This window comes from Ekhidna sp. (assembly GCF_965221965.1).
Lineage (GTDB): Bacteria > Bacteroidota > Bacteroidia > Cytophagales > Cyclobacteriaceae > Ekhidna.
Genome location: NZ_OZ244926.1, coordinates 288202 through 403544, shown reverse-complemented (window position 1 = coordinate 403544; position 115343 = coordinate 288202). Strand labels below are relative to the sequence as shown.

At 41.9% G+C, this 115343-nt stretch carries 119 protein-coding genes and 3 tRNA genes (2 of these 122 only partly in view); 67 read left to right on the top strand and 55 right to left on the bottom strand.

Features of this window, described 5'->3' with window-relative positions; genetic code table 11:
- The 3 genes from ACOQON_RS01985 to ACOQON_RS01975 form a co-directional block, all read left to right on the top strand.
- A protein-coding gene (locus tag ACOQON_RS01985) for a Crp/Fnr family transcriptional regulator (protein WP_420577254.1) crosses the window boundary here: on the top strand, positions 1 to 356 show its 3' portion. The gene continues 229 nt to the left of window position 1, outside the view; 356 of the gene's 585 nt are visible here — the last part of the coding sequence; the start codon falls outside the window, past its left edge; the stop codon is at positions 354 to 356.
- Positions 357 to 442: 86 nt separating this feature from the next.
- Entirely contained in the window at positions 443 to 823 is a 381-nt protein-coding gene (locus ACOQON_RS01980; RefSeq protein WP_420577253.1) for a DoxX family membrane protein, read from the top strand.
- Positions 820 to 1674: an NAD(P)-dependent oxidoreductase gene (locus ACOQON_RS01975; protein WP_420577252.1), complete on the top strand. Its 855-nt coding sequence runs from the start codon at positions 820 to 822 to the stop codon at positions 1672 to 1674. The genes ACOQON_RS01980 and ACOQON_RS01975 overlap by 4 nt, the downstream gene beginning before the upstream one ends.
- 29 nt (positions 1675 to 1703) lie before the next feature.
- Here the strand turns inward: ACOQON_RS01975 and ACOQON_RS01970 are convergent, their stop codons facing one another.
- Genes ACOQON_RS01970 through ACOQON_RS01950 form a run of 5 tightly spaced genes read right to left on the bottom strand, consistent with a single transcriptional unit; the run spans position 1704 to position 6266 of the window.
- Positions 1704 to 2528 (bottom strand): SDR family NAD(P)-dependent oxidoreductase, encoded by an 825-nt coding sequence (locus ACOQON_RS01970; protein WP_420577251.1) that lies wholly within the window; start codon positions 2526 to 2528, stop codon positions 1704 to 1706.
- Positions 2525 to 3208, bottom strand: coding sequence for a histidine phosphatase family protein (locus tag ACOQON_RS01965; RefSeq protein ID WP_420577250.1), 684 nt, complete (start codon positions 3206 to 3208; stop codon positions 2525 to 2527). Before ACOQON_RS01965 ends, ACOQON_RS01970 begins: the two co-directional genes overlap by 4 nt.
- A gap of 2 nt (positions 3209 to 3210) precedes the next feature.
- Positions 3211 to 4275 carry a phosphotransferase family protein gene (locus ACOQON_RS01960; RefSeq protein ID WP_420577249.1) on the bottom strand — a complete coding sequence of 355 codons (1065 nt, stop codon included), beginning with the start codon at positions 4273 to 4275 and terminating at the stop codon, positions 3211 to 3213.
- Positions 4272 to 5498 (bottom strand): acyl-CoA dehydrogenase family protein, encoded by a 1227-nt coding sequence (locus tag ACOQON_RS01955; RefSeq protein ID WP_420577248.1) that lies wholly within the window; start codon positions 5496 to 5498, stop codon positions 4272 to 4274. The genes ACOQON_RS01960 and ACOQON_RS01955 overlap by 4 nt, the downstream gene beginning before the upstream one ends.
- A 6-nt stretch (positions 5499 to 5504) precedes the next feature.
- Positions 5505 to 6266 (bottom strand): SDR family oxidoreductase, encoded by a 762-nt coding sequence (locus ACOQON_RS01950; RefSeq protein WP_420577247.1) that lies wholly within the window; start codon positions 6264 to 6266, stop codon positions 5505 to 5507.
- A 90-nt stretch (positions 6267 to 6356) separates the two neighbouring features.
- On the opposite strand from ACOQON_RS01950, the gene ACOQON_RS01945 reads away from it, so the two are divergent.
- On the top strand, positions 6357 to 7112 hold the full coding sequence (locus ACOQON_RS01945; RefSeq protein ID WP_420577246.1) for a sulfite exporter TauE/SafE family protein: 756 nt from the start codon (positions 6357 to 6359) through the stop codon (positions 7110 to 7112).
- 182 nt (positions 7113 to 7294) lie between these two features.
- Here ACOQON_RS01945 and ACOQON_RS01940 read toward each other — a convergent pair whose 3' ends face one another.
- Positions 7295 to 7591 carry a hypothetical protein gene (locus ACOQON_RS01940; protein WP_420577245.1) on the bottom strand — a complete coding sequence of 99 codons (297 nt, stop codon included), beginning with the start codon at positions 7589 to 7591 and terminating at the stop codon, positions 7295 to 7297.
- Between the two features lie 229 nt (positions 7592 to 7820).
- Between ACOQON_RS01940 and ACOQON_RS01935 the strand changes: the two genes are divergently transcribed.
- Positions 7821 to 8198, top strand: coding sequence for a hypothetical protein (locus tag ACOQON_RS01935; RefSeq protein WP_420577244.1), 378 nt, complete (start codon positions 7821 to 7823; stop codon positions 8196 to 8198).
- Here the strand turns inward: ACOQON_RS01935 and glp are convergent.
- From glp to ACOQON_RS01890, 9 genes are all read right to left on the bottom strand, one after another.
- Entirely contained in the window at positions 8179 to 9342 is a 1164-nt protein-coding gene (glp, locus tag ACOQON_RS01930) for a gephyrin-like molybdotransferase Glp (RefSeq protein WP_420577243.1), read from the bottom strand. The two genes, ACOQON_RS01935 and glp, sit on opposite strands and share 20 nt — an antisense overlap.
- Positions 9343 to 9461: 119 nt before the next feature.
- Positions 9462 to 10445: a GTP 3',8-cyclase MoaA gene (gene moaA, locus ACOQON_RS01925; protein ID WP_420577242.1), complete on the bottom strand. Its 984-nt coding sequence runs from the start codon at positions 10443 to 10445 to the stop codon at positions 9462 to 9464.
- Positions 10442 to 11338: a bifunctional molybdenum cofactor biosynthesis protein MoaC/MoaB gene (gene moaCB, locus ACOQON_RS01920; RefSeq protein WP_420577241.1), complete on the bottom strand. Its 897-nt coding sequence runs from the start codon at positions 11336 to 11338 to the stop codon at positions 10442 to 10444. The genes moaA and moaCB overlap by 4 nt, the downstream gene beginning before the upstream one ends.
- Before the next feature lie 140 nt (positions 11339 to 11478).
- On the bottom strand, positions 11479 to 11922 hold the full coding sequence (locus tag ACOQON_RS01915) for a molybdenum cofactor biosynthesis protein MoaE (RefSeq protein WP_420577240.1): 444 nt from the start codon (positions 11920 to 11922) through the stop codon (positions 11479 to 11481).
- Complete coding sequence (locus ACOQON_RS01910; RefSeq protein ID WP_420577239.1) at positions 11919 to 12941, bottom strand: ThiF family adenylyltransferase; 1023 nt, start codon at positions 12939 to 12941, stop codon at positions 11919 to 11921. Before ACOQON_RS01910 ends, ACOQON_RS01915 begins: the two co-directional genes overlap by 4 nt.
- On the bottom strand, positions 12938 to 13174 hold the full coding sequence (locus ACOQON_RS01905; protein ID WP_420577238.1) for a MoaD/ThiS family protein: 237 nt from the start codon (positions 13172 to 13174) through the stop codon (positions 12938 to 12940). The genes ACOQON_RS01910 and ACOQON_RS01905 overlap by 4 nt, the downstream gene beginning before the upstream one ends.
- 9 nt (positions 13175 to 13183) lie before the next feature.
- Positions 13184 to 13771, bottom strand: a complete 588-nt coding sequence (locus tag ACOQON_RS01900; RefSeq protein ID WP_420577237.1) for a nucleotidyltransferase family protein — start codon at positions 13769 to 13771, stop codon at positions 13184 to 13186.
- Positions 13761 to 14921: an XdhC family protein gene (locus ACOQON_RS01895; RefSeq protein WP_420577236.1), complete on the bottom strand. Its 1161-nt coding sequence runs from the start codon at positions 14919 to 14921 to the stop codon at positions 13761 to 13763. Before ACOQON_RS01895 ends, ACOQON_RS01900 begins: the two co-directional genes overlap by 11 nt.
- Positions 14918 to 16075: a cysteine desulfurase family protein gene (locus ACOQON_RS01890; RefSeq protein ID WP_420577235.1), complete on the bottom strand. Its 1158-nt coding sequence runs from the start codon at positions 16073 to 16075 to the stop codon at positions 14918 to 14920. Before ACOQON_RS01890 ends, ACOQON_RS01895 begins: the two co-directional genes overlap by 4 nt.
- Positions 16076 to 16218: 143 nt before the next feature.
- Between ACOQON_RS01890 and ACOQON_RS01885 the strand changes: the two genes are divergently transcribed.
- The 3 genes from ACOQON_RS01885 (at position 16219) to ACOQON_RS01875 (ending at position 19385) form a co-directional block, all read left to right on the top strand.
- Positions 16219 to 16677: a (2Fe-2S)-binding protein gene (locus tag ACOQON_RS01885; protein ID WP_420577234.1), complete on the top strand. Its 459-nt coding sequence runs from the start codon at positions 16219 to 16221 to the stop codon at positions 16675 to 16677.
- 11 nt (positions 16678 to 16688) lie between these two features.
- Positions 16689 to 18896 carry a molybdopterin cofactor-binding domain-containing protein gene (locus tag ACOQON_RS01880; protein ID WP_420577233.1) on the top strand — a complete coding sequence of 736 codons (2208 nt, stop codon included), beginning with the start codon at positions 16689 to 16691 and terminating at the stop codon, positions 18894 to 18896.
- Positions 18897 to 18986: 90 nt separating this feature from the next.
- Positions 18987 to 19385 carry a hypothetical protein gene (locus ACOQON_RS01875; RefSeq protein ID WP_420577232.1) on the top strand — a complete coding sequence of 133 codons (399 nt, stop codon included), beginning with the start codon at positions 18987 to 18989 and terminating at the stop codon, positions 19383 to 19385.
- 2 nt (positions 19386 to 19387) lie between these two features.
- Here the strand turns inward: ACOQON_RS01875 and ACOQON_RS01870 are convergent, their stop codons facing one another.
- The 4 genes from ACOQON_RS01870 to panB all read right to left on the bottom strand — a co-directional run bounded on the left by ACOQON_RS01870 (position 19388) and on the right by panB (position 24292).
- On the bottom strand, positions 19388 to 20245 hold the full coding sequence (locus tag ACOQON_RS01870; protein WP_420577231.1) for a hypothetical protein: 858 nt from the start codon (positions 20243 to 20245) through the stop codon (positions 19388 to 19390).
- Positions 20235 to 21116 carry a hypothetical protein gene (locus ACOQON_RS01865; RefSeq protein WP_420577230.1) on the bottom strand — a complete coding sequence of 294 codons (882 nt, stop codon included), beginning with the start codon at positions 21114 to 21116 and terminating at the stop codon, positions 20235 to 20237. Before ACOQON_RS01865 ends, ACOQON_RS01870 begins: the two co-directional genes overlap by 11 nt.
- A gap of 121 nt (positions 21117 to 21237) precedes the next feature.
- Complete coding sequence (locus ACOQON_RS01860; protein WP_420577229.1) at positions 21238 to 23454, bottom strand: NADP-dependent isocitrate dehydrogenase; 2217 nt, start codon at positions 23452 to 23454, stop codon at positions 21238 to 21240.
- Positions 23455 to 23476: 22 nt separating this feature from the next.
- Positions 23477 to 24292, bottom strand: coding sequence for a 3-methyl-2-oxobutanoate hydroxymethyltransferase (panB, locus tag ACOQON_RS01855; RefSeq protein WP_420577228.1), 816 nt, complete (start codon positions 24290 to 24292; stop codon positions 23477 to 23479).
- 114 nt (positions 24293 to 24406) lie between these two features.
- Here panB and ACOQON_RS01850 point away from each other — a divergent pair, with 114 nt between their 5' ends.
- Positions 24407 to 24859 carry a hypothetical protein gene (locus ACOQON_RS01850; protein WP_420577227.1) on the top strand — a complete coding sequence of 151 codons (453 nt, stop codon included), beginning with the start codon at positions 24407 to 24409 and terminating at the stop codon, positions 24857 to 24859.
- 6 nt (positions 24860 to 24865) lie between these two features.
- Here ACOQON_RS01850 and ACOQON_RS01845 read toward each other — a convergent pair whose 3' ends face one another.
- Positions 24866 to 25420 carry a thioredoxin family protein gene (locus tag ACOQON_RS01845; RefSeq protein ID WP_420577226.1) on the bottom strand — a complete coding sequence of 185 codons (555 nt, stop codon included), beginning with the start codon at positions 25418 to 25420 and terminating at the stop codon, positions 24866 to 24868.
- Positions 25421 to 25475: 55 nt separating this feature from the next.
- Here ACOQON_RS01845 and ACOQON_RS01840 point away from each other — a divergent pair, with 55 nt between their 5' ends.
- Both ACOQON_RS01840 and ACOQON_RS01835 read left to right on the top strand, forming a co-directional pair.
- Positions 25476 to 27122, top strand: a complete 1647-nt coding sequence (locus ACOQON_RS01840; RefSeq protein WP_420577225.1) for an amidohydrolase family protein — start codon at positions 25476 to 25478, stop codon at positions 27120 to 27122.
- Between the two features lie 4 nt (positions 27123 to 27126).
- The gene (locus tag ACOQON_RS01835; RefSeq protein WP_420577224.1) at positions 27127 to 28104 is read left to right on the top strand and encodes a tetratricopeptide repeat protein; all 978 of its coding nucleotides are present in this window, start codon (positions 27127 to 27129) and stop codon (positions 28102 to 28104) included.
- Here the strand turns inward: ACOQON_RS01835 and ACOQON_RS01830 are convergent.
- Both ACOQON_RS01830 and aspS read right to left on the bottom strand, forming a co-directional pair.
- Positions 28076 to 29008, bottom strand: coding sequence for a glycerophosphodiester phosphodiesterase (locus ACOQON_RS01830; protein WP_420577223.1), 933 nt, complete (start codon positions 29006 to 29008; stop codon positions 28076 to 28078). The genes ACOQON_RS01835 and ACOQON_RS01830 overlap by 29 nt on opposite strands.
- Positions 29009 to 29055: 47 nt before the next feature.
- Positions 29056 to 30816 carry an aspartate--tRNA ligase gene (aspS, locus tag ACOQON_RS01825; RefSeq protein WP_420577222.1) on the bottom strand — a complete coding sequence of 587 codons (1761 nt, stop codon included), beginning with the start codon at positions 30814 to 30816 and terminating at the stop codon, positions 29056 to 29058.
- 100 nt (positions 30817 to 30916) lie between these two features.
- Between aspS and ACOQON_RS01820 the strand changes: the two genes are divergently transcribed.
- The 14 genes from ACOQON_RS01820 to ACOQON_RS01755 all read left to right on the top strand — a co-directional run bounded on the left by ACOQON_RS01820 (position 30917) and on the right by ACOQON_RS01755 (position 41937).
- Positions 30917 to 31306: a GxxExxY protein gene (locus ACOQON_RS01820; RefSeq protein WP_420577221.1), complete on the top strand. Its 390-nt coding sequence runs from the start codon at positions 30917 to 30919 to the stop codon at positions 31304 to 31306.
- A gap of 41 nt (positions 31307 to 31347) precedes the next feature.
- Complete coding sequence (locus ACOQON_RS01815; protein WP_420577220.1) at positions 31348 to 31899, top strand: hypothetical protein; 552 nt, start codon at positions 31348 to 31350, stop codon at positions 31897 to 31899.
- Positions 31899 to 32351 carry a nucleoside deaminase gene (locus ACOQON_RS01810; RefSeq protein ID WP_420577219.1) on the top strand — a complete coding sequence of 151 codons (453 nt, stop codon included), beginning with the start codon at positions 31899 to 31901 and terminating at the stop codon, positions 32349 to 32351. The genes ACOQON_RS01815 and ACOQON_RS01810 overlap by 1 nt, the downstream gene beginning before the upstream one ends.
- 63 nt (positions 32352 to 32414) lie before the next feature.
- Positions 32415 to 33014 carry a superoxide dismutase gene (locus ACOQON_RS01805; protein WP_420577218.1) on the top strand — a complete coding sequence of 200 codons (600 nt, stop codon included), beginning with the start codon at positions 32415 to 32417 and terminating at the stop codon, positions 33012 to 33014.
- 207 nt (positions 33015 to 33221) lie between these two features.
- A complete protein-coding gene (hisG, locus tag ACOQON_RS01800) occupies positions 33222 to 34079 on the top strand; it encodes an ATP phosphoribosyltransferase (protein ID WP_420577217.1) in 858 nt (285 codons plus the stop codon).
- Between the two features lie 40 nt (positions 34080 to 34119).
- Positions 34120 to 35400, top strand: a complete 1281-nt coding sequence (gene hisD / locus ACOQON_RS01795; RefSeq protein WP_420577216.1) for a histidinol dehydrogenase — start codon at positions 34120 to 34122, stop codon at positions 35398 to 35400.
- A 64-nt stretch (positions 35401 to 35464) separates the two neighbouring features.
- Positions 35465 to 37072 (top strand): histidinol-phosphate transaminase, encoded by a 1608-nt coding sequence (hisC, locus tag ACOQON_RS01790; RefSeq protein ID WP_420577215.1) that lies wholly within the window; start codon positions 35465 to 35467, stop codon positions 37070 to 37072.
- 53 nt (positions 37073 to 37125) lie between these two features.
- Entirely contained in the window at positions 37126 to 37704 is a 579-nt protein-coding gene (gene hisH, locus ACOQON_RS01785; protein WP_420577214.1) for an imidazole glycerol phosphate synthase subunit HisH, read from the top strand.
- 33 nt (positions 37705 to 37737) lie between these two features.
- Positions 37738 to 38103 (top strand): four helix bundle protein, encoded by a 366-nt coding sequence (locus tag ACOQON_RS01780; protein ID WP_420577213.1) that lies wholly within the window; start codon positions 37738 to 37740, stop codon positions 38101 to 38103.
- A gap of 18 nt (positions 38104 to 38121) precedes the next feature.
- Complete coding sequence (gene hisA, locus ACOQON_RS01775; RefSeq protein WP_420577212.1) at positions 38122 to 38844, top strand: 1-(5-phosphoribosyl)-5-[(5-phosphoribosylamino)methylideneamino]imidazole-4-carboxamide isomerase; 723 nt, start codon at positions 38122 to 38124, stop codon at positions 38842 to 38844.
- Positions 38845 to 38926: 82 nt separating this feature from the next.
- A complete protein-coding gene (hisF, locus tag ACOQON_RS01770; RefSeq protein WP_420577211.1) occupies positions 38927 to 39682 on the top strand; it encodes an imidazole glycerol phosphate synthase subunit HisF in 756 nt (251 codons plus the stop codon).
- A 1-nt stretch (position 39683) separates the two neighbouring features.
- Positions 39684 to 40202, top strand: a complete 519-nt coding sequence (locus ACOQON_RS01765) for a GrpB family protein (RefSeq protein WP_420577210.1) — start codon at positions 39684 to 39686, stop codon at positions 40200 to 40202.
- A 4-nt stretch (positions 40203 to 40206) separates the two neighbouring features.
- Positions 40207 to 40800, top strand: a complete 594-nt coding sequence (gene hisIE, locus ACOQON_RS01760) for a bifunctional phosphoribosyl-AMP cyclohydrolase/phosphoribosyl-ATP diphosphatase HisIE (protein ID WP_420577209.1) — start codon at positions 40207 to 40209, stop codon at positions 40798 to 40800.
- Between the two features lie 336 nt (positions 40801 to 41136).
- A complete protein-coding gene (locus tag ACOQON_RS01755) occupies positions 41137 to 41937 on the top strand; it encodes a DUF4382 domain-containing protein (RefSeq protein WP_420577208.1) in 801 nt (266 codons plus the stop codon).
- A gap of 45 nt (positions 41938 to 41982) precedes the next feature.
- Here ACOQON_RS01755 and ACOQON_RS01750 read toward each other — a convergent pair whose 3' ends face one another.
- From ACOQON_RS01750 to ACOQON_RS01735, 4 genes are all read right to left on the bottom strand, one after another.
- Positions 41983 to 42396, bottom strand: coding sequence for a hypothetical protein (locus tag ACOQON_RS01750; RefSeq protein WP_420577207.1), 414 nt, complete (start codon positions 42394 to 42396; stop codon positions 41983 to 41985).
- A 22-nt stretch (positions 42397 to 42418) separates the two neighbouring features.
- On the bottom strand, positions 42419 to 42781 hold the full coding sequence (locus ACOQON_RS01745) for a hypothetical protein (RefSeq protein ID WP_420577206.1): 363 nt from the start codon (positions 42779 to 42781) through the stop codon (positions 42419 to 42421).
- Positions 42782 to 42866: 85 nt separating this feature from the next.
- A complete protein-coding gene (rlmD, locus tag ACOQON_RS01740) occupies positions 42867 to 44264 on the bottom strand; it encodes a 23S rRNA (uracil(1939)-C(5))-methyltransferase RlmD (RefSeq protein ID WP_420577205.1) in 1398 nt (465 codons plus the stop codon).
- A gap of 85 nt (positions 44265 to 44349) precedes the next feature.
- Positions 44350 to 46842 (bottom strand): DUF5686 and carboxypeptidase regulatory-like domain-containing protein, encoded by a 2493-nt coding sequence (locus ACOQON_RS01735; RefSeq protein WP_420577204.1) that lies wholly within the window; start codon positions 46840 to 46842, stop codon positions 44350 to 44352.
- A 129-nt stretch (positions 46843 to 46971) separates the two neighbouring features.
- Here ACOQON_RS01735 and ACOQON_RS01730 point away from each other — a divergent pair, with 129 nt between their 5' ends.
- Positions 46972 to 47769: an SDR family oxidoreductase gene (locus ACOQON_RS01730; protein ID WP_420577203.1), complete on the top strand. Its 798-nt coding sequence runs from the start codon at positions 46972 to 46974 to the stop codon at positions 47767 to 47769.
- On the opposite strand, the gene ACOQON_RS01725 is transcribed toward ACOQON_RS01730, so the two are convergent.
- On the bottom strand, positions 47762 to 48478 hold the full coding sequence (locus tag ACOQON_RS01725; protein ID WP_420577202.1) for an SH3 domain-containing protein: 717 nt from the start codon (positions 48476 to 48478) through the stop codon (positions 47762 to 47764). The genes ACOQON_RS01730 and ACOQON_RS01725 overlap by 8 nt on opposite strands.
- A gap of 95 nt (positions 48479 to 48573) precedes the next feature.
- Here ACOQON_RS01725 and ACOQON_RS01720 point away from each other — a divergent pair.
- Positions 48574 to 48646: transfer RNA gene (locus ACOQON_RS01720), tRNA-Lys, on the top strand.
- 226 nt (positions 48647 to 48872) lie between these two features.
- Here ACOQON_RS01720 and ACOQON_RS01715 read toward each other — a convergent pair.
- From ACOQON_RS01715 to ACOQON_RS01705, 3 genes are all read right to left on the bottom strand, one after another.
- Complete coding sequence (locus ACOQON_RS01715; RefSeq protein ID WP_420577201.1) at positions 48873 to 50519, bottom strand: PAS domain-containing sensor histidine kinase; 1647 nt, start codon at positions 50517 to 50519, stop codon at positions 48873 to 48875.
- A 147-nt stretch (positions 50520 to 50666) separates the two neighbouring features.
- Entirely contained in the window at positions 50667 to 52304 is a 1638-nt protein-coding gene (locus ACOQON_RS01710) for a PAS domain S-box protein (protein WP_420577200.1), read from the bottom strand.
- Between the two features lie 24 nt (positions 52305 to 52328).
- The gene (locus ACOQON_RS01705; RefSeq protein ID WP_420577199.1) at positions 52329 to 52703 is read right to left on the bottom strand and encodes a response regulator; all 375 of its coding nucleotides are present in this window, start codon (positions 52701 to 52703) and stop codon (positions 52329 to 52331) included.
- A gap of 125 nt (positions 52704 to 52828) precedes the next feature.
- Here ACOQON_RS01705 and ACOQON_RS01700 point away from each other — a divergent pair, with 125 nt between their 5' ends.
- A complete protein-coding gene (locus ACOQON_RS01700) occupies positions 52829 to 53296 on the top strand; it encodes a hypothetical protein (RefSeq protein WP_420577198.1) in 468 nt (155 codons plus the stop codon).
- Here the strand turns inward: ACOQON_RS01700 and ACOQON_RS01695 are convergent, their stop codons facing one another.
- The 6 genes from ACOQON_RS01695 to ACOQON_RS01670 form a co-directional block, all read right to left on the bottom strand.
- Positions 53297 to 54400: an AI-2E family transporter gene (locus ACOQON_RS01695; RefSeq protein WP_420577197.1), complete on the bottom strand. Its 1104-nt coding sequence runs from the start codon at positions 54398 to 54400 to the stop codon at positions 53297 to 53299.
- A gap of 289 nt (positions 54401 to 54689) precedes the next feature.
- Positions 54690 to 54771, bottom strand: a tRNA-Leu gene (locus tag ACOQON_RS01690).
- Positions 54772 to 54854: 83 nt separating this feature from the next.
- Positions 54855 to 58313: a CHAT domain-containing protein gene (locus ACOQON_RS01685; protein ID WP_420577196.1), complete on the bottom strand. Its 3459-nt coding sequence runs from the start codon at positions 58311 to 58313 to the stop codon at positions 54855 to 54857.
- A complete protein-coding gene (locus tag ACOQON_RS01680) occupies positions 58297 to 60360 on the bottom strand; it encodes a hypothetical protein (protein ID WP_420577195.1) in 2064 nt (687 codons plus the stop codon). The genes ACOQON_RS01685 and ACOQON_RS01680 overlap by 17 nt, the downstream gene beginning before the upstream one ends.
- 1 nt (position 60361) lies before the next feature.
- Complete coding sequence (locus ACOQON_RS01675) at positions 60362 to 62377, bottom strand: OmpA family protein (RefSeq protein ID WP_420577194.1); 2016 nt, start codon at positions 62375 to 62377, stop codon at positions 60362 to 60364.
- A 153-nt stretch (positions 62378 to 62530) separates the two neighbouring features.
- Positions 62531 to 63538 (bottom strand): SRPBCC family protein, encoded by a 1008-nt coding sequence (locus ACOQON_RS01670; RefSeq protein WP_420577193.1) that lies wholly within the window; start codon positions 63536 to 63538, stop codon positions 62531 to 62533.
- Positions 63539 to 63580: 42 nt separating this feature from the next.
- Between ACOQON_RS01670 and ACOQON_RS01665 the strand changes: the two genes are divergently transcribed.
- The 4 genes from ACOQON_RS01665 (at position 63581) to ACOQON_RS01650 (ending at position 65151) form a co-directional block, all read left to right on the top strand.
- Complete coding sequence (locus ACOQON_RS01665) at positions 63581 to 63976, top strand: RDD family protein (protein WP_420577192.1); 396 nt, start codon at positions 63581 to 63583, stop codon at positions 63974 to 63976.
- A 78-nt stretch (positions 63977 to 64054) separates the two neighbouring features.
- Positions 64055 to 64642 (top strand): TIGR00645 family protein, encoded by a 588-nt coding sequence (locus ACOQON_RS01660; protein ID WP_420577191.1) that lies wholly within the window; start codon positions 64055 to 64057, stop codon positions 64640 to 64642.
- A 183-nt stretch (positions 64643 to 64825) separates the two neighbouring features.
- Positions 64826 to 64909 (top strand) — tRNA-Leu (locus ACOQON_RS01655).
- Positions 64867 to 65151, top strand: coding sequence for a GIY-YIG nuclease family protein (locus tag ACOQON_RS01650; RefSeq protein ID WP_420578672.1), 285 nt, complete (start codon positions 64867 to 64869; stop codon positions 65149 to 65151). Before ACOQON_RS01655 ends, ACOQON_RS01650 begins: the two co-directional genes overlap by 43 nt.
- A 60-nt stretch (positions 65152 to 65211) precedes the next feature.
- Here the strand turns inward: ACOQON_RS01650 and ACOQON_RS01645 are convergent, their stop codons facing one another.
- The 5 genes from ACOQON_RS01645 to egtB all read right to left on the bottom strand — a co-directional run bounded on the left by ACOQON_RS01645 (position 65212) and on the right by egtB (position 69627).
- Positions 65212 to 65856, bottom strand: a complete 645-nt coding sequence (locus ACOQON_RS01645) for an SCO family protein (protein ID WP_420577190.1) — start codon at positions 65854 to 65856, stop codon at positions 65212 to 65214.
- Positions 65853 to 66491: a toxin-antitoxin system YwqK family antitoxin gene (locus ACOQON_RS01640; protein ID WP_420577189.1), complete on the bottom strand. Its 639-nt coding sequence runs from the start codon at positions 66489 to 66491 to the stop codon at positions 65853 to 65855. Before ACOQON_RS01640 ends, ACOQON_RS01645 begins: the two co-directional genes overlap by 4 nt.
- Before the next feature lie 49 nt (positions 66492 to 66540).
- Complete coding sequence (locus tag ACOQON_RS01635; protein WP_420577188.1) at positions 66541 to 67326, bottom strand: YHYH protein; 786 nt, start codon at positions 67324 to 67326, stop codon at positions 66541 to 66543.
- Positions 67327 to 67402: 76 nt separating this feature from the next.
- Positions 67403 to 68359, bottom strand: a complete 957-nt coding sequence (gene egtD, locus ACOQON_RS01630) for an L-histidine N(alpha)-methyltransferase (RefSeq protein ID WP_420577187.1) — start codon at positions 68357 to 68359, stop codon at positions 67403 to 67405.
- Between the two features lie 8 nt (positions 68360 to 68367).
- Entirely contained in the window at positions 68368 to 69627 is a 1260-nt protein-coding gene (gene egtB, locus ACOQON_RS01625; protein ID WP_420577186.1) for an ergothioneine biosynthesis protein EgtB, read from the bottom strand.
- A 227-nt stretch (positions 69628 to 69854) separates the two neighbouring features.
- Between egtB and ACOQON_RS01620 the strand changes: the two genes are divergently transcribed.
- Genes ACOQON_RS01620 through ACOQON_RS01610 form a run of 3 tightly spaced genes read left to right on the top strand, consistent with a single transcriptional unit; the run spans position 69855 to position 71763 of the window.
- The gene (locus tag ACOQON_RS01620; RefSeq protein WP_420577185.1) at positions 69855 to 70532 is read left to right on the top strand and encodes a hypothetical protein; all 678 of its coding nucleotides are present in this window, start codon (positions 69855 to 69857) and stop codon (positions 70530 to 70532) included.
- Positions 70529 to 71026 carry a CAP domain-containing protein gene (locus tag ACOQON_RS01615; RefSeq protein WP_420577184.1) on the top strand — a complete coding sequence of 166 codons (498 nt, stop codon included), beginning with the start codon at positions 70529 to 70531 and terminating at the stop codon, positions 71024 to 71026. Before ACOQON_RS01620 ends, ACOQON_RS01615 begins: the two co-directional genes overlap by 4 nt.
- Positions 71027 to 71073: 47 nt before the next feature.
- Positions 71074 to 71763 (top strand): head GIN domain-containing protein, encoded by a 690-nt coding sequence (locus tag ACOQON_RS01610; protein ID WP_420577183.1) that lies wholly within the window; start codon positions 71074 to 71076, stop codon positions 71761 to 71763.
- A 58-nt stretch (positions 71764 to 71821) separates the two neighbouring features.
- Here the strand turns inward: ACOQON_RS01610 and ACOQON_RS01605 are convergent, their stop codons facing one another.
- From ACOQON_RS01605 to ettA, 3 genes are read right to left on the bottom strand one after another with little or no spacing between them, the layout of a single operon-like run.
- Positions 71822 to 72214 carry a hypothetical protein gene (locus ACOQON_RS01605; RefSeq protein ID WP_420577182.1) on the bottom strand — a complete coding sequence of 131 codons (393 nt, stop codon included), beginning with the start codon at positions 72212 to 72214 and terminating at the stop codon, positions 71822 to 71824.
- 51 nt (positions 72215 to 72265) lie between these two features.
- The gene (locus tag ACOQON_RS01600; protein ID WP_420577181.1) at positions 72266 to 73543 is read right to left on the bottom strand and encodes an amidohydrolase family protein; all 1278 of its coding nucleotides are present in this window, start codon (positions 73541 to 73543) and stop codon (positions 72266 to 72268) included.
- A gap of 5 nt (positions 73544 to 73548) precedes the next feature.
- A complete protein-coding gene (ettA, locus tag ACOQON_RS01595; protein WP_420577180.1) occupies positions 73549 to 75231 on the bottom strand; it encodes an energy-dependent translational throttle protein EttA in 1683 nt (560 codons plus the stop codon).
- A 56-nt stretch (positions 75232 to 75287) separates the two neighbouring features.
- Between ettA and ACOQON_RS01590 the strand changes: the two genes are divergently transcribed.
- Together ACOQON_RS01590 and ACOQON_RS01585 are read left to right on the top strand one after the other, a co-directional pair.
- Entirely contained in the window at positions 75288 to 76487 is a 1200-nt protein-coding gene (locus ACOQON_RS01590) for a DUF349 domain-containing protein (RefSeq protein ID WP_420577179.1), read from the top strand.
- Between the two features lie 143 nt (positions 76488 to 76630).
- Positions 76631 to 76852 carry a DUF2795 domain-containing protein gene (locus ACOQON_RS01585; protein ID WP_089356648.1) on the top strand — a complete coding sequence of 74 codons (222 nt, stop codon included), beginning with the start codon at positions 76631 to 76633 and terminating at the stop codon, positions 76850 to 76852.
- A 49-nt stretch (positions 76853 to 76901) separates the two neighbouring features.
- Here the strand turns inward: ACOQON_RS01585 and ACOQON_RS01580 are convergent, their stop codons facing one another.
- Positions 76902 to 77678 (bottom strand): response regulator transcription factor, encoded by a 777-nt coding sequence (locus tag ACOQON_RS01580; protein WP_420577178.1) that lies wholly within the window; start codon positions 77676 to 77678, stop codon positions 76902 to 76904.
- Between the two features lie 122 nt (positions 77679 to 77800).
- On the opposite strand from ACOQON_RS01580, the gene ACOQON_RS01575 reads away from it, so the two are divergent.
- Positions 77801 to 79285, top strand: a complete 1485-nt coding sequence (locus ACOQON_RS01575) for a tail fiber domain-containing protein (RefSeq protein ID WP_420577177.1) — start codon at positions 77801 to 77803, stop codon at positions 79283 to 79285.
- The gene (locus ACOQON_RS01570; protein WP_420577176.1) at positions 79282 to 80457 is read left to right on the top strand and encodes a T9SS type A sorting domain-containing protein; all 1176 of its coding nucleotides are present in this window, start codon (positions 79282 to 79284) and stop codon (positions 80455 to 80457) included. The genes ACOQON_RS01575 and ACOQON_RS01570 overlap by 4 nt, the downstream gene beginning before the upstream one ends.
- A gap of 52 nt (positions 80458 to 80509) precedes the next feature.
- On the opposite strand, the gene ACOQON_RS01565 is transcribed toward ACOQON_RS01570, so the two are convergent.
- Complete coding sequence (locus ACOQON_RS01565) at positions 80510 to 81151, bottom strand: 2-C-methyl-D-erythritol 4-phosphate cytidylyltransferase (RefSeq protein WP_420577175.1); 642 nt, start codon at positions 81149 to 81151, stop codon at positions 80510 to 80512.
- A 5-nt stretch (positions 81152 to 81156) separates the two neighbouring features.
- Positions 81157 to 82203 carry a tRNA preQ1(34) S-adenosylmethionine ribosyltransferase-isomerase QueA gene (gene queA, locus ACOQON_RS01560; RefSeq protein WP_420578671.1) on the bottom strand — a complete coding sequence of 349 codons (1047 nt, stop codon included), beginning with the start codon at positions 82201 to 82203 and terminating at the stop codon, positions 81157 to 81159.
- A 194-nt stretch (positions 82204 to 82397) separates the two neighbouring features.
- Between queA and ACOQON_RS01555 the strand changes: the two genes are divergently transcribed.
- The 3 genes from ACOQON_RS01555 to ACOQON_RS01545 all read left to right on the top strand — a co-directional run bounded on the left by ACOQON_RS01555 (position 82398) and on the right by ACOQON_RS01545 (position 85566).
- Positions 82398 to 83651 (top strand): ABC transporter permease, encoded by a 1254-nt coding sequence (locus ACOQON_RS01555; RefSeq protein WP_420577174.1) that lies wholly within the window; start codon positions 82398 to 82400, stop codon positions 83649 to 83651.
- 10 nt (positions 83652 to 83661) lie between these two features.
- On the top strand, positions 83662 to 84921 hold the full coding sequence (locus tag ACOQON_RS01550; protein ID WP_420577173.1) for an ABC transporter permease: 1260 nt from the start codon (positions 83662 to 83664) through the stop codon (positions 84919 to 84921).
- Between the two features lie 162 nt (positions 84922 to 85083).
- A complete protein-coding gene (locus ACOQON_RS01545) occupies positions 85084 to 85566 on the top strand; it encodes a hypothetical protein (protein ID WP_420577172.1) in 483 nt (160 codons plus the stop codon).
- 92 nt (positions 85567 to 85658) lie between these two features.
- Here the strand turns inward: ACOQON_RS01545 and ACOQON_RS01540 are convergent, their stop codons facing one another.
- On the bottom strand, positions 85659 to 85841 hold the full coding sequence (locus tag ACOQON_RS01540) for a hypothetical protein (protein ID WP_420577171.1): 183 nt from the start codon (positions 85839 to 85841) through the stop codon (positions 85659 to 85661).
- 158 nt (positions 85842 to 85999) lie between these two features.
- Here ACOQON_RS01540 and ACOQON_RS01535 point away from each other — a divergent pair, with 158 nt between their 5' ends.
- The 9 genes from ACOQON_RS01535 (at position 86000) to ACOQON_RS01495 (ending at position 93694) form a co-directional block, all read left to right on the top strand.
- Positions 86000 to 87148, top strand: coding sequence for an HlyD family secretion protein (locus ACOQON_RS01535; RefSeq protein WP_420577170.1), 1149 nt, complete (start codon positions 86000 to 86002; stop codon positions 87146 to 87148).
- Positions 87145 to 89307, top strand: coding sequence for a peptidase domain-containing ABC transporter (locus ACOQON_RS01530; protein ID WP_420577169.1), 2163 nt, complete (start codon positions 87145 to 87147; stop codon positions 89305 to 89307). Before ACOQON_RS01535 ends, ACOQON_RS01530 begins: the two co-directional genes overlap by 4 nt.
- 44 nt (positions 89308 to 89351) lie before the next feature.
- A complete protein-coding gene (locus ACOQON_RS01525; RefSeq protein WP_420577168.1) occupies positions 89352 to 89687 on the top strand; it encodes a DNA-binding protein in 336 nt (111 codons plus the stop codon).
- A gap of 42 nt (positions 89688 to 89729) precedes the next feature.
- Positions 89730 to 89891: a hypothetical protein gene (locus tag ACOQON_RS01520; RefSeq protein WP_420577167.1), complete on the top strand. Its 162-nt coding sequence runs from the start codon at positions 89730 to 89732 to the stop codon at positions 89889 to 89891.
- A 66-nt stretch (positions 89892 to 89957) separates the two neighbouring features.
- Positions 89958 to 90524, top strand: coding sequence for a hypothetical protein (locus ACOQON_RS01515; RefSeq protein WP_420577166.1), 567 nt, complete (start codon positions 89958 to 89960; stop codon positions 90522 to 90524).
- 51 nt (positions 90525 to 90575) lie between these two features.
- Positions 90576 to 91037, top strand: coding sequence for a type II CAAX prenyl endopeptidase Rce1 family protein (locus ACOQON_RS01510; RefSeq protein WP_420577165.1), 462 nt, complete (start codon positions 90576 to 90578; stop codon positions 91035 to 91037).
- A gap of 41 nt (positions 91038 to 91078) precedes the next feature.
- Positions 91079 to 91771 carry a type II CAAX prenyl endopeptidase Rce1 family protein gene (locus ACOQON_RS01505; protein WP_420577164.1) on the top strand — a complete coding sequence of 231 codons (693 nt, stop codon included), beginning with the start codon at positions 91079 to 91081 and terminating at the stop codon, positions 91769 to 91771.
- Between the two features lie 38 nt (positions 91772 to 91809).
- Positions 91810 to 91941 carry a hypothetical protein gene (locus tag ACOQON_RS01500; protein ID WP_420577163.1) on the top strand — a complete coding sequence of 44 codons (132 nt, stop codon included), beginning with the start codon at positions 91810 to 91812 and terminating at the stop codon, positions 91939 to 91941.
- 496 nt (positions 91942 to 92437) lie between these two features.
- Positions 92438 to 93694, top strand: a complete 1257-nt coding sequence (locus ACOQON_RS01495; RefSeq protein ID WP_420577162.1) for an amidohydrolase family protein — start codon at positions 92438 to 92440, stop codon at positions 93692 to 93694.
- Positions 93695 to 93757: 63 nt separating this feature from the next.
- On the opposite strand, the gene recA is transcribed toward ACOQON_RS01495, so the two are convergent.
- On the bottom strand, positions 93758 to 94753 hold the full coding sequence (recA, locus tag ACOQON_RS01490) for a recombinase RecA (protein WP_420578670.1): 996 nt from the start codon (positions 94751 to 94753) through the stop codon (positions 93758 to 93760).
- Between the two features lie 251 nt (positions 94754 to 95004).
- On the opposite strand from recA, the gene ACOQON_RS01485 reads away from it, so the two are divergent.
- Both ACOQON_RS01485 and ACOQON_RS01480 read left to right on the top strand, forming a co-directional pair.
- Positions 95005 to 95229 (top strand): hypothetical protein, encoded by a 225-nt coding sequence (locus tag ACOQON_RS01485; RefSeq protein ID WP_420577161.1) that lies wholly within the window; start codon positions 95005 to 95007, stop codon positions 95227 to 95229.
- 71 nt (positions 95230 to 95300) lie between these two features.
- Positions 95301 to 95915 (top strand): SiaB family protein kinase, encoded by a 615-nt coding sequence (locus ACOQON_RS01480; protein ID WP_420577160.1) that lies wholly within the window; start codon positions 95301 to 95303, stop codon positions 95913 to 95915.
- 181 nt (positions 95916 to 96096) lie between these two features.
- Here the strand turns inward: ACOQON_RS01480 and ACOQON_RS01475 are convergent, their stop codons facing one another.
- Positions 96097 to 96423, bottom strand: coding sequence for a GIY-YIG nuclease family protein (locus ACOQON_RS01475; protein WP_420577159.1), 327 nt, complete (start codon positions 96421 to 96423; stop codon positions 96097 to 96099).
- Between the two features lie 183 nt (positions 96424 to 96606).
- Positions 96607 to 97020 (bottom strand): hypothetical protein, encoded by a 414-nt coding sequence (locus ACOQON_RS01470; RefSeq protein WP_420577158.1) that lies wholly within the window; start codon positions 97018 to 97020, stop codon positions 96607 to 96609.
- A 72-nt stretch (positions 97021 to 97092) separates the two neighbouring features.
- Here ACOQON_RS01470 and ACOQON_RS01465 point away from each other — a divergent pair, with 72 nt between their 5' ends.
- Entirely contained in the window at positions 97093 to 98112 is a 1020-nt protein-coding gene (locus ACOQON_RS01465; RefSeq protein ID WP_420577157.1) for an aminopeptidase, read from the top strand.
- A gap of 58 nt (positions 98113 to 98170) precedes the next feature.
- Here the strand turns inward: ACOQON_RS01465 and ACOQON_RS01460 are convergent, their stop codons facing one another.
- On the bottom strand, positions 98171 to 99694 hold the full coding sequence (locus ACOQON_RS01460) for a S8 family peptidase (protein WP_420577156.1): 1524 nt from the start codon (positions 99692 to 99694) through the stop codon (positions 98171 to 98173).
- Between the two features lie 323 nt (positions 99695 to 100017).
- Here ACOQON_RS01460 and ACOQON_RS01455 point away from each other — a divergent pair, with 323 nt between their 5' ends.
- The 7 genes from ACOQON_RS01455 to tsf all read left to right on the top strand — a co-directional run bounded on the left by ACOQON_RS01455 (position 100018) and on the right by tsf (position 105143).
- On the top strand, positions 100018 to 100704 hold the full coding sequence (locus ACOQON_RS01455; protein WP_420578669.1) for a response regulator transcription factor: 687 nt from the start codon (positions 100018 to 100020) through the stop codon (positions 100702 to 100704).
- Positions 100705 to 100720: 16 nt separating this feature from the next.
- Positions 100721 to 101800, top strand: a complete 1080-nt coding sequence (locus tag ACOQON_RS01450; protein ID WP_420577155.1) for a sensor histidine kinase — start codon at positions 100721 to 100723, stop codon at positions 101798 to 101800.
- Complete coding sequence (locus ACOQON_RS01445; RefSeq protein WP_420577154.1) at positions 101793 to 102515, top strand: RluA family pseudouridine synthase; 723 nt, start codon at positions 101793 to 101795, stop codon at positions 102513 to 102515. The genes ACOQON_RS01450 and ACOQON_RS01445 overlap by 8 nt, the downstream gene beginning before the upstream one ends.
- Before the next feature lie 90 nt (positions 102516 to 102605).
- On the top strand, positions 102606 to 103049 hold the full coding sequence (gene rplM / locus ACOQON_RS01440) for a 50S ribosomal protein L13 (protein WP_420577153.1): 444 nt from the start codon (positions 102606 to 102608) through the stop codon (positions 103047 to 103049).
- Positions 103050 to 103055: 6 nt separating this feature from the next.
- Positions 103056 to 103442 (top strand): 30S ribosomal protein S9, encoded by a 387-nt coding sequence (rpsI, locus tag ACOQON_RS01435; protein ID WP_420577152.1) that lies wholly within the window; start codon positions 103056 to 103058, stop codon positions 103440 to 103442.
- 6 nt (positions 103443 to 103448) lie between these two features.
- A complete protein-coding gene (gene rpsB / locus ACOQON_RS01430; RefSeq protein WP_420577151.1) occupies positions 103449 to 104216 on the top strand; it encodes a 30S ribosomal protein S2 in 768 nt (255 codons plus the stop codon).
- Between the two features lie 96 nt (positions 104217 to 104312).
- Complete coding sequence (gene tsf, locus ACOQON_RS01425) at positions 104313 to 105143, top strand: translation elongation factor Ts (RefSeq protein ID WP_420577150.1); 831 nt, start codon at positions 104313 to 104315, stop codon at positions 105141 to 105143.
- 510 nt (positions 105144 to 105653) lie between these two features.
- Here the strand turns inward: tsf and ACOQON_RS01420 are convergent.
- From ACOQON_RS01420 to ACOQON_RS01410, 3 genes are read right to left on the bottom strand one after another with little or no spacing between them, the layout of a single operon-like run.
- On the bottom strand, positions 105654 to 106607 hold the full coding sequence (locus ACOQON_RS01420; protein ID WP_420577149.1) for a zinc dependent phospholipase C family protein: 954 nt from the start codon (positions 106605 to 106607) through the stop codon (positions 105654 to 105656).
- Positions 106608 to 106657: 50 nt separating this feature from the next.
- Complete coding sequence (locus ACOQON_RS01415) at positions 106658 to 107368, bottom strand: zinc permease (RefSeq protein WP_420577148.1); 711 nt, start codon at positions 107366 to 107368, stop codon at positions 106658 to 106660.
- A 48-nt stretch (positions 107369 to 107416) separates the two neighbouring features.
- Complete coding sequence (locus tag ACOQON_RS01410; protein WP_420577147.1) at positions 107417 to 108445, bottom strand: FAD:protein FMN transferase; 1029 nt, start codon at positions 108443 to 108445, stop codon at positions 107417 to 107419.
- A 69-nt stretch (positions 108446 to 108514) separates the two neighbouring features.
- Here ACOQON_RS01410 and ruvB point away from each other — a divergent pair, with 69 nt between their 5' ends.
- The 6 genes from ruvB to ACOQON_RS01380 all read left to right on the top strand — a co-directional run.
- Positions 108515 to 109540 (top strand): Holliday junction branch migration DNA helicase RuvB, encoded by a 1026-nt coding sequence (gene ruvB / locus ACOQON_RS01405; RefSeq protein ID WP_420577146.1) that lies wholly within the window; start codon positions 108515 to 108517, stop codon positions 109538 to 109540.
- Positions 109541 to 109577: 37 nt separating this feature from the next.
- A complete protein-coding gene (locus ACOQON_RS01400; RefSeq protein ID WP_420577145.1) occupies positions 109578 to 110165 on the top strand; it encodes a superoxide dismutase family protein in 588 nt (195 codons plus the stop codon).
- A gap of 27 nt (positions 110166 to 110192) precedes the next feature.
- Positions 110193 to 111125 (top strand): tRNA epoxyqueuosine(34) reductase QueG, encoded by a 933-nt coding sequence (queG, locus tag ACOQON_RS01395; RefSeq protein ID WP_420577144.1) that lies wholly within the window; start codon positions 110193 to 110195, stop codon positions 111123 to 111125.
- Between the two features lie 15 nt (positions 111126 to 111140).
- Positions 111141 to 111743 carry a trimeric intracellular cation channel family protein gene (locus tag ACOQON_RS01390; RefSeq protein ID WP_420577143.1) on the top strand — a complete coding sequence of 201 codons (603 nt, stop codon included), beginning with the start codon at positions 111141 to 111143 and terminating at the stop codon, positions 111741 to 111743.
- 44 nt (positions 111744 to 111787) lie between these two features.
- The gene (locus tag ACOQON_RS01385) at positions 111788 to 113911 is read left to right on the top strand and encodes a M3 family metallopeptidase (protein ID WP_420577142.1); all 2124 of its coding nucleotides are present in this window, start codon (positions 111788 to 111790) and stop codon (positions 113909 to 113911) included.
- A 137-nt stretch (positions 113912 to 114048) separates the two neighbouring features.
- Positions 114049 to 115343 carry the 5' portion of a zinc-dependent metalloprotease gene (locus ACOQON_RS01380; protein ID WP_420577141.1) on the top strand. Its footprint extends 1141 nt past the window's final position, so the window shows 1295 of its 2436 coding nt (coding positions 1–1295); it begins with the start codon at positions 114049 to 114051; the stop codon falls past the right edge of the window.

Here is a 115343-nt window from a genome sequence, read left to right as displayed (position 1 = left end):
ACTGGTGGATAAGTGATTTTTACAGCTATACCAGTCAGACGCCCGCATCTCTGTATGTAGAAGCACTGGAGGATAGTGTTGTCCAGCAAATCAGCTATGACAATGTCGAGCGCATATGTAATGATCACCCTCGCTTTGAGCGGTTTTTTCGGCTGGTTGCGCAAAAGGCATTTGCCTACTCACAACGACGCGCCCTTTCTAATATCGGCAAGACCGCTGAGGAACGATACCTGGAATATGCTGAGATGTACCCGCAAATCATTCAGCGAATACCTCAATATATCATTGCCTCATACCTAGGCATGTCTCCGGAATTTTTAAGCAAGATTCGCAAAAAATTAGCTTCTTCATCTTGAACTAGTTCAAGAGACTTTCCTGTTTTAGTTCATTTTTTACCGGTAGCCTCAGATCCAATTTTGCTCTCAACAAAATCAAAAAATCTATGGATACACGTAAAATTTTGTTTCTGGGATCCAAGGTGCTCTTAGGAACGCTCATGATTATTTTTGGACTGAATAAGTTTTTTGGATTCATTCCTGTAGAACCGCCAGCAGACCCAACAGCTCAGACTTTTCTTGGGACCATGTTCTCAAGCTACCTGTACCAGGTTGTGGCGCTGGCTGAAATCATCGGGGGAATTCTTCTTTTCATTCCTCGCACTTCCTTTATTGGGGCGCTGATATTGCTTCCGGTGATTTTCAACATTGTAGCTTTTCATTTCGCACATGATTTACCGGGTAATGGCATCTGGCTGGCACCAACATTTTTGTTTGTGCTCGTGTTAATCTCTTTCAAAGAACGATTCAAATCCTTTGCAATATGAAAATCGCATTTATTGGATTAGGAATAATGGGTAGCAGAATGGCTGCCCATCTATTAAAATCAGGCAATGAACTGACGGTTTATAACCGATCCGAAGCGCCACGAAAAAAGTTGGCAAAACAAGGAGCCATTGAAGCTCATTCACTTGAAGAGGCATTAACCGATGTTGATGTCGTTTTCAGCATGCTTTCCAAACCGGAGGTGGTTGAGGAAGTAATACTAAATAAAGGCTTGCATGCAATGAAAAAAAATGCGCTGTGGGTTGACTGCTCCACTGTAAATCCCTCATTCACAAGAAAAGCAGCTCAGGTAGCAGAGAATGAGGGCATTCACTATCTGGAGGCCCCTGTTGCAGGTACCAAACCACAAGCCGAAAGCGGTGAGTTAGTCTTTTTTGTTGGTGGGGAGCAAAGCATCAAAGAAAAAGTGGATCCGCTCTTCAACCTAATGGGGAGTAAGGTGCTTCATCTCGGAAAGGTAGGTAAAGGTGCTTCTTTCAAAATGGTAGTAAATATGATGCTGGGAACGAGTATGGTCGCGTTTGCCGAATCTTTGAAATTCGGGGAGTCTATGGGAATCGACCGTGATTTTTTATTAGATACGATTCCCAACCTTCCAGTTTCAGCCCCATTTACCAAGATGAAAGCCTCACTAATAAAAGAAGGGGACTATGAGGCACAATTTCCACTAGAGCTGCTTTACAAGGACCTTCATCTGGCAGCACAATCTGCATATGAAAATGAACAGCCCATCCCCTATTCAAATACAGCCAAGGAGTTATATGCACTTGCAATGAAAGAAGGAATGGGAAGGGAAGACATGGCAGCCATTTATAAACTCTTTGGAAAGTGATTTAAACTCTAGGATGGGTCATTATTGACTCATCTTAGAAACTTTTCCATCATTTTATCAAATTGCTTATTGATCAGTTTTGGAAACCACTTTTTGAAAAAATAAGCACGTCTTGCTTCCTTCGGATGCACAATATGAAATTTCCCCTTGATCGATTGCATCAACACCACATTTGCCATCTCCTCTGCATTGGTGGTTGAATACTTCATCTGCTTTTCAGCAAAATTCATGAACTGTTGAGACCCGCTAGCCTGGCTCATGATGTTGGTTTTGAAAAAGGTGGGCGTCACCACACTCACATGAATGCCTTTCGGCTTTAGTTCATGGTAAAGGGTTTCCGAAAGGGAATACACAGCGGCTTTCGATGCGTTATAGGCCGACATCCCCGGTGCGTTCATAAATCCCGCAGCACTTCCAATGTTGATAATCAGTCCGCTGGATTGCTCGATCATTTTCGACACGAAATGATGACACCCATAATACACCCCCATCAGGTTGATACGTATCATCCGCTCCCATTGATCCAATTTATAATGCTGAAAAAATTCTCCGTCCCCGATTCCGGCATTATTAATCACCACATCCATATGGTTGGTATCCTTTTTCAGCTGATCCATCACCTGCTCGTAGTTGAGGGCATTACTCACATCCAGTTCATAGGTATAAATCGCTTTGGCTCCATCAAGCGAGTTTTTTATCTCCTCCAAAGATGCCATTTGAATATCTGATAAATAAAGCGTCCACCCATTGGATGCAAGCAGTCGGGCGAAGGCGGCTCCAAGGCCCGAGCCTGCTCCTGTTATGAAAGCATTCTTATTTGGGTATTTGATATTTAATTTTTCCAGTAACATCATCGGTAGGTTATTAATTCAGCGTTATGCTCAAGGTGGCTATAATCATTGTATGTGCTCAGGGAGAGTTTATTTCTCCCCACCAAAATTTTAGTCACGCTGCTATTCACCAGTCTACCCTGCAACTCAATAAACTGTTTTTCTTCCAGGTTAAGCATCTTGATCATGACCATCGCGATAGGACCTCCGGAAGTAAAAATGAAGGCTCTTCCACCTTTTTCGAGCTGCTCTGCCACTTGTGTCAATCCTTCCCAAACCCGTGCTTTAAACTGCTTCCAGGTAACAGCATACGAATACTTTTCTTCCATCCAGTCCAAAATTGAATCATTGAGAATCTGCTGCAATGCCGCCATGGGGTTCTCTTGCGCTCTTAAGTGATTTCCAATCGCTTCATAATCCGTAAAGGCCGGATGATGCCTGGTCAGCAGCTCCATATGATCGTATTCATTCCAATGACCCATCTCTTCATATTTCATTGAGTTACCCAGCGCGTTTAAGCAGTGGGTAGCCGTCTCATGATGACGAACCAGGGAACCTCCTGTCGTAAAATCTGGCTCAATCTTTCGGTTTTTCAGGGATTCACCCAAAATACCTGATTGTGCAACCCCCAACTCCGAAAGTTTATCATAATCCTCTTTGAGGAAGCTGGCTTGTCCATGCCGTATCAAATAAATCATCGCCATGGCTATCGTTTTTGTTTCATCACGTTTTCACAAGTTTTGATCAGGTAGATGGAGATCATCCAGAAATTTTTGAACACCTTGTTCTTTGTAAATCCTTTGGAGTATCGGAAGTAAATCTGCTGTGCGATTCCTGCCAACCGAAATAAACCATATACGCGGTAAAATCGAAAATCCTCCACTTGTCTGCCGGTCTTCTTACCATAATAGTGAATGATCTCTTTCCTGGTCAGCATGCCCGGTACATTACTCGGCTGTCTACGCATGGACTTGATAAAAAAGTTATCAGATTCCTCTACCCAGTATGCCAGACTATTTCCTAAATCCATCAGGGGATCCCCGATGGCTGCCAGCTCCCAATCCAGTACACCGATAATGTTTGCAGGATCTTCCGGATCTAAGACCACATTATCCAATCGAAAATCATTGTGGATTACGCACAGTTGCTCTTCCTTCGGCATATGCTGTTCCAGCCATTTCATCACCTTCTTCCCTGCCGGGACATTCCAGGTTTTTGCATCTGCATAGCGCTTATTCCAACCGATAATCTGACGTTCAATATAGCCCTCACCTTTCCCCAAATCACCCAATCCTTCTTTTTGATAATCTACCTGATGGAGCTCAATTAATTTGTCCCAAAAGGAATAGCATAAGGCTTTTACTTTTTCGGGCCCCAGCTCCAACTCCCTTGGAAAATTCTTCCGTGGAATAATGCCTTCAAGCCGCTCCATCAAATAAAAAGTAGAACCCAGCACCTCTTCATCCTCACAGACGGCAATCATCTCGGGCACATAGGGAAAATGAGGTTTTAAAGCTTTCTGAAGGTGGTACTCCCGTGGCATGTTGTGTGCACCAGCGGCTTTCTTTCCCAATGGTGCCCTCCGCAAGATCAAATCGTGATTTTCAAACTGGAGACGATAGGTCCAGTTCGATGCGCCACCGGAAAATTGGGTGATCTCCGGAATGCCGGATAGATCGGAAATATGATTTTCCAGCCATGGCATAAGTTTTTCCATGTCCAGCTCCTCTCCCGAACGTTGCTGGCGTTCCAAATCCTTAATTTTCGTCATCCGCCCAGGTATTTTTTGAATTCCAGACGAGAGATCATGCGCTGGTGCACTTCATCCGGACCATCAGCCAATCGTAATGCACGTGCCTGAATGAAAAAGCTAGTGAGTGGAAAATCATCCGACAGCCCACCTCCACCATGAATCTGCATCGCCATGTCGGTCACTTCCTGCAAAACATTTGGTGCGACCACTTTGATGGCGGAAATCTCCGTCATGCTATCTCTTACACCCACTTCATCAATTTTCCAGGCAGCATAATGCGTGAGCAATCGAGCCTGATCAATGTCAATTCGTGCTTTCGCAAAACGCTCGGAATTTCCTCCCAGCTGGGCAAGCAGCTTTCCAAATGCTTCTCTTGTTCCACTTCTGATGATGGCCAGTTGCAAAGCTCTTTCTGCTGCGCCAATACATCGCATACAGTGATGAATACGACCAGGACCTAACCGACCTTGTGCGATGGCGAAACCCTCTCCAAAATCCTGAATCAGATTTACCTTAGGCACTCGAACATTATTAAAATGAACTTCCCCATGACCAGCGGGCGGATCGTATGCGCCAAAGGTGGTAAGCATGCGTTTGATTTCGACACCAGGTGTGTCCAACGGAACCAACACCATGGTGTGCTGTCGATGCTTGGCTGCCGACTCATCCGTTTTGCCCATAACGATGGCAATCTTTGCATCCGGATGCCCCAGCCCTGTTGACCACCATTTTTTCCCGTTGATGACAATCTCATCCCCATCCGGTTGGATCGACGTTTGAATGTTGGTTGCATCGGAGGAAGCCACATCTGGCTCGGTCATGCAAAAGACAGATTTAATCTCCCCCTCCAGTAATGGTTTCAGCCACTGCTCTTTTTGCTCATCATTGCCAAAATGATAGAGCACCTCCATGTTTCCGGTATCCGGTGCGTTGCAATTGAAAATCTCTGCTGAGTTGTAAACACGTCCCATCTCCTCGGCCAGCGGTGCGTAATCCAGCACGCTCAATCCTTGTCCCATTTCTTCATCCGGGAGGAACAAATTCCAAAGCCCTTCAGCTTTAGCTTTTAACTGCAAGTCCTTCAGCTTTGGATTTTCCGTCCACCTTTTCCAGTCACCACCCGGATTGTGTTTTTTATGATATTCAACATAATCTCGCTCAAATGGATAAACATGCGCATCCATGAACGCTTTCAGCCTGTCGAGGTATTCCTGTGATTTAGGGGAAGGTTTGAAATCCATGATTAATTAAAATTTTCGGAGTGACTTCAATGACATAAAACGCATATAATGCCTAAAGAAATACCAGGGCCAGAATGGGACGTATGCATTCCTTTTTTCTTTGTTGATTGCTTTGACGAGCAGCTTTGATCCCTTATCCAGACTGATCATAAACGGAGGTCTTTTTTCAACTTTATCGGTCATTTCAGATTCAATGTAGCCCGGAAATACGGAAGAAATCTTAATCGGTTTTTTCAACACATCCACTCTCGCTCCCTCAGCCAAGCTTCTCAACCCAGCTTTGGTCGCAGCATACACATTCATGGCAAAAGGAAAACCGCGAAATGCAGATATGGAAGAAATAGCCACCAGGTGACCATGATTCTGAGCACGGAATATTTCCAGGGCTGCTTCGAACTGACTCAACGCACCACAGAAATTAATGATCGCCGTTTGCATATTCTGTTCTGCATAGCCTTTGCCTAAAGAGGCTCCTTTACCTATGCCCGCATTCACAATCACCCGATCCAACTGTTCGCCTACATCCTGAAAATCCTGATTAAATCCCCTGAATACATCAAATACCTGTTGGGCCTGGGCCACATCCAATGGGCGGATAAACACCTTGACTTTAGGGTTGATGGCATGAATTTCTTTTTTTAGTGCTTCCAGATTTTCCACCCGCCGTGCACATAAGGCCAGGTTGCATCCTTGTTTGGCAAATTCCATGGCCATGCCTTTCCCAAGACCGGAGCTAGCACCTGTAATTAGTATGTTTTTTCTCTTCAAATCTTCGATTGGTTTATCAGCTGAACAAGATAATGAATGAAATGATAATGAAACAGTCTATGATATTCGGTCTTCATGTAGTTTTACTGCATGAGTGAATTTCTGCTCCCACTGATATTTTTCTTCATTGCTTTTTTCTATTCATCCGTTGGATTTGGTGGTGGTTCCAGTTACTTAGCGATACTCAGCCTGGTGATTGGAGAATTTTATGAGATACGGACAACCGCACTGATTTTCAATCTGGCGGTAGTCACCATTGGAACGGCTGTATATGTCCGACACAAAGTATTCGACTTCAAGCAATTTTGGCCATTCATTGTGTTCAGCATTCCCATGGCATTTCTAGGTGCACAACTAAAACTCTCCGAAAAGACTTTTTTTCTCATTCTTGGAAGCGCTCTGCTACTCTCTGCTTTTTTCATGGGGCTGCGGGTCCTTAAAAGAAAAAATGAAAATCGTTCTTTCTCCTGGATAAAACGGAGTGGTCTGGGGGGATCGGTTGGCTTTCTTTCAGGAGTAGCCGGCATTGGGGGTGGAATCTTTCTCTCACCCATTCTGAACCTCAGCGGATGGGCAAACCCGCGCACCGTCGCATCGCTGGCTTCCACTTTTATCCTATTCAACTCTGCCTCAGGACTGGCAGGCCTCATTGTGGCCGATTCATTTCATTTCGATGCTGATTTTGCTATTCCTTTATTGATTTCTGTGATTGCAGGTGGGAGCGTAGGATCCTATCTATCTAACAGCAGGTTGAATATCCATGTCATTCGTGGGCTAACCGCTATTTTAGTCGCCTATGTGGGTCTGAGATTGATTTTATTGCATGGATTTGGGATGGAGATTTGAGTTAAAACATACCCTAACTGCTAATCATAATCAGGATATAACTCTGGACAAAGCTCCTTGATCACATCAGTAGTTTTACTATTATTTGGCAACCGTTTAAGGGAGAACTCTCCATAAAATTCAACTGGATTCTCACCTAATCTTTTACCTTAAAAGCTACCAGAAATTCTTCCCCTTACATCTCAGTACTCTTCTATTGTAATTTCTAATTCATGCTTATCCAGCTTTTTTTCATCAACCTCGAGGGAGAAGTCTTGAAACTGCATCCAAAATGAAATCCCATCTTCTAATGAAAAACTACCTACTCCACTTTTAGATATTCTTACATCAATGAATGCTTCATTTCCATCAGAACAATCTCCTATATTACCCCCGAAATAGGTTGTGTTATAAATCGTATCCTTAACAAACCATTCTACTGGCTCATAGATGCTTGCTCCAATAAATGTATGGCTGGAGCCATCAATTGTGATTTCCAAAAAACTGGAAGTTTGTGGTTCATTCTTACTGCAAGAAGTTATTAGGACTAAGAGTGCAAGAATGATATTAATATTTGTTGACTTCATAATTCCTCTCTAAAGGTATATTGCTCAAAGTTCTAATCAAGCTTACGTCCGAATTTCTGAATTCTAAAAACTTGTGATTAGGCTAAGAGCCTACAAAAGAAAGTCAGGAATTATCTTTGAAAGAGATCCTGAATATGTATAAATGATTCAAACCAAAAAGATCTTTCTGGTAGATGCCATTGGTGCCATGATTTCCGCTCTTTTGATCGGTTTGGTAATCGCACCATATGAGGATTTTTTTGGTGTCCCTACTCCTATTGCTTATCTACTTTGCTTGATCGCCATACTCCTTTCCGCTTTTTCTTTACTATCCTACCTATTCGCTCAGAATAGTTGGAAAAAGAATTTGCGAATCATTGCCATCCTGAACCTGGGGTATTGTGCATTTACGGCTAGTGTCTTAACACTTAACTCCGAAGGAATTACGTTTTGGGGATGGAGCTACTTTATACTGGAAATGCTCATCATTTTTGCTTTATCGAGGGTGGAAATGGGAATAGCTAAATCAGCAGACAACTAACCGCTTCTCCTTTCTTCACCAACCTCTCTCCGTCCAAAAAGACCAGTGCATTGCCCTGAGCCATTGAATGAATCATAGAAGAGCCCTGGCCATCCAGAATAGTCACCCCTCCATTTTCAATGTGCGCTTTCAAGAAGGTGGGGCGGTTGGATTTAAATTCGTAATCTTCTTTGAGCGGGATATTCAATCGCTGCAATCCTTCTCCCTTACCTCCCGAAAGGCGCTGCAGTAATGGCAAAACATAGACATAAAAGCACGTCAAAGAGGAAGCCGGATTTCCGGGTAATGCAAAGACAAACTGGTCATCCCTGCGTCCGAAATAGAGTGGTTTGCCGGGTTTTTGCATGACTTTATAAAAGACTTCTTCCACCCCGTTTTCTTCGAGAGCCTGCTTGACATAATCGTAATCACCAACAGAGATGCCACCGGTGATTAGGAGCACATCGCATTTATCAAGGTCCTCTTCAATGCCATCTGTGATGGCCTCAAGACTGTCTTCAATAGTCTTTGTTCCGCTGCAATAAAATCCCTGATCTTGCAAAGCTGCCGCCAGTGTCTGGCTGTTGGATTCATAGATCTGGCCGATTTCCTTCTCTTTCCCGGGCTCTACCAGCTCATTTCCGGTAGCGATGACATGAATGGCCGGTTGCTGGTACACCGAAACGCTTCCGAACCCGAGTGAGCTCAGCACACCAATCGTTGCTGGAGTAATACGATGACCCAACTCAAACACGACCTGATCTTGTGCGATTTCTGTTCCTTTTCTTCGAATGTGTTTCCCCGGCACCACCTCCTCTTCCAGTTTCAGTGTGGTTCCTTCAACAGCAGTTTTTTCCTGCATCACCACCGCTGCGGTATTTTCAGGTACCCGGCCTCCTGTGAAAATGCGCATGGCCTGACCCACTTCTAGTCGATTATCAACCGTGCTTCCGGCTGCTACTTCACCTACGATTTCGAAAGTTTGCTGCTCGCCACAGACGGCATAGCCATCCATCGCGGAATTATCAAAAGAAGGAAGATCGAAAGGAGAAGTGATTGGATTTGAAAGGTAGCTTCCAAGCGATTGTACTAAAGGCAACTCATCCGGAATGGGGTCTACCTCTTGTTCTGCTATTCGTTTTAATGCTTCTTCAATGGTTATCATGAATACTTTATCAATAGACCCTGAAACTAGTTCAGGGTGATGTTCTAACTAAAACACTTATTTAATTTGATGTCATGCTGAACTTGTTTCAGCATCTCATCTCACATTAAACTATAACATCAACCACCAATTGAGATCATGGAACGATTCTTTTCATACTGTTCAGCATCCATTTTTACATCCATTCCATCGCGTGAAAATTTCTTTTGTTTAATTGTATTAAGAATGATCGGCTTGATGGATTGTCCCTCCCGATGAGGTTTCAATAAATCAGTCTCACTATTCGCAAAGAGGCAGTTTTTCATCTTTCCATCTGCGGTCAACCGGATGCGGTTACATTCCGAACAAAAAGGATTCGTAATGGTGCTGATGATGCCGAACGTACCTTGATATCCGTTTATCCGAAAGTTGTTTGATGTGCTGTGCTTGGGGTTTTCCAATACCTCTACATCACCAAACTGTTCTTTTGCCTTATTCAGAATTTCCTCCTCACTCACTCCTTTACTCCAGTCCCACTTGTTTCCGGCAAAAGGCATGAACTCTATGAATTTGACAGTCACATGTTGATCTTTCGTCAGTGCGATAAAATCGCCGATCTCTTTCTCATTCACCCCTTTGATCAAGACTACATTGAGTTTGATCTCAAATCCCCGATCAATGCCATCCTGAATGTTTTTCATGATGCGATCGTAATAGTCCCGCTTGGTGATAAATGCATTCTTAGCTTTGTCCAGGCTATCCAAACTGACATTGATTTTTTTCAATCCTGCTTCCTCAAACAAGTCATAGTACTTATCGAGAAGAATGCCATTGGTCGTCAGTTTCAGTGTCACCCCAAGTTTCGTTAGCTCGCGAACCAAATACTCAAAATTCTTTCGAACCAAAGGTTCGCCACCTGTGAGTCGAATGGTGTCTACTCCCAGCTCAACAAAGGTTTTCGAAATCTCAAGGATTTCCTCGAGTGTCATGATGTGCTCCTTCTCCGTCAGCTCAATACCCTCCTCCGGCATGCAATAAAAGCAGCGCAAGTTGCACCGGTCCGTCAGCGAGATGCGCAGGTAGGTATGAGGCCTTCCGAAAGTATCTATAATCTGAGGTTTCATCCGTGACCTCCTCCTTTGACTACATGAAATACGTGGAATAGGTGCGGGAAGATGGCATGCATGCAATCAGACACGCCTCCACTAGACCCGGGAAAAGCCAGAATGAGTTTGCTGTTTTTGATTCCGGCCACCGAACGGGATAGCATGGCGAAAGGCATGCGTTCCTGACCATATCTCCTCATTTCTTCCTCCACGCCGTGTAAGGTTGTATCCAGCAGTGGTCGAATGGTATCAGGCGTGTTATCTCGTGGGCCAGCCCCCGTTCCCCCGGTGAAAATGAGCATGTCCACTGTTTGATCATTTACCTGACGCTCGATCAGGCTAGGTTCATCAGCCATCACCTCATAGCTTGTTTCCAAGCCATACTCCTCCATTTTAGCCAAAATAAGCTTACCTCCCCGATCTTCCTTTTCTCCACTCGATACGGAATCAGAGCAAACCACCACTTTACATGAAAGCCCTTTCGGAGCTTTTTTGAATGACGATTTTCCACCCGTTTTTTTCAGGAGTTTGATCGTGCTGATCTCCACGTTTTTATCGACCGGCTTGAGCATGTCATACATGTTCAGCGCCACGATGCTGGCCCCATGCATGGCTTCCACTTCCACACCGGTTTTGTAAATCGTTTTGACGGTCATCAGAATCGTGATTTCCAATCCGTCGATGTGATATTCCACTCCCGTATATTCAATCGGTAACGGATGACAATCGGGAAGTAAGTCTGGTGTTTTCTTCACACCCAGCAACCCTGCAGCTCGTGACATTTCAAACACATCTCCTTTTGGAACTTGACCAGCATTGATCAGCTCAATAGTTTTTTGATCACCTACTTTCACAATGGCTTGTGCGGTGGCCTCTCGGAGTGTGTTCGATTTGTGAGTTATGTCTACCATTATTCAGTAATCGACCTTCGTGTAAAGTTGAAAAATAATATCTTGAAACACCCTCCTAACCTCCCTCAAGGGAGGAATACCTAACAAAATAGCTTCAGCAATATCCCCTTGAAGGGACAACAGGGGTGTCATTACTAATTTCATTGATTCACTTTCCATTTGTGACTATCATCTTCAAACACTTCCTTGCCGAAAATGGGCACGTTAGCCTTGATCTCTTCAACAAGGTATTCGCATGCTTCGATCGCTACTTTTCTGTGCGCGGAAGAAGTAAACACAAACAAGCAAAGCTCACCGGTTTTCACCATGCCCAGACTGTGATAGATGTGGCAACAAGTCATGTCGTACTTTTCAAAAGCAGACTCCCGAATTTCATGAAAGGCTTTCTCTGCCATGTCTTCATACGCTGAGTAATCAATGCCTTTCACCACTTTGCCTTCGATCTCATCGGCACGTACTTGCCCGAGGAAAATACTGTGCGCACCAATGTTTGTCTTAGACTGATGGTTGGCAATCGACTTAGCAATCTTCTCCGGAGGGATCGGGCCCTCCATAAATACTTTCTTTGGTTTCTTTTCGCTCATTTGATGATTGATTCTATTCCACCCTCCACATCAACCAAGTTAGTAAAACCGAATTCCTTCTCCAGCAGGTTGATGGCTTTTTTGCTTCGAATGCCTGACTGACAGAAGACATACACTTCCTGATCAGTAGGTATTTCTTCGCTCCGGTCCTTCAGCTGGTTCAACGGGATCTGTAAAACACCCTTTTGGTGAGCTTGTGGCTCCTCATAAAGCTCACGTACATCCAGATACATTTTATTTGAATCAATCAGCTCACAAGTGATCTGCTCCAACTGCAAAGGCCGGTTTTTCACCATTCCCACTTGCGATTCATTCCTTTTAAACCGGATAAGTTGATCGGATGAGGATAGTGTATCCACCAATTTTAAGGTTCCTGAAAGCACATTTCCTATACCTAGAACCATTTTCAATGCTTCGGTAGCCTGCATCACTCCCATTACCCCGGGCAAGACACCCAGCACCCCGGTATCTTCACAATTATTGTTGTCCTTGAAATTATGCTTCGGGTACAAACAGCGATAGGTGGGCCCGTTTTGATAATTAAAAACAGCTAGCTGCCCCTGGTATTTATAAATCGAAGCGCCAACAAACGGCTTATCCAACAGAACACACGCATCGTTGATCAGGTATTTGGTCTGGAAATTATCCGTTCCATCCAAAATGATGTCATAATCCTTAAGGAGATCCATCGCATTAGTTTCATCCAATCGTTTTACATGGACATCAAAGGAAACATCGGAATTGCGTTTGGACAGCACTGCTTTTGCTACTTCTGCTTTGGGTTGACCTACATTTTTTTCTGAAAATAGCACTTGTCGATGCAGATTGGTGATATCTACTTGATCATGATCCAGTAGACCGATACGTCCAACCCCTGCTGCAGTCAGGTATTGTGCAGCCGGACAACCCAGGCCACCAACACCAACAATCAAGATGCTTGCCTTTTGCAGCTTTTCCTGCCCGGCAACACCTATCTCCGGCAACTTCATTTGTCGATCATATCGGTTTTGTCTGCTCATCCTCCTGCAAATGGGGGTAAAACGGCTACCTCATCTCCATCCTTCAACGTTGTGGATTCTGTCAATGTCTGATTAACTGCCAGTTGAAAGGAAAGCTCATTCATTCCTGCATACTTTGAAAGCAACTGCTGCTTGATGTCTTCCAGCGATTGGCTTTCATCTATTGCAAGGGATTCTTCAACAATTCCTGTCACCTCTTCAACAGCTCCAAAATATTTAATCGTGACTGTCATAAATCTCTTTTAATTCAGTTGGTTCAAATCCTTTGGTGTATCGATATCAATCAGACCATCTTCGAATCTCACACCTTTCACTTTAGTTCGATAGGTGTTGATCAATTTTCTTGCTCCCGCATCTCCTTCCAGCTCACTAAGTTCTCTAAAATAGTATTTATCAAAAAGTGCCGGAACACCTAAAACATCTCCGTAGCTGCTCGCTACAATCATTTCTTCATCGGGAACAAATCCTTCAATCAACTGATTCAACAGCTCCCTATTTACAAACGGCTGATCTGATAATAAAATAAGTAAGGCATCCAACTTTTCATCGATGGCTGATTCAACAGCCATTCGAAGGCTACCAGCCATACCCTTCTCCCATTGCTCATTCAAAATCACCTGCGTTGACTTAAAATCTATTTGTTCCCGAATATCTTTTTCATTCGCTCCCAGTAATACCATTCGATCAGATAAGTCAACAGATTCCACCACATCAATCATGTGTTGCAATAGCGACTTCCCTTTGAAGGAAACCAATTGCTTGGGTACTCCGAGCCTGCTGGAGGATCCGGCAGCCAGGATCGCAGCTCCTATTTTCACATCACGACTCAATGGTCACCTGTTTAAATTCAATGTTCTTCTTCCTGTGGATGGGGCCATCTTTATCTTTCAGAGGAGTGCCCCTGGTCCCTGTCAAAACAGCCTGAATCTCTGAAAGGATAGAGAGTCCAATTTCTGCAGGTGTTTCTGCTCCAATTTCTAGCCCTACAGGTGCGTAAATTTTATCCAATTGATCAGTAGACAACTCCACTCCGTCCTCCTTTAACTCATCCAGCATCCGCTGATACTTTTTCTTCGGACCCAATATCCCGATGTAAGAAACATCCTTCTGCTCTAACAGAATCTTAAAAACCGCCAGGTCATATTGATAATTATGTGTCATCAATACAAATGCTGTACGTTCAGTAATTTTCACCTTTTCCAACGTATCCTCTGGTCTGGACACCACCACCTGACAAGAACCCACAAAACGTTCAGTACTAGCATGTGTCGGACGCCCATCGGTCACGATGATTTCCCAACCAAGCACATCAGCCATCTGTGCCAGCACTTGCGCATCATTTCCTGCACCTACTAATACCAATGTCAGTGGTGGGCTAAATGCCTCTAAAAAAACATATTGCTTCTCATCCTCTATTGCATATTCGCGAAACAAAGAGGTTTTTGATTCAAATGCCTGTTTACAATCTTCCAGCAGCTGTTTCTCTATCCTTTGATTCCCCAGCCTGCCTTTCATGACCAATTGTTGATCGATCAATAGTTCAGTACCGATCTGCTTTTCATTTCGATCCAAATGAAAGAAAGTAGCTATGATAGATAAATCCTGTTTTTCATTTGCTTCCATTAACAGCTCCACAGGATTCCTTTCTTTTAAAAAGTCAATGGGTTCGAAAAGCACCTGAATAACTCCATTACATCCCAGCTGAGCGCCAATTACCGCATCTACTTCATCGCTGGTATCATAGGTAACCAGCTTATTTTGATTTTGATGCAAGGCATGAAGCGCCTTTCGCAGGGCATCTCCTTCGAGGCAGCCACCACTTATGGCTCCTGTCATCACTCCGTTTTCATCCACCAGCATTCGGGCACCAGCACGCCGATAAGAAGAACCTTCGACATGAACAACAGTTGCCAGAACACAAGGCAGCTTATTTCCCCTCGCTTCCTTATATGCTGATACGATCGCTTCAATCTCTCTCACAACAATTGCATTCTTAGTTGTTCCACACTTCCTCTTATAATCTGGATCGCCTTTTTGATTTCCTCTTCAGTCGTCATTCGTCCGAGTGAAAGACGTAACGAAGCATAAGCCAATGCATCCGAAAGCCCCATCGTCTTGAGTACATGAGAAGGTTCAATTACGGAAGAATTACAAGCTGACCCTTGAGAAACTGCCAAGCCTTTCAAGGATCGAATCAATTTGCTTCCATCTACATCCTTGAAAGAAACATTCACCACATTTGGTAGACGTTCAACCTCCTGACCATTAATCTTAACGTTCCCCATTCGCGTCAACTCATTTTCCAGATACTCCCTTAACACTTGTATCCTCTCATTATCCTCAAGCATTTGTTTTTGAGTAATCTCACATGCCTTTCCAAGTCCTACAATACCCGGTACATTCAACGTACCAGAACGCAAGCCTTTTTCATGCCCACCTCCAACAATCTGAGGCGATATGTTCAATTTAGCATCCTGACTTTTGTACAAACCACCCACACCTTTGGGTCCGTACATTTTGTGAGCCGAAAAGGCAGCCAAATCCATATCCAGCTCTTTTACATTTACCGGAATCTTTCCGACCGACTGGGTCATATCTGAAAAGACCGGAACGTCATTCACATGAGCAATTTTGGTTATCTCTTGAAGGGGCTGAAGGACACCTGTCTCATTATTAGCATGCATAATGGCACACAGCATCGCTTGATCGGACTTGCATGCATCTTCCAATGCATTTAGGTCAATGAGTCCCTGATGATCAACATCCAGATAGGTAATTCTCACACCCTCCTGCTCCAGCTGAGCACAGCAATCCAATACAGCCTTATGTTCCGTTTTGCAGGTGATGATATGATTGTCTTTCGATTTATTGGCCTGCACATATCCACGGATTGCAAGGTTAATCGCTTCCGTCGCACCGGAGGTAAATGTTATTTCTGAAGGTTTAGCTCCAATAAGTGAACCTACCTGAGTTCGTGCTGAATCCACGGCTTCTTCTGCATCCCACCCATAGGCATGTTGCGAGCTGGACGCATTACCGAATTTCTCAGAGAAATAAGGCATCATAGTATCCAGGACACGTGAATCCACCGGCGTGGTGGCATTATAATCCAGATATATTAATTGTCTGTCCATTGTAGTTTGAACCATGAATTTATGAATAATACAGGGTTAGTTTCACTACCGCTGATATAAAATCCAGTTGATTTGATCAGATAAACTCAACTTTTGTCTGCTGTTTTTAGTAATTTGAAAGAAACTAACTCAATCAAAATCTCATGGCAGCATTTACAATCAAGGTGAACGGAAAGTCACATCAACTGGATGTCGATTCCGACACCCCCATTCTCTGGGTCCTTCGTGACCACCTAAAACTTGTTGGAACAAAATATGGATGTGGCATTGCCCAGTGCGGCGCATGCACAATTCATTTGGATGGTAACTCCATTCGATCGTGCTCATTACCTATATCAGCAGTTGGTGATAAAGCAGTCACTACCATCGAAGGGTTGTCTGAAAAAGGTGATCATCCGGTACAACAGGCTTGGCTAGAACATGACGTTCCCCAGTGCGGATATTGCCAGGCTGGGCAGATCATGAATGCAGCTGCATTCCTTAAGAATAACCCGAACCCTACGGAAGATGAAATCGCATCTGCCATGAATGGAAACATCTGTCGATGTGGAACCTACACACGAATAAATAAAGCCATCCAAACGGCTGCCAAAAACGCTTAACCCCAATAGTTATGACACTCATCAAAACACAATACAATCGAAGATCTTTTTTGAAAGTCTCTGCTGCCGCAGGGGGTGGAATGCTCATTGGGTTTAACTGGCTTACCGGATGTACGCCAGCATCCTCTCCTGAAGCTGCTGTCCAGATTCCGAATGAATGGTTCAATGTAAATGCTTTTATCAAAATCGGTGATACCGGGTTAGTGACCATTTACTCACCAAATCCGGAGATCGGACAGAATGTAAAAACTTCCATGCCTGCCATTGTCGCGGAAGAACTGGATGTGGACTGGGATATGGTAGTCGTAGAGCAAGCCGGACTGGATACAGAAAAATATACTCGCCAGCTGGCGGGGGGTAGTCAATCGATTCGCCATGGATGGCAAAGCTTACGAATGGCGGGAGCTGCTGCCCGAAGGTTACTTCTGGAAGCTGCTGCCAAAAAGTGGCAGGTTTCGTTGGATGATCTTTCCGTTGAAAAAGGAGTGATCACCAATAAAAAAACTGGAGACACCATTGGCTATGGGGAAATTGCTCAGGAAGCGGTATCGATACCAATACCTGAAAACATTGAACTGAAAGACCCAAAAGACTTTAAGCTCATTGGAAGCAACATCAAAAATGTGGATGCCTCCAAAATCGTAAAAGGTGAGCCTCTCTTTGGGTTGGATTACGACCGTGAAGGCACCCTGATTGCCATGATCGTACATCCACCTGCATTTGGCATGAAATTGAAGTCAGTAGATGGGAGTAGCGTCGAGTCAATGCCTGGTATTCGAAAGGTTTTGACCATTAATACCACACCTGAAGAAGCGCAATGGTCAGACGTAAACGCGTACCCTGAGTTAGTTGCCGTGGTGGGTGAAACCACCTGGCAGGTGATGAAAGCCAAAAAAGCATTAAAAGTGGAATGGGAAACCATTTCAAAACCAGAGAACTCAAAGGATCATGACGAGCGAATGACCGCCAGCCTAATGAAAGAAGGTGTTGAGCCAGAACGAAAAGATGGCGATCCTGAAAAGGCGATCGCATCGGCTAAAACTGTACTTGACCGGACATTCAGTGCACCTATCATGTCTCACAACACGATGGAGCCCATGAATTTCTTTGCGCATGTGACTGCTGACAAAGCAGAGCTTGTAGGGCCGATTCAAACGCCCGAATACCTTCAACTAAGCGCGGCAAGCCTTTTGGGTCTGCCAAAGGAAAAAATATCCATCGAGATGACCCGAATGGGTGGTGGATTTGGAAGAAGGCTTTATGGACATTTCGGTCTGGAAGCTGCAGCCATCTCCAAGCAGATGAATGCACCCATTAAGCTCGTATATTCACGTGAAGATGACATGACACAAGGTACGTATCGACCTGGTTATAAGGTGCGCTATCTTGCTGCTGTAAATGATAAAAACGAAGTGACTGCCATCCATGTGCGTGGAACAGGAACGGATTCAGCTCCTGTTTTCGCTAACCGTTTTCCTGCAGGAGCTATCGATAATTATCGTGCAGAGAATGTTTCAAGTGATACCAATATTTCCTTTGGTGCATGGAGGGCTCCACGGTCTCACTTCATGGCTGTGGCTGAGCAATCTTTTATGGATGAACTGGCCGAACTTGTGGGGAAAGATCCCATTGATTTTCGATTAGAGTTATTTGATCGTGCTATTAATAATCCAGTAGGGGAAAATAATGATTACGATCCGGAACGATATGCTGGCGTGCTAAAATTAGTGCGAGAAAAATCAGGATGGGACAATAATCAGGATGGTGTATACAGAGGAGTTTCCGCTTACTACTGTCACAATTCTTATGTCGCTCAGGTAGTTGACGTTGTAAAACAAGATGGCAAACCTAAGATCAAGAAGATTTGGTGTGCGGTTGATTGTGGAATTGTAGTGAACAAGGAAGGCGCCATCAACCAAATTGAAGGTGGAATGATCGATGGAATCGGACATGCCATGTATAGTCAGATGACATTTAAAGATGGAAAGCCTCAGCAGGAGAATTTTGATAAGTATCGACTCATCCGTCATGCTGATGCATTGCCTGAAATCGAAGTATCCTTTGTAGAGAACGGAATCGATCCAACCGGATTGGGAGAACCTTCCTTGCCGCCCATTGCAGCAGCAGTAGCTAATGCGATGTACAAGGCAACCGGCCAAAGGTGGTACCATCAGCCGTATACGATAGCTGAGCAGGAACAGCAAATAGAGATGGGATAGTATAAATCATTAGCCGGCTTACGGGTCGGCTTTTTTTACCTAGAACAAGAACAGTCTCCGTTTCGTTAATATTGAAAAAATTGCCTGATCATGAAAAATACACTTGCAATTATTCTGATTTCAACATTCAGTGTTTTGAATGCTCAGGAGAGTAACTCCTTCCTAAGTAAGTATTCCATTGATGCTGAACCAATAGGATTCACATCATTAAGTGAATATTCGGTTTTCAACTCAAAAACCACATTCGATCTCATTCCAGAGAGTGCCACATTAAAAGCGATAACATTAAATGAGCAAGCATTCGCACCGATTAATCAAGCCTTTATAATGGGAAATGATGGTGTAAATGGGCTAAATCCGTATCTCGGATCTGCAACAACTCGGAATTTTCAATTACTGAACAAAGAGGTTAGAAGTACCTACATTTTTGATGCAAACGGCAATCTTCGCAGCTCTCAAATGAGTATTTCTCTGGGAAAGAAAAATTGAAACTATTGCTTCAGTACCCCTCCGATTTTATGAAGAACGTCATCAAGGAGATTTGCTTGTTTTTTCAAGCGAAAGAATAGATCAGGCCTCTCATGCCGATCCACAATTAAATCAATCAACCCCATGATGTTAGCCAGTGGTGCGCGCACTAGGTGAGCATTAATAAAAGCGAAATCTATCATTCTAGCATTTTCTTCCTCAAGTGCCTTCGTACGTTCTTGTACTATTCCTCTTAAATCATCATGCGCCTTTTGGATTCGCTTGTTGTTATTCTCAAGCTCTTCAGTCCTCTCCAGCAGCGTTTTATTTAAATAAACAAGTTCTTCATTTCGTATCTCTATTTGATTTCTCTCCCGATCCAAAGCTGTTTTGAATAGAATCAACAAAATGGAGAGCATGAAAAGGTTTAAGACATAATCAAATAGAAGTCCATCATAACTTATTTCACCAGCAGCTGGTACCATATCAAGGCCTAGAAGGATGGTTAAGGTGGCCAAAATGACACTGAAAATTATCCTGAAAATCCCTCGGGTAATCAGAATAACCAATACTGAAATCACGGGAAAAACATAAGCCCCTCCTCCATTGACTCCCCCGGAAGATGTCCAGTAAAAAAACAGTCCCGTGATAGCAAGTACACAAAAGAAATTTATCAGTACCGCTTTGAGTTTTCGGACTTTTCGTAGCAAAAGCATAGCAAAACAGACAACAAAAAAAGTCACATCAATGATTAGCAACATTGGGTTATCCAGTGAAATAAGATCAAAAAATATGCTTATCCCCAAATAAGGTAATGCGATAAGAAGCGCAATCAGGAACAATTGGCCCTCCAGACTTTTTTCCTTTAAATCAAATCTCATAACCTGCCTCCTTTATTTTATTTTTCAAATGCATCATCTCCTTTCTTAAGTTATCAGCAGACTGAAATAATAGAAGAACCAAATCATCAGGTCCGGATGTAGTGCGTATAGATGCTATCTCATCTTGCGTTCTTTGAAAAGATTCTTCTAACTCAGAAAGCGTGATCGTCAGATACTGCTCCATTTTATCTTGCTGTCTTTTCAATTTCTCCGTCCGACTAGCTACCTTATCGTCTAATAGTTTATTCAGCTGCTCTAGCTGGATTTTTTGATCCGTTAATTCCTCATTTTTACTTTTCAATTTATCTCCCTGACTCATTAGTTCGTCAGACAGCATGGCCAATCTCCTCTTTTTCCTGTCAAAAATTATTTTAGCATATAGTGTAAATCCAATGGTTCCAAGAGTGGAAAAAATGAAATTATATGGACTATCATTCAGAATGATGAATGACTTGATGAATGAGTAATGATACTCAACTATCGTAAGGCCAATAATTGATGCAAAAATCAATCCCGAGACAAAATAGATGAGTCCCCTTCCTCTAAGGGTAAATGCAATAATGATAACACCTCCGTAAACATTATTCTCTATGGACCTTGCCAACCCCTCTGCCTCTACCAGCATGATAGCTAACAATGCAATAAATGGCACATAAAAAAGTAAGTAGATTTTGTAAAGCGATAGTTTCAGGTAAACTCCGACCAAAGTAAATCCAAAAACCAAGACGAATGCCAGGTCGAGATAAAAGTCTACTTCAATTGACTCATTGGTCAAATCTCCAACAACCTCAAATAAGGATCGGACTAGACCAATGCTACAAGCCAATATCAGCACATTGGTTTCAAATTGGTGGTGGCTTTGTTTTTCCACTCGCGAGAATTAGGGTGACTAACTCCCGTCAAGGTAGTTAATTACATGGATTTTTGTAATTCAATTTCACAGAAACAAAAACCCCGGCCTATGACCGGGGTTAATTTTTGGGACTTTCTTTCTAAATCGAATCAATTATTTGGTTCAGGCTCATACTTGGCCGCATCGCTGCTGAAGCCATTTGCACATCTGGCTGATAGTATCCCCCAATATCTACCGGCGATCCCTGAGCAGCAATCAGCTCCTCATTTATTTTATCCTCATTGGCAGCCAGTTGCCTGTATACCCCCTCAAATGCCTCCTTCAATTCAGCATCATCGTCCTGATTAGCAAGCATTTCTGCCCAATACATGGCCAGGTAAAAATGACTTCCTCTATTATCAATCTCGTTTACTTTCCTTGATGGGGATTTGTTCTCCTCCAACAATTTGGAAGTTGCATTATCAAGCGCTTCTCCTAATACCCGAGCTCGCTTGTTGTCATATTTCTCACCCAGGTGATCCAATGAAACAGCAAGGGCTAAAAACTCACCAAGGGAATCCCATCTCAGGTGACCCTCTTCAACAAACTGCTGAACGTGCTTTGGAGCTGAACCTCCTGCACCTGTTTCGAATAGGCCTCCACCATTCATTAATGGCACGATAGAGAGCATCTTTGCACTCGTACCTACTTCAAGTATTGGGAATAGGTCTGTCAGATAATCCCTTAAAACATTACCTGTCACAGAAATCGTATCCTGTCCTTTTCTGATTCTATCAACAGAGTATTGAGTTGCCTCGACAGGTGACATGATATGGATTTCTGCACCAGACGTATCATAATCTTTCAGATACTTCTCTACTTTTTTGATTAATTGAGCATCATGAGCCCTGTTTTTATCCAACCAGAAAACTGCAGGAGAACCAGTTGCTTTAGCGCGGTTGACGGCCAATTTCACCCAATCCTGAATTGGAGCATCCTTTACCTGACACATTCTAAAAATGTCTCCTGTGTGTACTTCCTGCTCCAGCAATACATTCCCATCAGCATCCACCACGTTTACTTTACCTGGCTTGTCAAACTGGAAGGTTTTGTCATGCGATCCGTATTCCTCTGCTTTCTGAGCCATAAGACCCACATTAGGGACACTCCCCATAGTGGTGGGATCGTATGCCCCATTTTTCTTGCAATCTTCAATTACCGCTTGATAAACGCCGGAATATGACCTATCCGGAATAACTGCTTTCGTATCTTGTGTTTTATTGTCTTTATTCCACATCTGTCCGGATGTGCGAATCATTGCAGGCATAGATGCGTCAATAATAATATCACTTGGTACATGCAGATTGGTAATTCCTTTGTCAGAATTCACCATGGCTAATGCTGGCCTGGTTTCGTAAACCTTTTCAATGTCCCCTTCTATCTCTTTTCGCTTTGCCTCATCCAATGATTGAATCTTGTTGTAAACATCACCAATTCCACTTGTTGGGTCCACCCCTAATTCCTTGAAGAGATCCGCATGCTTCTCAAAAACATCCTTGTAAAAAACTTCAACAGCTGCCCCAAAAATGATCGGATCAGACACCTTCATCATGGTCGCTTTCATGTGAAGAGAAAAAAGAACATTTTTCTCTTTGGCATCCTCAATTTCCTTCTCAATGAAGGATTTCAGTTTGAACATATTCATTACCGAAGCATCAATCACTTCTCCAGCCTGTATCGGAAAGCTTTGTTTCAAATCAACCGTTTCGCCATCCTGACCATGGAATTTGATTTTTACATGTGTTTCATAAGCAACCGTGGTTGACTTTTCACTTCCATAAAAATCACCATCACTCATACTAGACACATGTGATTTAGAATCAGCGCTCCACTTACCCATTGAATGAGGAAATTTTCGAGCAAAATTTTTCACCGCCTTTGGCGCTCTTCGATCAGAGTTCCCTTCCCTTAATACCGGGTTTACGGCACTACCTTTCACCTTATCATATCTGGATTTAATGTCTTTTTCTTTATCGTTCTTTGGCTCTACCGGATAGTCTGGTAGTGCATACCCCTGAGACTGTAACTCCTTAATAGCAGCTAAAAGCTGTGGAATCGAAGCACTGATATTTGGCAGCTTGATAATGTTAGCTTCAGGTGTCTTAGCTATTGCCCCAAGCTCAGCCAGTGCATCACCGATTCGTTGGTCTTCTGACAAGTACTCCGGAAAAACAGCAATAATTCTCCCAGCCAGTGAAATATCCCGTGTCTCAATTTCCACACCGGCTTTTCCAGCATAAGCCTGCACAATAGGCAATAGAGACTTAGTAGCTAAAGCAGGTGCTTCGTCGGTGTGTGTGTAAATGATTTTAGACATTGACTTAAATTTTCTTTAATGGTTAGTAACTCTCTTTTTCGTTGGGGAATTTTTGGGATTTAATGTCGGAAACATAGTTTTCAAACGCCTCACTCATGATCTTATTCAGATCTGCATATTGACGAAGAAAACGTGGTTTAAAATCTTGTGTGATGCCGAGCATGTCATGTACTACCAATACCTGACCGTCCGTGTCCGGTCCTGCTCCTATTCCAATGGTTGGGATAGAAATGGATTCCGAAACTTTTTTAGCCAGCTTTGATGGAATTTTCTCCAGCACAATTGCAAAACAGCCCAGTTGCTCCAGAACCTTTGCGTCTTCAATGAGCTTTGCGGCTTCTGCATCTTCTTTTGCCCGAACTGTATAAGTTCCGAATTTGTATATGGACTGAGGGGTCAATCCAAGATGTCCCATTACCGGGATACCTGCAGAAAGAACACGTGAAATACTTTCTTTGATTTCAACTCCACCTTCCATCTTTACTGCATGTCCCCCTGACTCTTTCATAATACGCACACATGATCGTAAAGCTTCTGATGAACTGCCCTGGTAGCTACCAAAGGGCACGTCCACAACGACCAGTGCTCGGTTAACTGCTTTTACAACAGATGTTGCATGCCAGATCATATGATCAAGTGTGATGGGTAAGGTGGTTTCGTTTCCAGCCATCACATTGGAGGCGCTATCACCAACCAAAATCACATCTACTCCTGATTGATCAATAATTTTTGCCATGGAGTAGTCATAGGCTGTCAACATGGATATTTTCTCACCCTTGGCCTTCATTTCCTGAAGTTGATGGGTGGTTACGATCTTAATTTTTCCTTGTATGCTCATGGCGTGAAATGGATGCGCAATTTACTAAATCAAGCATGGACTATAAAATGCATTCTCTATCTGTATAGTGGCATTTAATTTGATGTAAATTGTAAATCACTAATTTGATTTTATATGAAACTGATTTCTACCCTTTTTGTGTTATTTGCGGCGCTTTTAACTAACTGTCAGGACCAAGTACAAAGTTCAGAAATCATAAAAATAGAATTCGGAACCAGTTTTGGAATGTGTGCCGGCTACTGCACACAAATATTAACTATTTCCGATGGTGAAGTATCCAAGATAGTTACTCCGCGATCAGACAAGAATCTTAAAGAGCGAGTATGTAGTGATTCGTTCAGTGATTTTGGCGCATTAACATCCAAAGTGGATATTTCCAAATTTCTGGCTTTGGATGAAACTATTGGTTGCCCGGACTGTGCAGATGGTGGTGCCGAGTGGATCGAAATAACTACTCCTGAAGGGTCAAAGAAAGTAACCTACGAATTTCAAAAAGAACCAGAAGCAGTGAGATCATTTATTGACGATCTGAGGGAGCTCTATGATCATCTAGCCGAGTGCGAGTAACACCCGTTACTTCCATTTGATGCTGCAACCAATACTTGGTTTCTGATCTTCAAAAACAGGTTCATCCTCCAAATGGGCCTCCAATGCATTGACCAAATCATCCCCTGTTACCGGCTCAGGATTTCCAGGTGTACTCGCATCAAATCTGCCGCGATAAATGCATTTTAAATCTTCATCAAATAAAAAGAAATCTGGTGTACAGGCCGCCTGGTAAGCTTTGGCAACCTCCTGTGTTTCATCTACCAGGTATGGGAAACCAAACTCAAACTCCTCTGCTTGCGCTTTCAATCCTTCAGGTGCGTCTTCAGGATAGTCTGTTGGGTCATTCGAACAAATAGCAACGAACCCAACTTTCAAATCCATATATTGACGTGCAATCACGGCTATTTCCTCTTCGATGTTCTTCACATAAGGACAATGCGCGCAAATAAACATCACTACTACACCATATTCCTTTCGCACATCTTCGAGAGTGAAGTTCTTTCCCGATACCACATCAGTTAAATTAAAATCGGGCGCTACGGTACCAAGTGGCATCATATTCGATTCTACTGCTGCCATACTAGTTTATTGATTATTTTTAAATCTAAGCACATAATTTAATACATCACGATATATGAAAAAATTCCTTTCCTTACTTATCACTTTCATTGCGATCCAGGTGACCATAGCCCAAATCACCTCTGCTCCATCGCGAACAAGCGGTGATGGCCCATATGATATGACTATTATCCGCGGCGCTACTATCATCAATGGAAATGGTGCCCCACCTATCGGTCCCGTAGATATCGTGATTGAAAAAAATAAGATTACGAAAGTACAGGTCGTAGGTTACCCCGGAGTGGAAATAAATCCGGACCGCCGACCTAAGCTGGAAGGAAATGGTATGGAAATAGATGCAGAAGGCATGTATGTGCTTCCCGGATTTGTGGATATGCATGGACATATTGGAGGCACCAGCCAGGGAACTCCGGCTGAATATGTGTTTAAGCTCTGGTTGGCGCATGGTATCACCACTATTCGCGATCCTTCCGCTGGAAACGGTCTGGATTGGGTGCTCAGTCATAAAAATCGTAGTGATAGAAATGAAATCGTTGCTCCTCGCATTCTGGCCTATACTTCATTCGGTCAGAACCTGGAGGATATTGAGATTGTAAGAAACCTTCCCGGCGAAAGATCAGCCGGCGATGAAGTGTTGAAAGGACCTATCACCAATGCGGAAGAAGCCATTTCATGGGTAAGAGCCAATTACAGAAGAGGAGCTGATGGCATCAAGTTTTTTGGGGCATCCCCGGAAGTAATGGCTGCTGCTTTGAAAGAAAATAAGCGATTGGGATTACGCTCTGCGTGTCACCACGCCCAACTAAATGTGGGATGGTGGAATGTATTGAACTCGGCAGAGGCCGGGCTCACTACCATGGAGCATTGGTATGGACTGCCTGAGGCTTTGTTTGATGACCGTATTGTGCAGGACTATCCTGTTGATTACAACTATCAAAACGAACAACACCGATTTGGAGAAGCAGGAAAACTGTGGAAGCAAGCTGCAGAGCCCTATTCAGAAAAATGGAACGCCGTAATGAACCGATTGCTTGAATTGGACTTTACACTTGATCCAACTTTTAACATTTATGAAGCCAGCCGTGACCTGATGCGATCCAGAAATGCGGACTGGCACAAAGACTACACCCTTCCATCACTTTGGCAGTTTTACCAACCAAGCAAAGTGTCTCATGGGTCTTATTGGCACTTCTGGGGTACAGAAGAAGAAGTAGCCTGGAAAGAAAATTATAAGCTGTGGATGACTTTTGTGAATGAATACAAAAACCGGGGCGGACGAGTGACTACCGGGTCTGATTCAGGTTTTATCTTCCAGCTATATGGTTTTGCGTACATCCGTGAATTAGAGTTACTAAGGGAGGCTGGTTTTCATCCCTTAGAGGTTATCCGCTCTGCCACTTTAATGGGGGCGCAGGCTTTGGGGATGGAAAACGAAATCGGCACAATAGAAAAAGGAAAGATGGCTGACCTGGTGATTGTTGAACAAAATCCATTGGCGAATCTGAAAGTACTTTATGGAACAGGTGCCATAAAACTTACAAAAGACAATGAAGTCACTCGTGTTGGGGGCGTGAAGTACACCATTAAAGACGGGGTGGTTTATGATGCAAAAGAGTTACTCAAAGATGTGCGGGAAATGGTAAAAGAAGCCAAGAATGGTGAAGAATTGAAACAGCCTGGATATCCAAATTGGAAGGAATAATCTTATGAACTACAAACAACTTACCATATTGTCTCTTATTCTTATTGCCTGCCAACCAGGGAATCGATCAGATACTACTCAATCTGAGGGTTCGGTTTCGGAAGTCAAGGATCCTACAAAGATTTACAATTTGATGGGAGAAGAATTGCCTAAAAAACAATTCACCGTCAAGACCAGAGCTAAATACGAGAAAAATCTGCTTGTAGCCCGAGAAAATTATGAGGCCAACCCAGACAGTCTTGAGCTAATTATTTGGTATGGAAGAAGGCTTGCCTATTTAGGTAGATATTTGGAGGCTATCGAGGTGTATACCACGGGGCTTGAAAAATTTCCCACATCACATAAATTACGCCGACATAGAGGTCACCGTTACATCACCACACGTCAATTTGAAAAAGCCATCAACGATTTTGAGATGGCAGCTTTTTATAGTGTAAATACTGAAAACACCATTGAGCCGGATGGTTTACCTAACAAGCTGAACAAACCACTCAGCAATGATAAATTTAATATATGGTATCACTACGGACTTGCTCACTATTTAAATGGCAGATATGATAAGGCCATCTCCGCTTATAAGAGATGCATGGAGTTTAGCACTAATGATGATTTGCTCACAGCAACCTCCTATTGGCTGTATATGACTTACAAAAAAATTGGAAATAAAGAGCTGGCGGACCAGTTGCTGACTCCCATCCATACAAATATGCAGATCATTGAGAATGACGCTTACCTTGATCTGTTGCTACTGTTTAAAGGCGAAAACAAAGCGGAAAGCTTGCTTAAGAAGACTTTTCCAGAAGATGGTGACATAAATCCAACTTTAGGATACGGTATTGGAAACTGGTACCAACAACTCGGAAACACGGAGAAAGCCAATGAGGTTTTTCTAAAAATCCTGGATAGCCCGAGCTGGGATGCCTTTGGATACATTGCCGCAGAAGCCGAGTTGACTACTGCTTTTCCTGTCCCAGTCTCCTGATCTCGTTTCTCAACTGAATCGCTACGTTTGGATAATCTGTAATGATACCGTCCACACCGGCATTCAGCATTTTGACCATGTCATCTCTGGTATTTACCGGATACGCATGTACCTCATAGCCCTTGGCATGCATCTGAAAAACCCGTCTGGGTGAAAGGGTTTCCCATTGCGGATTGATTGCTTTCATCCGGTTGCTTTCCTTTGCACGTCCCATATGTATCCTTGTTTCAAGATAGAAAGCAATCAACGGTGCAGAATCTTCTCCAACAATCAGTGCTTTTGTTTGAATATATGGATCCAGTTCATGAACCTCATCCAGATATTTAGGTTCATATGACTGAAGGATGATCCAATCTTCACCATTTTCCTCACTCATCACAACCTCCACCAACTTTTCTGCAAAATCGTGATAGTGTGGGTGATCCATATGTTTTATCTCTATCAAAACCGTCACCTGACCATCAATAAAATCAAGCACCTCTTTTAAGGTTGGAATACGCTCATCAGCATAGTGAGAATCATACCAGGACCCCACATCAAATTGCTTGATCTCCTCGAGTGTGTAATCATGCACATCACCGGTTATAGGATTTCCCAATGTATCCCTCGCAATACGATCAAGTCTTTGATCATGAAATACAATGATTTCTTCATCCTTTGTATGTCTTACGTCAAGCTCAATTTGATCCACACCAAGGTCCAATGCTTTTTTAAAAGCCGCCATTGTGTTTTCAGGAGCAAGACCTGAAGCTCCTTTGTGAGCGATGATCTGAAACTCCTTACCTTCCAACCGATCGATGGATGTACTGGCAAACAGGTTTCGATAAAACCAAGGTTCAAACAGGGAAAATGCTCCAAACAAAATAAAGAAAGGCGCGGAGTAAAGAAGAAATTTCTTAGTCATCAGGTGTGATTATTTAACCGCAAAAGTTAGTAAAAAAGTACCAAATACTATTGTTTTTTAGGCTCTACCAATTTCAAACCCAACTCATCCAACTGTTCCCTGGAGATCTTACTTGGCGAATCGATCATCACATCTCTCCCAGCATTGTTTTTTGGAAAAGCAATAAAATCACGAATGCTTTGCTCCCCTGCCATGATGGCGCACATCCGATCAAGACCATAGGCGATCCCACCATGAGGTGGCGCTCCGTATTCAAAAGCACTCATAAGAAATCCAAACTGCTCTTCAGCCTCTTTCTGGCTGAAACCAAGAATGTCAAACATTTTAGCCTGCATTTCTCTATCATGAATACGAATAGAGCCTCCTCCGGCCTCAACTCCATTGATGACCATATCATATGCATTGGCTCTGACAGCTCCTGGATCAGAGGAAAGCATTTCTACGTCTTCCGGTTTCGGCGCTGTAAACGGGTGATGCATGGCATAAAAACGTTTAGTCTCCTCATCCCATTCTAGCAAAGGAAAATCCAGCACCCAGGCTGCCGCCACCTTATTTTTATCTCTTAATCCAAGTCGCTCACCCATTTCAAGTCTAAGCTCGTTGAGTGCGTTTCTTGTTTGATTTTTTTCACCGGCAAGAATCAAAAGTAAGTCTCCCTCTTTTGCCCCAAACTTCTCTGCCCATCCTTTTAGGGCTTCCTGATCGAAAAATTTATCAACGGAAGATTTGAAAGAGCCATCTTCATTGTATTTCACATAAACAAGTCCCTTCGCACCTATTTGTGGCTTTTTTACAAATTCAGTGAGCGCGTCTAATTCCTTCCTTGAGTATCCTGCACATCCTTCAGCATTGATACCTACAACCAACTCCGCACTATCAAAAACAACAAATCCCTTTCCTTGTGTAAGGTCATTCAGCTCACGAAATTCCATTCCAAAACGAAGATCTGGCTTATCCGATCCATATTTTGTCATGGCCTCATCATAGCTAATACGCTGAAATTCATCAAGATCAATACCCTTTATCTCTTTGTAGAGAAATTTCGTCATTCCTTCGAATGTCTGCAGGACATCTTCCTGTTCCACAAATGCCATCTCACAGTCTATCTGTGTAAACTCCGGCTGACGATCTGCTCTTAAGTCTTCATCTCGAAAGCACTTTACAATTTGGAAATAGCGATCCATTCCAGCCACCATTAAAAGTTGCTTAAACGTTTGTGGTGATTGAGGAAGCGCATAAAATTCATTTTCATTCATTCGCGAAGGCACCACAAAATCACGTGCACCTTCAGGAGTGGATTTTATCAGGTAAGGGGTTTCTACTTCAACAAATCCTTCCTTATTCAAATATTTACGAACCTTTTGCATCATCGTGTGTCGAAGTTGCAGTTTCTGTCTCACTGGATTCCTCCGAATATCCAGATAACGATATTTCATTCGTAGGTCTTCACCTCCATCCGTTTCATCCTCGATGGTAAATGGTGGGACCTTAGACTTATTCAAAATTGCTATTTCGCTAACCCTAATTTCGATATCACCAGTAGGCATTTTATCATTCTTGGCATATCGCTCTACGACCTCACCAGTAGCTTTTATCACAAATTCCCTACCCACCTTCTTAGCCTGATCAATGATGGTCTGCTCTGTTACACCTTCTTCAAAAATGAGCTGGGTGATGCCGTACCGATCTCTAAGATCAATCCATACTACGCCTCCTTTGTCTCGTTGTTTTTGAACCCATCCAGTCAGGGTCACCGTATTGCCGACATGTTCTGACCTCAATTCTCCACAAGTGTGTGTGCGTAGCATAAATATTCTTTTGAATGAATTTGAAAAAGAGGTGCAAAAGTAAACCTTGATTAATAGGATTTATAAGATTCATTAGATTGAAGGTTGTAATTTTTTTTAGATGAGTACATACAAGCATTCTGATATCACAGAAAAGATCATAGGATGTGCCATGAAGGTGCATCGTACACTTGGAAATGGATTTCAAGAGGTCATCTATCAACGAGCCTTGGCAATAGAGTTTGAAGAGAGCAGTTTAGGTTTTGTGCGAGAGCAAGAACAATCAATTTTCTACAATAACGTACAAATTGGTACAAGAAGAGTTGACTTTTTTGTTGAAAACAAAATTCTAGTTGAACTCAAAGCTGTGAAAGAATTAGAAAATGTACACTTAGCACAAGCTATCAACTACCTGGAAGCATTTAACATGGAAATAGGGCTACTACTGAATTTTGGATCACTCAGCCTACAATTCAAAAGATTGCAAAGAAAACCACGATCAAAATCATGAAATCATTTAATCAAATCAATCAAAGTTCTGACCTTCGCCATATGAAAAAATTCATTTGTCTTGCTATCCTTTTAAATACGACCTGCCTTTTTGCTCAGGAAAAAATGGTCACTCACAAAATCAATGATGAAATTTCCTATGTGGTACCCGAATCTTTCAACCTGATGAGCAAAGGAGATCGTATAGAAAAATATGTCTCCTCAAGAGAACCTCTTGCAATGCATTCATCAGTAGATGGAGAGATCAACTATGGAGTAAACTGGAACCCCATGCAATGGATGGATGGCGATGAGCAAATGATACATGACTTTTATAAAGCCAGTATCCTTAGCATGTTTGATCAGGTAGAATTTATTCAAAACGAAATCAAAGAGATCAACGGAAAAAAATTTGTTGTCTTTGAATTCATATCGATGCTTCGAACAGAGAACGCCTTTTCAAATAAGTCTTCCAGAAACTACACATACATTCAATACACTTCCTATAATGAGCAGGTCTTACTCTTCAACTTTGCCTGTAAAGCACGGCTCATGAATCAATGGCAACCTGTAGCCAACGACATTATGAATAGTGTGAAAGTGAAAGAGAAATAATGGAATTAAGTATATATAGCGATGAACATTTCATGAAGCAGGCTCTAAAAGAAGCCCAAAATGCTTCTGAAGAAGGAGAAATTCCGATTGGAGCAGTGGTGGTTTGTGAGAATAAAATCATTGCTAAAGACCACAACCGGGTAGAACGACTAAATGATGCGACCGCTCATGCTGAAATGCTGGCCATTACAGCAGCACAAAATCATCTCGGATCAAAGTATTTAAATGAATGCACACTTTTTGTCACACTTGAACCCTGCAGTATGTGTGCCGGGGGACTTTTCTGGACACAAATCGGAAGGGTAGTCATTGGCGCCCTGGACAAAGAACGAGGCTTCTCTCAATTCAACAAAAACATCATCCATCCGAAGACGGATCTGAAACTAGGTGTCATGGCAAATGAATGTGAAATTTTGATTAAAGAATTTTTTAAAAAGCTACGAGGCAACTAAACAAGTCTTAGTCTTGTTATCTTCACAAATCATTTTTTTAGAACCTTAAAAAATCACATAATTATGGCTTTTGAATTACCAAACCTACCTTATGCTCACGATGCATTAGAACCACATATAGATGCCAAAACCATGGAAATTCACCATGGCAAGCATCATGCAGGATACGTATCAAAACTGAATGCTGCCATCGAAGGCACTGATATGGAAGGTAAATCATTGGATGATTTAGTGAAAAATCATTCAGACAATGGTGCGGTACGAAATAATGGCGGAGGACACTGGAATCATTCACTTTTTTGGGAAGTGATGTCACCAAATGGTGGTGGTGAACCTTCAGGTGCACTTGCAGATGCAATCAATTCTGCTTTTGGATCATTTGATAAATTCAAAGAGGCGTTCAGTAATGCAGCAGCGACCCGATTCGGTAGTGGATGGGCATGGCTTTGCAAAAAAAGTGACGGGTCTGTTGAGGTTTGCTCCACAGCCAATCAGGATAACCCGCTGATGCCAGATGCCGGATGCTCTGGAACACCTATTCTTGGCCTTGATGTTTGGGAGCATGCGTATTACCTAAACTATCAGAACAGAAGACCCGATTACATTAACGCATTTTTCAATGTGATCAACTGGGATGCAGTGAGCAAAAAATTTGAAGGATAATTGACAATTCAAAAATCGCTATATATTTGCGACTAGAAATGAGAACACAACAACTACATCATCATGTACATCATATGCTCCACTCGGAAGAGACGGTGTAGTAGGTGTATTGTAGTTAATTAAAATAAACACAAAGCCCTGACGAACCGTCAGGGCTTTTTTTATGCCCAAAACTTAACAGAAATACAAAATATCAGTTTCAACGACATGCAAAACGTACTAAAAATAGCCATTCAAAAAAGCGGGAGACTCAACGAGAAAAGCATGGGCCTGCTAAAAGAATGCGGCATCAAAATCAACAATGGAGGGAAATTGATGTCAACAGCATCAAATTTTCCTTTAGAAATTTTCTATCTGAGAGATGACGATATTCCTCAATACGTCGCAGAGGGAGTAGCTGATATCGGGATCGTGGGTGAGAATGAATATCTGGAAAAACAACAACCGGTTGAAGTGATCAACCGGACAGGCTTTTCCAAATGCCGACTTTCATTGGCAATCAAACGAGAAGCAGAATATACCGATCTAAATTGGTTTTCAGGAAAGCGTATAGCCACCAGCTATCCCGTAATCCTCAGAAAATTTCTTGAGAAGAATAAGATTGAAGCCACCATTGAGGTCATCAGTGGAAGTGTGGAAATCGCTCCCGGAATTGGTCTCGCTGATGCAGTATTTGATATTGTGAGTACTGGAAGCACGCTACTAGCTAATGGCCTAAAAGAAGTGGAAGTTGTATTAAAAAGCGAGGCACTTCTCGTCGCTAACACAATGCTCGATGTTGACAAAAAGAAAATTCTGGAAAGACTCCTTTTCAGAATGGAAGCTGCAAAATCTGCTAAACAGAACAAATACATCTTGTTGAATGCTCCAAACAATAAGCTTGATGATATCATAAAGCTACTACCAGGAATGAGAAGCCCTACCGTACTTCCTCTTGCTGATGAAGGCTGGAGTAGTGTTCACAGTGTGATACAGGAAGATGATTTCTGGGAAGTGATTGATCAGCTAAAAGAAAAAGGTGCGGAAGGCATTTTGGTTTGTCCGATAGAAAAAATGATACTTTAAAATTTTTCTCCCTTTGGAGGGGGATTAAGGGGGAGGAAAAATGAAAAAAATAAAATATCCAGATAAAACAAGTTGGGCTGAATTGTGCAAACGCCCCACTTTCGACTTTGCTGAACTGGAAACAAAGGTCCGGTCGATCATGATGGAAGTCAAAGAAAGAGGTGATGACGCTCTCCTTGAGATGGCTAAAAAGTTTGATGGCGTTGAGCTAGATGCACTTGTCGTCGACCTACATGAGCAATCATTTGAAATAGATAGTGAATTGGCAGAAGCAATCAAGATTGCAAAGCAGAATATTGAATCGTTCCACCTTTCTCAAAAGGAAGAAGTGCAGAAAATTGAAACAATGGAGGGTGTTACTTGCTGGCGAAAAAGTGTAGCTATTCAAAATGTGGGGCTTTACATCCCCGGGGGTTCTGCACCTCTTTTCTCCACTTTACTCATGCTAGCCATTCCGGCAAAAATCGCTGGCTGTAAAAACATTACCGTTTGCACCCCACCGACTAAGGATGGAAAGTTGAATGCAGTCATTGGCTGGACCTGTCAATTACTCGGTATTGAAAAAATCTTCTTAACTGGTGGTGCGCAAGCAATCGCGGCTATGACATTCGGAACGGAATCCATACCGAAGGCCGATAAGATTTTTGGCCCTGGTAATCAATATGTGACTGCAGCTAAACGACTCGCTCAGAATTATGGAGTTGCAATCGACATGCCTGCCGGACCAAGTGAAGTGTTGGTGATAGCTGACGGCACAGCCTATCCCGAATTTGTAGCAGCTGACTTGCTTTCTCAAGCAGAGCACGGACCCGACAGTCAAGTGGTTTTGGTCAGCAATTCAGAAAATCTCATTTCAGAAGTAAATAGTGAAATAACAAAACAGGTCAAGGACCTTCCCAGAGAGGAAATAGCTTTGAAGGCACTTGAAAGCAGTCAATCCATTCTTGTGAAATACTTGAATGAGGCAGTGGCCTTTAGTAATGAATATGCACCTGAGCATTTGATTATTGCCACCGATAATGCGGAAGAACTATCCGAACAGGTTACCATTGCCGGAAGCGTATTTCTTGGCAATTGGAGCTGTGAAAGTGCAGGGGACTATGCGAGCGGAACCAATCACACCCTACCCACGAATGGATATGCACGCAATTACAGTGGCGTATCGCTTGATAGCTTTTTAAAAAAGATAACTTTCCAAAAATTGTCCGCAAAAGGGATACAAAACTTAGGTCCGGCCATTGAAAAAATGGCTGAAGCTGAGCAATTGCAGGCTCATAAGAATGCTGTGAGTTTGAGATTAAAGAAATTAAAAAGACCCTGAAACAAGTTCAGGGTGACATGTAAAATTTAAAGTCATGCTGAACTCGTTTCAGCATCTAGCAATAATGTTCGACATAAATAAAATAACACGAGATAACGTAAAGAAACTAAAGCCCTACTCCAGTGCTCGTGATGAATTTGATGGAGTGGCTGAGGTATCTCTCGATGCTAATGAAAATCCCTTTGGCTTTGGTCTGAATCGCTATCCGGATGGATCCTTAAGTGATTTAAAAACTGCTATGGCCAAATACAGAGGTGTGGAAATTCCTCGATTGATTTTTGGCAATGGAAGCGATGAATTGATTGATTTATTGATTCGGGCCTTCTGTGAGCCCGGACAAGATAAAGTGATGATCTTCCCACCTACTTTTGGCATGTATAAGGTTGCAGCTGATGTAAACGATATCGAGGTTGTAGCAGAACCCCTGACGGATGATTTTCAAATTGACTTTGATCGCCTGTTGCCCAAGCTTACGGATGACAACCTAAAGATCATTTTTATCTGTTCACCAAACAACCCAACGGGGAATTGCATCAATAAAGAAACCATCTTATCCATTACAGCAGCATTTCCAGGGCTAGTGGTTGTAGATGAGGCGTACATCGATTTTGGCGGAGAAAGTCTGGTTCAGCATGACATCTCTAACCTGTTCATTCTACAGACTTTTTCAAAAGCCATGGGTCTTGCAGGAGCAAGGCTTGGTGTGGGCTTTGGCTCAACAGATGTAATCGGAGTACTGAATAAAATCAAGCCACCATATAATGTCAACACTTTAACCCAGGAGAAAGCAATTAACACACTCGAAAGGCCGGAACTTATCAGCAAACAGGTTGCTACATTGATTGAAGAGCGTGTAAAAATGCAACAAGCGCTGAAGGGCATTCCTTCGATGAAAAAAGTTTATCCATCAGATGCCAACTTCTTACTGGTTGAGTTTGAGGATGCTCAAAAAACTTATACCGACCTTATGACCAAAGGGATCATTGTCAGAGATCGTTCGAGTCAGGTCCCTGATACTTTGCGAATCACCATTGGTACTCCATCCGAAAATCAACGGTTGATTGCCGCTCTCAAAGAAGAGGAATACGAAGAAAAAGGTAGAATTGGGAGGTGTATACGTACAACATCGGAAACGAAAATCAAGGTTGAAGTCAACCTGGACGACCCGACCAATACCTCGATATCTACCGGTGTTGCATTTTTTGATCATATGCTAGATCAGATAGCCAGACATGGAGCAATTGGACTTTATGTAGAAGTGGAAGGAGACATTCAAATTGATACGCACCACACGATCGAGGACACTGCATTAGCGTTGGGTACTGCATTTAATGACGCACTCAAAGAGCGAAAAGGGATCGAACGATATGGGTTCCTGCTGCCGATGGATGATTGCCTTGCACAGGTAGCGATAGATTTCGGTGGCCGTCCATGGCTTGAGTGGGATGCTTCATTTGATGCAACGCATGTGGGAGAAATGCCAACAGAGATGGCTTCTCACTTCTTCAAATCATTCTCAGATACAGCTCGCTGTAATCTGAATGTAAAAGCAGAAGGAGAAAACGATCACCACAAGATTGAGTCCATCTTCAAGGCTTTTGCAAGAGCAATAAAGATGGCAGTTAGGAAAGATGATAGTGGGGTGATGCCGAGTACAAAAGGAGTGTTGTGAAAGCTTCCTCCCCCTTTAATCCCCCTGCAAAGAGGGAAAATAAAATTTGAAAGATGATAGCAATCGTAAAATACAATGCAGGTAATATCCGATCAGTGAAGAATGCACTTGACCGAATTGGTGTAGAGTCTCTGATTACAGATGATGCAGAAAAGCTGAGAGCGGCTGAAAAAGTCATTTTTCCCGGAGTAGGTGAAGCAGGTACGGCGATGGAGTATTTGAGAGATCGAGGTTTAGATGAAGTTATCAAAAACTTGAAACAGCCATTTTTGGGGATTTGCCTGGGGATGCAACTCATGTGCTCACATTCCGAAGAAAAAGATACCGAATGCCTGGGAATTTTTAAAGAAAAGGTAAAGAGGTTCCCTCCTAAAGGCATTGTCCCACACATGGGGTGGAATGACTTTACCAAAGCAAAGGGTCCTTTATTTGAAGGAATCGCAGAATCTGACAACATGTATTTTGTTCACAGTTATTATGCGGAGCTTGGTGAAGACACTATCGGTGAGACGGAGTATCTGATCCCATTTACTTCTGCCTTACAAAAGGATAACTTTTACGGCGTGCAGTTTCACCCTGAGAAGTCCGCGGATGTGGGGAGGAAGTTGATTGAAAATTTTTTGAGACTTTAAGAAGGCAGAAAACAGAATTGAGAATATAGAATTATGGAAAAAAGTAAATCATTCACAGAACTTATTGTCTGGCAAAAAGCTCATGCGCTGACACTTGAGGTTTACAAGATCACTCAAGATTTTCCCAAAGAAGAAGTTTTTGGTATCACTTCACAAATAAGAAGAGCATCAGTTTCTGTTGCAGCGAACATAGCAGAAGGATATAAGAGGAGATCGGCAAATGATAAAGCGAGATTCTTCAATATTTCGGAAGGTTCATTAGATGAGACTAAGTACTTCCTTATTCTAGGACAAGACCTAGGGTTCATTGAAAACAATATTGATCTTCTGGAAAAAACAGATGAAGTAGCTAAACTTCTGTATTCCTATAAGAAGGCTATTCTAAATGCTAACTCCTAAATCCTCTATTCTGACAAAATGCGAATAATACCAGCCATAGATATCATAGAAGGAAAGTGTGTACGTCTCTCGAAAGGAGATTACGACACAAAAAAGATATACAATGAAGATCCGCTTGAGGTAGCTCAGCAGTTTGAAGATGCAGGACTGCAGTACCTTCATTTAGTTGATCTGGATGGAGCTAAAGCCAAGCACATTGTAAATTGGAAAGTGCTGGAAAAACTGGCTTCTAAAACCAGTTTGAGAATTGATTTTGGTGGAGGTATAAAATCAGATGAGGATTTGCGTATTGCATTTGAAAGTGGAGCACGGCAAATCACCGGCGGTAGCATTGCGGTTAAAGAACCGGTAAAGTTTACCTCATGGATCACAGCTTACGGTGCGGAAAAAATCATTTTGGGTGCTGATGCCCTGGATGGAAAGATCGCAGTATCTGGCTGGCAAGAAGAATCGGACATGGAAATTGAAAGCTTCATCCAGGATTATGTTGAAAAGGGAATTAAATATGTGATTTCCACGGACATTTCAAAGGATGGAATGTTGGAAGGACCTTCTTTTAATCTGTACCAATCCATTCAGAAAAAAATGCCAGACATCAAGTTGATTGCAAGTGGAGGAGTTAGTTCGATGGATGATTTGGTGAAGTTGAAAGAAAATGGGTTGGAAGGAGCCATTGTAGGAAAAGCGATATATGAGAATAGAGTTAGTTTGAAGGAACTGGGTGAGTTAACATCCCCCTAACCCCTTCAAAGGAGGATTTACATCTGATTTAGTTCAGAAATATCCCCTTGAGGGGATTATAGGGGTGTTTTATTAGAAAGAAATGTTGAAAAAAAGAATCATACCGTGCCTGGACATCAAAGACGGGCAAACCGTGAAAGGTGTCAATTTCGTCGATATCCGAAATGCAGGAGACCCTATTGAGTTAGCCAAACGTTATGTCAAAGAAGGTGCTGACGAGCTGGTGTTTTTGGATATCACCGCGACTGTGGATGGGCGGAAAACCTTTGCAAAACTGGTGGAGGAAATCGCCCATGAGATCAATATTCCATTTACCGTAGGTGGTGGCATATCCTCCGTTGAAGATGCCGCAGTATTGGTAAAGGCAGGTGCTGATAAAGTAAGTATAAACTCTGCAGCGGTTAAACGGCCTGAACTGGTCTATGAAATCGCTCATGAGTTTGGAAGTCAGTTTGTAGTGGTGGCCGTAGATGCCGATCTGGTGAATGGAGAGTGGAAAGTGTTTGTCAAAGGAGGCAGAGAGGCTACAGATATCGATGTATTTGAATGGGCCAAAAAAGTTGAAGAATTGGGTGCAGGTGAAATTTTACTCACTTCGATGCAAAACGATGGGACCAAAGCAGGTTTCGCCATTGAATTGACAGAGAAGTTGGCGGCCAACCTCAATATTCCGGTGATTGCTTCTGGCGGTGCAGGAAGCATTGAACATTTTGCTGAAGTATTTGAAAAGACAAAAGCAACAGGCGCATTAGCAGCAAGTGTTTTTCACTTTGGAGAGATTCCGATTCCGCAACTCAAGGAGTTTCTAAGACACAAGACTATTGATATAAGAATTTAGAATGATGCTTTTAATTAACTATCAAGAAAAGTGGGCCGAAGATTTTGAACAAATAAAGCAGGTGCTGCTCGGACAACTGAGTTCGAATGTAAGGATTCAAATAGAGCATATTGGAAGTACGGCCATTCCTGGATTGATGGCAAAACCCATTATCGACATAGATCTGATTTACTTCTCAGCAGATGAGTTCACAGTAACCCTGGAAGAACTGAGAGGAATCGGCTATTATCACAACGGTGATCAGGGAATCAAGGGGCGTGAAGTCTTCAAGCGAACTAAAAATCAAAATCATCCAGTCCTTGATTCGATCAAGCATCATCTTTATGTCTGCCACAAGGACAGTGATGAATTAAAAAAACATTTGCTTTTCAGAGATAAACTGCGAAATGATCGTGAAGTTCTAGAGAATTATGCTGCACTTAAACTCCATTTGGCAACCAAAGCAAATCAAGATCGAAAATTATATGCGCAACTAAAGGAATCAGAGGCGAAGGCCTTTTTCGAAAAAATATTGAAATAAGAAAATGACAAACTCAAAGCTCGCAACTCAAAACTCACAACTTATTCCAGCCATCATCCAACACGCACAAACCAACCAGGTGCTCATGCTCGGATACATGAATGAAGAATCATTGGCCAAAACCAAAAAGGAAGGCAAGGTCACTTTTTTCAGCCGATCCAAGCAACGACTCTGGACCAAGGGAGAGAGCTCAGGGAATTTCTTAAACGTGATAAGTATTCAGGAAGATTGTGATAACGATACCTACCTCATAAAAGTGATACCCAAGGGAGATACATGTCACAAAGGCACCTACACCTGTTTTGGTGAGAAAGAGCCTGCTGGCTTTTTACATGAGTTACAAGGTGTGATTCAATCCAGAAAAGCCAACCCATCTGAAAAGTCTTACACTACTGAACTTTTCAAAAAAGGAACAAAGAAGATCGCTCAAAAAGTAGGAGAAGAAGCAACAGAGGTGATTTTAGAGGCCATGGATAACCAAAAGGATTTGTTGATAGAAGAATCCTCAGACCTTATGTACCACTTTTTGGTTTTGCTTGCTGACCAGGGATTAAGGCTCGAGGATATAGAGGCAAAATTGATGGAGCGACATAAATAAATTTAATTATTTTAATATTTAATTGTAATTAAAAGGAAACTAATTGCTGAACACAATTAAATATTAACGTTAAATAATTTCTGTAAATAAAAGAACATTATTCAATATTTGCCGCTAGAAAATCTCCCCCAAACACATCTCTTACCGCAAAGAACTCTCTTGATGATTTTATTAATTATTCATTTAAGTAATTGATTACCATTATATTATAACTTTTATTTTAAATAAATAACCAAATATCATCAAAACGGCTAACCTATTAAGAAACAAAGTTGTCTATGCGATTTTCGATTTAATATTTTTAATATTAAATTGAATTTTATTGGAAACTATCAAATGAATAGAACCAGCAAACTATTTCATTTTTCCTTCACTATTGGTGTTTTTTTTATTCTCTGTGCTTGCAGTACGGAGAGTGACGAGGAAGCTATTGATAAATTTCCACGGTTGAAGTTCAGTCTGATTGACGCACCAGCTGTATTTGACGAGGTGAATATTGATATACGTCAACTACAAGTGAACTTCGTAGAAACTGATGATGAAAAAGCCAAAGAGTGGTTAGACATCAGTGATTTTAATCCTGTAATTGTAGATATCCTATCTCTGACAAATGGCAAAGAGCTAACGCTCGTCGACCGACCTATGGCTTTTGATTACGTTGATGAGATCAGACTGATTCTTGGAAACATGAATTATCTATTAGTGAATGGAGACTCATCCGAACTCAAAATCCCTTCTGGCGAACAAACCGGAATAAAAATAAAATTAAGTCAACCAATCGAAGCTGATAATGACTATGATTTCTTACTGGATTTTGATGCCTCTCAATCCATCAAAGCTGCAGGAAATAGTGGGAAGTATATATTGAAGCCAGTAATTAGAGCGAAACTAAAATCCAAAACCGGCTCCATATCAGGAAAAGTATTACCAGCAATTCGAGGGGTTACCGCTTATGCCATAACTGGAAGCGATAGTGTTTCAACAGTCACTGGCGATGATGGTTTTTTTCTAATAAGAGGGCTGGACGAAGGTGTCTACAGAGTCTCAGTTGCCTATAAGGAACGCACTTTACAAAAACCAAGCATTCAACTATATCCAGGGATGATTTTCAATTCCGGGACATTCGATTTTCAATGATTTCTCATCCCTTTCTATATTTGCCTTACAATCAATAGGAGTAGGCTATTTCTCAGGAATCCTTTTCAAGAATCGACCTAGAGACTCTTTCAGTCTTTCCTTTTCTTTAAACAGATCACTCGGTATTTTAACATTAGAGCCATTCTTGAGGTGCAATTTCCATACAATGGATTCTATGCCTTTAGCATTGGAGATGTCTTTACTTTGCTTAGCGATCTCGTTCAAATGAATGGACTGACTCTTTTTCAGATTCTTAATACTGATCTGCTCATCTGTTATAATCAGTGTGGTGAAACTTGACACAACCGCAATAGTTGTTATCAATCCAATAGCTAGCAAAACCCACATCAGTACGTACAGGCTCTCCTGATTTCTAAGAATCAAAGCTGCACCAAAAAAGATACCCGGAATCACTATCATCAGCGTATTTGATCGGAAAACTTCACCCTGATCCTTCATCCTGAAACCGCGTTATTCAGTTCTAATCAATTGGATATGGTACAAACACAAAGTTGGTGAACTGTTCATCAATCACAAATAGACAACAGTATTCATCTGGATCTTTGTAGTTTGACTTAAAGACCTTTTCGTCATCAATTAAGCCTCGTTGAACAAACTCCTCCATGAATGAGGCAAAGTATTTCCAGTTGTTTTCAGCCTGCCCTGCGTCTACTAGCAGTTGCCCAATCGGCTGATTGATTTTACACATCGCAAATACAGGGTATTCAGAAAATTCCTGTCTGCGAATGGCATAAGAAGCTTCTTTGAGAGGTTCTGATATCTTCACAAAATCAGAGGATATCTGACCTAGGTATTTTGGATCTAATTCTGGATCGTTATGCATATTTCTGATTCAATTTTTTGTGTCCCCTTGAGGGGATAGTAGGGGTGACTTTTCCTCCCCCTACCCCCTCCAGAGGGGGATAACTTTATTTCTTCAATTTCAATAAAACCACATTCTCCACATGAGCTGTCTGTGGAAACATATCCACCGGCTGTATTTTAACCACGTTGTATGACTGTCCCAATATCTCCAAGTCTCTTGCCTGAGTCGCAGGGTTACAACTTACATACACGATGCGATCTGCCTTCAGGTCAGCAAGTAGCTGCGTCACCCGCGGATGCATCCCTGCCCTTGGCGGATCTGTGATGATCACGTCCGGCTTTCCATGTGTATTTATAAACTCATTGCTCAGCAAATCCTTCATATCCCCGGCATAGAAATCTGTATTAGTGATCCCATTGATCTCACTATTGATTTTTGCATCCTCAATAGCCTCCTCAACATATTCAATGCCCACCACTTTCTTTGCCGAACGAGCAACAAAGTTGGCAATGGTTCCGGTTCCGGTGTAGAGGTCATACACCAACTCATCTCCCTTTAAGTCAGCAAAGTCAGCAGCTATTTTATACAGCTCATGTGCCTGGGCAGAATTGGTCTGATAAAAAGACTTGGGTCCAATTTTGAACTTCAGGTCTCCCATTTGCTCCAAAATATGATCTTTGCCTGAAAATAGCTCTACTTCAAGATCAGAATAGGAATCATTCCCCTTTTCATTTACCACATACATGAGTGAGGCAATTTGTGGAAACTCATTTTTGATAAAGTCCATCATCAATTGAATCAGCTCTTCATCTCTGTAATGCACCTGAAGAATTACCATGGTTTCTCCCGTAGATGCCGTGCGGATCACCAGGTTTCTAAGGAAGCCTTCCTGTTTTTTCACGTTGTAAAAAGGAACAGAATGCCGATCAGCAAATGCCTTTACTTTCAATCGAATCTCATTGGAAGGGCCTGGCTGCAGGTGACATTTATTGATGTCCACGATTTTGTTGAATTGCTTTGGAATATGAAACCCAAGCCCGGTTCTTACTTGCTCTTCGCCACTTTCAATCTCCTCTTTTGTCAACCATCTAAAGTCCGAAAAAGTAAACTCTAGCTTATTTCTATAAAACGATGTTTCTTTCGATCCTAAGATTGGCATAATCTCAGGCAGTTCTAATCCACTAAGTTTCCGAAGGTTTTCCTCCACATGACCCTGCTTATATTTCAGCTGTGCATCATACGTCATGTGCTGCCATTTGCATCCCCCACATAATCCGAAATGCTCACAAAATGGCTCTACACGTTCACTTGATTGCTCTACTAATTCCTCGGCATATGCTTCCAGGAATTTTTTCTTTTTCCCTACTACCTTGGCTTTCACAACATCACCGGGTACTGTCTCCTTTACAAAGACCACCTGACCATTGACACGCCCTACTCCTTTTCCTTCTGAGGAAATACCAGTTATTTCCAGTGAATCTATTACTGCTCCTTTCTTCATCCGCGCAAAGATACTACGAGAGCTGGCTGGATATCAACCGTGATTTCCTCTGGATTAACAAAGGGTTTTACATTTGATGCTTTAATTAAAACCCAACTCCGATTCTCAAGCCACTTCCAAAAAAATCACTGTTTCTAAATGCCCAGTAATAATCTACGCGCATAAATTTGAAGATATGCTCAATCCCAGCACCTACTTCAACGTAATTTCCAATGGTCTCATTTGTGAGATAGTTAGCAGAAGCAACAGCTTGAAAATTCAGCTTTTTAACCAATGGGATTTTATTAAAAATAAATTCATTGAAGTGATGTTCATAGTGTGCTTCGAAGAATGGTTTCGTGGTACTGAACTGGTAAAACGGGAGTAACTCAAATTTCATCGTTTTGCCTACCTGGCTCAAAGAGGTCTGGTTACCGGCAAAATGTTTGAAGTCAACAAAGGTCAGCGCATCGTCATTGAGAAAAGCACCTCCTGCTACTGCATAATTACTTTTCCCCACCAGTCCAAAGCTCATTTCATCTTCCACCCTCACCTGAACAAAATCAAAATTCACATCGCTACCCAGCGTTTTGATTCCTTTCTTATATGTAAGAAATATCTCGGGGTATTTGGAAGAATAAGTAAATTTCCTGTCGGGTCTGGTTGCATATGTTTGTTTGATCCTAAAACGGAAAGTCGCCTCAAAGATCAATGCCTGATGCCTCGGAAATCCTGTCTCATCCAACTCCATATTTACCGGTTGGTTGCTTGTGAAATTCGTTTTATTCTCAGATGCCCAGGTAAAGTCTGATGTATTAGTGAGCGTATCCCGTTGGGCATACTCAAGACTGGTGTTCAGTAAAATTCCATTTTTTAACTCCTGCTGAAATCGAATGTACCCAAAGGATTTTTCAAAAATCTTCATGAAGTTGTCTCCTTCCACCAACGTCACATAGCTGTTGATAAACGGAGTGATCGATTCGGATTCATCAAACTGGGAAATATATCGGCCTCCCCCCACATAAAATCTAGTGAACTTATTGTCCAGCTTACGATAACTCGCATCGATCTTGGCGTTAAATTTTTCATTGGAAAATCCATATCGAACTGCCGGACGGATCCAATACTTTGTTTGACCATCAACCTGCTTCCAGATGGTAGGCTGTATTTCAGGCACAAAACCTTCCACCGTATTATACTGAAATATGCTGATGACTGCAGGAAGTGACCAGTACTTTTCTTCGATGCTGTTCGAATGAGTGTAGCCGCTAAGAAATATATTTCCCAGGGTCAACTTGTTTGTTTCATTGTCTACAGAATCTTTATATGCCGGGCTTTCTTTAACCAACCGAATGCTATCTTTTACCTGATAATCCTTTACTTCGATCTCAGTAAGCGGTATAGGCCTGATGTCTTTCCAATAAGTGGAATCCCGTTCATTCGACCCCTCCTCCACGACTAAAACTTCCGCTGTAAAATCGGCTTGCTGAAACAGGTCAGCTTCTTTTTTCTCACCAAATTTCTGCTCATATAGTCCCTCATCTTTATATGCCTGATAGTTTGGTTCAACTTCGTAATTGGAGTACACACCGATGTAATAGCCGCTTCCTTTGAAGCCAAAAGCACCAAACTTGAACGAAAATTTCTGTGATAATGGCATCCAAATATCATATTCAGCCGGAGCAAATACCTGGTTGATTGTGAGTGAATCAATAAATTCCAATCCCCTGGCTTTTGTGACAAACAGGTCTATTGTGTGAAACCGCCACTCATCCTCAACGATATACACCACACCCTCAAAAACCGGATCGGTAGCTCGCTTAGGAATCACTTTGATTTTATTAATCAATTTTCCATTTTCTTCAAAAAGTCCCAACCATTCATAATCATAAAAAAGAAATGCATTTGGTGCGATCGGAGAAACATATTCCCGCTCCATATCCAGATCTATGAATTTTTCGTACGCATTGATATTGAAATCAGAAGCACGATTGAAGCTAAAACCCTGCTCATTCCCACTTACTTTAGAGCTGATCATCCGCTCAGAAACTTTATCAGGTAACTCAAAAGAAAATTGGGAAACAGATTCGGAGAGATATAATATACCAGTATCAATGGTGATTTTCTGACCTAGAATTTTGTCTGGTTTTTTATCCAAGCGAAATAAGCCTTTGAGATAAGCATCTGTTTTGAAAGCCCTGACTTCCTCTTGATAAAACTTTCTTTTTTTCATGGCCTCCCGAATCACACGATCCGCAGGATCTTCATCCCCTGCTGTCACCACCACTTCTCTCAGTTGTAAAGCCTGCTCTTTCATTTCAAATTCAACATAAATCGTTTGGCCGGGATTGATCGTGATCAGCTGTTCCACTACTTTGTACCCAACATACTGCGCAACAATGGTATGTGATCCTGATGGAGTTTTTAGAAAAAATTCCCCTTCACTATTCGATGTGGTTCCAATAGTTGTGCCCTTGATGTAAACAGTGGAAAAAGGGAGTATCTCTCCGGTTTGACTCACTGTCAAACCTTTAATCCCTGTTTGAGCAATACTGGCTAATGAGAACAAAAGAATAGATAGGTAGGTGATTAATTTCATAGAGGTTGGCAAAACAAATTTTAGTGATAATGCACGAAGCGCTGCATTGGTTGCATACTTCTTATTTTTCTTTAAAGTTTTTCAATGTGTTTATCTTGGCAAAAGTTATACCACAGGTAAAATTCACACATGCAAAAAGTAGCAATAATAACAGGTGGCTCTTCGGGAATTGGTAAATCATTAGTGCTAAAATACGCGAATGAGGGGTATGCAGTCGTATTTACCGGAAGGAATGGAGAACGCATGAAGCAAGTGGCATCTGAGTTGGGTGAGCGGCCTCACCTGGCGCTGGAATTAGATGCAGCCGGAAAAGAAGACAACAAGAAAATGGTGGACGAAACCATCAAGCAATTTGGACGCATCGATGTACTTGTATGCAATGCCGGCATTTCCATGCGCGCACTTTTTGAAGAAGTAGATCTGGAGGTTTTTGAGAAACTGATGGACATCAATTTTTACGGTGCTATTTATGCGACAAAATTTGCATTGCCTCACTTGCTAAAAAGTAAAGGGACCATTATAGCCATCTCCTCCATTAATGGATGGCGTTCAACCCCCGCACGTACCGCTTACTCATCTTCCAAATTTGCTATGCAAGGATTTTTTGAAGCATTGAGAACGGAAGTGATGACAAGGGGTGTGCATGTACTGGTGGTATGCCCCGGCTTCACCAGTTCCAATATTCGAAATGCTGCACTCACAGCAGATGGAAAAGCTCAGGGTGAATCTCCCCGCGACGAGAAAAAAATGATGACATCAGAAGAAGTAGCTAAACGTACTTACAAAGCAGCGATGAAGGGAAAGCGTGATTTGATCCTGACCTTTGAAGGAAAGATGGCAGTGTTACTTAACAAAATCATTCCATCCCGTTTGGATCGTATGATCTACAACATGATGAAGAAGGAACCAGATAATCCGCTTAAATAACCCTCAATCTCCCCTTTCTTAGATAAACCTCCTGACCATCCCACAAAACCTTTATCCAAACCTCGTCCTGTTCCAGGACTTTCACTTTATGCCCCCTGGACAAAAGTTCAACTGGTTCGGCTCCTGCAGATGGCCCGGATCTTAACAAGGTGTTATTGGAAATGATGATTCCTCTAGGTGCTGTATCGAAATTATTGACAGCAAAAATGATTGCGATGATCATTACCTGAATGATGCCAGCAGCTAATGGCTTCTCCCCCTGCTTGGCCTTTGATATGATGTACGCCAAAAGCAAAGTAGAAATAGCTATCAAAAGCAATGAAAATTGAGATCGGTATTTATTCAGAAGTGCCAGAAAATAATAAGTATCGTCATAGCTATACCCTCTTAGCTCGTTCGCATTTGCCAGCTCCTCTATCTTTCCCACCACATTTCTGTCTGCAGATTGTTGATAATATTTGTCCAGATAAAAAAGTGCATCCGCGTAATTATCAAGTCCATCCTGAATAAAAGCCATTTTTAACAACATAGCAGAAGATGCCTGCCCAGAAGAGTAGATTTCCTCATAAAGATTTAATGCTTCGGTATATTTCTGCTGAGCGAAGAGTGAGTCAGCCTTGTTTAAAAGTGGATTTTGAGCATTTAAATTCAAAATTGCACACCAGAATAAAATTCCTAGAAATAATCTCACCTTTATTCGGTTAATCATGTGGTATTATTAATTAAGATTTCTATTTTTGCATCCGCAATTTAAGGCAAGGGTCTTGAATTGCACTTCTTTTTATACGAAAGGAGAATTAAAATGACTGGCTAGCTCAGCTGGTAGAGCAACGCCCTTTTAAGGCGTGGGTCCTGGGTTCGAGCCCCAGGCCAGTCACATTACGAAAACCCCAATCATTTATGGTTGGGGTTTTTTGTTTTAATCCATAAAATCCTGTTGGCAAAGAAGCCTGTCCCGAACTTGTTTCGGGAAGCCCCAAGCCAGTCACTTACTAAAGCTTCAACGTTCGTTGGGGCTTTTTAGTTAAAAAAAAAGAGTCAGTACGTTTGTCAAGGGGATACTTGACCAAATCAAGCCTGGAATTAAATACTAAGAGTATTTTTCATTCCGTGGCTGACTTAGGAATTTTGATTTCCACTTTGGTGCCTTTATTCGGTTCGCTTGTTAATGACACATTGCAGTTATTTTTTTCCAGTAATCCAAGACTCAGACTCAAACCTAACCCAGCTCCCAGCTCCTGATCTGTTCCTGCTTTTGATTTCTGAATTTCTTTATTGATGATTGATTGAATCCGTTCAGAAGACATTCCTACACCTGAATCAACAATACTTACCGTGGTTTCAGACTCATTCTGATCGCTGATCACCTGCACACTGCCTCCTCCATTCGTGTATTTGATCGCATTGTGAATTAAATTTCTCAAAGCCACTTTGAAGTGATTTTCATCAATCCAGGCTTCCATGTCTTTGGGTGTATCAATTTTAAAGTCGATGTTTTTTCGCTTTATGAGCGTATGAAAAAGATCTGCGTTTTCATGCACCACCTCACTGATGTTAACCTTTGCCGGGTAGGCATTGATGCCTCCAAGCTGCATACGTGCCCACTCGAGTAGTTCATCCACAGTACTTGTCAAACTTCCTAAACGTTGTTTTAGACTGTTTTGATATTCAATGAACTGCTCCTTAGAAATCACATCATCATGGTTCAGATTGAGGATACTATGAAAAAGATTAAGCGGGCTTTTGATATCGTGGGCAATAATCGAGAACAATTTGTCCTTTGTTTCATTCGCTACTTTCAGTGCCTTGTGTGCCCGTACAAGTTCTGAAACATCGTCCACACAAATAGCCACAGATTCAATTTCTCCGTCAACATTCAGAATTGGCTCATATTTTCCATTGGCTGATATCACAGACCCATCCGGAAGGTTGGTTTCTTCTAAAAATGAAACCTGCTTTTTTGTTTTCAGTACATCCTGAAACATCGGTTCATGTTTCTCAAAAATGTGTGATGATAAAACTTCTTTTCTATTTCGACCGATTATATCCCTTCTGGTATAACCAAACCGACTGGCGTAGTTGTTATTCGCAAGAATGAAATTCCCTTCTTTATCAACCAATGCCATCAGCAGAGGTGCATTGTCAAGAAGTGATCTCAGTGTTTGTTCCTGCTGATCAGAGCGATCAAATGCTTTGATCAAAATAGATCGGAAAACATAAAGGAATAAGTATAGAATGGACGCTACTACCAGATTATTTACGATAATTAATCCATACGTATTTCCAAATTCAAGCCCCTGGCTGTTTAGTATAATTACTTTCAGCGTTAAGAAGCAAGCAAAAATAAACCAGTAGGCAAAGTGCTTTTTAACCCCATCTACCATGAACATAGAGATGGCCATGGCTGCATAGAGCATATTTTCAGTATCTACATATGTCCCTTCCTCTACATAAACAAGAACCGCACCTACAATCATCGCCACACCTATAAAAATGAAATATCCCTTGGAGAAAGAGATTTTACCCTGACTATTAAATAAGAGGGAGAGTGACAATAACAGACAAGCGATCAGGCATAAAACAGGCTGTACAATTAAACCAAATGACAATGTAATGAGGCCCAGAATGAAGCTTGTGCAAACACAGAAAACAATAAGGTAATTGAATAGCGCAACCCTCCGCTTATCCAGCGGGCTTTGGGCATAGCTCATGCCAGTCCTCAAAATTTTCTTAAACGAAAAGGGTTCCATAGTGACTCAACCGGTTGAAAGCTTCAGCTTTCAGTTTTAGTAAATAGTAAAAACGCCCAAAAGGTAACCATCCATGGACATTTAATTCAAAGCAATCGATGAGTAGCTGATTTTTCTAGTTTAACCACCTAAGAAGTAAGTGTGAATTTAATTTTTTGAGGCCTCCATTTTAATTGTGATTTCAGTTCCGATATTGACTTCACTTTGAATATCCACTTCACAATTATTTTTTCCCAGTAATTCAAGGCTCAAGCTTAAACCCAGTCCTGTGCCCATTTCACCAGCAGTGCCACTACTAGACGGCTGGAGCTCTTTATCCAAAATGGATTTCACCTTATTTTCATCCATTCCAACTCCTGTATCTTTTATTTTCAATATGATCAAATCATCTTGTCTGCTACCGGCTAAATGTACTTCCCCACCTCTCTCGGTAAACTTCAATGCATTATGTAAAATGTTTCGAATTGCTATTTTCAGGTGATTTCCATCAATCCAGCCTTTGATATTCGAATCAATATCTGTGTATATAGTAATGCTTTTATGATCAATTAACTCCTTATACAAATCCAAATTTGACTGAACCATATCATATATACCCGTTGAGGCTGGCACAGAATTAACCCCATCAAGTTGGGACCGGGCCCACTCCAAAAGATTACTAACCGTTTCTTTGAGTTCACCTAACTTCCCTTTAATTCTCGACTGATGTTTTTGAAAATCCTCAGGAGACATTTCCACCTCACTGGACACGTCCAGCAAACCATCAAATAGATCAAGTGGCCCTCTGATATCATGAGCCACGATTGAGAACAATTTATCCTTTGTAGAGTTGGCAGCCTGTAGTTTATTTTTTGCCACCTCTAGCTTGGTTACGTCATTAACGAAAACCGATACACCTATAATTTCACCTTTATCGGAGCGAACAGGCATATACTTTCCTCCCGCATAAAATGTGCTCCCATCCGGCATCTCTGTATGCTCCAAAAACTCCGGACTTTTTCCTTGCAATGCCTCCTCAACCATCGGCATGTGAATTTTTAGAATATTGGGCGGGAGAACCTCACTAATATGCGAGCCGATAATCTCCTCTCTTTTTTTTCCAAATGATTTTTCGTAGTTAATGTTTACCATTCGATATCTTAACTCCCTATCGACTAAACCAATGAAAAGTGGCACGGTATCGATCATGGAATACAGCAGTTCATCCTTCTCTTTTAATCGAACAAATGATTTAAGTAGCGACTTTCGAAAGGCATCTGCAAAAAGGTATACCAGAAGACACAGGATCGTTACATTTTGAAGGTTGATAAAAAAGTTAAAATCATAAGGATTTCCCTGGTACTCTTGTCTTACAAACTTGAGCCAGATCAGCACAACAAACATGACCATAAAACCGACATACCTGAATTTACCATCGTAAAGTAGATAGCTAACCGCCATAAACCCGATAAGAATATTTTCTGTCTCATTAAACCTTTCCTGCTCAAAAGCAACGAAGGATGCGACTATTAAAATGGCTACAGTAAAAGAAAGGAAATAGGTTCTTGCAAACGCATACTTTTTCAAACTATTGAAGTAAATCACTAGAATAAAAAAAGTACCTGATACAGCGGTGACAACAAACTGGGGAAATAAGCCCTCAAAAATTAACAGAATTGTGATCGTATAGGAGACGAGACTACTTACAATAGAAAGGTTGTTGATAAACAATACCCTTCTGAAATCAAGCGGATCAGATAATCCTTCCAGCCCGGCGCGGCTAATCTTTCTAAAAATGCTCTTCATCTGCAGGTCTAAACCTGCCGGATCTTAATGATCCATCAATTTAATGCATTTATGAATAGCATTTACCAGTTGATCTGAGTTTTTAAGTGGCTTTTGAATGAAAGAAACATACTCCACCTCATAGTTTTCCATCACCTCTTCCGGATGGCTTGAGATCACAATGGTTTTTGGTTTATGATCACTCAACTCTAACACCTCAGGTCCTTCCAAGCCTGAAATATTGATATCCAGTAATAATAAGTCCGGCTTGTCCAGGTCTATTCGCTTGGCCGCCTCGAGCGTATTATCGCAGTTTCCCAGCAATTCTACTTCCTGAACCTTTTTAACTACCACTTTTAATATCTCCACAAATGCGGGATCGTCTTCAATGATAAGGCACGTATACTTCGAGTTGCTCAAGGTTAGTTTATTGATTTATTAAGGGCAATAAAAATAGGGCTTTTTCATGGACGAAAAAACTGATTATGGGAGTGGATCAAGAGATAAATACAAATCTTTTTATCTTATAAGTCTAAATAAATCTCATGGAACAGCCCCTCGCATTGCGTTTTGATAGAATTGTGAATGAAAACCTTCCGAAAAGGAAGGAAATGATTAGCGTCTTAAAGGAAAGTGCTATGCCGGCTGATGTCTTTTACAAAAAAGGAAACGGCGTTAAATCAATCCTTAAAAAAACTGGAAGGCTATCGGATTTTAAAGGCATATATGGTTTTATAGATGACGGTAAACTTATCTACATCGATGAGTCCTCTTATGTGATCAGAAGACTTGTTAGACACTTTAAGGGAAATAGTAAATACCAGCAAAAACTTGCTTACGTAATGGCAGGCATACATAAAGAGGCTAATCCTTTTTACACGATAACTGATGCATTAGAGGCTATGAAAAAAATGAAGATCATTTTCATAGATGTACCTGATGATCTCGAAAGGCAATTAACTACCTTGTACCTTCAGTGCCAGTATGAGTGCAGGTACAATAGGTTTGACTAGCTATTGCTTTAGTTTGTCTATCACCTTCTCCAATACATTTTTTTCCTCCACGCGTTGCACCTCGGTTATCCTTTCCCCAATCAGTGAGGCCACCGGCTCCAACTCTTCATAGTGACTGCAAATTACTTTTAGCATGGCGACCAAAGGAAGAAACAGGATCATTCCAGAAATGCCCCACAGTACGCCTCCTGCTATCAGGGAGAAAATAGAAAAGAGTGCGTTGATCTGCATATGGCCACCTACAATTTTAGGGTTTAAAAAATTACCTTCCAGAAACTGGATAAACCAAAAAATGAGGATCACACCTATCGGATACCAATAGCTATCGAATGCGATAAATGCATAAATGGTAGGAATAAGTCCTCCAAGAGTGGTGCCCACATAAGGAATAATGGCCAATAGTGCTGCAAGGAATCCAAAGAAAAATGCATAGTCCATGCCCAAAATTAACAAACCCACGGTATTTAACACCCCGAGCACTAATATCAACAACAGCATTCCGGTAAAATATTGCTGACCTACCTGCTGCACCTCTCGCAGCATATTGATAAATGACTTTCGTTTGCTTTTATGTGCAAAGCGAGTGAGTGCCTCTGTAAGGTGTTCACTGTAAAAAAGGATGAGGAAGGTATAAATACTTGCAAGCACAACGAATGAAAGAAATGATCCGGTCACGCTTACGGTATCGGAAATGATCAGGAAGCTACTATCGGAAAACAGGTTAGAGAGTTTATCCAATATGGTTTGAGATTCTATATCCGGGATGAGTTGAACCTGGTCATTTAGAAATTTAACTGATGTTTCAAGTGTATCTCTCAGTTTCTCCAGAAAGTTAGAGTATTGACTGGCCATGTTGATGATCTGAGCAGAAAAGAGCACCAAAACACCGGAAAAAAGAATGAATACACCTCCCATAGTCAGGATAATCCCCAGTACTTTTTTTACTCCCTTTTTGCTCATCCATTTTACTATGGGGTATAGAATGAAGGCGAAGAGCATAGCAAAGCAAATAGGCACCAGGATGATCTTGGCAAAGTGCATGATTGCCACTATCCCGACAATAGATGCGATTGCGTAAAAGAATTTGCTAAATGAAATATTCATAACCGTGATTTGAGAAGCTAAAGTTAAGATCGGAAGAAGGAAACACCCAATGAGTATGAACTTAGGAAAAAAACCCTCCTTTCAGAGAAGTGCACCAGTACCTGAGGCCGAACGGTCCGTCGATACGGTCGAACCGACACTCCTTGAGGAACATAAAAAATCCTTCTCAAAAAAATGAGAAAGATTCGTACCTGAGGGTGGACGGTCCGACGATTCGGTCGAACCAAACTCCTTTCGAGAACTTACCTCCCAAATAAAAAGCCCTCCTCTTTTCAGGGAAGGGCTTAAGTACCTGAGGCCGGAATCGAACCGGCACTCCTTGCGGAACACGAGTTTGAGTCGTGCGCGTCTACCAGTTCCGCCACTCAGGCATCAAAATCTTTCGGGTTTGGTAAACGGTGGGCAAAAGTATTTAAACAATGATAAGATTGCAATAAGAGCCGACTCTTTAATATCAGCCCCCCAACATAACAAAGGCACCCCAGTAGATCGGATCCTTGTACTTCTTTTTGATTTTTCTTTGGGCCTCCAGAAAGGCTTCTCTTTTATTACCGTTCTTCAGGTAATCTTTATAAAATGTGGTCATCAAATCCTTGGTAGCTTCATCATCCACCTTCCAAAGCGACATGACGACTGCATTCGCTCCCCCTACAAAAAAAGCTCGTTGCAATCCATAAATCCCCTCCCCGGATGCTATCTCACCCAAGCCTGTCTCACAGGCAGAAAGTACCACCATTTCCAGATTATTCAATCCCAGGTTCATGATTTCATAGGCTGTTAAGATGCCATCTTCTTTATCAGCACCTTGCGTATTACTTACTCCGGCCAGAAGCAAACCTGAACTTAACATAGGATCTTCACTTGGTGCATTCTCATCTTCCATGAAAAATCCGTGAGTAGCGATATGGACTAGTCCCCTGTTCAGCCTCGCCTTAACTGCTTCTTCATTCGCATCATCCTTGAGAAGCACGTCACATTGCGCTACTGATTTCTCCATCAACTTATTGATCTCATTGATTTCTTCTTCTGTGCCGGGTAAATCTGACACATCGCTGATCATCGCAAAACTCCTGGTGGTTCCTGCGACTGCATCAGAGCCCCCAATCTTATAAGAAGGACGTCCCACCAACAAAACATTGCTTATTTGATCTGCCTGATCGACATTAAAGTCAAGTGCTAAAAAATCTTTGGTTGAACTCAGTTGGACAACTTCCAGCTCATCAATCAGGTAATTCTTTGCGATAGGATCATAGAGGGTGTTTATACTGATCTTATGGTATATCCCATCCGGGGAATAGAATATTTTATTCACTCCTTTTGATAGAAGGTGTTTATGAATTTTCCTCCAGTAGGTATCAAATGATTTTGGATCATCCACCTTGAATTTGATGGCGTTTTTATAGACCGTAAAGGCCTTATTTTCAAATTCACTGCCCTTGCCAAGCACGACCAAATCAGGATATTCTGAGTCAGAAGTGCCTATCAAAGCGGTATAAATACCCTCTCCATTTAGCTCTGTCCGAATGATTTCCACGGTGGCCGCTGCTGGTTGGAGCTTTTGTCTAATTTGATCAAACGTAGGCGCTGACCCACCAAAAGACCCGTCAAATTCGGCTGACCTCCTCGAGAGCTCCTTCTCCAAATCGTTGGTTTTCTGAAGCAGACTATCTAGCCTGGATGAACTTCTTTGTTTTAACTCACTTTTCAGTGATTGCAAATCAGCGATTTGCTTCCTGGCTACTGTCCATTCTGAAAATAAGTCAATTAGCTCCTGGTCGCCACTGTTGAATATCTGTTCACGTACCATTTTGGTGGAATTCAAAAGCATACCTTTTGTACTCAACTCCAGGTTGTACCACTCTTCCACCACCTCAGGCTTGATGCTTCCTTCCTCGTTGGTAGACCGTGCCACCACATATCCTTTGAAGTTGTTCAGAAGCTTTTGCTTTTCCTCGACAAAAATCTTTTTCTCAGATTCTGACAAATAGGTAAAGGACTCGTTGATTTCCCTGACCTGGGCTTCTGCCAGTGAGAGTAATAGTGGCTCAGCCAGCTCATACTGTCCTGTTTTGGTGTAAAGATTAGCAAGGTTATTTACCGTTCGGATATAGCCCGGATGCGTCTGTGAATAGTATTTAGCATAAAGACTCTTTGCTTCTATCATTGTCTGCAGAGCCTCTTCCTTTCGATCCATAAGGTCATACAAAAGACCCAAATTTGAGAGTGCAGATAAAAACTGCGGATGATCCTCCGGAACAGTATATTTAAAAATCTTGATGGCCTCCTCATAGTCCTTCAATCCCAGATCGAAGATTTCATTCTTTTGATAATACACACCCCGGTTACTGAGCAAATTGGCGTAGGCAGGATGATCCTTTCCTGATGAGTTGCTTTGCCAGTTTATCGCCTGGTTGAGTAAAACCAATATCGAGTCGTTTTCAGCATCTGTTCGGGTAAGAATATTAGCCAGATTGGTCGCAAGGGCAATCCTTAAACCCGATTCCTCTTCAAAAGAAACGCTTAGCGCATTTCTGTAGTTAGCCTCTGCTTTTTTGTAATTAGCTAGCGCCTCATACAAAGCACCCTGACTATTCAAAACTGAGGCGTACTCAGTAGTATTATCAAGATCATTGTCAGCTAATATTTTTTTGGCCTTGGTCAAATACTTATCCGCATCTTTAAAATTTTGAAGAAGGTATCGCTGATTGCCCAGCGACTGATATGCTACCGCCAGCTTGTTGGGCTCAGTATTTTCATTTGACTCCAAATCAGAAATGTAGTCGCTAAACACTTCGTCCGCTCGCTCGAACCGACCCATTTCAGTATGTAGTTTACCCAGCTCAAGTACCGTCTTAGTATAGCTTGCACTATCGGTGAGGTTTCTGGATCGATGAGTAATCAATGATTTGCTTAAAACATTTAGCTGCTTGTACTTCTCACCCGTAGAATTGTATAATGCTGATTGCTCCAACAAAATAGAAACATACTTTGGCGATTCCTTATAAGCTTCTTCAACCCTAGTGTAATATTTTTCAGCTTCCTTATATCGGAAAAGCAGAACGGCCAACCTAGCGCTATTAAGTGCGAACTCTGACATATCTATTCCTGTTTGCTCACACTGAGAGGCATCCTGATCACACCATGATAGCAAGTCACTGGCAGTCTCTAATGCTTTTACATAGTCTTTTTGATGAACAAAAACATTATAGAAGTCTTTAAGAAAAAAAGGATACTCGGCTTTTTGAACCATGAACGGTTTCAAATCACCATAAAACACAGCTGCTTTTTCGTATTTCTCGGAAGACATTAAAAGCGCACTGTAATTTTCTATCACATGCAGATAAAAAGAAGTCTTATTCTCTCCCAATAACCCTATGAGTTCATCATAGCTTTTCTCTGCACTTTCTACATCACCTAACTTTCCTTGTACATATGCCAAATCATCGAGAGAGCGAGCATAAAGTTCATCCGGCTTGCCTATTTCCGACCGATGAGTATTTATAGTCTGTTGCAGCACTTCCTGTGCTCGTTCAGTCGAGTCGCAATTGAGATAGTAGATACCCAGGTTTCTGTTAGATGAAAGGGTGATTGGATCTCCTGCGCCGTAAACCTCTTCCCTGAGATTCACATCTTCCTTGCTTCGCTGAATCGTGTTTTCACAATCGCCTAATTGATAAGCAACGAATGCGAGCTTAGAAGAAAAATACAACTGAACCGTGTCCTGTTCGATCAATGAAGTATTCGCCAGTGATTCTTTGAGTTCAATGAGAGAGGTATTTGCTGATTCGAATTCTCCACCGGCAATCAAGGCTTCAATCCGATCAACTTCTGCATCGAAATCCACCTGTTGCTGGGCGAAGGTGGCTAAGACACTTACCCATCCAATTAAGATCCAACTAAAAAACTTTTTCATATTCAATTCCCCCTTCATAATTGATTAATGCGTACACAATTTCATCATCGGCAAACGCACTCCCGGATAGCACAGTGATGTATTCATTGTCGTTTTTAATGATAGCCGGATCTTTCAAAGCTGTGTTAAAGCTATAAGCAATTTCCTTTGTAATCGTACCTTGAGATTCATTGTAAACACTAGCTAATACCTCTGATCCTTCACTGGTTTTCTTTAGTGTAAAAAACCATAGCTCTTGTTCTTGCTGAAACATCCCGACATATTCACCTTCCAGATTCAGGGTCTTTGAAGATTCCAGTCTTCCATTGAAATTCAATGTTGATAGGGTGTAATTTGAGCTCCCTTGCTGAAGAACAGTGGCTACTCCCTGAAGTTGATTCACTATCACATTCTTTACCGGATCAGAAGACCGGAGGTTTGAAGTGAAATATTCATTCCCATTACGCGAAATCTGTGAAAGCCATCCCTTACCTGCTGTTCCCCCAATCATATAAGTGCTATCTCCAACCACTTTGAAATAAGAAATTTCAGAATTTCCGGTTGGCTCAAACTCCCATATTTTTTGATACTTCTCTTCATCTGATTTGGCGCCAATCAATGCATTCTTGTCATCCGTTTTGCCCAAAAACAATTGAAGATTATCGTTGAGTTTTAGGCCCCTATCAGCACAAAAGTTTCCTTCAGGCAAAGCTCCTGGAATTAAGAAAATACTATCCATTTCAAAGCATTCGGAAAGTGAGTCTGTTTTAAAGCGCTGTTGTTTCATGCTTGCCATCAAGCCAGATAATTCAGCTTTGAAAGATTGATTGTTCTCCGCACGCTGGTCTTCAGCAAAGGTTTGACTACCATTTTCTCCCGGCATCATTTCATCAAAAAACCACTGAAAGGTGGCTTGTCCGTGTCCGGAAGTAGTGATGGCTTCATTTAAACTATCCGCTTGCTCAAATGAAGTGTAGATGTTTTGATAAATACGAGCCTTTCGCGAAAGAAAATCATCTGTGGGTGGCTCATCCAGTGCATTGCATACCCGCTCATAAACCAGCTTATTGCCGTATTCCAGCTTGGCAATCAGGTACTGAAATATGTCAATCAACACAGACTCATTGTCATATTTTGTAATCAGATTAATGATTCGCTGAAATTTCAAATCGTCAAGTTCAGCCTGAATGCAGTCGTCTCCACTGATCATCTTCTCATTGGTGGCGATGAAAAATTTATAGGCCGTTTTTATTTCTTTCTGAAGTCCATCCACCTCTACTTTCAAAAGTTCAAGAAATCGATCTGACCATTTTTTGTAATCCCAAACGTCTATCTCATCAGCAAGGAAGTTAGCGGGAGTAATTCCATTCATTCGGAAGTGATCAATCTTTTTCTTATTGACGTTTACTTTTCTCTTTTTCTTATGAGGTAATTGTTGATAAATGTCTCGGTAAATATCCATATGATACATGGATGAGTCGAAACTGGCTCCCACGGCTTTTACTGCAATTTTTAAGGAATCATCTGCTTTTAAGAAAAGCTGACGAAGATTATCAGCACTGGTGTTGATGTCTATGAACCCTTCTCTGGCTTTGAGATAGTGATAAACTGCTCGATCATAATTTTCAATTAGTTCTTCGTAGAACTGGGCATAATCAATTGAATTTTCATAACTCTTCTCGATCCTTTTTAGGCCCATCGCAGTGACTGAGTCTTTATCCGCTAAATCCGGCACATCATACCAATCCGGAAAACGAGATATCTCTTTTTCATCCAGGTAATTGGTGGCTAATCCAAAATTTGTCTTTGCATTGTATACTCTTTGTCGGGATGCAACCCGATCCACAATAGGATCAAGCGAGGAAAATATCTCCATCTCTACTTTGCCCAACTGATAATAAACATTGCTGAATTCAACATTTTCCTGCTGAAACTGGATCAGCTGATCATAAAACGTTTCTCGATCTACGGTAGATTTTTCCTTTATGATTTTCCTGAAAGCACCCGATTGAGCAAAGGCCGAAGCAAACGAAACAAGAAGAAATAATGATGTTAAAGTCCTTTTCATATTAGTTCGTTGCTAAAATTTTAAATTCCACACGTCGATTTTTGGCCATGTTCTCCTCCGTATCATTAGGAAATCGTGGCTGTGACTCTCCGTAACCTACTGCCACCAACCGGGTCTTATTAATGGCATTATCCTGCAAATACTGAAGAACTGAATTTGCCCTTAGATTCGATAGTTGCAGGTTGTACTTATCTGCACCCGCATTATCGGTATGTGCAGAAATCTCCACTTTGTATTGATCATTCTCCTTCAGGTAATCAACCAGCTTATCCAACTCTTCGTAGGAGTTTGCATTGAGCTCATAGGAGTTGTAAGCGAAGGTGATATTATCCAGAACGAGTGAGATATTTTCCACAGATTGCAGTGTAGCGGTCATCTCTTTTGGCTGCTCCTCTTTCGAGAGGTCCAACTCTGCAGAATAGTAGCTATAACCTTCTGCGGAAGTACTTATCTCATAAACCTCCCCATCCCGCAGTTGCAATGTAACCTTCCCATCCTTTACCTGCCGCTTGGTTTTTTCATTACGCGTGACATTGTAAACGGTAATCTCAAGTCCCAGATTATTACCAGACTCATCAGAGAAAGAGAGAGAGACATCTTTCAGTTTCCTGGTCAGCTCTATATCGAAATCAAAAAAATCAAAAATCACCTCTTCATCGAAAGGAAGGTTCAGGGTATCTGAAAAGTAATTCTCAGAATTGAAAATAATGTTGAGTTCCTTCCCCAGAGAGAGAATGGTTTCCTCTCCCCTTGTTATTTCAATGGTTTCAATAAAGTTAAAATCAGAGTCGTACAGGGAAAGATTTGCTTCGATCGGAAAATAAAACTCTTCATCAAACACGTTGAAGGTGACATCCACACTTGGAAATAATTCAAAATTACTTTCGAGGGATCCATCCTCAGTTTCGATCAATTTGGATTGAGCCGAATATTGATCTTTGTACGCCAGCAAGGAATATTGCTCATCTGTTGGGACAAATACCTGATAATATCCCTGTTCATCACTTCTCGTTTCCTGATAAATTTTGGTTGTGTAAGGATTAATTACCTCAATGACGGCATCAAGTGGCTTGCCATCCACATCAGAAACAATCCCTGAAACCAATGTCATGGACGAAGGCTGGAATATGCTCCCCAGATTTCTGGTCATCACACGTGATTCAATCTTATCCTGCCCTTTTGAATAAACACCGGAGTTGTAGTAAAGTGTGCTGTCTCTGTCTATAGATGGCGAAACAAGATCATTATCACCAATAATTGAAGTGATTGCCTTAGGGTTGTATCGAAAGAGTCCATCGATACGTGCCCAGAAAACGGAGAACTGCTTCCTGGCTATCCGCTTACCTTCTGCGTCCACCACATCTTCAAAAGTGGAGTAAAAAAACGTTTTATTATCTCTGGAATAATAGGGTGAACTAATACACCCTGTATTATACGCAGGCGGCAAAAGCTCCGGCTCTGACCATGATCCCGCTTCGGTAAGCTCTGCATAGTAGAGCTGACCACAATACTCATCCGCCTTTTCCTCAGGTGGAAATGGCCGGGTGAACAGAATTCTTTTTTCATCCGCTGAGAATGCCGGTCCCAATTCATCCACATCTGAGTTTATCCCAATTTCAACCAGCTGAGGAGCCGACCACACACCACCCTTTAATTCGGAGAAATAAATATCAAAATCGGGTTTGGCTGATGACTTAGCAGAAAAAAACAACTTCCTGTTATCAAAGCTCAGCTGAGGGTATTGGATGTCTAAATCGCCAATAGCCGCATTATCAAATATTTGAGTGGGGGTTCCCCATGCAGATGAATCTGAATTGAATTTAGAGATGTAGGGCTTAAAACTTCCATAGTAATTGGCTATGAATACCATTTTAGTGCCATCGTAGCTCACTTTGGAATGTTTTACTACAGCACCGGTATTGACATTTATAAGTTCTTGACCATACCCATGAAAAATACACACGGATAACATCAAGCCAATCGAACACAATCTCCAAAGAGAATTTTTTGATGGCATGGGTTAGTATTAGGTTTTCGACCGAAAGGTAAAAAATCAGGGAGCATTTTGTACTACCTACTTTGGGGTATTTCGACCAAACCCATCCATCTACTTTCAAGGCACAAAAAAGCCTCCCTTACAAGGAGGCTTATAACACTAAGTCTTTTGGGCTTACTTCACAGGAAAGTAGATTTCCGTGATCCATTCTGCCGTATCAGTGACGATTGAAGGATCAGTTACATAAACCTCCCATGGACTTCCATTTTCGTCATAACCATAGTAGCTCATATAATCCATCAGATCATTATACGCACTTTCCATTAGTGCATAATCACCCTTATGAATTGCTTTTACTGCAATCCCCTCATAGGTGTAGTCACTCATGATATTTGCATCATCAACCTCTACTAGCTCTGCTGTAGGAATCCCGCAGATCATCTCCGTGGATGTCTCATTGTAGCTAAGCACAATGCTAATTGGTGCTCCCGCCATTTCAATGTCATTGGAAGACATGTAAGTCATCACCTGACCAAATCCACCTTCCATAGCACTTCCAATCTCAACTGGATCGATTGAAGAAGAAGCTTTAACACCGATGTATGGCTGTGCATCCGTTTCCACCTGCTCAATATCGTAGGTAAAATCCGGGCGCGTCTCAATTCGCGTTTTCAGCTTGGTAAGTGTTCGCTCGTACATAGGGCCCAGCATGTTTTCCGTCCCCAAAGCAAAAAACTTCCATAGACCACTGATATCAACCCAATCATAGGTATAAACCACACTGGTAGTGCCATCTTCTTCATTCAGTATCCACGAAACAGTCGGCTCCCCTTCAAAACCTTCAAAATTCATCTTTGAAGTCACCATCATGTTCTCATCTGATTCAATGATTTCAATACTACCTTTTCCTAAGTCGGAATTTTCACTGTCCCACCTATATCTGGCACCTACTCCTGAGGCAGGACCTTCGATGATTACAGTGGCAGTAGTGTCTATCTCAGACCAGGCTGAATATTGATCAAATGTCCTAAAGCCATTGACTTCTCTGAAAACAGCTTCCACAGGGGCATCAATGGATATCTCACGCTCCAAATGAACCTCACTTGATCCAAAAACAATGATTCCAAGTCCAATAACCAGAACCACCAAAATGATAATCCCAATAATTTTTAAAATTTTCATAGTTAGATTGTTGAAGTTTGTGATTTATTAAAGATAAATCATTTGGAAGGGATAATTAAATATGCAGGCTTCTGGCCCAGGCTTTTAGCTCACAATATTGATTTACTTCCTATCCTTGTTCTTTTCTATGGTGTTTCATTCATTGTTCCCCGTTCTGACTATGATTATCTCATAATAGGTGCAATTTATTTTGGCTATCACATCTTGTTTGAGGCGAGTAGCATGCAGGCAACTCCGGGCAAGAAATGGGCTAAGATCCATGTAGGCAATGCCAAAAACGGATCATCGAACATCATTCAGTCACTCATTCGAAATCTCTCCAAGATTCTTTCATTGCTTCTGTTTTTCGGAGGCTTCATCATGATCTTCTTTAACACCGAAAGACGTGCTTTACATGACTATATCGGTGGTACAGTGGTATTATTTGACGAAGATTGACTTAATTTCGCCTAGTGAAAGGTCTACCTTCCAATTATCATTTATATTTCAGGTTAAATTATAATCGGTCAAAGCACTATGAGTAACGAAAATTCCCCAATAAAGCGATTTGAAAGCTTTTTCGAAGGATTTATCTTCTGGAGTAGATGGGTGCAGGCACCCTTATATACAGGGCTAATCATTGCTTCCTTCTTTTACCTATATAAGTTTTTCGAAGAACTTCTTTACATGGTGAAATACACCACTATGTGGAATGAAACGAAAATGATGTTAAGTGTGCTTGGTCTGGTGGATATTTCAATGGTAATGAACCTGGTTGTAATGGTAACAATTGGGGGTTACTCCATATTTACAAGTCGAATAGACGTGGATATGCACGATGATAAGCCGCTATGGCTGGAGGGACTGGATGCTGGTCAGTTGAAGATTAAACTGGCTACATCACTAGCGTCCATTTCCGGGGTTTACCTTTTGAAAACATTCATTGACTATAGAAACGAGGTACAAAAAACGTCACCAGAAGGAATTGTGATTGAGATTGTGATTCATATGGTATTTATTGTTTCTGCCTTGTTGCTCTCACAAACTGAGAAAATTACGCATAGTTATCATGCTTCTCACGCACCAAATGCCAAGGATGATGATCATGATGATCACGGCCACTAGGTTGTAATTAAAAAAACATTGAAGCCGGAGGTAGTTTACTTCCGGCTTTTTTATTTGCGATCGATTGGATTTACAATCAAAAAGTTATTTTTGCGATCCCTTGCGCATGTGGTGCCCGCCCGGAAGAACTTCCGTTCGGACGGGGAATTGGGAAACACCAGCCACGTTGAAAATAGAGAATTTGCCCAGGTGCTGAAACTGGTAGACAGGCATGGTTGAGGGCCATGTGTTCATTAGGACGTGCGGGTTCGACTCCCGCCCTGGGCACTATGTTTTATGCCTATATTCTTGAAAGCATAAAGACCAAATCTTTATACAAAGGACACACTAAGGACCTTGATAAGAGAATCGAGCAGCACAATGCTGGCCGGACCTTGAGCACTAAACATGGAATCCCATGGAAACTTGTCTACTTTGAATCTTTTCAAACAAAAAAAGAAGCCATTTTAAGAGAAAAGTATTTTAAAACTGCGGCTGGAAGAAGGTTTATAAAAACATTAAACCTTTAAAAATCATAGAAAGGTTCGAATCTTCTCGTGCCTGCCCGTCCGGTCAGGCGGGCTCACTTCTCACTCCCCCAACAAATACCTGATGTCTTCCATCATTCGTTGCATTTCCAGCTTCAATGTGCCATTGTAGATGCCCCTGATCCTTCTTTTCTGATCCACTAAAACGATATTCTCAGTGTGAAGGAAATCATCCAGCTCAGTAACTCCCTTGCCGAATCCCTCATCGGCGAAATAGGCCAAACGACCCATTTTATACAGCTCCTCCTGCTCCCCGGTGACCAGATGCCATTGATCCGAATTGATTTCATTTTGAATTGCATACTCTTTCAGTCGGTCCACACTGTCTGCCCACGGCATCACAGTGTGAGACAAGATTTTCACCTGATCATTCCCCTTAAATTCCTCCTGAACCAGGGATAAATTAGCCTCCATTTTAGGACAAACAGTGGGACAAAGCGTAAAGAAAAAATTAGCCACATAAACTTTCCCATCGAAAGTCTCATTGGTAACCTTCTCTCCTTCCTGATTTACAAACTCAAAATCAGAAATCGTATGAATGTTGGCGTAGCGTGGATCACCTTCATCTATCCATTCAGCACTGAAAGTCTCCTCACTGTAGAATGGGAGCTCAATCGGCTCACTTCCTTTTTTCGGCGTGCATCCGAACCAGAGTGCCACCCACAATATGTATAATAGTTTCTTCATTGTTCTGTTCCTTTATAGGGGTCCACTGTCTGAGTAACACCATCCAGTTTCGTACATCTTTTAATCCCCATCAGCCCGTACCTTCTCCCGTTCTCTCGAACGATATAGTTTGATCTTACTTTACCATCCGCCCTCCACGCCTGCTGCTTGCCAAACTCCTTTCCATTTACATAATTCATATTGGTAGCTAGTTGTCCACTTGCAAACCATTCTTTATGGTTCCCTTCACTAAACCCATTAACAAAATGATATTCAAAAGCTTTTACCCCATTTCGGTGAAACCCGACATGGGTTCCGTGCTTTTCCCCATTCCGGTAAGGTCTTATGTACCGTGTGTTCCCATTCTCATAAAAGGCCATCATGATGCCATTTTGCTTCCCCTCGAAATACCCTTTCTTTAATGCGATGGTGTCATTGGGATACTTTTCAATGAGATAGCCTGAAAAGGGCTGCCCTTTGAATAAAATATCACCGTTTTGTTTTTTCGTGATGCCGGAATCTGATGATAAGACGAGTAATTCAGGAATTACCATATCATTCCCATCCTCCTCAATAGTTTGCTTGATTTCCTTTATTGGTTCATCACAACCAACCATAATCAAAATCAAAAATCCTATAACACTAATTTGTTTCATGATGATAATAAGGCCAACCCTTAATTGTTGGCCTTATTCAATTTTAATCCTATTGTGTAATCGTGCCCGCCTCACCATAAAATCCATCTCCATTGATCCATGGAAGATCTTCCGTGATGTGATAATGATAGATACCATCAGGGAAATCTGCAGTTGCAGAAGTGTGCCCATGGTAATCATCCAGATCATCATTGGTGATTGTCTTACCATTCTCCATAGGCCCATACACCGGAAATCCATCCAAAAGAAATCCCAGAAAAGCATCAGATCCTTTGTTTTCGGTTAGCCAGATAGGCTCTATATGATAATGGTATGCATCACCTGCCGGGTGTCCCTCGTATTGATCAAAGGTATTTAGCTCCTCCAGGATATCATCCCCGGGAGCTGCCTCCTGATTGAAGAATACAATGCTATTGATAGACACGCCCATCGGTCCCATTGGGGTTGATTCTTTAACAGCAGCTTCCGTAGGGTATCTTGGAATCTTAAACACATAATTCTGAGAGGCAATCTCTCCCGGATTTTTCTTAAAGTCAGGGTTGTCTGGCTCATTGTACGGCTCATACAATGGATCATCCATTGGATAGTACATGCTTTTATGATCCGGAAGGTTTGAGGAAGTGATGGTTACCCAGGTGTCGTCAAAAGTGACACTCACAGCATCTGTATTGTAAAATTTGGAGGCTAATGTGCTGATATCGATCAGGTCTGGTTCAGTTTCGTCATCCTCTATCTCATCCTCTATCTCATCTTCCATTTCTTCGGTAGCATCATCGCTACCGCAGGCTAGCAACATAAATGTGCTGAAAGCAATGACAGCAATTTTAAAATTCATTCTTTTCATTATTCGTCAATCTTTGGTTTCTTAATTGACGGCAAAGAATGAAAAAACCCTCCCCTGTAAATAAAAGTTATTTTTCTTTCTTCCAGATCAAATCAGCAAACCAGCTATCAGAATCCAGAAAGACCTCCTGAGGCGTGAACCCTGAAGCATCCGCCAATTTTTGGAGTTGCCTCCGATCGTATTTTTTAGATATCTCCATGAAAATGGCCTCCCAAGCATTGAAGTGAATCTCTTCCTCCATGATTGTCACCGTCTGCTCGATTTTACTAATCAGGTAGCTCCTGCATTCCCCCGTATGTGGATTGTAATAAGGATAGTGCAAGAACTGATTTCGGTCAAAATTTCCACCCAGCTCCACATTGATTCGATCCAGGAGGTTCAAATTAAATTCCCGGGTAATCCCTTGCTTGTCGTTGTACGCATTGAGAATGATAGCAGGATCTTTTTTTAGATCTACTCCCATAAAGAGCAGATCACCTTTTTTCAGAAACTGTTGAAGTTTCGTAAGGAAGCCAACAGCCTCCTCCTTATCGAAGTTGCCCACATTGGATCCCAGGAAAAAGACGATATCCTTTTCGGGACTTTCTGCTATTTCAGCCAGCGCATCAAAATAGTCGCCTTCGTACGTTTCAATTTTCAGACCGGGTATCTCCGCTTTCAGATTTCCTTCCAGTATCTCCAGCACATTTCCGGAGATGTCTACCGGGGTATAAGTGAAGTCTACTCCTGCTTCCATAAAATGCTTTAAAAGCACCTTGGTTTTCAATCCATCACCCGCACCTAATTCAATGATTCTGAAAGGCTCAGACCCATTAATGGCCTCCAAAATGGCCTGTTTGTGTGTTTGGAATATCTCAAGCTCTTTCCTGGTGAGATAGTATTCATCCAGATGCATGATTTGCTGGAAAAGCTCATCGCCTTTGCTGTCATAAAAATATTTGGATGGTAAATGCTTGCCTTTAGCCTTTAGTCCTTCGAATACATCCTCTGCGAGAGGACTAAGAGTAGTGAGTTCTTTGGTCATGTTCTTTTTTAAATGTGCTTTGCTAAACGAATGCCCGAAAACATCCATCGCAGATGTGGATGAAAAAAATTACGATAAGTTGATCTGATATGGTTTTTTGATGTTCCAAAAGAACCACCTCGAAGGACCATTTGGTTCACCATAAATTTTCCATTGTATTCCCCAAGTGCTCCCTCAGGTGGATTGTAGTATGGGTATGCAACGTAAGGACTGGAAGTCCATTCCCACACATTCCCGAAAAAATCGAAACCAGAAGTTCTAATAGCTCTGAAATGATCCGACTCCACAAAATTGGCATCCTGCAAAATATTTGGAGAATAAATATTGCAGGCCGTTTCCCATTCTTGCTCAGTAGGCAGTCTGCACCCTTTCCATCGGGCAAACGCATCTGCCTCGTAATAGGAAATATGACAAAGTGGATCGTCATCATCTATCTCCTCGTAACCATTAAGAGTGTAGTTCCACCATTCTCCTCCATCTTCCTGATGCCAATAGCGGGGAGCGTTAATTTGATTTTCATTCACCCAGTCCCAGGCTTCAGACAGCCACAACATATGATCCCGATATCCACCATCCTGGATAAATTTCTTATACTCTCCATTTGTCACCAGTCCGGAAGCAATCTGATATTCATGAAGAAACACCTTATGTCGTCCTTCTTCATTGTCAAAATGGAAACCTTCACCCTGAAAACCAACTTCATAAACCCCCTCTTCCACATTGAGCCACTCCGTCTTTGACTCCACTTTTTTGATGTTCTTTTTTTCTTCACGATAGGGAGGGTAAAGTGGATTGTCGCCTAAAATTCTTTTGATGTCATACAAGAACAATTCCTGATGCTGCTGCTCATGATTGCAGCCGAGAATAACCACATTCTTCAGCTCCTTTGACACTTCATTTTTGCTGAGAAATTGATGCATGGCCCCATCTACGTACTCCCGATATGCAAACACTTCTTTGACAGTCGGTCGTGTAAGCTGTCCGCGATTTGCCCGTGTCCACCTTTCGCCGGCAGAGATATAGTAGCTATTAAATAACAACGGATACTTGGGGTGAAACTCTTTGTAGTCAATCACATTGGGTTTTAAAACAAAGGTTTCAAAGAACCAGGTAGTATGGCCAAGATGCCATTTCAAAGGACTCACATCCATGACCGGCTGAACCACAAAATCTTCTATTTCCAATGGTTCACACAAATGTTGCGTATGAGCTCTAACGTCTTTATAAATCTCTAAGAGATCAATTTTGGTTGATACGTTCGCTTGCAAAATAATTTCGGGATTTTCTTCAATTTAAATATCTCTACAACAGAATCCACGAAAAATTGTCTTTTCTTAAAAAAAGAAACCCCATCCTGCATCCGCAGGACAGGGCCCTCAACTAACCAAAAAAGACTAGAACATTCTGTTCTAATTGCTATGGTAATAAGGGAATCAAAATCCCTGCCAGTTAGTTATCCGTATAGTGTTAAAGAATCTTAAAAAAGGAAAAACTTATGCAAACCATGCTACCAACAGATGGTGGCCCCATTTACGCCGAAACAGATCTTACCGCTTTTATTTCCGAACCATGGAATGCCATCTCCTCACTGGCCATTGTGTTGCCGGCTATCTATTGGGCATTTAAATTAAAATGGAACGTCAAACAATTTCCATTTCTCTATTATTTGATGCCGCTGCTTTTCCTTGGAGGAACAGGAAGCCTTTTGTTTCATGCATTTCGATCATCACCTTTTTTGTTGTGGATGGATGTCTTGCCAACGGCCATTGTCACGCTTTCTGTCAGCGTGTACTTCTGGGATAAAATTTTAGCCAGAAAATGGCAGGTTGCTTCGGTAGTCATCCCTTTCACATTTATTCGATTTGCTGTGTTTGACTTCTATAGTGGCCAGTTTGCTTTGAATCTGAATTATTTCATCACCGGATTTCTTATCTTCTTTCCGATTATCTTTCACCTGTCTAAACATCAGTACAAGCATTTTTCATCCATTCTGATTTCAGTCATTTTCTTATCCCTAAGCCTAATTTTTCGTCGGGTTGATTACTCATTTGCCGAATGGATTCCTATGGGCTCCCATTTCCTGTGGCACATCTTTAGTGGCATAGGTGCGTTCTATATGGCAATGTATCTTTATTTGATCCGTAAGGATGAACTTGAACTGAAAGCATCATGAAGACCCTACTTTTAATTCTCAGTCTTTTATGGATTGTCCCAAATCCTGTTGAAGAACAAACGGCACTCACCGGAGAAGAAATCCAAATGATCCTGGAAAGGCATAATTACTGGCGAGCGGAAGTGGGTGTGATGCAAAAGCTCGAGTGGTCCGATGAGATGGCGGTACTGGCTGCAGACTGGGCCAAACAGCTAAAAAGAAAAGGATGCGCGTGGGAACATCGACCAGATAACAAGTTTGGCGAAAATCTCTTTAAGGGAACAGCCGGAGCATTTGATGCGGCTTACGTTGTGGATGCCTGGGCCAGCGAAAAAGCTGATTATAACTATGCCAAGAATAATTGCAAACCGGGCAAGATGTGTGGACACTACACTCAAATTGTTTGGAACACCACCACGAAGGTCGGCTGTGCTAAAATCGAATGTGATGGCATGGATATCTGGGTTTGCAACTACGATCCTCCCGGCAATTGGGTGGGAGAAAAACCTTACTGATGCAACCTTAACAACTACAATTTGTCTCTAACTAAAAAAACTCAAAAATGAAGACTTTTATAACCTTACTTCTTACTGCGGCACTGACAATCCCATCATTCGGACAAAAGCGAACCGTGGATGTTGGAAACTTCTCGGAACTTTCGCTGGGGATTTCAGCTAACCTTTATTTAAAGCAGGGCTCAAGCACACGAGTAGAGATCGAATGCGATGATGACATTTTTGATGAGATAGAATTTGAATTGAAAGGCGACCAACTGGTAATCAAAAAAGAAGGGAACTGGAACTTTGGCAGTGGCTGGAGAAAATCTGAAGTGACCATTTATGTGACGATGAATGAAATCGAGGAATTATCTGTGAGTGGAAGTGGGAACATGGAAAGTGAAGGAAGGCTTACTACCAATGATGTGCGACTTTCTGTCAGCGGATCTGGTGATATGGATCTGGAAATGGAAAGTGACGAACTGGACATCCGTATTTCAGGTTCCGGCAGCATCCAACTCAATGGGACAGCTGAAGAAGCTGAAGCCCGAATCAGTGGGTCTGGAAGAGTAAAAGCAGAAAACATGACTGTCAAAACCTTCGAAGCACGTATCAGTGGATCAGGCAGCTGCTACATCACGGCAACAGATGAAATAGATGCCAGCATCTCCGGAAGTGGAAGTGTGTATTACTCCGGTGACCCTAAAAAAATAAATAGTAACTCATCAGGTAGTGGCAAGGTGAGGAAGATGTGAGGGATTGAGAATGGATAATTAAAAATGAAGAATTAGAGCCCGGGTGACCGGGCTTTTTTTAGTATGCGTTATAATTTTTCTTTTCCAGGAATGAAAACATCCTTAAACAAAAAATGAAGAGAACACACCATAGGGTAACAAAATAGATCGTCCAGCTTTCTTTCTCTGAATTTAAAATCTCTCCAGGTTCATTCGCATTCACAACTAATGTAAGTGGATTTGGCACCTCACTTTTGAGGTATTGACGTGCCTCCTCATCTGATGTAAATGAAACCTCTCGCTTATTTTCATACCTTTCCTCTGCAAAAGCATAGCTGTAGTAAAGCTTTAGAAAGTACTCCTCCTCTCCTCCTCTGATTCTTTGCCAGGGTCCTTCATACTTGGCAAGCCTTGCAATCACTTTCGCCCGCTCTAAGAATCTTATCCGGTAATAGTTCGTGGAAGAGAACACTATCACACATAGCAGAACAATTGTTTTGAAAGAAAGAAAAAATCGCAATTTCTACCGCTTACAGATCGTTCCTTCTTTCATGACAAACTTCACATCCTTCATCACTTCAATATCTTCCAAAGGATTACCTGGCACAGCAACAATATCAGCCAGATAACCTGCTTTCAACGTCCCGATTTGGTCATCCATGCCTAAAACTTTTGCTGCCGTAGATGTTGCGCAGATAATCGTTTCCATGGCCGGCATACCGCCCTCTACCATGTATACAAACTCTCTTGCATTTTCGCCGTGCTTAAAGACTCCTGCATCTGTACCAAACACAATAGGTACTCCTTTTTTATACGCCTTAGAAAAGGTCCCCTGAATTTTCGGGCCAATCACTCTGGCCTTTTCCGCCACCACCTTCGGGTAGTAGCCAAGCTTTTTGGCATTCTCCGCTACTTCCATTCCTGCAGTAATTGTTGGTACCAGATACGAATTTTTCTGGATCATCAAATCCATGGTTGCGTCACTCATGTAGGTTCCATGCTCAATGGTTTTAACCCCATTAGCCACAGCACGTCTCATACCTTCATCTCCATGCGCATGAGCTGCCACATGAAACCCCAGATCAGAAGCGGTTTCTACGATCGCACGAATTTCATCTTCCTGAAAGTGTGCACCTTTTCCATCCTTGGCTACACTCAGCACTCCTCCTGTTGCGGTAATTTTAATCAGGTCCGCACCATTTTTATAGCGCTGACGTACAGCTTTTCTTGCATCATCCGTTCCGTTCACCACACCATCCATCGGTCCGGGATTCCCCATCAGGTCATCACGATAGCCATTGGTTGGGTCAGCGTGCCCTCCGGTAATCGCCAGGCTTTTCTCCGCAGTGAAAATCCGTGGGCCATCGATGGTACCTTTGGCAATTGCATCTCGCAATGATACATTCACGCCACTGCCACCCACATCTCGCACGGTGGTAAATCCTGCCATTAGTGTACGCTTTGCAATGTCTACAGATGCAAAAGCTTTATCAGCCGGATTATCTGTAAATGCTCGAATGTATCGATCAGGGCTGGTCTCACCCTCCATGTGCACGTGCATGTCTATCCATCCCGGCATCACCGTATGATTCTTCAAGTCAATGACTTCATCTCCATCCTGAGGGCTTATATAGCCATTTTCGATGGAGGTGATTTGATTTCCCTCCACAATGATTGACTTCTCACTCATCGATTTTTTGGACACTCCATCGATCAAAGTCCCTGCGTGAATGATGGTCCGTTGTGCGAAAACTGAAGTTATCGCGAGGACAGCTAATAAGGTTAAGGTTAGTTTTTTCATGTTATTTAGGCTAAAAGTTTCTTGTACTTGATCCGCTTAGGAGCTTCATCTCCCAGTCGCTTTTTCCTGTTTTCTTCATACTCGGTGAAATTACCTTCATACCAATACGCTTGTGAGTTACCTTCAAAAGCCAAAATATGCGTAGCAATGCGATCCAGGAACCAACGGTCGTGACTGATGACCACTGCACACCCGCCAAAATTTTCTAAAGCCTCCTCAAGTGCCCGAAGGGTATTCACATCCAGGTCGTTGGTAGGCTCATCAAGAAGTATCAGATTGGCTCCTCTTTTCAGTGTCAGTGCCAGGTGTACACGGTTTCTTTCTCCTCCTGACAATGCACTCACTTTCTTGCCCTGATCAGGTCCGGAAAAATTGAACTTACTCACGTAAGCACGTGCATTCATTTCCTTACCACCCAGATCAATGATTTCATTCCCCTCAGAAATCACTTCATAAACTGACTTATTTGGATCGAGTTGATCATGCTCCTGATCTACGTAGCTCATGACCACTGTTTCACCCACTTCAAACGTGCCCTTATCCGGCTGCTCCTGACCTGTGATCATTTTAAACAGCGTTGATTTACCAGCACCATTTGGCCCTATCACCCCCACGATACCCCCTTGCGGCAGGCTAAACGACAAATCTTCATAGAGAAGCTTATCTCCATATCCTTTTGAAACGCCTTTCGCTTCAATCACCTTCGATCCCAATCGCGGACCCGGCGGGATATATAACTCCAGATTCTTTTCTTTCTCTTTGGCTTCTTCACCTAACAACTTGTCATAGGCACTCAAACGAGCTTTAGCCTTAGCCTGACGTCCCTTTGGACTCATACGCACCCATTCCAGCTCTCGTTGTAGGGTTTTTTGGCGTTTTGATTCCTGCTTGTCTTCCTGAGACAGTCTTTTCTCCTTTTGCTCCAGCCAGCTACTGTAGTTTCCTTTCCATGGAATGCCTTCCCCACGATCTAGCTCCAAGATCCACCCGGCCACATTATCCAAAAAGTACCGATCGTGTGTCACGGCGATTACCGTTCCTTCATATTGCTGCAGGTGCTGCTCCAGCCACAATACAGATTCCGCATCGAGGTGGTTGGTGGGCTCATCGAGTAGCAACACGTCCGGCTGTTCCAAAAGCAGGCGGCAAAGGGCCACTCTCCTTTTCTCCCCTCCTGATAGATTCTTGATAACTGCATCTTCAGGTGGTGTTCGAAGTGCATCCATGGCCCGCTCTAGTTTATGATCGATTTCCCAGGCTCCAGTGGCATCCAGCTTCTCCTGGATTTGACCCTGCTTTTCGATCAGCTTATTCATTTTATCCGGATCGTCCAACACTTCCTGATCAGTGAATTTCGCATTGACTTCCTCGTACTGTTTCAGTAAATCGTTGATCTCTTTTACTCCTTCACGCACAACTTCTATCACCGTTTTTTCCGGGTCAAGTTCCGGCTCTTGCTCGAGCATTCCCACCGAATATCCATCAGAAAAAGCCACATCACCCTGATATTCTGTGTCTTTTCCTGCAATTATTCGTAACAAAGAGGACTTTCCTGCGCCATTTAGTCCTAAGACTCCTATTTTAGCACCATAGAAAAATGACAAATAAATATTCTTGAGTACTTGTTTCTGCGGTGGGTAAATTTTGTTCACCCCCGACATTGAGAAGATGATCTTTTCGTCTGACATGCTTAAGTTTGATTAGAAATCGAATATACCACGCAATTTAAGAATTACACTCACCCTTGGACATCTTAGAGGTACCATTTGGATTTATAAAAGACGGCAAAGTTTTTCAGAAGGGCTGGGGCGGAAACGCTGACCGTGAAATCGGTGAAGTCCGGGATGAAGACACGGGTAAGTCAGTCCGGTTTTTTCAGGAACGCTTCGCTGACCTGGAAAAGAAAATTGATGAGGTCACCGAAAAAATTGAATCGACGGAAAACAAGGGTTCCTTTTTGATGAAGCTGGTGCACCTGAAAGAGCATTTACCTCAGCATGATGGGCTCGGTGATTACCAGGCACTGGAAGATCGGATTGTGAAATATGAAAACCTGGTGAGAGACATCATCCAAAAAAACCGGGTAAGGAACACTGAAATCAAAACTGCATTACTGGAGGAAGGGAAGCAAATTGTAGAGATTGTAAACTGGAAAGAAGCAACTGAAAAAATCAACGATCTGAAGAGTCGGTGGATCAAAACGGGAAGTGCAGAAGAAGATAAGAATGAGGAGATGGAGGAATCTTTTTGGACACTCATCACAGATTTCTTCGATCGGAAAAAGCAATTTTTCGAAGACAAGCAAAAACTGACAGACCACCGGAAAAGACAATATGAAGAGCTGGTAGAAGAATCTAAAAAACTGACAGATCTCCACGGCCAGGAGCGCTTCAATAAGGTAAAGCAGTTAAAAGAACGATGGAAAGAAACCGGTGGAATTCCTGCGGAGTTTTACAAACCATTGAATGATGAATTCAACAAGAACCTGAAAGGGCGGACATTTAAACCATCCATTGATTACTCAGAGACACTTCAAAAACTTGAGGCAATCAAGTCAGGTAAAGCAACCTTTAATGGAGAGGAGCTGAGTAAAATGAAGAAAAACCTCTTCAGGGACAAGGGAAGAAACCCTGAAAAACAAAAATGCCTGGAACTCATACAACTTTTGAATGAACGTGCTTTTGTAGTCAAGCTTACTCAAAAGCGTTTTCCTGACTTTTCAAAGCTGGAATCTGATAAAAAGAAGAGCATTCGTGCCGGGATAATCCGTGATTTAATCTCCCGGGATGAAGAAGATTTGAAGATATACGAAGAAAATTCAGCCAATTTTTCTTCTAGTGATGGAACAATGAACAAAATGGTTGAAAATAAGATTAAGAGTCAGAAGCGCAAGATTGAGATCAAATCAAAATTGCTGGAATGGGTAGATTCCGGAGAATTTTAAAACTTTTAGCAACTTTTTCTTGTGTTTTAGTGTAAGAAAATTACCTTTCTAATTAAGGAATTTTTCACACGCGCTTGTATATGATATAATAATATATATTTGCGCGCATTATTAAAACAGGACTTATAAACTGAGGCTAGAATATGTATTGGACACTAGAACTTGCATCTTATTTAGAAGACGCCCCATGGCCCGCCACCAAGGATGAGCTAATCGATTATTCTATCAGGTCTGGAGCACCGCTGGAAGTAGTAGAAAACTTGCAGGAGCTAGAGGATGACGGACAGCCATTCGAAAACATCGAAGAGATTTGGCCGGATTATCCTACGAAAGAAGACTTCTTCTTTAATGAGGATGAATATTAGCCATTGATAAATTTATCATTGAAGAGCCTCGATTTTCGGGGCTTTTTTTTTAAATGATCCCCTGGCGTATGCAAAGAGCCACTAATTGAGTGGTGTTTTTGCTACCGGTTTTTGTCATCACGTTCTTGCGATGTGTTTTTACCGTATGTGCGCTAATATTCAGCTTATCAGAAATTTCATCGTTACTATAGCCATAGGAAAGAAGCCTCAATACATCGCGTTCACGATGAGAGATATTTTCTACCAATAGCTTCTGACCTCCATACATTTGATAGAATAGCGTTTCATACTCGTCATTTGCATTCAGGATTTTAGCGGTTGCCTGAATAGGGAGCAAATCATGTGCTTCCAAAACGGAATAGTGAGCCAATCCGATAATGGGTTTACCATGATCATCAAAAAACATGGGTGTGGTATGCTGAATGATATTTTTATAGGTACTGTCTCCATCTTTTGCACGATAGTTCCACGTATAGGTCATCCTTCTACGATCTTCCAGGGCAATGTTTGCCATTGTAAATTCCATCAGATCCTTTAATGACTGTAACCAGGTATTCATTTCATCTGGGTGCATCCGACTCCACCAAAACTTCATTCCCCCCTCGATCATATCGTCAATATCAAGATGAACGGTAGGTTCAAAATTTTTACTTACATACTCAAAAGATTGATTGCTGGTATTTGTGATACAGAAGAAGGTTGCGCTGTGAGGAATGAGTTGATCCAGTTGTTTTAGTTTCTCAACGTGCTTTTCAAGCGTTTCTCCTTTAAACTCCTGGAAGGTGGAAAAAATGTCATTATAACTCTCTATAATCTTCTTCTTCATACACAGGTTTTTGTGAAGGTAATTATCAAATGATAAAAAATACCCCCAAATAGGTATTGATATGCCATCAAAAGCACATTATGTTTCAGTTTGAATTTTAATATGCTATTAACCAAGAAGATATGAAGAAGTTTTACGCCTTAGTTTTTGCTCTATTAATCACGGGAACACTATCCGCACAAAAAATCCCCTTTCAGGGTCGATTGTTGGATGCTGGAAAGCCATTTAATGGCACAGCTACAATTGATTTCAGTATCACCAGCCCTGCCTGGTCAGAAACTAAAAGCAACGTCTCCGTCACAGACGGGTACTATTCTGTAGTACTGGGATCAACCACTCCACTACCTGACACCCTTTTCGGGGACAGCAGAGAGGTCTTGTTAAACATTACCGTAAATGGAGAAGCCCTTTCAGCGGTGACGTTGCATTCACCATTGCTCCCTTATACAGGAACGAACCCGGTAGAGATAGACAGTCTCACAACACTTGATTTACGTATTTCAAACCCATTGGATAATGAATCTGTCATTTTAAATTCATCTGAAGCTGCAGGTGGATATCTCCAACTGCTTGATCCAGATCCAACTGGAACATTCAATGAGTCAACCATTTTAGCAGGTCACTATGGGACAGGTGGAGCTGCGTTGCAAATGCGAGGAATGAACACCACATCTGATGGAAGTACATTAATGATCAACAATTACATGACAACTAATGATGTGTTCTCAAATCCAATGTCTGGTGGATACAGAAGAGCTGGAATTGACATCTCAGATAATGAGGGAATAATGTTAGCTGCCATTGGCTCAAACAGGGATGAAACCGGTGGTGATCCAACTGGAAAAAGTGGTTTGGTCATGGTCAATGGCCCTACTACCCGAAACGTATATGTTTCTGGCCAATGGTGGGCCAACAGTGAGCTGGGAATCGTCCAGGTCTTTGGACAAAATGATAATGGCGCAGGAGATTTTAGTACGAATGTAGAAGTAGTTGCGGATGACCAGGCTGGTGAATCCTCAGGAAGAATTTCAATGATGAACACCGCTAATGGTGGAACTGTAAACGAAACTATTTTAATATCCTCAAACAATGGTTCAGGACATGGATTCATGGAAATTCGAGATAGCGGAAGTGCCACAAATATTAGCATGGATGGACTTAATGGTGACATTAACGCCAATGGTACTGTTGCAGCAGATATTCTACAATCTACCTCCGGAGGAGTACAAACTTCAGATAGAAGGCTAAAGAAAAACATCACGCCTCTCACAAACACGCTGGAAAAAACCACCCAGTTAAGAGGTGTTTCCTATCAATGGAAAGATGAAAACATCACTATCCAAAATCAAATAGGAGTTATTGCTCAAGAAGTAGAGGAGATTTATCCTGAGTTCGTCCATACGAATGACGAAGGAATGAAAGCAGTCAACTACGCACAGATGACTGCCGTACTTATCGAGGCAATAAAAGAACTTAATGCCAAAGTAGAATCTTTGGAAAGTGAGAATGCCAATCTCAAAGCCTCTTTGGAAGAAATCAAAACCCTTCGCTCTGAGATGGATCAGCTAATGAAGCAATTAGGAGCTAGTAAAGCAGCAAGCAAATGAGTTGGGCTGTTTTGACTAAAGGATTAACATTCGTTGGCATATGCTGCCTGGCATTACCGGGATTCTCCCAATTGAGCAGCCAGGGATATGCAACCGGATATACCGGTGGTGTTTCGTCCAGTGCAAATTATTCCACTGAGATTTCCACCGGAGCTGTGAGTGGAAAACCAAAAAGTGCAAATTATGGTGCCTACCTTGGGTTGGCAGCCTTCAACCTGGAAAGTGCTGTCGTATCGGTTGATGCAAAATCAGGTGGCAGTACCATTGCTAATGAGTTAGAGGGTACTTTGCTTCGTATAGAAGAAGCTGGCAACTATGACACTCTGGATGTGGTGGCCTCTAATGGAGGAGCTTTTAATTTCAACCCGGTATTTCTAGGAGATTTCCTCATCAACATTGACTCTGATCCCGAGAAATATGTGGCTACCTATTTTGGTGATGCCTTCGAATGGGAAAATGCCGAAGTTTTGACACTCACTGAGGATATTTCAGTCGAAATCAACGTGACGCCTGTTCCACCGGAGAGAAATGCCAATACCGGTGACGGGCGTGTCGCCGGAGTGATTGAAGAGGATTTTGCTGAAGAAGAAGGGCGCATCGAGGCGCGCAGGAGAGCGAAGAACAGAAAGTGCGGACTGAAACGACGCAGAAGAGGCGGAAGAGGTGAGCAAGATGAATTTGAACTGATCGCCTATGGCGAAACCAATGATGATGGCGAGTTTGAGTTTGGATTCTTACCGGAGGGTACGTACCGATTCTTCGTAGAATATCCGGGTATTCCACTTGATGAGTCATCATTTGTTGAGTTTGATATTGGTGCGGCAGGTGTTAGTGACAATGACTTCACACTAGCAGCATTTGTAACTGAAGATGGGATCGTGGTAGAACTGATCCTTGGGCTGACAAGCGAGTTTTTTACTGACTTTAGCATTTACCCAAATCCGACTCCAAGCATCCTGAATATTTCATACGACAAAGTGCTTTCGGATAAAATGCAGATGAGCCTTTATGACATGAATGGAAAGCAACTATTCTCAAAAGACATAGCCAAAGGTGAGGATGGTCATCTGCATGTCGATTTAAGTGCTTATGAGAAAGGGCTTTACCTATTGAAGTTCCACGATACGGAGAAGAACAAAACGGCACTCACCTTCAGAGTACTGAAACAATAAAATTCATACTTCCGCTTAGTAGAAAGCCTGTCTCCGTTGGAGATGGGCTTTTTTATTTCAAATCCTCCGGTGTGGTGATCTTTATGTTATCATAGGTGCCCGCTATCAGGTGTACCGCATATCCCGCTGCTTCAAATACACTTGCATCATCAGTAAATAGCCCAGCTCCGGCTTTTTCATATGCATCCTTTAGCTTGTTTACTTCAAATGTCTGAGGGGTCTGGACCAACACGTAATTAGATCGGTCACGCGCAATCGAGGTGTCTCCCTCCAGTTCCCTGATAGAGTCCTTGAGCTCAACGACTGCCACACCAGATCCCTTTTTCTTCGCAGAATCAAAAGATGACTTGATGGTCTCAACCGAAACGAATGGGCGAACGGCATCATGCACCGCCACCAGTCCATCTTCCCTTATAAGTCCAAGGCCCGATAATACAGAAGCACTTCGGGTGATGCCCCCACTGGTCACCTCGATGTTGGAATCCGGAAAATATTGAAAGTTGATCGCTTCCCATTGATTCATGTGAGCTTCAGGCAACACTACAATCACTTGGAGATTCTTGTCGTACTTGAGAAATTGCCTGATCGAGTGAACAATGATAGGCACACCATCTAACCGCAGGAATTGCTTGGGCACTTCGCTCTTCATGCGTGTGCCCTTGCCCCCAGCCACTATGATGGCATATTTCTTCAACTTGCTTAGATGATCAGCATCGCATCTCCGTAGCTGAAGAAGCGGTATTTTTCCTTGATTGCCGTCTGGTAAGCCTCCATGATCAAATCATAGCCACCAAATGCGGACGCCATCATCAATAGCGTAGATTCCGGCAAGTGGAAGTTGGTGATCAGCGCATCACAGATTTTAAATTCGTATGGAGGGAAAATGAATTTATCCGTCCAGCCGGAGTTCTCTTTCAGTAGTCCATTGGCAGACACAGAAGATTCCAGTGTCTTCATCGCAGTGGTTCCCACCGCACAGATCTTAGATTTTTCCGCAAGCGCTCTGTTCACTCGGTCAGCGGTTGGTTTTTCCACCCAGTAGTTTTCAGAATCCATCTTGTGCTTGGTAAGGTCTTCCACATCCACCGGACGGAACGTGCCCAATCCTACATGCAGCGTGATCGGAGCTATATCGATTCCAATCAGCTCCAGACGCTTCATCAGTTGTGGTGTGAAGTGCATACCTGCTGTTGGTGCAGCCACCGCACCGATGTTCTTGGCATAGATCGTCTGAAACCGTTCACGGTCTTCCGGCTCAGCCGAGCGCTTAATTTCTTTTGGCAGTGGTGTTTCCCCCAGCGCATCGATCATTTTATAGAATTGCTCCTGGTCCCCGTCAAAAAGGAAACGGATGGTTCGGCCCCTGCTGGTAGTGTTGTCAATCACCTCTGCAACCAACTCACCATCGCCGAAATAGAGCTTGTTACCTACACGGATTTTTCTTGCCGGATCTACCAGCACATCCCACAGCTTCATCTCCGTATTCAACTCACGAAGTAGAAATACTTCAATTTTCGCTCCCGTCTTTTCCTTGTTTCCATACAAGCGAGCAGGGAAAACTTTCGTGTCGTTGATCACGAAGACATCATCCTCCTGAAAGTAGTCAACGACATCCTTAAATGTTTTATGTTCGATCTCACCCGTGTCCTTGTGGACAACCATTAATCGAGAATCGTCACGGTTTTCAGTAGGGTGCAGGGCAATAAGACTTGATGGTAGGTCGAATTTGAATTCGGATAATTTCATTCCCATAGGAAAAAGGATCTATTTATATGATCAAAAGAGCGCAAAATTAGCAAATATGTTTCACGTTTGTAACGTATCTCGGGTTAAACTCGTCAACTTAAGTATTAACCGTTTGAAATACGCATCGACCGATCGCGATTTTATGGATCAAACTGCACAGAGGTTAGTTACATTTGTCTGAATAAAAAGCACTAGTGAAAGCATTTAAGTTAATCATTGAAAGTTTTCGATTCGCCTGGAGCGCACTGAGAACAAACCTGCTAAGAACCACCTTATCCCTGCTTGGAGTGACTGTAGGTATCTTTTCAATTATAGCCGTTTTCACTGCTGTAGATTCGCTGGAAAGAAGCATCAAAGACAGCCTCAATTTCCTTGGAACAAACAATATCAATGTAGAGAAATGGCCCTATGGTTTTGGAGGGCCCTATCCATGGTGGACATATCTGCAACGACCTTATGTCACCTTCGATGAGTATCGGTTCATAAAGGACAATGTAAAGAACGCACAGGCTGTGTCCATCTTTACCGTACGCGGAGGCATCATCGCGAAATACGAAAGCAGCAGCACTGCAGACCTTTCCTTGCTGGGTGTAGTGTATGACCACAAGGATTTGTATGAAATCCCAATAGAAGAAGGAAGATATTTTACGCGGGAAGAAGCCAATGGCGCATCCAACGTAGTAATCATAGGCCATCGCACGGCAGAAGAATTGTTTCCCGCCATCTCACCTATAGGGAAAGACATTAAGATCAAAGGGCTGAAATATCACATCATTGGGGTGATCAAAGAAGAAGGCGACAGCTTTCTGGGCGCTCCCAGCAACGATGACAACATCTACATGCCCTATCGTGCTTTTCAAAAAATCTATTATTCCGGAAGAAGAAGCGGCGTAGAACCTCGTATCACTGCAAAAGGACTCCCTACTGATGTAGGTCTGGTGGAGCTGGAAGCCGAGCTGAGAGGGCTGATGCGCAAAAAACGGTCGCTGAAGCCGAAAGAAGATGACAATTTCGCACTCAACAGGCCGGAGGCCATTACTAACTTCATCGGCTCCACCTTTGATGCCGTAAGTGTGGCTGGTGCCATCATTGGGGGCTTTGCAATCCTGGTGGGTGGATTCGGTATTGCCAATATCATGTTCGTCTCCGTACGTGAGCGAACCAACATCATCGGGATTCAAAAATCCCTGGGAGCGAAAAATTATTTCATTCTCTTCCAGTTTCTGTTTGAAGCCGTATTCCTCAGCCTGATCGGCGGGGGCGTGGGCGTCATGCTGGTATACTTTATCTCCTTTGCCAGTCTGGGGAGTCTGGAGCTGGTGTTGACAACCGGAAACATTATCTTAGGACTGGGGATTTCAGCCGTCATAGGCGTATTATCAGGTATTGTGCCGGCATTGATGGCTGCCCGCCTGGACCCGGTGATAGCCATTCGAACAACAGGATAACACAACGAATATGCAGGTATTCAAATTGATCATCGAGAGTTTTCGTTTTGCCTGGAGTGCCTTGCGGCAAAACCTCCTCCGAACCACGCTATCTCTTTTGGGTGTGACCATCGGGATCTTTGCGATCATCGCAGTATTCACACTTGTAGACTCACTGGAGCGTAGCATCAAAGACAGTCTGAGTTTCCTGGATGCAAACAACCTCGACATCCGCCGGTTTCCTTACGAATTTGGCCCCAACATCCCGTGGTGGGAGTACATCAAACGACCGTATACTAATTATGAAGAATACGAATTTCTGCGAACCAACCTCAAAAACGCTGAAGGCATCACCATTTTTGCCGTAACCGGTGGCGAAACGGTGAAATTTGGAAGCAGCAGCTACACAGATGTCACCCTATTTGGTATCGCTCACACGCATCAGGATGTGTACGACATGGCCGGCGATGTGGCGCAAGGCAGGTACTTTACAGCCGCTGAATCGTATACCGCCAAAAATGTGGCGATGGTCGGACATCTGATCGCTGAAAAGCTATTTCCGCGAGGTGATGCACTGGGCAATGAAATCAAGATCAAAGGACTGAAATACGTCATTATCGCCGTGATGGAAGAAGAAGGTGAAGGCATCTTCGGTGATACGGGCAATGACGAAAGCATTTACATCCCTTACCAGTCGTTCAAAAAGATCTTTTATTCCGGCCGAAACCGTGGCGTAGAAACGCTGGTGAGTGTGAAAGGCCGCTCCGACGATATGGGGCTGGTGGAGCTGGAGGCCGAGATCACCGGGCTGCTACGAACCAAAAGAGGCCTGAAGCCCAAAGAAAAAAACAACTTCTCCGTAAACCGGCAGGACGCCATCATGAACATCATCGGCTCCACGTTTGACGTGATCGGGGTGGCCGGCTGGGCCATCGGTGGGTTCTCCATCCTGGTGGGCGGATTTGGCATTGCCAACATCATGTTTGTCTCCGTACGGGAGCGAACCAATATCATCGGTATTCAGAAATCGCTGGGTGCCAAAAACTTCTTTATCCTCTTCCAGTTTCTGTTTGAGGCCATCTTCCTCAGCCTGATAGGCGGGGGTGTGGGACTGTTCCTGGTGTGGCTGCTCTCCTTTGCCAGCCTGGGCAACCTGGACCTAGTGCTCTCCTTCGGTAACGTGGTGCTGGGACTCGGTGTGGCCGGCATCATCGGTGTGATCTCAGGAATTGTGCCGGCGCTGATGGCAGCACGTCTGGATCCGGTGATTGCGATAAGGACGAGTGGGTAACGAGAAGTAAATAGACAAACCCCGAAGGTTTTTGAAACCTTCGGGGTTTTTAAAATCGCACCTCTCCCTAAAAACACGAAAACGGTTAGTTTTACCGGTGTAGTTAAAAAGTGATATGGTGCATGGTGTACTTTATCCGAATGTTATATGCAATAATCCAAGATGTATACCAAAGAGGAACTAGCAGAACGATATTCCAAATTCGCAAACTCACAACTTTTAGAAATTCTAGACAAAAAAGAAAACTTCACTGATAATGCTATTGCTGCAGCTAAAGAAGAACTTCAAAAAAGAAACCTAACATCTGAAAATGTAGATGAGTATATAGAGGATAAGGAAGCTAAGGAGCAATTTGCCCATGAAATCTCCATAGAGGAACTTACAGGAGGTGAAAAAATAAGATTCTTTTTCTTCGGATTTGTTCCAATTATAAACGGTGCGATTCGAGCCAATTTTAGGCAAGATGGTTATGAACTCAAACTGAAACTCAGCAGATTTTACGGAACATTTGGATTTCTATCCTTTCTGGCCACTGGACTAATTTCAGTTCTAGCAACGCTAACTACGTTAACATCAGTTATCATATGGATTACATTCTTTCCCATTGCTCGATTCATAGAAAAAAAAGCATATAAAACGCGCTAGTGTTGCATATATCAGCCTGCATCTAGCCACTATCGCAGAACAGCCAGCTTACCTTCCCACCCCTTATTGACACCCCACCCCACCAACTCCCCTTAGCCCTTCATACGATTGGTCGCAAGACCTACCTCGGTTATAAATACCAAACCCGAAAGGTTTTCGAAACCTTCCGGGTTTTTAAAATCTAAATCTTCCGCCCTTATTAGCGCCACACCACTTGGAGTGGGAGGGCTGGTTAGAAATGAAAAGCGATATTCCTTAAGGGTTGGTTTGAGCATTAAATACTTATACAAGTGACTATTAAAACATTATATAAAATCTTTCATTTAACGTATCCAATTTATCATTTGATAAGAAACGGTATTATACTGAGTTTTTCTTGCTTTACTTGCCACTTATCACTTATTTAGCCCCTTAGTCACCTTATTACGTTAACATGTCTAAACAGTTATTTCCAAAAGAATTTATTAATTCTTCATTGGAGCATTACACCTTTAAAGTCGGAAAAAAGAATTCCGGTATTTACTTAGTTGTAATAATTGCTATTCTAACAGCCATCCTTTCACTTCCATTTGTTAAGGTAACCGTCACTACGAATGCGATAGGTACGATAGATACCAAGACACAGAGGTATGACATCATATCTCCGGTAAATGGCAGACTAGTAGTCAATAGAATTGAAGAAAATAAGTCTTTCAAAAAGGGTGATCTGCTTATTCGCGTGGAAAGCTCTGAACTAAAAGAAGAATTAAATCAAATCTCTCAAAGACTAACTGAATTACAGTCATTCATTGCTGACCTCAGTACTCTCTCTGTGAATCAACTTGAAGAAAAAAATCTTAAATCGAATAGATACAAAATTGAATTACTGCAGTACCAATCTCAGCTTGATAAGCTGGAGCTTGAAAAGGAAACTTTAAAAACAATCTACAATAGACAAAAGAAGCTATTTGAGCAGAATGTGATTGCTGCAGTGGAATTCGACAAAGATGAAGCCAACTACAATAGAGCACTTTCAGAGATGGAGCTTTTTAGAAAGCAATCACTATCTAAATGGAAGGAAGCTTCATTGCAGTTTATTGAAGAGAAGAGATCCTTGTCATTGAGAAAGAAGAAATTGGAAAATGAAATTACCAAGTATTCGCTTAAGGCTCCTGCATCAGGTGAACTACAGAATGTTAATCCCATTTCAAAAGGACAGATCATTCAGGCAGGACAGCAATTAGCACAATTAACACCGGACACCACATTAATGGCCATTTGTTGGGTCTCACCTCAAAAAGTTGGACTACTTCAAAAAGGACTGGAGGGATCCATTAAAGTGGATGCTTATAACTATAACGACTGGGGGTTTCTAAAAGGGAAAATTGAGGAAGTTTCCTCAGACGCTTACGTGATAAATAATCAGCCGTTCTTCAAAGTCACTTGCAGCATCAACAAATCATACCTTCAATTAAGTAACGGTTTCATTGGAGAGTTGAAAAAGGGAATGACTATTTCAGGAAATTTCAATGTGGCCACTCGCACCCTCTACCAGCTTCTGTATGACAAAATTGACAATTGGATAAATCCTACCACAATATGAAGAAAGGCACCTTAATAAAGCAAAGAGATATCACAGATTGCGGCGCTGCATGCCTTTCTTCCATCGCAAGCCATTACAGTCTCAATATACCCGTCTCCAAAATCAGGCAGATTGCCGGAACAGATAAGAAAGGAACAAATGCTCTCGGAATGATTGGGGCAGCTGAAAAGCTTGGGTTTTCAGCTAAAGGTGTAAGCGGTGATATAAGTGCACTACCTGAGTTACCTGTTCCCACCATTGCTCATGTAATAATCAAAGAGGTGCTCCACCACTATGTGGTTATTTACAAAACCACAAAGAAGTATGTCAAGGTGATGGATCCTGCATATGGTAAGATTGAAACTTACACCATTGAAGAGTTTCAAAAAATATGGTCCGGCGTTCTCATTCTGCTTTCACCTAATGAAAAGTTTGAGAAAAGAAACGAAAAAGTCTCTATAAGCAGCCGCTTTTGGTTTTTAATACGGCCACATAGAGGGGTTATCATCCAATCAATTATAGGTGCAGCAATATTTACTTTGATTGGTTTAAGCAGCGCAATTTATGTGCAGAAAATTATTGATTTTGTTCTTCCCACAGGAAACCAAAACTTACTTAATCTTCTAAGCATAGGGATGATCTTTCTGCTAATCATTCAGATCATAGTCAATGTCTTTAAATCCACGTTTATTCTGAAGACGGGCCAGCAAATAGATGCCAAACTAATTCTGGGCTACTACAAACACATCCTTTCACTTCCCCAACAATTCTTCGATACTATGCGGGTGGGGGAAATAATCAGCCGAATTAATGACGCTGTAAAAATCAGGTCATTCATCAATGAAGTCGGAATAAATATCCTCATCAATTGCTTTGTGGTTTTGTTCTCTTTCGGGTTAATGTTTACCTACTACTGGAAGCTGGCTGTAATAATCTTATTGGTAATTCCTCTTTATACGATAACGTATTGGCTATCCAATTACTTCAATAAAAAGGTGGAAAGGAAAGTGATGGAGAATGCCGCTGATCTTGAGTCTCAGTTGGTCGAGTCGCTGAATGGGGTGAAAACCATCAAGTCCTTTGGGATGCAGGATTTCGCCAATCTAAAAACAGAATTCCGATTCGTCAACCTACTATCTTCAGTATATAAATCAGGCATGAATGGCATCTTCTCCGGAAATGCATCATTGACAATTTCCAGGCTATTCACCATTGTCTTGCTTTGGGTAGGTGCCTTATTTGTTATGGATCAGACCATCACTCCTGGAGAGCTAATGTCCTTCTACGCCATCATCGGGTACTTTACCGGACCGGTCAGCAGCCTCATTGGTGCTAATAAAGCTTACCAGAATGCAAAAATCGCCGCAGACAGGCTGTTTGAAATCATGGACCTGGAAGGTGACGATGATGATGACAAGGTGCCACTTACTCGAAAAGAAGTCGGTGATATCAAATTTCAAAATGTCTCATTTAGGTATGGTACACGAGTTGAGGTCTTTGATCATTTCAACCTTACCATCGCAAAAGGATCATTTACGGCAATTGTAGGAGAAAGTGGATCTGGAAAATCGACCATCGCTTCCATTCTGAAACGGCTCTATCCCATAAATGATGGGAAAGTGACAATTGGAAACTACAGCCTTGATGCAATCAAAGAACATTCTCTAAACAAGTATATCGGTATAGTGCCCCAACAAGTCGACCTGTTTGCTGGTACGGTCATTGAGAATATCGCTTTGGGAGAGTTTCAGCCAAACGTTGAAAGAATCGTGAAACTGGCTAAGGTGATTGGAGCTTTGGATTTTATTAATGAATTACCCGGTGGACTTAACAGTCAACTTGGAGAAAATGGAGTCAATTTATCGGGTGGACAAAAACAACGTTTGGCCATTCTCAGGGCTCTCTACCCTGCTCCTCAGATTATCATTTTTGATGAGGCCACCTCTGCTCTAGATAACAACTCAGAAAAAATGGTTATCAGAACCATGCTAAAATTGAAAGATGCGGGCAAAACCGTGATCGCCATAACACATCGGGTGGGAGCAGCCATAACTGCTGACCGGGTCATTCTCCTGGAAAAGGGTAAAATAATCGCAGACGGAGGTCATCACGAATTGACCTATGCCAATGAAAGATATCAGGACTTTTGGAAAGAAACGACAAACCAGCTAACCATCTAAACCAGTGATAACTATGTAAAATGTAACTATCAAACTAGTCACCTATGAATTTCATTCGACAGATTGAACGACTTCAAAAGCTTAACAAACTAATTGAACAGGAAAGAACAGGCCCTCCTGATAAACTCGCGGATTCGCTTGGAGTAAGCAGAAGCAAACTATACGAACTACTGGATGGCCTCAGGGGAATGGGAAAAAAGGTGGAGTACAAGCGAACTATTAAATCCTTCCATTATACGGATGAGACAAAGCTTGATATCAAGTTTTCACTAAAGGTTGTCCGAAAGAATGATCTTGAAAAAATTAGTGGTGGCCTTCACTTTTTTCCTTCCGTACTTTTTTCTGGACGGAAGAAATTTAGCTTCACTCCCATAAGGTGAAGTCTTCCACCTACGAGTGAAGGCAATACAAATAATTGTTTTATGGAAAATTTAGTTGAATTGAAAAGAGAGGAGCTTCAAGAAGTTGAAGGTGGTACTGGATGGGGTCCAATCGTCGGAATGTATGTTCTAATGGAAGCAGCCCTCAACCCAACTGCTCACTATGAGGCATTTATGGAGGGGTGGAATGCTGCAAGAGAATAAAATTGTTAAAACATTAAATTAAGTTAGAAATGAAGAATTTAAGTAAATCAGAATTAAAGGAAATTAGTGGAGGCTCAGAGTTCTCCGAAAAAGTTTTTTACTATTTGGGTGTCTTCGCAAGTGCTCTTTCACAGGCTGGAGCATCCAAGCAAGAACGGTCAAATTATTACTGGTAAAATGCAACTGTGGGCTTTGGCCCACAGTTCCTTTTTGAAAATGAGAATTAATAACAAAGTTAGTTGTATTATCACGATTCTGATTTTATTGCCACTTAGTCTTATTATTACTGAAATCATTAGGCCAAGTGTCAACAACAACCTTTTGGAAGGCTCTATCTATCAATGGCTTTCAGATGTAGGTGCAAGCCTTCTTACTATTCCAATCATTTGTAACGTTTTCTGGCTTACAAATATCAAGGTTACACACCACAAGATTTCCGATATTTTGGTTGTTAGCAGCATTTATATTCTCCATGAAATTTCAAGCGCATTCTTGCCTTTTTTAGGCACATTTGACTATAATGATATAATCGCTTTACTAATAGGTTTAATTATCTCTCTAGTTTTATTGTTAATTTCAGCGAAAGAAGATTTCCTTAAGGAGATAAACCACCTCTCAAAAAGCTTTGGATAGACGATCTAATTTTCAAAAATCCTTAGGCAAAGTCTGAAATCTGTCAACAAAGTGAAGAAACCCACTAAGATTTTTATTCTCATTGTAGTTCTAACTGTGCTGCTGGAAAAGTCCTACACCTTCATTATTATCACTTATTTGGATAATCCGGCGCTACCTCAAACCCTGGCATTTTCAGAAATGAGTGAATTTTCATTCATTTTCGCAGCTCTCATTTTGGGTCCGATTGTAGAAACCGCTGTATTTCAAGCATTTATCATCGAGTTTTGTTTAGCCTTATCAACTAAAAAAGGCCCTCTCATCATTAGTATTGCCATTTTAGCATCTACTTTTTTGTTCGCATTATCACATTCATATTCTGATGATTTTATGGTTATTATGATTTTCCCCGGAATGCTATTCACATTGACTTATATGGTATCAAAAAAATTCTCATTAAATGCTTTTTTGGTTACGCTAACCAGTCATTCTCTTGCTAATGGAGTTTCCTTGTTAATTAACAGATTGAGTTAGCCTTTAAAGTCCAACCTATTCCACTTCCAGTTTGTTTCAATATGCTCGTCAAACACATTTTTCAACTCAAATACAATCACTTAATTGAACAAAAGTGGAATTACTTATGGAAGCTTTTCCTCATTGGCCTATTGATCCATGTCTGCATGACTTTCATCACCACAATCCTTGAAATGTTGGATTTAATCAATGGCACTCATCATCCAACGGCTAAAAACATTCGAGATGAAAACAATGCGATAAGCCTTGGCGTCATTTTCATCCTGTCGGTGATAGTTCACCCTACAGTAGAAGAGCTTTCGTTCAGATTGTTTGTCACTGAAAACTCAAAGAAATTTTCTTATGGTCTTGCTTTAGCTCTATCATTCATTTTAGTCCTTTTCTATGGACTATATGAGTTAATCGATTTGAATTATGAAATTAGCTTCATACTGATGTTAACAATTCTTGCTCTGCCAATAGGTTTTTTAATCTATAAAACTGTAAAGTATTTTAATCTCTCTATTGATCTCCGGGTTATTGTAATCGCATCAAGTTTGCTCTTCGCCTTAATACATTTAAATATCTCGTCACATCAATCAAGTGTTGCTCAATACACTATCATCTTAACGCCCTACTTTCTGAAAGGATTTGTATATTCCTATGCTAGGATCACAATGGGGTTTTCTTATTGTATTTTACTCCATTGTATGAACAATGGGTTCTTTTTTCTGATTAATGTTTTAGTAAAATGATAAAATTGTACTTTCAAAAACCCTAATCAATCTTACCCATGAAACCCATCCCAATCACCAACAACCAGGTCATCAATGTCTTTTTCACTATTGGTGTCATATCCATTGGCCTTTACATGGTTGGCTATATTGGAGGAGTTACTTATGCGCTAATTGAGCAAATGCTGTAATAAGCTCACAACTGTTAAGTTTGCCATTACCCATGAAAAGAAAAACCAAAATCAAGCTCTTAGTTGCAGCAATCGCTTTCTGTTTTTTCTCAGCCATCTTTTCGGACTGGGATAATTTTAAAAGAGGCCTCACGGGCGATGTTCCTGTGGTAGCGTGTGAGTAGCCATCCCTCCATATGAAAAAGCACACTTCCGGAAAGCAACGAATTTTTACAATTCTGCTAATAATTGCACTTTTCATTACACTGTACAATTACCTGCATCCCTATTTCTTTGAATGAACATTTTCCTTTCTGTTCAGAAGTCGTCCAAAGACCAATCTTGGTTGTAAATACCAAACCCGACAGGTTTTTGAAACCTCTCGGGTTTAATACTTACAACTCTCCCAAAATAAAAAACGGTTAATTTTACTGGTGTAGTTAAACAATGGCTATGTTTTAAAGAACACATATCCACATTTATGAAGGATTCCAACCTCTTGTTCAATCTGAAAGTCATGAAGCGAATCACACTGCTAGTTTCAATCCTACTTCCTCAACTCATTTGGGGTCAGTCTACCATTCTGAAAAATGTGAATATCGTGGACGTGATCAATGAACGAGTTAATTATAACCAAACCATAGAGGTCAAATCCGGACGTATTATCCATATTCATGACGAATCTTACATAGGAAAGGAAGGTGACTCAGTGGTTGATTTATCCGGGAAATACGTGATGCCGGGTTTAATTGATAGTCACACTCATATCGAACACAGTGCTTATTGGAATAAGGAATTGAAATACAATCCGCCGAGAGAACATTTGCTGGAGTTGTTAAACCATGCATTGCTTGGAGGAGTCACGACCATTAGAGAAATGGCGTGTGATGTAAGAGTTGTTGGCGAGCTCAGCAGAGCTGCCCAACTAAACCTGATTCCTTCGCCGAATATCATTTATCCATCTGTGTTTGCGGGCCCTGATTTTTTTAAAGACCCCAGATCCATTGCGGGTGCCCTCGGTGAAACCGCTGGTAACACCTCCTGGTTTCGGGCCATTGAAGATGATACGGATTTAGCTCAGGTCATAGCAGAAGCCAAAGGAAATGGTAGTGATGCATTAAAATTATATGCCTTGCTCAGTCAGGAACAGATAAATGCAATAACCAAAGAAGCAATAAATCAGGATATGATGATCTGGGGGCATGCATTTACCCACTTCGCAAAACCATCCGAAATTATCGCAAGTGGTATCAACGATATCTCTCATGCACCCTTACTCATGTATGAAATATCGGATAAGCCCGATTACGCATCGTACACAGCTGACGATAAGCGCTTGGATAGTCTTTTTCATCTGATGAAATCAAATAATGTAAGCCTTGATCCTACGGTATTCATTTTTGAAGTAATACCAAGATTAAGTGATATGACAACTGCTGTTAGAAGCATCACACGGCATGCGAATGAAGCTGGGGTGCGGGTAATAGCAGGAACAGATTCCATTAGCGCATACAAGGAAGAGCCATATCCTTTCATACACAATGAAATAGCCAATTACGTTGACCTATGTGATTTCACTACTATGGAGGCTATTCAATCGGCTACCATCAACCCGGCTATTACCTTGAATTTAGCGGACGAAATCGGATCCGTAGATATAGGTAAAAAAGCGAATTTTATTATTCTTGAGCGAAATCCGTTAGAGGACATCCAAAACACCAGATCAATTATCATGACCATCAAGGATGGAATTGCTTATCAGCGAAAGGAATAACTAAATCAAAAAAAAGGTGAGCGTCTCCACTCACCTTCTTTACTACGATTAAGGATTATCTCTTTATCCGTTTAGTTTCTCTTTGATCTTTTTCTCCAGCTCTTCCATCAGCTCGGGGTTGTCTTCGATCAGCGCTTTTACCGCATCACGGCCCTGCCCCAGTTTGTTTCCGTCATAAGAAAACCAGGATCCGGATTTCTGGATCACATCCAGCTCCACCCCAATATCCACAATCTCACCACTCTTGCTGATGCCTCGTCCATACATGATGTCAAACTCTACCACCTTAAACGGAGGGGCCACCTTATTTTTCACCACTTTCACCCGGGTTCGGTTCCCCATCACATTATCTGCAGACTCTTTGATCTGGCCTATTCTTCGGATGTCCAGACGGATGGACGCATAGAATTTCAGCGCGTTACCACCGGTGGTCGTTTCCGGGTTTCCAAACATCACCCCGATCTTCTCCCGAAGCTGGTTGATGAAAATACATGAGCAACCCGTCTTGTTGATGGTACCGGTGAGTTTTCTTAAAGCCTGTGACATCAGACGTGCCTGAAGACCCATCTTGCTATCACCCATCTCGCCTTCCAGCTCGCCTCGTGGCACCAATGCAGCCACCGAGTCAATCACAATGATATCCAGCGCACCGGATCGGATCAGATGCTCGGCAATCTCCAGTGCCTGCTCACCATTATCCGGCTGGGAGATCAATAAGTTTTCCGTGTCAATGCCCAGCTTTTCCGCATAGGTCTTATCAAAGGCGTGCTCCGCATCAATGATAGCGGCCATCCCTCCGGCTCGCTGCGCTTCGGCAATGCAGTGCATGGCAAGGGTGGTTTTACCGGAAGATTCCGGACCGTATACTTCTATGATCCGTCCACGAGGAATCCCCCCTACGCCAAGCGCCATATCCAGGCTCAGGGATCCGGTGGAGATGGTTGGTACGTCCATCACCTTCTCGTCGCTCAATTTCATCACGGTCCCTTTTCCGTAGGTTTTTTCCAGCTTATCGATGGTGATCTGTAGGGCTTTCAGTTTGTCTTGTGATTCGGCCATATGTGCGTTGGGTCTATTTTTAAAATCAGACAAAATTAGTCTTTTAACCTTGCCCGAAAAAGCTATTTTGCTAAAAATATTAGGAAAACGTAAATCTTTCTTATTTGCTTCAAAATAAGCATAATGCTTATCCACTTCTAGGTCTTTTCACTTGATTATCTAAGGATTTCGCCCATCCATCGAAGGTAACAAACTCCGCTCCATGATTTGAGTTACTATTGTTCAGAGAAATTAAACCACTATTTACCGCCATGATGCACGCTATACTTATTAAAAATGAAGGCCTGATGTATTCGGTCTCGTTTCCATCACGGACATCTTTGATTGATTTCATTGAAACAGACATTCAGCACACCCGGTCATCATTTGATCACAAGGTGATGATCTATGAAGATCAGCTGGACAACCTCAGAAATTGGGCGTCTGCCAAAAATCTGGAGACACTGGAGTTTAATCACACGCAGGCGAGCGCTTAAAACAGACCCGGTTTATTTCATCTCATCTCCTTCTTCGTTAACTTGTCGTCCCATCAATCCTATCATCAACCATGGATAATGCTGGATACGAACAGGTTTACAAACAGCTAAAGCATCTTAAGACCGTCATCTCTTTCAAAAAGATGATGACAGAATCTCATCTCAATGTTGTATTTATGGGCAATGTGACCCAGGCCACCATTGATGGGATCACCGACATGATCTCCGAAGACCTGAGCACACGCAATGAAAACAGGCGTGTCACCAAGCGGGTCTATCATGTGATGATGGAGTCTCTCCAGAATATTTGTAAACATGCCGATAGTCAATCCGATGAAGAGTCAAACTCACTTGAGCACGGACTAGTGAAAAAAGGCATCTTCCTGATTGGGCACAATGAAAGTGAGTACTTCATTACTACCGGAAACAACATCGAAATAAAAAGTGCAGTCACGCTACGTGATGTGCTTGACAACATCAACTCACTGGATGCAGATGGCATTAAACAGTTATACCGTGATGCTATGATGAATTCCGAATTAGGTGATACCGGGGGTGCAGGTCTCGGTTTTATTGATATCGCCAAAAAAACCGGTACAAAATACGAGTACTATTTCGAACCGGATAGTGAAACTTCCTGCTTTTTTATCCTGACGATGCGGGTGGCTAAGGATACAGAAAACTAAATAATACCGTCATTCCTGAAGAGGAATCTATCCAGACTTTGAAAGTTGCTCTATAAAAGCCAATATCACCTTTTCTTCCCATAGACTCCCTGCGGGAGTGACTATTAAATTAATACTTGTTTTTACTACTAGAAGTCATTCCCGAAGGGAATCTATGACCTGGAAGAATGAAACTAAATTACTACCTGAAAGTCCTTTCAGGATTGGGAGGCCACTCCATTATGCTGCTATTTAGGAAATGCCAATTGGGGTTTTCTGTAGCGATTAGTTCCTCCTTTTCTTTTCGAGTCATTGCCTTTATCTCATCCTCTCTTTCAATTGCTTGTGATGGTGTTGGAAACCTTTCATAGTAAAGCAGAAAATAGCAATAGTATCTTCCTGCAAACGTTCTTGGATTCCCTCTATTCAAAAAGTGTTCAACCACTCTTTGTTCCAAATCATTCGACATACCCGTATAAAGAACTGTTTTACGAGGATTGGTTGTGATATAAGCGAAATAGTTTCCCAATTAAATCTAATCCGTTGTTACATACTTCAAAGACTCCCTGCGGGAGTGACCTTTAAATTAACATTTTGCTCTACAACAGATAGTCATTCTTCAAGGGAATCTATCATCCACTTTATTGCTACTTCGTATTGTTCAAATGGATACAATTTATTTCATAAACTCCCTGTGGAAATAATATTTAAATTATTGCGAGTCAATCCCATTCGCTACCTGCTCTTCCTTTGGAACATAATGAATGGCATAAATCATATATCCACCCAGAGCTGTTCCTATCGGAAATTTGAAAAGCAAAATGACCGCCGGAACGATGGCAAATTTCTTCCCCCAGCTTTGCTCAGTTGCCAGACCATACCCGGAAATCAAAAAGATGAAAGAAGAGACTGTCTGAATGATCGGTAGCATATAAAGGAGGTTGGCCGGCGGACGTACTTCCAGAAAAAGCACATCAAAATCCCGAAGATCCATCCAGAAATCGCTGTGACTGATCATATCTACAAAAAAGAAGGTGGAGATGGAAACAGGTACGAGAATAAACCCGATCACAATAAATATTTTCCCAATAATGCGTAGGTTGTTGTCGTGATTTTTTAAGTCCATGAGTGAAAAAGGTTAATTTCATTACTATGCATTGCAAGGTATCTTACGATAAACAATAAATAAAGTTGTAGCATGATAAAAAAAGCGAGTTGGGGCATTATCATTCTGATTACCATTCTGATCATCACCTTTTGGGAAACCTTAGCCTATGGGGTCAGACAGGCAAAAGGCCAGCTGGCTATTACTTTAAACACCCAGCCCATTGAAGAGGTATTACTGGATTCCACTGTCGCCGATAGTATCAAGCAAAAAATACGAGTAGTCCAGGAGGCAAGAGTGTTTTCGTTTGATCAGTTGGGATTAGAGAGGTCATCGAACTACACGTCCTATTATGATCAAAAAGGCGAAGTAGCCCTTTGGAATTTATCTGCGTCAAAACCTTTTGCTCTTGAGCCTTATACATGGTCGTTCCCGATTCTTGGTTCTTTTCCATATAAAGGATTCTTTGATCCGGAACGAGCGAAAATAGAGATGGATGAACTGAAGGCTGAAGACTATGATGTTAGGGTACGTCCGGTGAGCGGATGGTCTACATTGGGATGGACAAGTGACCCGATTCTTTCCAACATGCTGGAACGGCCGGAAGGTGCACTGGCAGAGCTGATTATTCATGAATTAACTCATTCCACGCTGTTTGTCAAAGACAACATTGAATTCAATGAGAACCTGGCCTCATTTATTGGCGAAAAAGGTGCCGTTCTCTTCCTGAATGAAAAGTACGGTAAAAATTCTGCTTCATATTTCGAATACATCATTGGAGAAGAAGATCACAGAACCTTCAGAGATCAAATGCTCTTGGCCACTCGCAAGCTGGACTCATTATACAAATCGTTTGATGAATCAGTGAGCGACTCACTGAAGTCAGTCAAAAAGCATATCCTGATAGACCAGATCATGAATTCAACAGACACGCTCCACTTTCATGATCCCCGTTACTACCAGATATTTCATTCCGGCCGTCCAAATAATGCTTATTTCATGTCGTACCTCCGGTATTATTCATCCAAAGATTCATTGGAAGCACTTTTAGTTGACCAATATGATAATGATCTGAAGTTATTTATTGAAGGCATGAAAGCATTTCATGAATAAAAAAACACCAGAGCAATGCCCTGGTGTTTTCTAGTTTGGTGAGAGAATTAATATAATCTTAGTAATTCACAGCTGCTGCAGCGTCAAGTGTGCCCCACCCAAACGAAGAACTTCGGTTTGGATATAAGTCAGCAGTCTGCTTCATTTTGTTCAAAACCTGATCACGGCTCATACTCGGATTCCTGGCCCAAACAAGGGCAGCAATTCCCGCTGCAGTAGCTGTAGCTACAGAGGAGCCTCCAACGGTTGATGGTTGATTTCCGCTCATCGCAAGGGAAAGTGGGTGATTATTCGAACCACTTCTTTCCATGATGATAGTGAAATCTACTTTGCTACCTGAATGACATACATCGCAGCGTGTATACCCACTTTCTTTGATTCCGGTTACTGCTACAGTTTCATTCATGGATGCCGGGAAGATCACTCCATACCAGTTCGTCCAGGTTGTAGATGTCCCCGCTGCGGCAAAAATCAATTTTCCTCGTCCATAAGCATACCTGACAGCATCGGCTACCTTGGAGTTTGAGAATACATCACCAATTGACATGCTAATGATTTTCACATCACTTCTATTGCCGAGATAAACAAGTGCATCTGCTACACCGGTTTTTTCGCTTCCTCCATTGATCACTACATCACCGGTACCGCGCACAGCGACCAGGTTAGCATTATATGCCACACCTACCGAAGAACCATCTGTACTTCTTGGGGCTGCCATTACTCCTGCCATGGCTGTTCCGTGTCCACAATCATCGTCCGGGCCATCAGGATTGGCCCACCACCACCATGAACTCACATAGAAGCCGTATTTATTAACATACCTTCCGCTCGAATAGCCGGAGTTAAAATTGCTATTCAGATTGTCCTGGTTTGGTGAGATTCCCGTGTCAATCAATCCAATTCCAATTCCACTCCCGGTACTGGAGTTCCAGGCATTTACTACATTATTGGCATAAAGATGCCAGGATGCTTTGGCTCCCGGCGCTATGTTTACATAGTCACTGGATGGCAATCCATAATTCGGATCATTGCTACATCCTTTGCTACTTTCTGTTCTTCCTCCGTCTGCTACCGGAAAATCCACCTCGTATCCAAGCGGTTCTGCATATCTGACAGAAGCCAAAGATCTAAGGTATTTAACTGCTTCAAGGCTACTCACCTTCATATCTATGAAGGGCAATACCTCATGCTTTTCCAGAATAAGATCTGTTTCCTGAAAGGAGCTATTTTCTCTCTGTAAAATTGAGACCGTGTTATCAATAAGCTCATTTGAAACGGAAACCCAAGCCTCTTGCTGAATATCTATCTGCGAAATGCGGCCATTAATATCGACCTCACCCACAGGTTGGTATCCAACAGTAAGAATGGAATCGCTATGAATTAAGGCACTCCAGATCATTTCGTCAGACACTTCCCTCCAGTTAAACTCATCATTGTTTTGCAGTGAGCCAATGATGGTGTCGTCAATTTCAGATTTTGCAATGGGATCTTGCTGCTCGATTACAGGTTTTACATCGGACTCGTTATTACACGCAAGCAATAAAAACCCGAGCAACACCAAGCTGATTTTAGTGTTTGTCATTACGATTAGGTTAAAGTTGTTAAACATTAGATTCTACAAACAAATAGTATGCATGCAGAGTATTTATGTTTCAATTTAACCAAAAAAACCAAAAAATACACAACCTTATTTGGTCTCTGGTAATCGAGACCAAATTCAGCATCCATTTATTTTTTGCTTTACCAAATTGTTATCATTTTAACAACCAGTTGATTTCTGAGTAATTTTGAATATCGTTGATGATAACTCATGAAGTGTATCAAATTACAGTTCACTGAGGTAAAAAGATTATCTAACGGTTAAGTACATTTTAAGTGAAAGTTACCCAGGAAACCAATCCGGAAATGGCGAGGCACAATCAAAAAATCTTAGTAGTAGACGATGAGTCAGACATACTCGAGCTTCTCAAGTACAACCTAACGAAAGAAGGTTACGACGTAAAAACTGCCAGTGATGGTATCAAAGGAGTAGAAGTGGCTAAAAGCTTTATTCCGAACTTGATTCTGCTGGATATAATGATGCCAAAGCAAGACGGAGTGGAAACCTGTCGCCAAATACGGGAACTGCCTGAAATGGCAAACACGTTTGTGATTTTCCTAACAGCCAGATCAGAGGAATATTCGGAAGTGGCGGCATTTGATATGGGGGCCGATGATTACATCACCAAACCCATCAAGCCACGAGCTCTTGTGAGTAGGATCAATGCATTATTTCGAAGAGATTCGAAAAAGAAAAAAGAATCCAACACGATCACGATTGGTGACTTAATAGTAGATCGTACCAGCTATACCGTCACAATCGACGATAAAAAAATCTCATTACCCAAAAAGGAATTTGAGCTACTATACTTCCTGGCGCAAAATCCCGGAAAGGTCTTTGGCAGAGACGAATTGCTCCAAAATATCTGGGGAACGGACGTGTATGTTCTCGCCAGAACAGTGGACGTGCATATTAGAAAGGTGAGAGAGAAGATCGGAAATGATCATATTACAACAGTAAAAGGCGTAGGATACAAATTCGACGCTAATTGATTATATATTAGCCCCTATGCAATTCAATTCCCGGGCGATAGCGTTATTACTGGCGTTGTGCGTGGCGACCATCACCACCGCATTCTTGTATTTGGTACCCGGCATCACCACAACCTCGATAGTAATTGCATTCCTATTATCATTTTCTTCCTCTTACATTTTAGTTCGTTTGGTTCTCGAGTTTCTCTTCTTTCGCCAGATCGAAACCATCTATGAATCGCTAAAAAAACTAAAAGAGAGCGAGATCACACTCAGAGGCAGGGCATCCTCTGTAAACCCCCTCAAGAGAATCAACCGGGAAATATCCAGTTTTGCAAGAAGCAAGGAAAGAGAGATTGAAGAACTTAAAGAGCGGGAAAATTTTAGACGTGAGTTTATCGCTGATGTCTCTCACGAGTTGAAAACACCCATTTTCGCAGCACAAGGGTTTGTGCACACATTACTGGATGGAGCGATAAATGATAAAGAGGTGAGAAAAAAGTTTCTTAAGAAAGCAGCAAGAAGCCTGGATGCTTTGGATTTATTGGTTCAGGATATTCTCACTATATCACAAATAGAGTCCGGAGAGATCAAAATGCATTTCGAAAATTTTGACATGCGCGAGATGTGCAATGAAATACTGGAGCAGCTTGAAGATAAGGCCGATAAAAAGGGTGTTGAGTTGAAGATGACCAAAAAATACAAAGACCCGATTATTGTCAGAGGAGATTACCGTCGTATCTACCAGGTGATGCTGAACCTGATTTCCAATGCAATCAAGTACACCAAGAAGGGCGGTCAGGCCAAGATAAGCTTTAAAGAAATGCCGAATGAGCGAATCCGGATCACTGTTACTGACAATGGCCGTGGCATACCAGACTCGGATATTTCACGTATTTTCGAGCGTTTTTACCGGGTAGAGAAGAGTAGGTCCAGAGAAAAAGGTGGTACCGGACTTGGACTGTCCATTGTAAAACACATCCTGGAAAGCCATGACTCAGAAATATTTGTTGAAAGTGAATACAAAGTGGGATCCACTTTCTATTTCGAATTAGAGAAAGCCAACTACATAGATAAAGTGGACGAGGGATGGGAAGAGGAAGAAGACTATGCATAAAAATCTTAAAAATATTTCATTCAGTGACCTGATCATCACTGAAAACGACAATTATATACTGGTAAATAAACCCCCATTCATTGCCAGCCTAGATGACCGTGTAGATAACAAAAACTTATTAAGCCTGGCAAAAGAGATCAATGAGGACTATCAAATCTGCCATCGGCTCGATAAAGAAACCTCCGGAGTTGTGGTGTTTGCCAAAAACCCGGATGCCTATCGACACTTTGCCATTCAATTAGAAAATCGTGAAGTCAAGAAAGTGTATCACGCAGTAACCAATGGGTTACATAGATTTGAAGATTTTGAAGCAGATGAGCCACTTCTCACTACCTCCACCAAATCACGGGTTGATTTCCGTGCAGGCAAGCCGGCATTTACGCTGATTAGCACATTGGAGGTTTATAAAAAACACACGCTTGTAAAGTGCTTTCCAGTAACTGGACGTATGCATCAGATTCGAGCCCACCTCGCACATCATGAAGCTCCCATTGTAAATGATCCCGGATACGGTGGTGATTCGGCCTATTTGTCTGAGCTGAAAAGAAATTACAATCAAAAAAAATGGGAAGAAGAAACTCCCATGATTAATCGTGTAGCTTTGCACTCTTACCAGGTTGCTTTCAGAGATTTAGATGATCAGGTTGTAGAGGTAGAAGCAGAGTATCCGAAAGATTTCTCGGTGTTACTCAAGCTCTTAAGGAAATTTAATTAGAGCACCGGGTTTGTTTTCTCAAAACAAACTTCTATTTTTGTGTCCCTTTTTCAAGAGGACAGATTTTGACATTATAAAATCAATATAAAATTGGATACTAACAGCTTTAAAACTGTATCATTAAACAGTGCAACTGTAGAGAAGAATTGGGTGATCGTAGACGCTGATTCTCAGATACTTGGAAGATTGGCAAGTGAAGTTGCTAAAATGATTCGAGGCAAGCACAAGCCATCGTATACTCCTCACGTAGATTGCGGAGATAACGTAATTGTGATCAATGCTGACAAAATCAGATTGACAGGAAGTAAGTGGACCGACAAGCAATATGTTCGTCACACTGGCTATCCGGGAGGTCAGCGTATTGAAACGCCAAATAGCATAAAGGCCAAGTCCTCTACTATTTTAATTGAAAAAGCAGTGAAAGGTATGCTTCCTATCAACAGACTTGGAAGACAGCTTTTCAAAAATCTATATGTATATGAGGGTACCGAACATCCTCACGCAGCTCAAAAACCAAAAGAAGTAAAACTATAAACCTGAATGGACAGAATTAATACCATAGGAAGGAGAAAGACCTCAGTAGCTCGTATTTATATGACGAGTGGGAAAGGTGTAATAACCGTAAACGGTAAGGAGCTTAATGTCTTCTTCCCTTCCGAAATTCTTCAAACCATCGTTAAGCAGCCACTTGCAAAAGTGGAACAAGATGGAAATTTCGACATTGATGTAAACGTGACTGGCGGAGGACCTGCCGGACAAGCTGAGGCAGCCAGACTGGCAATTGCTCGTGCACTTACAGAAGTAGATGCTGAGTTTAGAAGCCCACTTAAGTCTGAAGGTTTCTTAACCAGAGACTCAAGAATGGTGGAGCGTAAGAAGCCAGGTCGGAGAAAAGCAAGAAGAAGATTCCAGTTCAGTAAACGATAATTTGAGATGCAAAAACTAGAACATAAAGATCTATTAGATGCAGGTGTTCACTTCGGACACCTAACCAGAAAGTGGAACCCTGCCATGGCTCCATACATTTTCATGGAGAAAAATGGCATCCACATTATCGACCTTCACAAAACACTTGCGTGTCTGGAGGATGCTACAGAAGCAATGAAAGCTGTGGTGCGATCAGGACGTAAAGTCATGTTCGTTGCTACCAAGAAGCAAGCGAAAGAAGTAGTAGAGCAAGAAGCACAGCGACTAAACATGCCATATGTGACTGAAAGATGGCAAGGTGGTATGCTTACCAACTTTGCTACGATCAGAAAGTCATTAAAGAAAATGGCTGGTATCGAGAAGCTGATGAAGGAAGAAGCTTACCAGAACATGGCAAAGCGAGAGCGATTGATGATCAGTCGTGCAAAAGCAAAACTTGAAAAAGTACTGGGTGGTATCTCTGACCTGAACAGACTTCCTGCGGCTCTTTTCGTGATCGATATAAAGCGAGAGCATATCGCAGTAGCTGAAGCTCAGAAATTAAATATTCCAGTATTCGGGATTGTAGATACAAACTCTGATCCTTCAAAAATCGATTACCCGATTCCAGGCAATGACGATGCATACAAGTCAATCAAATTGATTACAAGCTATGTGGGTCAGGCACTTGAAGAAGGATTGTCTGAGCGTAAGAAAGATAAAGAAGAGCAGGCTCAGGTGGAGGAGCAAGCAGCTAAAAAAGCAGCAGACGAAAAGTCTGAAGTAGCAGAGTAAAATCTAAAGACCATAAAATCTTAACATAAAGATTGAACATTGATGGTATCGGTGTTCAATTTTTGTTTGTAGAAAAATTAAAACCAAGAAAATAAAATGGCTATTACAGCACAAGACGTAAACAAACTAAGGCAAATGACTGGTGCCGGCATGATGGATTGCAAAAAGGCACTTACAGAAGCAGATGGCGATTTTGACAAAGCAGTTGAACTTTTGAGAAAAAAGGGACAGAAAGTATCTGCTTCTAGAGCAGACAGAGAAACTTCTGAGGGTGTTGTATTTGCCAAAACCAACGATTCAGGTACCGAAGGTGCGTTGATCGCATTCACTTGTGAGACTGATTTCGTTGCTAAAAACGATGAATTCATTCAGCTTGGAAATAAGATTGCAGAAGCAGCTTTTGCTGAGAAGCCTGATAGCATTGATGCATTGAATAGCCTAAGCCTTGGAGACTTGACCGTAGGTGAAAAAATCGTTGAGCTTACAGGCAAGATTGGAGAAAAACTAGAGGTAAAAGCGTTTGAAGTGCTTACTGGTGAAGCTGTAGTTCCATACATCCACATGAATGGCAAGCTCGGTGTAATGGTAGCATTGAAAAATGTGAATGGTGCTGATGTAGAGGAAGCTGGAAAAGACGTTGCAATGCAGATTGCTGCTATGAACCCTGTTGCTGTAGATAAGGATGGTGTTGATCCGGCGATCGTTGAGAAAGAAATTGAGATCGGGAAAGAGCAGGCACGTGAAGAAGGTAAACCTGAGGAGATCATTGAAAAAATCGCTATGGGTAAGCTGAATAAGTTCTATAAAGAAAACACATTGCTTAGCCAAGCCTTCGTAAAAGACAACAAGCAATCGATCGCTCAATACCTGGATTCAGTATCTAAAGGATTGACTGTATCAGAATTCAAGCGAGTTTCTATCGGGTAATCTGTGAAATACATCAAAATCACAAAGGTCATCTATCCTATAGATGGCCTTTTTTTATTTCCAATCACCTCAAAAACAAGAAAAATCGATACCTTAATTCATCGATTTTATACCTGATTACATCCCCTACCTACAGGCTACTGATCGATCTGTGGAAACATAATCTTCAAAAAAGGGTATCAAGAAGTGTGCACTTAGATAGCTTTTTTCGAATTATTTCAATAAGCAAAATGCTTATAAGCATCTAAGAGTAACCCCCATTCTTAATAAGAATGGATATTTAGACTTTTACTAAAAGAAACTATTATGGAAAAACAGGTGAATTATATAGATCCGGCCATACTTACTCGCAAATTTGTTAAAACCGGAACATTAGTAAGAATAGCATCGCTTGGAATTGCCTACTTGGCACTCATAGCAATGTCTTTATAGGGTCTTTTCAACCAGCAAGACCTGACTTAGCCAAGGAAAGTATGCCTTGGCTTTTCTTTTTTATGGCTCTGAGGTGCTTTAATCACCATCTATCCCGGCTTCATGATTTCTAAGCTTCATTTCGGGATTTACCACAAATATTGAATCCTGAAGCTGTACATCAACCAATAAATCAGTAAGATCCGGCTGACCAGCCTTCACCCAACAGCTGAACCAAAAATCGCCCACCATCTTAATTGAAGCTCGCATACGTCTCTCCACCATTCCATTCAATTTTCGATGGTAGTCTTTTGAAAAATCATACGAATGAGTCCTGATGGTAGAGTTACCTCGCTCCTCATAACCATACTTTTTCGATTCCGGATACTTTTTAGTAAGCTGTTTCTCGAACATGAGCACTGAATCCAAAGCCTCATGAGCTTTTACAACCGCGTCCCATGCATACAGTTGAAGATTTTCTACATATTCAGCTTTTCCCGTGAGTACATCATAGTCATCTGAAAAAAGCTCCGGTAATCGGGACTCCCAAAAGCCGTGAATTCCGTATTGACCAGTCAGTTGACCATTGTAATTTTCGGTAGTATGTAAAGGCACATTTGCATCTGCTACATAGTGCCCCATATCCGAGGAGAGCCTTAAAATCTGATCTGCATCTTTATTCTTAAATGCCTCAATGAGCCAATAAGTCATTCGGTTGATATGGTAAGGCACTATTCCATAGGCCTGCAGAGTATCTTCTGTATATTTTTCTACTGCGTCACTCCAATATCTGGGCATTTTATACACCGCAGAGTCACCATACACATCCACATCTATGTAATGCCTTGGTGCTTCATTTTTCACTGCATACCTCCGCATGTCCGGGTTGACCGCCTTTTCTGTGATGTATTGAATGTTCTGCTTATAAAAAATGATCATCTCGGGCGGCAATGTGAATACTGCCAACCGATTAATCTTTCGATGTGCAAAGAATCCCCAGCTTTGAGAAAAAGATGGTAATACAACGGCCACAATAAGAATAAGAAGCCTCATTTCTGAAAGTTAGAGAAATTAGTGAATTGTACGTTATAGATCCAGAAGCATTAAACCATAAACTCTACCAAGATAGCCAACACCGCACCCAATAAGCTGATCAATATTTTATTCAGTCCGAAATGGTGATCAGGGCTGGCCTCCACAAAAATGGTCGTTGAAATGTGAAGAAAACTACCACAAACAACCGCAAATACGATGAGGAGTGCATCAGCAGACAGCAATAGAATATCACTTAAAAGTAGTCCGGCAGGTGATGCCAGACTAAACAAGATTAGCAGATATAATGCTCTTTTACCAAGCCCCTGCATGGTGGCCATAAGTGCGAAGGCAGCAGGCATTTTATGAAGAACAATACCAAGCAATAATGAGTATGATTCATGTTTTTCATGAAAGGGGGAGTCATGCGTAAGCAAAGTGCCCTCCAACAAGCTATGCACCATTAAGGCAATGATGATGGAAGCCCTTCCGCTGGTGGATACGGCTTTATGTGCATGCACATGTCCGTGCTCTACACCAGAAGAAAAGTATTCCAAAAGCTGTTGAACAAAAAAACCGATTAGCACATACAATCCGATAGTTGATGGATCAGTGCTTATGGAAAAGAGCTCCGGAATAATGTGAATGATTGTTATGGCGAACAAGTAAGAACCAGCAAAAATGAGGGGTAATCGCAGGTTCTTTTGCATCCCCGGGACAAAGTTGATGCTTAGTCCGCCCAGGAGCGTACAAACGATAAGAATGACAATGGTTAAAAGCATGAATGATTGGTTAGGCTTTCGAGAGAATAAAACTGCATCTCAAATATTTTAATTCCCTTTCGTTTTATTCATTTCCAAAAATGGCTGAATGCCCGCTGAAACAAAACTTTCTATCCCATTTTCAGTGCGATAGATCAAAATAGCATCCAAATCCTGACTAGCTACGATTTCTTTTGAATACTCCAATCCCAGCACCATAAAGGCTGTGGCAAATGCATCTGCAGTCATGCAATCAGAAGCAAACACAGAGGCACTCAATAAATTATGTTTCGCAGTATAACCAGTCCGAGGGTCAATGATGTGAGCAAAAACCTTCCCATCCTTTTCATAATAGTTCCTGTAGTTTCCGGATGTCGCGAGAGACCGATCTTTAAGACGTACGATAGCCAGTAATCTCTGCTCTGAAGTAGCAACAGTTGGATCCTCAATACCAAGCGACCATGCTTTGTTCTCATCGTTTTCTCCCCGACACCTTACCTCTCCTCCTATTTCCACCATGTAGTTTTCTATTCCTTTACCCTCTAGCAACTCAGCCACGACATCCACAGCATACCCTTTAGCTATCGCACTAAAATCAATTTGAAAATTCTCCGGGACAGTGACCTGATTGTCATCAAAGTTTACCTGATCAAATCCGACCATTCCTCTCAAAGAATCAACTTTGGTAGAATCCAGTTTTGGAATGCTTTTATTAGGTCCAAAACCCCAGGCTTGTACAAGTGGACCAATGCTGGGATCGAATGTGCCATTTGTTTGGGCAAAAACAGCTTTGCTCGCACTTAATACAGGGTAAAAAAATTTCGATTCATACTTCAGCGTACCCAAACGATTCAGTCGAGAAATCTCCGAATCAGGAATGTAGGTAGACAAAGACTGATTAAAATCAACAAGTTCCCGCGAAATCAATGAATCCAATCCATCCACTTCAGTCGCCACGTATTTCACATTGTAAACAATCGTGCCCATGGTTTGACCCTGAATGTGATGTAAACGAGGAGTATTTTTCCTTAAGTAAGAAACAATAACAAAGGTCACTGCAAGACCTACTCCGAAAATGACTAATCGCTTTTTGTTCATATCACCATTTGTTGCCGCAAAGCTAATTCAATCAGGCTTCAATCGCTTTGTGAGTTATATTTGAGGACGATGAGAGAAGACTACTTACAAGCGGATGGAGAGGGGATGGAATCCTCGGAGAAAGAATTTGAAAAGGCGCTAAGGCCGCTCTCCTTTTCTGACTTCAGTGGACAGAAAAAAGTAGTCGACAACCTTAAGATATTCGTTGAGGCGGCAAAGCAACGTACCGAGCCACTTGATCATGTTTTACTTCATGGACCACCTGGACTTGGTAAGACCACCCTGTCATTCATTATCGCGAATGAACTTAACTCTAATATTAAGGTCACTTCCGGGCCCGTGCTGGACAAAGCAAGTGAACTTGCTGGTTTACTTACCAACCTCGAACCACACGATGTGCTATTCATTGATGAAATCCATCGCTTAAATCCGGTGGTCGAAGAGTACCTCTATTCCGCCATGGAAGACTATCGCATCGACATTATGCTGGATTCAGGTCCGAATGCGAGATCCGTTCAAATTGAGTTGAATCCATTTACACTCATCGGGGCAACCACACGCTCGGGACTACTTACCTCTCCTCTTCGTGCTCGATTTGGCATCAATGCCCGACTAGAATATTACGACGCAAAATTATTGACCACAATCGTTGGGCGATCAGCAGATATCCTCAATTCAGTTATTGATGAAGAAGCAGCTTTTGAAATCGCACGAAGAAGTCGAGGTACTCCACGTATTGCGAACAATCTACTGAGAAGAACACGGGATTTCGCACAGATTAAAGGTGATGGAGCCATCACACTTGACATCTCCAAAATGGCACTGAAAGCACTCGATGTAGATGATCATGGATTAGACGAGATGGATAATCGCATCCTATCCACAATTATCAATAAATTCAAGGGTGGACCAGTCGGATTAGGGACTATTGCAACAGCCTGTGGTGAAGAAGCCGAAACGATCGAGGAGGTGTACGAGCCCTTTCTGATACAGGAAGGATACATCAAACGAACCTCTAGAGGTAGAGAAGCGACAGAATTAGCTTATAAACATTTAGGAATTATACCTCCTTCGCAAACCGGATCGTTGTTTTAGTGGTTTGATTTTTGTGGATTGTTTATTCAAAAAAATTATGAGAGTAATCGCCCTTCTTTTTTTGGCTCTGCTACTTTCCGAATGTAAAGAGGAAAAAGAACCCGGTCCAAAAACATTTGCAGCAGCCGATATCTACTGGGTGAGTTCTGAGGACGGCACCAGTTACACGAAAGGGGAATGGATGGGAAATGCTTCATTTGTCTATCAGGATGGAGTAACCACTCTTGAAGTAAGCCTGAGTGATATGGAGCCAAATTCCTCGCACGCGATGCACCTCCACCAGGGCACACTGGAAGAGCCGGGAAGACATTGGAACAAGGGAAAATTTATCACTTTTTGTGACTCCATAAGTATGGGTAAGCTATGGCAAAAACCCTTTGCAGGTGATGTTGGAAACATTGAGATTGATGCAGAAGGAAATGGGTCATTTACTTTACAAACGGACCTGTGGAGCCTAGGCACGGAGGATGATGGAGACATCTCTGGTACTGTTCTCTTCATTCACGAGCAATTTGAAGATTTTGAATATGAATGCGACCCAACACATGATCACCCTCCCGGAGGGCATATGAATCCAAAAATTGCCGGAGGTACAGTGGTTTTAAATGCTGAGTTACTCCAATAACACATTAATTCCTTTCTTTGGGATGAAATGCAATCCCAACCCACAAAAAATGCTTCCTTCATAAAACAAGTTGCTTCAGAACTTGATTTTTCCTTTTGTGGCATATCTAAAGCTGAGTTTCTTGAGGCAGAGGCTCCTCGATTGGAAGAATGGCTTAAGCGAGGTTATCAAGGAAAGATGGGATACCTCGAAAATCATTTTGAAAAGCGTCTTGACCCTACGATGCTTGTACCCGGTGCTAAATCTGTTGTTTCGCTTGTATACAACTACCATCCGGATAAAATCCACGAAAGTGGCGATAAACCCAAAATCGCTAAGTATGCCTATGGTCAGGATTATCACTTTGTAATTAAAGACAAGTTGAAGACTTTCATGAACAGAATCCAGGAGGAAATTGGAGACATAGAAGGTCGCGTTTTTGTGGATTCAGCTCCTGTACACGAACGTGCATGGGCGGCTAAGAGTGGCGTTGGATGGGTTGGCAAAAACTCCCTCCTACTCAATCGGGAAATGGGAAGCTTTTTTTTTCTAGCAGAATTAATCATTGACCTTGAATTGGAACCAGATGGTCCCATGAAAGACTATTGCGGCACCTGTACCGCATGTCAGGATGCCTGCCCTACAGATGCCATCCCTGAACCCTATGTCGTTGACGGTAGTCGTTGCATCTCCTATTTAACGATTGAACTCAAAGATGAAATCCCATCCGAATTCAAAAACAAAATGGATGGATGGGCTTTTGGATGCGACATCTGCCAGGATGTGTGCCCATGGAATCGCTTTTCAAAACCACATAATGAACCTGCTTTTACGCCACAGGGCTGGGAGAAGTTTTCTAAGCAGGATTGGCAGGAGATGACCAAAGAAGTTTTTCAGAAAGTGTTTAAAAAGTCTGCAGTAAAACGGACAAAATTTGAAGGCCTCATAAGAAACATAGAGTTTCTAAAATCAGACACTTAGTCGTACTTTCGCCCTGTGACTATTCTTTATTTCATCGATATCGTAGGGACAATGGTATTTGCTATCTCAGGAGCACTTGCCGGCAGAGATAAGAAGCTTGATTTCTTCGGTATAGCTGCCGTAGGGCTCATTACGGCCATCGGTGGAGGTACGATGAGAGATATTCTTTTAGGAAGCACCCCTGTTGGCTGGATGAATGACTTGATATACTTAATTATGATCGGGTCAGGCATCCTCATCTCATTGCTGTTCGGAAAGGCTGTATTGAAATTACGAAGGACTTTTTTCATGTTTGATACTGTTGGAATCGCTGTATTCACTGTCCTCGGGCTACAAAAAGCACTAACTATCGGTGTGCATCCGGTTATCGCCATTATGATGGGAATGGTATCAGCTGTATTCGGCGGGGTGATCCGTGATATTGTTTGTAATGAAATCCCACTCATATTCCGCAAAGAAATCTATGCACTTACCTGCCTTTGCGGAGGCATCCTTTATGTCATCCTTCAGCGATTCGGATTAGATCAGGGGTGGAATATTCTGATCACCGTACTTTTCATTGCCTCTTTCCGTATTCTGGCTGTCAAATTTAAGTGGCAATTGCCGGATATTTCCTGAGGCAGGTCTTTTCACTAAATTTACCCTTCAACCAAGAAACCTTTATGATGAAAAAAATCATTTACGTAATTATCGCTGGAGTTCTATTCAGCTGTCAAACTCAATCTGAAAACACAGACATGCAAACAGAAAATCCATTCTATCAGGAATGGGATACCCCCTATGGCGTGCCACCTTTTGATCAAATCAAGGATGAGCACTACATGCAGGCCTTTGAAGACGGCATGCAACAGCAACTTGATGAAGTAGCAGCCATTGCCAGCAACCAAGAAGAACCAACATTTAAAAATACCATCGAAGCATTTGAAAAATCAGGAGATCTTTTGACCAAAGTAGGAGGTGTATTTTTCAATCTATCCTCCGCAAATACCAATGATTCCATACAAGGAATTTCTCGCGTAATTAGCCCTAAGCTATCTGCTCACAATGACAATATTTTCCTAAATGCTGATTTCTATGCGCGGGTAAAGGCCCTGTTTGATCAACGTGATGAACTGGATTTAACGGTAGAGCAAGCCAAACTTCTAGATAATTATCATACACGCTTTGTTCGTGCAGGAGCGGCACTTAGTCTTGAAGAGCAGGGAAAAATGCGTGAACTAAATGAACAGCTTTCATCATTGTCAGTCCAGTTTGGAGAAAATGTCCAGAAAGAAGACAATAAGTTCGAGATGCTCATAGAAAATGAAGCAGATCTGGACGGCCTATCTGACAACATTAAAAAGGCAGCCCGAGAAGCTGCTCAGGAAAGAGGCTACAATGAAGGTTGGTTATTTACTCCTCATAAGCCAAGTATGATTCCTTTCATTACTTATTCGAATAATCGAACCCTAAGAAAGCAGCTAAAAGAAGGCTATATCTATCGAGGAGACAATGATAATGAACTGGACAACAAAGAGCTCGCACGAAAACTAGCAAATGTCCGTCTGGAAAAGGCTAACCTTTTGGGTTATGAAACCTGGGCTGATTACATCCTCGCTGAGCGTATGCTGGACACACCTGATAAGGTTTACAACCTTTTGGATAAAGTATGGCCTGCTGCACTTGAAGCAGCTAAACAGGAAAGAAACTCAATGGTTGAAATGGCATTCACATTAGATCATGACGTAACAGATATTAAACCATGGGATTGGTGGTACTATGCTGAGAAAATCAAAATGGAACAATACAACCTCGATGAAAACGAGATTCGGCCATACTTAAAAGTTGACAATGTCATCAACGGAACGTTCACATTAGCCAATAAGCTATTCGGACTGACTTTCGAAGAACAAACTAACATTCCTAAATATCATCCTGACGTTCGCACCTACACAGTGAAGAATGAAGCAGGTGAATTGATTGGGATATACTTATCTGACTGGTTTTACAGAGGAAGCAAGCGCGGTGGTGCATGGATGAATACCTTCCGTGATCAAAGCAACATGGGTGGTGAAAAAGTGATTCCTATAGTAACTAACGTAGGGAATTTCACGAAACCAACCGGAGATACACCTTCACTCCTATCCCAGGACGAAGCAGGAACACTATTTCACGAATTTGGTCATGCACTTCATGGACTACTTTCCGAATGCACCTACCCGTCCATCTCGGGTACATCTACTCCAAGAGACTTTGTGGAGTTCCCTTCTCAGGTGATGGAAAACTGGGTGTTTGAGCCGGAGATGCTCGAGTTGTATGCTTTTCACTACGAAACCGGAGAAGTGATGCCAATTGAGTTGGTTGAAAAAATCAAGAATGCAGGGAAGTTCAATCAGGGATTTGCCACCGTTGAATACATGGCAGCTGCTTATCTGGACATGGCTTATCATTCCATCACTGAGCCAATTGAAGGTGACATTGACGCCTTTGAGAAAAAAGCAATGGATGAAATCGGGTTAATTGATGCGATCGTTCCAAGATATAGAACCGGTTATTTCAGGCATGCTTTCGGCAGCCCTGAAGGTTATTCTGCAGGATACTACAGCTACCTGAATTCTGAAGTGATGGATGCTGATGCATTTGGAGCATTTAAAGAAAGTGGCCTATTCGATAAGGAGACAGCCAATGCATATAAGGAACACATTCTTTCTAAAGGTGGCACACGGGATGCAATGGAAATGTATGTTAACTTCCGAGGTAGAGAGCCAAAATTTGAAGCTATTCTGGAAAGAAGAGGGTTTAATTAAGATTTAAATAATCATACTATTCCAAGGCCGGCATTTGCTGGCCTTTTTTATTTATCAACATACCGCTCAAATAAAAATTAATCCAATTCCTGTGCTTCGTGGTTAAGTTGGCATTCGAAAATTAAACCCAAAAGAGTATGAAAAGAGTACTAATACCTTTGTTGGCACTGGTATTTTTAGGTGTGTCGACAGATTTGGACGCACAGAAAAAGAAGAAGAAAAAAGATGAAACAGAGCAGGAAGCTCCTAAAAAGAAAAAAAATGGACTTAAAGATTATTCAGAGGTCATTACAGATGAAGCAATTACCGATGATGGATTAATTACTTCCCATCAGGTCGGTGATGATTTCTATTTTGAAATTCCCGCAGATCTATTAGAAAAGGAAATCCTTATCGTCTCCAGAATTGCCGGTCACGTAAAGGGTTTGAACTTTGGTGGTGCCGGAATGAAATCCAGACCTCAGCAAGTTATCAGGTTTCAAAAAATGGGTGGAAAGATCCTGATGCGATCTGTTTCTTACAACAACGTGGCAAAAGAAGATGAGCCAATATATACCTCCGTAAAGAATAACAATTTTGAGCCTATCATCGAGTCATTCTCATTGGAAACTATGAAGGATGACTCATCTGCTTATGTAATAAAAGTGACGGATTTCTTCTCTAATGACGTTCCAATGATCGGTGCACTTAGGGATTCTGAGAGAAAACGTTTCAAAATCAAGGGAGTAGATAAGTCACGCTCTTTAATCACATCAGTAAAATCATTTCCGGAGAATGTAGAGGTACGACATATTTTAACATACAGAGGGGATGAGCTTCCTGATAATCAGCTTACAGAAACACTATCCATCGAGATGAACCAATCGATGATTCTCCTCCCTGAGGACCCTATGGTTCCAAGATACCACGATGATCGGGCAGGCTTTTTCTCGTTGCGTCAGATAGACTATAGTGCCGATGAACAAAAGGCTGCACAAAGAAGATTTATCACTAAATGGAGGCTGGAACCAAGCGACTGGGAAGCGTACAACAGCGGTGAGGCAGTTGAGCCAGTAAAGCCAATTATATATTATATCGATCCAGCTACTCCGGAGAAGTGGAGGAAGTACATCAAACAAGGGGTCGAGGACTGGCAAGTAGCTTTTGAAGCGGCCGGATTAAAAAATGCTATACTGGCTAAAGATCCTCCAAGTAAGGAAGAAGATCCGGAATGGAGTCCTGAAGATGTCCGATATTCAGTGATCAGATACATAGCAACTGATATTCAAAATGCACAAGGCCCACACGTTCATGATCCCCGTACTGGAGAAATCCTTGAAAGTGACATTCTGTGGTATCATAATGTAATGAACCTCCTTCGAAACTGGTATTTCATCCAAACCGCAGCAGTAAACCCTGAAGCACAAAAAACCAAATTTGACGATGAGTTGAT

Coding starts and splice junctions, on each gene's coding strand:
- ACOQON_RS01570 (WP_420577176.1), top strand. CDS start 79,282: ATGAGTTGGGCTGTTTTGACTAAAGGATTAACATTCGTTGGCATATGC.
- ACOQON_RS01700 (WP_420577198.1), top strand. CDS start 52,829: ATGGAACAGCCCCTCGCATTGCGTTTTGATAGAATTGTGAATGAAAAC.
- ACOQON_RS01650 (WP_420578672.1), top strand. CDS start 64,867: ATGTGTTCATTAGGACGTGCGGGTTCGACTCCCGCCCTGGGCACTATG.
- ACOQON_RS01645 (WP_420577190.1), bottom strand. CDS start 65,856: ATGAAGAAACTATTATACATATTGTGGGTGGCACTCTGGTTCGGATGC.
- ACOQON_RS01680 (WP_420577195.1), bottom strand. CDS start 60,360: ATGAAAAGGACTTTAACATCATTATTTCTTCTTGTTTCGTTTGCTTCG.
- ACOQON_RS01885 (WP_420577234.1), top strand. CDS start 16,219: ATGGCAGCATTTACAATCAAGGTGAACGGAAAGTCACATCAACTGGAT.
- ACOQON_RS01670 (WP_420577193.1), bottom strand. CDS start 63,538: ATGAAAATTTTAAAAATTATTGGGATTATCATTTTGGTGGTTCTGGTT.
- ACOQON_RS01750 (WP_420577207.1), bottom strand. CDS start 42,396: ATGAAGGATCAGGGTGAAGTTTTCCGATCAAATACGCTGATGATAGTG.
- ACOQON_RS01835 (WP_420577224.1), top strand. CDS start 27,127: ATGAACTACAAACAACTTACCATATTGTCTCTTATTCTTATTGCCTGC.
- ACOQON_RS01600 (WP_420577181.1), bottom strand. CDS start 73,543: ATGAAAAAACTAACCTTAACCTTATTAGCTGTCCTCGCGATAACTTCA.
- ACOQON_RS01660 (WP_420577191.1), top strand. CDS start 64,055: ATGAGTAACGAAAATTCCCCAATAAAGCGATTTGAAAGCTTTTTCGAA.
- ACOQON_RS01910 (WP_420577239.1), bottom strand. CDS start 12,941: ATGAGCAGACAAAACCGATATGATCGACAAATGAAGTTGCCGGAGATA.
- ACOQON_RS01530 (WP_420577169.1), top strand. CDS start 87,145: ATGAAGAAAGGCACCTTAATAAAGCAAAGAGATATCACAGATTGCGGC.
- aspS (WP_420577222.1), bottom strand. CDS start 30,816: ATGCTACGCACACACACTTGTGGAGAATTGAGGTCAGAACATGTCGGC.
- ACOQON_RS01480 (WP_420577160.1), top strand. CDS start 95,301: ATGGATAATGCTGGATACGAACAGGTTTACAAACAGCTAAAGCATCTT.
- ACOQON_RS01505 (WP_420577164.1), top strand. CDS start 91,079: ATGCTCGTCAAACACATTTTTCAACTCAAATACAATCACTTAATTGAA.
- ACOQON_RS01730 (WP_420577203.1), top strand. CDS start 46,972: ATGCAAAAAGTAGCAATAATAACAGGTGGCTCTTCGGGAATTGGTAAA.
- ACOQON_RS01820 (WP_420577221.1), top strand. CDS start 30,917: ATGAGTACATACAAGCATTCTGATATCACAGAAAAGATCATAGGATGT.
- ACOQON_RS01540 (WP_420577171.1), bottom strand. CDS start 85,841: ATGCTCAAACCAACCCTTAAGGAATATCGCTTTTCATTTCTAACCAGC.
- ACOQON_RS01955 (WP_420577248.1), bottom strand. CDS start 5,498: ATGGATTTCAAACCTTCCCCTAAATCACAGGAATACCTCGACAGGCTG.
- moaCB (WP_420577241.1), bottom strand. CDS start 11,338: ATGGTAGACATAACTCACAAATCGAACACACTCCGAGAGGCCACCGCA.
- hisC (WP_420577215.1), top strand. CDS start 35,465: ATGTTCGACATAAATAAAATAACACGAGATAACGTAAAGAAACTAAAG.
- ACOQON_RS01545 (WP_420577172.1), top strand. CDS start 85,084: ATGTATACCAAAGAGGAACTAGCAGAACGATATTCCAAATTCGCAAAC.
- ACOQON_RS01455 (WP_420578669.1), top strand. CDS start 100,018: ATGGCGAGGCACAATCAAAAAATCTTAGTAGTAGACGATGAGTCAGAC.
- queG (WP_420577144.1), top strand. CDS start 110,193: ATGCAATCCCAACCCACAAAAAATGCTTCCTTCATAAAACAAGTTGCT.
- ACOQON_RS01755 (WP_420577208.1), top strand. CDS start 41,137: ATGAATAGAACCAGCAAACTATTTCATTTTTCCTTCACTATTGGTGTT.
- ACOQON_RS01735 (WP_420577204.1), bottom strand. CDS start 46,842: ATGAAATTAATCACCTACCTATCTATTCTTTTGTTCTCATTAGCCAGT.
- ACOQON_RS01815 (WP_420577220.1), top strand. CDS start 31,348: ATGAAAAAATTCATTTGTCTTGCTATCCTTTTAAATACGACCTGCCTT.
- ACOQON_RS01485 (WP_420577161.1), top strand. CDS start 95,005: ATGATGCACGCTATACTTATTAAAAATGAAGGCCTGATGTATTCGGTC.
- hisIE (WP_420577209.1), top strand. CDS start 40,207: ATGACAAACTCAAAGCTCGCAACTCAAAACTCACAACTTATTCCAGCC.
- rpsI (WP_420577152.1), top strand. CDS start 103,056: ATGGACAGAATTAATACCATAGGAAGGAGAAAGACCTCAGTAGCTCGT.
- ACOQON_RS01675 (WP_420577194.1), bottom strand. CDS start 62,377: ATGCCATCAAAAAATTCTCTTTGGAGATTGTGTTCGATTGGCTTGATG.
- glp (WP_420577243.1), bottom strand. CDS start 9,342: ATGATAACCATTGAAGAAGCATTAAAACGAATAGCAGAACAAGAGGTA.
- hisF (WP_420577211.1), top strand. CDS start 38,927: ATGTTGAAAAAAAGAATCATACCGTGCCTGGACATCAAAGACGGGCAA.
- ACOQON_RS01960 (WP_420577249.1), bottom strand. CDS start 4,275: ATGACGAAAATTAAGGATTTGGAACGCCAGCAACGTTCGGGAGAGGAG.
- ACOQON_RS01520 (WP_420577167.1), top strand. CDS start 89,730: ATGGAAAATTTAGTTGAATTGAAAAGAGAGGAGCTTCAAGAAGTTGAA.
- ACOQON_RS01710 (WP_420577200.1), bottom strand. CDS start 52,304: ATGAAGAGCATTTTTAGAAAGATTAGCCGCGCCGGGCTGGAAGGATTA.
- ACOQON_RS01615 (WP_420577184.1), top strand. CDS start 70,529: ATGAAGACCCTACTTTTAATTCTCAGTCTTTTATGGATTGTCCCAAAT.
- ACOQON_RS01975 (WP_420577252.1), top strand. CDS start 820: ATGAAAATCGCATTTATTGGATTAGGAATAATGGGTAGCAGAATGGCT.
- ruvB (WP_420577146.1), top strand. CDS start 108,515: ATGAGAGAAGACTACTTACAAGCGGATGGAGAGGGGATGGAATCCTCG.
- ACOQON_RS01640 (WP_420577189.1), bottom strand. CDS start 66,491: ATGAAACAAATTAGTGTTATAGGATTTTTGATTTTGATTATGGTTGGT.
- ACOQON_RS01870 (WP_420577231.1), bottom strand. CDS start 20,245: ATGAGATTTGATTTAAAGGAAAAAAGTCTGGAGGGCCAATTGTTCCTG.
- hisG (WP_420577217.1), top strand. CDS start 33,222: ATGCAAAACGTACTAAAAATAGCCATTCAAAAAAGCGGGAGACTCAAC.
- ACOQON_RS01500 (WP_420577163.1), top strand. CDS start 91,810: ATGAAACCCATCCCAATCACCAACAACCAGGTCATCAATGTCTTTTTC.
- egtD (WP_420577187.1), bottom strand. CDS start 68,359: ATGACCAAAGAACTCACTACTCTTAGTCCTCTCGCAGAGGATGTATTC.
- ettA (WP_420577180.1), bottom strand. CDS start 75,231: ATGTCAGACGAAAAGATCATCTTCTCAATGTCGGGGGTGAACAAAATT.
- ACOQON_RS01575 (WP_420577177.1), top strand. CDS start 77,801: ATGAAGAAGTTTTACGCCTTAGTTTTTGCTCTATTAATCACGGGAACA.
- ACOQON_RS01965 (WP_420577250.1), bottom strand. CDS start 3,208: ATGGCGATGATTTATTTGATACGGCATGGACAAGCCAGCTTCCTCAAA.
- rlmD (WP_420577205.1), bottom strand. CDS start 44,264: ATGAAGAAAGGAGCAGTAATAGATTCACTGGAAATAACTGGTATTTCC.
- ACOQON_RS01715 (WP_420577201.1), bottom strand. CDS start 50,519: ATGGAACCCTTTTCGTTTAAGAAAATTTTGAGGACTGGCATGAGCTAT.
- hisD (WP_420577216.1), top strand. CDS start 34,120: ATGAAAAAAATAAAATATCCAGATAAAACAAGTTGGGCTGAATTGTGC.
- ACOQON_RS01980 (WP_420577253.1), top strand. CDS start 443: ATGGATACACGTAAAATTTTGTTTCTGGGATCCAAGGTGCTCTTAGGA.
- ACOQON_RS01385 (WP_420577142.1), top strand. CDS start 111,788: ATGATGAAAAAAATCATTTACGTAATTATCGCTGGAGTTCTATTCAGC.
- queA (WP_420578671.1), bottom strand. CDS start 82,203: ATGAAATTATCCGAATTCAAATTCGACCTACCATCAAGTCTTATTGCC.
- ACOQON_RS01525 (WP_420577168.1), top strand. CDS start 89,352: ATGAATTTCATTCGACAGATTGAACGACTTCAAAAGCTTAACAAACTA.
- ACOQON_RS01585 (WP_089356648.1), top strand. CDS start 76,631: ATGTATTGGACACTAGAACTTGCATCTTATTTAGAAGACGCCCCATGG.
- ACOQON_RS01890 (WP_420577235.1), bottom strand. CDS start 16,075: ATGGACAGACAATTAATATATCTGGATTATAATGCCACCACGCCGGTG.
- ACOQON_RS01840 (WP_420577225.1), top strand. CDS start 25,476: ATGAAAAAATTCCTTTCCTTACTTATCACTTTCATTGCGATCCAGGTG.
- ACOQON_RS01495 (WP_420577162.1), top strand. CDS start 92,438: ATGAAGCGAATCACACTGCTAGTTTCAATCCTACTTCCTCAACTCATT.
- hisH (WP_420577214.1), top strand. CDS start 37,126: ATGATAGCAATCGTAAAATACAATGCAGGTAATATCCGATCAGTGAAG.
- ACOQON_RS01810 (WP_420577219.1), top strand. CDS start 31,899: ATGGAATTAAGTATATATAGCGATGAACATTTCATGAAGCAGGCTCTA.
- ACOQON_RS01400 (WP_420577145.1), top strand. CDS start 109,578: ATGAGAGTAATCGCCCTTCTTTTTTTGGCTCTGCTACTTTCCGAATGT.
- ACOQON_RS01830 (WP_420577223.1), bottom strand. CDS start 29,008: ATGACTAAGAAATTTCTTCTTTACTCCGCGCCTTTCTTTATTTTGTTT.
- ACOQON_RS01635 (WP_420577188.1), bottom strand. CDS start 67,326: ATGAATTTTAAAATTGCTGTCATTGCTTTCAGCACATTTATGTTGCTA.
- ACOQON_RS01685 (WP_420577196.1), bottom strand. CDS start 58,313: ATGAAAAAGTTTTTTAGTTGGATCTTAATTGGATGGGTAAGTGTCTTA.
- ACOQON_RS01845 (WP_420577226.1), bottom strand. CDS start 25,420: ATGGCAGCAGTAGAATCGAATATGATGCCACTTGGTACCGTAGCGCCC.
- ACOQON_RS01970 (WP_420577251.1), bottom strand. CDS start 2,528: ATGATGTTACTGGAAAAATTAAATATCAAATACCCAAATAAGAATGCT.
- ACOQON_RS01695 (WP_420577197.1), bottom strand. CDS start 54,400: ATGAATATTTCATTTAGCAAATTCTTTTACGCAATCGCATCTATTGTC.
- ACOQON_RS01725 (WP_420577202.1), bottom strand. CDS start 48,478: ATGATTAACCGAATAAAGGTGAGATTATTTCTAGGAATTTTATTCTGG.
- ACOQON_RS01465 (WP_420577157.1), top strand. CDS start 97,093: ATGATAAAAAAAGCGAGTTGGGGCATTATCATTCTGATTACCATTCTG.
- recA (WP_420578670.1), bottom strand. CDS start 94,753: ATGGCCGAATCACAAGACAAACTGAAAGCCCTACAGATCACCATCGAT.
- ACOQON_RS01535 (WP_420577170.1), top strand. CDS start 86,000: ATGTCTAAACAGTTATTTCCAAAAGAATTTATTAATTCTTCATTGGAG.
- hisA (WP_420577212.1), top strand. CDS start 38,122: ATGCGAATAATACCAGCCATAGATATCATAGAAGGAAAGTGTGTACGT.
- ACOQON_RS01880 (WP_420577233.1), top strand. CDS start 16,689: ATGACACTCATCAAAACACAATACAATCGAAGATCTTTTTTGAAAGTC.
- ACOQON_RS01875 (WP_420577232.1), top strand. CDS start 18,987: ATGAAAAATACACTTGCAATTATTCTGATTTCAACATTCAGTGTTTTG.
- ACOQON_RS01915 (WP_420577240.1), bottom strand. CDS start 11,922: ATGAGCGAAAAGAAACCAAAGAAAGTATTTATGGAGGGCCCGATCCCT.
- moaA (WP_420577242.1), bottom strand. CDS start 10,445: ATGAAACCTCAGATTATAGATACTTTCGGAAGGCCTCATACCTACCTG.
- ACOQON_RS01580 (WP_420577178.1), bottom strand. CDS start 77,678: ATGAAGAAGAAGATTATAGAGAGTTATAATGACATTTTTTCCACCTTC.
- tsf (WP_420577150.1), top strand. CDS start 104,313: ATGGCTATTACAGCACAAGACGTAAACAAACTAAGGCAAATGACTGGT.
- ACOQON_RS01445 (WP_420577154.1), top strand. CDS start 101,793: ATGCATAAAAATCTTAAAAATATTTCATTCAGTGACCTGATCATCACT.
- ACOQON_RS01745 (WP_420577206.1), bottom strand. CDS start 42,781: ATGCATAACGATCCAGAATTAGATCCAAAATACCTAGGTCAGATATCC.
- ACOQON_RS01410 (WP_420577147.1), bottom strand. CDS start 108,445: ATGAACAAAAAGCGATTAGTCATTTTCGGAGTAGGTCTTGCAGTGACC.
- rpsB (WP_420577151.1), top strand. CDS start 103,449: ATGCAAAAACTAGAACATAAAGATCTATTAGATGCAGGTGTTCACTTC.
- ACOQON_RS01905 (WP_420577238.1), bottom strand. CDS start 13,174: ATGACAGTCACGATTAAATATTTTGGAGCTGTTGAAGAGGTGACAGGA.
- ACOQON_RS01780 (WP_420577213.1), top strand. CDS start 37,738: ATGGAAAAAAGTAAATCATTCACAGAACTTATTGTCTGGCAAAAAGCT.
- ACOQON_RS01470 (WP_420577158.1), bottom strand. CDS start 97,020: ATGGACTTAAAAAATCACGACAACAACCTACGCATTATTGGGAAAATA.
- ACOQON_RS01420 (WP_420577149.1), bottom strand. CDS start 106,607: ATGAGGCTTCTTATTCTTATTGTGGCCGTTGTATTACCATCTTTTTCT.
- ACOQON_RS01805 (WP_420577218.1), top strand. CDS start 32,415: ATGGCTTTTGAATTACCAAACCTACCTTATGCTCACGATGCATTAGAA.
- ACOQON_RS01610 (WP_420577183.1), top strand. CDS start 71,074: ATGAAGACTTTTATAACCTTACTTCTTACTGCGGCACTGACAATCCCA.
- ACOQON_RS01450 (WP_420577155.1), top strand. CDS start 100,721: ATGCAATTCAATTCCCGGGCGATAGCGTTATTACTGGCGTTGTGCGTG.
- ACOQON_RS01765 (WP_420577210.1), top strand. CDS start 39,684: ATGATGCTTTTAATTAACTATCAAGAAAAGTGGGCCGAAGATTTTGAA.
- ACOQON_RS01945 (WP_420577246.1), top strand. CDS start 6,357: ATGAGTGAATTTCTGCTCCCACTGATATTTTTCTTCATTGCTTTTTTC.
- ACOQON_RS01460 (WP_420577156.1), bottom strand. CDS start 99,694: ATGACAAACACTAAAATCAGCTTGGTGTTGCTCGGGTTTTTATTGCTT.
- panB (WP_420577228.1), bottom strand. CDS start 24,292: ATGAGCATACAAGGAAAAATTAAGATCGTAACCACCCATCAACTTCAG.
- ACOQON_RS01935 (WP_420577244.1), top strand. CDS start 7,821: ATGATTCAAACCAAAAAGATCTTTCTGGTAGATGCCATTGGTGCCATG.
- ACOQON_RS01850 (WP_420577227.1), top strand. CDS start 24,407: ATGAAACTGATTTCTACCCTTTTTGTGTTATTTGCGGCGCTTTTAACT.
- ACOQON_RS01415 (WP_420577148.1), bottom strand. CDS start 107,368: ATGCTTTTAACCATTGTCATTCTTATCGTTTGTACGCTCCTGGGCGGA.
- ACOQON_RS01550 (WP_420577173.1), top strand. CDS start 83,662: ATGCAGGTATTCAAATTGATCATCGAGAGTTTTCGTTTTGCCTGGAGT.
- ACOQON_RS01620 (WP_420577185.1), top strand. CDS start 69,855: ATGCAAACCATGCTACCAACAGATGGTGGCCCCATTTACGCCGAAACA.
- ACOQON_RS01860 (WP_420577229.1), bottom strand. CDS start 23,454: ATGTCTAAAATCATTTACACACACACCGACGAAGCACCTGCTTTAGCT.